This is a genomic window from Enterobacter cloacae complex sp. IR5458, from assembly GCF_049238025.1.
In the GTDB taxonomy this organism is placed as follows: Bacteria; Pseudomonadota; Gammaproteobacteria; order Enterobacterales; family Enterobacteriaceae; genus Enterobacter; species Enterobacter kobei.
In genome coordinates, this window is record NZ_JBMKIF010000005.1 from 113,924 (window position 1) to 229,266 (window position 115,343).

At 55.8% G+C, this 115,343-nt stretch carries 105 protein-coding genes, 1 tRNA gene, 1 pseudogene and 1 other annotated feature (2 of these 108 running past the window's edge); of the genes and pseudogenes, 59 read left to right on the plus strand and 48 right to left on the minus strand.

The window, feature by feature from the left end; genetic code table 11:
* Window positions 1–914, plus strand: the end of a protein-coding gene (locus ACOTYN_RS05850; RefSeq protein ID WP_071922531.1) for a beta-galactosidase. Its footprint begins 2,179 nt before the window's first position; only the last 914 of its 3,093 coding nucleotides appear in the window; its start codon lies beyond the left edge, outside the window; its stop codon occupies window positions 912–914.
* A 37-nt stretch (window positions 915–951) separates the two neighbouring features.
* On the opposite strand, the gene ACOTYN_RS05855 is transcribed toward ACOTYN_RS05850, so the two are convergent.
* The gene (locus ACOTYN_RS05855) at window positions 952–2,517 is read right to left on the minus strand and encodes an EAL domain-containing protein (protein ID WP_071922530.1); all 1,566 of its coding nucleotides are present in this window, start codon (window positions 2,515–2,517) and stop codon (window positions 952–954) included.
* Window positions 2,518–2,738: 221 nt separating this feature from the next.
* Here ACOTYN_RS05855 and ACOTYN_RS05860 point away from each other — a divergent pair, with 221 nt between their 5' ends.
* The gene (locus tag ACOTYN_RS05860; protein ID WP_010428154.1) at window positions 2,739–2,999 is read left to right on the plus strand and encodes a type B 50S ribosomal protein L31; all 261 of its coding nucleotides are present in this window, start codon (window positions 2,739–2,741) and stop codon (window positions 2,997–2,999) included.
* 2 nt (window positions 3,000–3,001) lie between these two features.
* On the plus strand, window positions 3,002–3,142 hold the full coding sequence (gene ykgO, locus ACOTYN_RS05865; protein ID WP_003859006.1) for a type B 50S ribosomal protein L36: 141 nt from the start codon (window positions 3,002–3,004) through the stop codon (window positions 3,140–3,142).
* Here ykgO and ACOTYN_RS05870 read toward each other — a convergent pair.
* A complete protein-coding gene (locus ACOTYN_RS05870) occupies window positions 3,139–3,849 on the minus strand; it encodes a GNAT family N-acetyltransferase (protein WP_014882798.1) in 711 nt (236 codons plus the stop codon). The two genes, ykgO and ACOTYN_RS05870, sit on opposite strands and share 4 nt — an antisense overlap.
* Before the next feature lie 101 nt (window positions 3,850–3,950).
* Between ACOTYN_RS05870 and ACOTYN_RS05875 the strand changes: the two genes are divergently transcribed.
* Window positions 3,951–5,411: a PLP-dependent aminotransferase family protein gene (locus ACOTYN_RS05875; RefSeq protein ID WP_332956739.1), complete on the plus strand. Its 1,461-nt coding sequence runs from the start codon at window positions 3,951–3,953 to the stop codon at window positions 5,409–5,411.
* Here ACOTYN_RS05875 and ACOTYN_RS05880 read toward each other — a convergent pair.
* The 6 genes from ACOTYN_RS05880 to acrA all read right to left on the minus strand — a co-directional run bounded on the left by ACOTYN_RS05880 (window position 5,383) and on the right by acrA (window position 12,224).
* On the minus strand, window positions 5,383–5,850 hold the full coding sequence (locus ACOTYN_RS05880) for a YlaC family protein (RefSeq protein WP_014882800.1): 468 nt from the start codon (window positions 5,848–5,850) through the stop codon (window positions 5,383–5,385). The genes ACOTYN_RS05875 and ACOTYN_RS05880 overlap by 29 nt on opposite strands.
* A gap of 118 nt (window positions 5,851–5,968) precedes the next feature.
* Window positions 5,969–6,520 carry a maltose O-acetyltransferase gene (gene maa, locus ACOTYN_RS05885; RefSeq protein ID WP_014882801.1) on the minus strand — a complete coding sequence of 184 codons (552 nt, stop codon included), beginning with the start codon at window positions 6,518–6,520 and terminating at the stop codon, window positions 5,969–5,971.
* Between the two features lie 209 nt (window positions 6,521–6,729).
* On the minus strand, window positions 6,730–6,948 hold the full coding sequence (locus tag ACOTYN_RS05890) for an HHA domain-containing protein (RefSeq protein ID WP_014882802.1): 219 nt from the start codon (window positions 6,946–6,948) through the stop codon (window positions 6,730–6,732).
* Between the two features lie 27 nt (window positions 6,949–6,975).
* On the minus strand, window positions 6,976–7,350 hold the full coding sequence (tomB, locus tag ACOTYN_RS05895) for an Hha toxicity modulator TomB (protein WP_008499288.1): 375 nt from the start codon (window positions 7,348–7,350) through the stop codon (window positions 6,976–6,978).
* A gap of 511 nt (window positions 7,351–7,861) precedes the next feature.
* Window positions 7,862–11,008, minus strand: a complete 3,147-nt coding sequence (gene acrB, locus ACOTYN_RS05900) for a multidrug efflux RND transporter permease subunit AcrB (RefSeq protein ID WP_014882803.1) — start codon at window positions 11,006–11,008, stop codon at window positions 7,862–7,864.
* Window positions 11,009–11,030: 22 nt separating this feature from the next.
* Window positions 11,031–12,224 (minus strand): multidrug efflux RND transporter periplasmic adaptor subunit AcrA, encoded by a 1,194-nt coding sequence (acrA, locus tag ACOTYN_RS05905; RefSeq protein WP_014882804.1) that lies wholly within the window; start codon window positions 12,222–12,224, stop codon window positions 11,031–11,033.
* A 141-nt stretch (window positions 12,225–12,365) separates the two neighbouring features.
* Here acrA and acrR point away from each other — a divergent pair, with 141 nt between their 5' ends.
* Both acrR and mscK read left to right on the plus strand, forming a co-directional pair.
* Window positions 12,366–13,019, plus strand: a complete 654-nt coding sequence (gene acrR / locus ACOTYN_RS05910) for a multidrug efflux transporter transcriptional repressor AcrR (RefSeq protein ID WP_047626878.1) — start codon at window positions 12,366–12,368, stop codon at window positions 13,017–13,019.
* A 112-nt stretch (window positions 13,020–13,131) separates the two neighbouring features.
* Window positions 13,132–16,479: a mechanosensitive channel MscK gene (gene mscK, locus ACOTYN_RS05915; protein WP_032637303.1), complete on the plus strand. Its 3,348-nt coding sequence runs from the start codon at window positions 13,132–13,134 to the stop codon at window positions 16,477–16,479.
* A gap of 1 nt (window position 16,480) precedes the next feature.
* On the opposite strand, the gene rsmS is transcribed toward mscK, so the two are convergent.
* Together rsmS and priC are read right to left on the minus strand one after the other, a co-directional pair.
* Window positions 16,481–16,666, minus strand: coding sequence for a pleiotropic regulatory protein RsmS (gene rsmS / locus ACOTYN_RS05920; RefSeq protein ID WP_023336826.1), 186 nt, complete (start codon window positions 16,664–16,666; stop codon window positions 16,481–16,483).
* Between the two features lie 14 nt (window positions 16,667–16,680).
* Window positions 16,681–17,208, minus strand: a complete 528-nt coding sequence (gene priC, locus ACOTYN_RS05925; protein ID WP_014882808.1) for a primosomal replication protein N'' — start codon at window positions 17,206–17,208, stop codon at window positions 16,681–16,683.
* A 50-nt stretch (window positions 17,209–17,258) separates the two neighbouring features.
* Between priC and ACOTYN_RS05930 the strand changes: the two genes are divergently transcribed.
* From ACOTYN_RS05930 to ACOTYN_RS05970, 9 genes are all read left to right on the plus strand, one after another.
* Entirely contained in the window at window positions 17,259–17,636 is a 378-nt protein-coding gene (locus tag ACOTYN_RS05930; RefSeq protein ID WP_023332251.1) for a DUF454 family protein, read from the plus strand.
* Window positions 17,637–17,788: 152 nt separating this feature from the next.
* Window positions 17,789–18,340, plus strand: coding sequence for an adenine phosphoribosyltransferase (gene apt / locus ACOTYN_RS05935; protein WP_088126528.1), 552 nt, complete (start codon window positions 17,789–17,791; stop codon window positions 18,338–18,340).
* 88 nt (window positions 18,341–18,428) lie between these two features.
* On the plus strand, window positions 18,429–20,354 hold the full coding sequence (dnaX, locus tag ACOTYN_RS05940) for a DNA polymerase III subunit gamma/tau (protein ID WP_014882810.1): 1,926 nt from the start codon (window positions 18,429–18,431) through the stop codon (window positions 20,352–20,354).
* Window positions 19,684–19,748, plus strand: a sequence feature (DnaX frameshifting element). (Overlaps the previous gene by 65 nt.)
* Window positions 20,355–20,408: 54 nt before the next feature.
* Window positions 20,409–20,741: a YbaB/EbfC family nucleoid-associated protein gene (locus ACOTYN_RS05945; protein WP_014882811.1), complete on the plus strand. Its 333-nt coding sequence runs from the start codon at window positions 20,409–20,411 to the stop codon at window positions 20,739–20,741.
* Complete coding sequence (gene recR, locus ACOTYN_RS05950) at window positions 20,741–21,346, plus strand: recombination mediator RecR (protein WP_014882812.1); 606 nt, start codon at window positions 20,741–20,743, stop codon at window positions 21,344–21,346. The genes ACOTYN_RS05945 and recR overlap by 1 nt, the downstream gene beginning before the upstream one ends.
* Window positions 21,347–21,456: 110 nt before the next feature.
* Window positions 21,457–23,331 (plus strand): molecular chaperone HtpG, encoded by a 1,875-nt coding sequence (htpG, locus tag ACOTYN_RS05955; RefSeq protein ID WP_023332254.1) that lies wholly within the window; start codon window positions 21,457–21,459, stop codon window positions 23,329–23,331.
* 195 nt (window positions 23,332–23,526) lie between these two features.
* Window positions 23,527–24,171 (plus strand): adenylate kinase, encoded by a 645-nt coding sequence (gene adk, locus ACOTYN_RS05960; protein WP_006809841.1) that lies wholly within the window; start codon window positions 23,527–23,529, stop codon window positions 24,169–24,171.
* A 124-nt stretch (window positions 24,172–24,295) separates the two neighbouring features.
* Window positions 24,296–25,258, plus strand: a complete 963-nt coding sequence (gene hemH / locus ACOTYN_RS05965; RefSeq protein WP_014882814.1) for a ferrochelatase — start codon at window positions 24,296–24,298, stop codon at window positions 25,256–25,258.
* Window positions 25,259–25,320: 62 nt separating this feature from the next.
* On the plus strand, window positions 25,321–26,625 hold the full coding sequence (locus tag ACOTYN_RS05970) for an inosine/guanosine kinase (RefSeq protein WP_023338126.1): 1,305 nt from the start codon (window positions 25,321–25,323) through the stop codon (window positions 26,623–26,625).
* Window positions 26,626–26,810: 185 nt separating this feature from the next.
* Here the strand turns inward: ACOTYN_RS05970 and ybaL are convergent, their stop codons facing one another.
* Complete coding sequence (gene ybaL / locus ACOTYN_RS05975) at window positions 26,811–28,487, minus strand: YbaL family putative K(+) efflux transporter (protein WP_023336830.1); 1,677 nt, start codon at window positions 28,485–28,487, stop codon at window positions 26,811–26,813.
* Between the two features lie 232 nt (window positions 28,488–28,719).
* Window positions 28,720–29,922 (minus strand): MFS transporter, encoded by a 1,203-nt coding sequence (locus ACOTYN_RS05980; RefSeq protein ID WP_023332256.1) that lies wholly within the window; start codon window positions 29,920–29,922, stop codon window positions 28,720–28,722.
* A 164-nt stretch (window positions 29,923–30,086) separates the two neighbouring features.
* Between ACOTYN_RS05980 and ushA the strand changes: the two genes are divergently transcribed.
* Window positions 30,087–31,739, plus strand: a complete 1,653-nt coding sequence (gene ushA / locus ACOTYN_RS05985; protein ID WP_071922529.1) for a bifunctional UDP-sugar hydrolase/5'-nucleotidase UshA — start codon at window positions 30,087–30,089, stop codon at window positions 31,737–31,739.
* Between the two features lie 122 nt (window positions 31,740–31,861).
* On the opposite strand, the gene ybaK is transcribed toward ushA, so the two are convergent.
* The 3 genes from ybaK to copA all read right to left on the minus strand — a co-directional run bounded on the left by ybaK (window position 31,862) and on the right by copA (window position 35,884).
* On the minus strand, window positions 31,862–32,341 hold the full coding sequence (ybaK, locus tag ACOTYN_RS05990; RefSeq protein WP_023332257.1) for a Cys-tRNA(Pro)/Cys-tRNA(Cys) deacylase YbaK: 480 nt from the start codon (window positions 32,339–32,341) through the stop codon (window positions 31,862–31,864).
* Window positions 32,342–32,540: 199 nt separating this feature from the next.
* Window positions 32,541–33,335: a TraB/GumN family protein gene (locus tag ACOTYN_RS05995; protein ID WP_063943361.1), complete on the minus strand. Its 795-nt coding sequence runs from the start codon at window positions 33,333–33,335 to the stop codon at window positions 32,541–32,543.
* 50 nt (window positions 33,336–33,385) lie between these two features.
* Window positions 33,386–35,884 carry a copper-exporting P-type ATPase CopA gene (copA, locus tag ACOTYN_RS06000; protein ID WP_063943363.1) on the minus strand — a complete coding sequence of 833 codons (2,499 nt, stop codon included), beginning with the start codon at window positions 35,882–35,884 and terminating at the stop codon, window positions 33,386–33,388.
* Window positions 35,885–35,992: 108 nt separating this feature from the next.
* On the opposite strand from copA, the gene cueR reads away from it, so the two are divergent.
* Complete coding sequence (cueR, locus tag ACOTYN_RS06005; RefSeq protein WP_014882822.1) at window positions 35,993–36,403, plus strand: Cu(I)-responsive transcriptional regulator; 411 nt, start codon at window positions 35,993–35,995, stop codon at window positions 36,401–36,403.
* Here cueR and ACOTYN_RS06010 read toward each other — a convergent pair.
* A complete protein-coding gene (locus tag ACOTYN_RS06010) occupies window positions 36,400–36,852 on the minus strand; it encodes an NfeD family protein (RefSeq protein ID WP_023332259.1) in 453 nt (150 codons plus the stop codon). The genes cueR and ACOTYN_RS06010 overlap by 4 nt on opposite strands.
* A complete protein-coding gene (locus tag ACOTYN_RS06015) occupies window positions 36,849–37,763 on the minus strand; it encodes an SPFH domain-containing protein (RefSeq protein ID WP_008499312.1) in 915 nt (304 codons plus the stop codon). The genes ACOTYN_RS06010 and ACOTYN_RS06015 overlap by 4 nt, the downstream gene beginning before the upstream one ends.
* A 136-nt stretch (window positions 37,764–37,899) precedes the next feature.
* Here ACOTYN_RS06015 and fetA point away from each other — a divergent pair, with 136 nt between their 5' ends.
* Entirely contained in the window at window positions 37,900–38,571 is a 672-nt protein-coding gene (fetA, locus tag ACOTYN_RS06020; RefSeq protein ID WP_014882824.1) for an iron efflux ABC transporter ATP-binding subunit FetA, read from the plus strand.
* Window positions 38,564–39,346 carry an iron efflux ABC transporter permease subunit FetB gene (fetB, locus tag ACOTYN_RS06025; RefSeq protein WP_023336832.1) on the plus strand — a complete coding sequence of 261 codons (783 nt, stop codon included), beginning with the start codon at window positions 38,564–38,566 and terminating at the stop codon, window positions 39,344–39,346. The genes fetA and fetB overlap by 8 nt, the downstream gene beginning before the upstream one ends.
* An 86-nt stretch (window positions 39,347–39,432) precedes the next feature.
* Here fetB and ACOTYN_RS06030 read toward each other — a convergent pair whose 3' ends face one another.
* From ACOTYN_RS06030 to tesA, 3 genes are read right to left on the minus strand one after another with little or no spacing between them, the layout of a single operon-like run.
* Window positions 39,433–40,287: a co-chaperone YbbN gene (locus tag ACOTYN_RS06030; RefSeq protein WP_014882826.1), complete on the minus strand. Its 855-nt coding sequence runs from the start codon at window positions 40,285–40,287 to the stop codon at window positions 39,433–39,435.
* 58 nt (window positions 40,288–40,345) lie between these two features.
* Window positions 40,346–41,116, minus strand: a complete 771-nt coding sequence (locus ACOTYN_RS06035; protein ID WP_014882827.1) for an SDR family oxidoreductase — start codon at window positions 41,114–41,116, stop codon at window positions 40,346–40,348.
* 28 nt (window positions 41,117–41,144) lie between these two features.
* Window positions 41,145–41,768, minus strand: coding sequence for a multifunctional acyl-CoA thioesterase I/protease I/lysophospholipase L1 (gene tesA / locus ACOTYN_RS06040; protein WP_014882828.1), 624 nt, complete (start codon window positions 41,766–41,768; stop codon window positions 41,145–41,147).
* Between tesA and ybbA the strand changes: the two genes are divergently transcribed.
* From ybbA to ACOTYN_RS06055, 3 genes are all read left to right on the plus strand, one after another.
* Window positions 41,739–42,425 carry a putative ABC transporter ATP-binding protein YbbA gene (ybbA, locus tag ACOTYN_RS06045; protein ID WP_014882829.1) on the plus strand — a complete coding sequence of 229 codons (687 nt, stop codon included), beginning with the start codon at window positions 41,739–41,741 and terminating at the stop codon, window positions 42,423–42,425. The genes tesA and ybbA overlap by 30 nt on opposite strands.
* Window positions 42,422–44,836 carry a putative ABC transporter permease subunit YbbP gene (gene ybbP, locus ACOTYN_RS06050; protein ID WP_063943367.1) on the plus strand — a complete coding sequence of 805 codons (2,415 nt, stop codon included), beginning with the start codon at window positions 42,422–42,424 and terminating at the stop codon, window positions 44,834–44,836. Before ybbA ends, ybbP begins: the two co-directional genes overlap by 4 nt.
* Window positions 44,837–45,018: 182 nt before the next feature.
* Window positions 45,019–46,164, plus strand: a complete 1,146-nt coding sequence (locus ACOTYN_RS06055) for a porin (RefSeq protein WP_014882831.1) — start codon at window positions 45,019–45,021, stop codon at window positions 46,162–46,164.
* A gap of 87 nt (window positions 46,165–46,251) precedes the next feature.
* On the opposite strand, the gene mnmH is transcribed toward ACOTYN_RS06055, so the two are convergent.
* The 6 genes from mnmH to ppiB form a co-directional block, all read right to left on the minus strand.
* Complete coding sequence (gene mnmH / locus ACOTYN_RS06060) at window positions 46,252–47,322, minus strand: tRNA 2-selenouridine(34) synthase MnmH (protein ID WP_045281675.1); 1,071 nt, start codon at window positions 47,320–47,322, stop codon at window positions 46,252–46,254.
* A gap of 94 nt (window positions 47,323–47,416) precedes the next feature.
* On the minus strand, window positions 47,417–48,484 hold the full coding sequence (gene purK, locus ACOTYN_RS06065) for a 5-(carboxyamino)imidazole ribonucleotide synthase (RefSeq protein ID WP_014882833.1): 1,068 nt from the start codon (window positions 48,482–48,484) through the stop codon (window positions 47,417–47,419).
* Entirely contained in the window at window positions 48,481–48,990 is a 510-nt protein-coding gene (gene purE / locus ACOTYN_RS06070) for a 5-(carboxyamino)imidazole ribonucleotide mutase (RefSeq protein WP_071922528.1), read from the minus strand. The genes purK and purE overlap by 4 nt, the downstream gene beginning before the upstream one ends.
* A gap of 170 nt (window positions 48,991–49,160) precedes the next feature.
* A complete protein-coding gene (locus tag ACOTYN_RS06075) occupies window positions 49,161–49,370 on the minus strand; it encodes a YdgH/BhsA/McbA-like domain containing protein (RefSeq protein WP_023336837.1) in 210 nt (69 codons plus the stop codon).
* A 136-nt stretch (window positions 49,371–49,506) separates the two neighbouring features.
* Window positions 49,507–50,229 (minus strand): UDP-2,3-diacylglucosamine diphosphatase, encoded by a 723-nt coding sequence (gene lpxH, locus ACOTYN_RS06080; RefSeq protein ID WP_332956723.1) that lies wholly within the window; start codon window positions 50,227–50,229, stop codon window positions 49,507–49,509.
* A gap of 3 nt (window positions 50,230–50,232) precedes the next feature.
* On the minus strand, window positions 50,233–50,727 hold the full coding sequence (ppiB, locus tag ACOTYN_RS06085) for a peptidylprolyl isomerase B (RefSeq protein WP_014882836.1): 495 nt from the start codon (window positions 50,725–50,727) through the stop codon (window positions 50,233–50,235).
* Between the two features lie 175 nt (window positions 50,728–50,902).
* Here ppiB and cysS point away from each other — a divergent pair, with 175 nt between their 5' ends.
* Complete coding sequence (gene cysS / locus ACOTYN_RS06090) at window positions 50,903–52,288, plus strand: cysteine--tRNA ligase (protein WP_014882837.1); 1,386 nt, start codon at window positions 50,903–50,905, stop codon at window positions 52,286–52,288.
* Between the two features lie 89 nt (window positions 52,289–52,377).
* Here the strand turns inward: cysS and ACOTYN_RS06095 are convergent, their stop codons facing one another.
* The 5 genes from ACOTYN_RS06095 to folD form a co-directional block, all read right to left on the minus strand.
* Entirely contained in the window at window positions 52,378–52,905 is a 528-nt protein-coding gene (locus ACOTYN_RS06095; RefSeq protein ID WP_045134738.1) for a metal-dependent hydrolase, read from the minus strand.
* Window positions 52,906–52,978: 73 nt separating this feature from the next.
* Window positions 52,979–53,995, minus strand: coding sequence for a Mal regulon transcriptional regulator MalI (gene malI / locus ACOTYN_RS06100; RefSeq protein ID WP_014882839.1), 1,017 nt, complete (start codon window positions 53,993–53,995; stop codon window positions 52,979–52,981).
* An 86-nt stretch (window positions 53,996–54,081) separates the two neighbouring features.
* On the minus strand, window positions 54,082–55,581 hold the full coding sequence (locus tag ACOTYN_RS06105; protein WP_332956720.1) for a PTS transporter subunit EIIC: 1,500 nt from the start codon (window positions 55,579–55,581) through the stop codon (window positions 54,082–54,084).
* Between the two features lie 282 nt (window positions 55,582–55,863).
* Window positions 55,864–56,076: a ribosome-associated protein YbcJ gene (gene ybcJ / locus ACOTYN_RS06110; RefSeq protein ID WP_004143016.1), complete on the minus strand. Its 213-nt coding sequence runs from the start codon at window positions 56,074–56,076 to the stop codon at window positions 55,864–55,866.
* A gap of 1 nt (window position 56,077) precedes the next feature.
* Complete coding sequence (gene folD, locus ACOTYN_RS06115) at window positions 56,078–56,944, minus strand: bifunctional methylenetetrahydrofolate dehydrogenase/methenyltetrahydrofolate cyclohydrolase FolD (protein WP_014882841.1); 867 nt, start codon at window positions 56,942–56,944, stop codon at window positions 56,078–56,080.
* Between the two features lie 309 nt (window positions 56,945–57,253).
* Here folD and fimA point away from each other — a divergent pair, with 309 nt between their 5' ends.
* The 6 genes from fimA to sfmF all read left to right on the plus strand — a co-directional run bounded on the left by fimA (window position 57,254) and on the right by sfmF (window position 63,264).
* Complete coding sequence (fimA, locus tag ACOTYN_RS06120; protein WP_014882842.1) at window positions 57,254–57,817, plus strand: type 1 fimbrial major subunit FimA; 564 nt, start codon at window positions 57,254–57,256, stop codon at window positions 57,815–57,817.
* A 67-nt stretch (window positions 57,818–57,884) separates the two neighbouring features.
* Window positions 57,885–58,430, plus strand: a complete 546-nt coding sequence (gene fimI, locus ACOTYN_RS06125) for a type 1 fimbrial protein subunit FimI (RefSeq protein ID WP_014882843.1) — start codon at window positions 57,885–57,887, stop codon at window positions 58,428–58,430.
* 34 nt (window positions 58,431–58,464) lie between these two features.
* The gene (fimC, locus tag ACOTYN_RS06130) at window positions 58,465–59,157 is read left to right on the plus strand and encodes a type 1 fimbria chaperone FimC (protein ID WP_023336841.1); all 693 of its coding nucleotides are present in this window, start codon (window positions 58,465–58,467) and stop codon (window positions 59,155–59,157) included.
* 14 nt (window positions 59,158–59,171) lie between these two features.
* Entirely contained in the window at window positions 59,172–61,733 is a 2,562-nt protein-coding gene (locus ACOTYN_RS06135; RefSeq protein ID WP_059372429.1) for a fimbrial biogenesis usher protein, read from the plus strand.
* Window positions 61,726–62,733 (plus strand): type 1 fimbria D-mannose specific adhesin FimH, encoded by a 1,008-nt coding sequence (gene fimH / locus ACOTYN_RS06140; protein WP_014882846.1) that lies wholly within the window; start codon window positions 61,726–61,728, stop codon window positions 62,731–62,733. Before ACOTYN_RS06135 ends, fimH begins: the two co-directional genes overlap by 8 nt.
* 9 nt (window positions 62,734–62,742) lie before the next feature.
* Window positions 62,743–63,264 (plus strand): fimbria assembly protein, encoded by a 522-nt coding sequence (gene sfmF, locus ACOTYN_RS06145; RefSeq protein ID WP_014882847.1) that lies wholly within the window; start codon window positions 62,743–62,745, stop codon window positions 63,262–63,264.
* Between the two features lie 51 nt (window positions 63,265–63,315).
* On the opposite strand, the gene fimZ is transcribed toward sfmF, so the two are convergent.
* The 3 genes from fimZ to ACOTYN_RS06160 form a co-directional block, all read right to left on the minus strand.
* Window positions 63,316–63,948, minus strand: a complete 633-nt coding sequence (fimZ, locus tag ACOTYN_RS06150) for a fimbria biosynthesis transcriptional regulator FimZ (protein ID WP_014882848.1) — start codon at window positions 63,946–63,948, stop codon at window positions 63,316–63,318.
* Between the two features lie 812 nt (window positions 63,949–64,760).
* Entirely contained in the window at window positions 64,761–65,477 is a 717-nt protein-coding gene (locus tag ACOTYN_RS06155; protein WP_014882850.1) for a helix-turn-helix transcriptional regulator, read from the minus strand.
* Window positions 65,478–65,501: 24 nt separating this feature from the next.
* Window positions 65,502–66,200: an EAL domain-containing protein gene (locus tag ACOTYN_RS06160; RefSeq protein ID WP_071922526.1), complete on the minus strand. Its 699-nt coding sequence runs from the start codon at window positions 66,198–66,200 to the stop codon at window positions 65,502–65,504.
* A 278-nt stretch (window positions 66,201–66,478) separates the two neighbouring features.
* On the opposite strand from ACOTYN_RS06160, the gene ACOTYN_RS06165 reads away from it, so the two are divergent.
* From ACOTYN_RS06165 to pheP, 7 genes are all read left to right on the plus strand, one after another.
* A tRNA-Arg gene (locus tag ACOTYN_RS06165) sits at window positions 66,479–66,555 on the plus strand.
* Between the two features lie 333 nt (window positions 66,556–66,888).
* A complete protein-coding gene (locus ACOTYN_RS06170) occupies window positions 66,889–67,905 on the plus strand; it encodes an iron ABC transporter substrate-binding protein (RefSeq protein ID WP_071922525.1) in 1,017 nt (338 codons plus the stop codon).
* A gap of 24 nt (window positions 67,906–67,929) precedes the next feature.
* Window positions 67,930–69,504: an iron ABC transporter permease gene (locus ACOTYN_RS06175; RefSeq protein ID WP_332956714.1), complete on the plus strand. Its 1,575-nt coding sequence runs from the start codon at window positions 67,930–67,932 to the stop codon at window positions 69,502–69,504.
* A gap of 1 nt (window position 69,505) precedes the next feature.
* A complete protein-coding gene (locus ACOTYN_RS06180; RefSeq protein ID WP_332956712.1) occupies window positions 69,506–70,528 on the plus strand; it encodes an ABC transporter ATP-binding protein in 1,023 nt (340 codons plus the stop codon).
* 177 nt (window positions 70,529–70,705) lie between these two features.
* A complete protein-coding gene (locus ACOTYN_RS06185; protein WP_071922524.1) occupies window positions 70,706–72,889 on the plus strand; it encodes a TonB-dependent receptor in 2,184 nt (727 codons plus the stop codon).
* A gap of 127 nt (window positions 72,890–73,016) precedes the next feature.
* Complete coding sequence (locus ACOTYN_RS06190) at window positions 73,017–74,990, plus strand: PhoX family phosphatase (RefSeq protein ID WP_332956710.1); 1,974 nt, start codon at window positions 73,017–73,019, stop codon at window positions 74,988–74,990.
* Window positions 74,991–75,092: 102 nt separating this feature from the next.
* On the plus strand, window positions 75,093–76,481 hold the full coding sequence (gene pheP, locus ACOTYN_RS06195; protein WP_014882862.1) for a phenylalanine transporter: 1,389 nt from the start codon (window positions 75,093–75,095) through the stop codon (window positions 76,479–76,481).
* 110 nt (window positions 76,482–76,591) lie between these two features.
* Here the strand turns inward: pheP and ACOTYN_RS06200 are convergent, their stop codons facing one another.
* Window positions 76,592–76,891, minus strand: a complete 300-nt coding sequence (locus tag ACOTYN_RS06200) for a helix-turn-helix transcriptional regulator (RefSeq protein WP_332956708.1) — start codon at window positions 76,889–76,891, stop codon at window positions 76,592–76,594.
* Window positions 76,879–77,241 (minus strand): type II toxin-antitoxin system RelE/ParE family toxin, encoded by a 363-nt coding sequence (locus ACOTYN_RS06205; RefSeq protein ID WP_045281668.1) that lies wholly within the window; start codon window positions 77,239–77,241, stop codon window positions 76,879–76,881. The genes ACOTYN_RS06200 and ACOTYN_RS06205 overlap by 13 nt, the downstream gene beginning before the upstream one ends.
* A gap of 206 nt (window positions 77,242–77,447) precedes the next feature.
* Here ACOTYN_RS06205 and ACOTYN_RS06210 point away from each other — a divergent pair, with 206 nt between their 5' ends.
* The 4 genes from ACOTYN_RS06210 to ACOTYN_RS06225 all read left to right on the plus strand — a co-directional run bounded on the left by ACOTYN_RS06210 (window position 77,448) and on the right by ACOTYN_RS06225 (window position 81,906).
* Entirely contained in the window at window positions 77,448–78,683 is a 1,236-nt protein-coding gene (locus ACOTYN_RS06210; RefSeq protein ID WP_023332295.1) for an MFS transporter, read from the plus strand.
* A 15-nt stretch (window positions 78,684–78,698) separates the two neighbouring features.
* Window positions 78,699–79,724, plus strand: a complete 1,026-nt coding sequence (locus ACOTYN_RS06215) for a sugar phosphate isomerase/epimerase (RefSeq protein ID WP_332956706.1) — start codon at window positions 78,699–78,701, stop codon at window positions 79,722–79,724.
* The gene (locus ACOTYN_RS06220; protein WP_332956704.1) at window positions 79,717–80,859 is read left to right on the plus strand and encodes a Gfo/Idh/MocA family oxidoreductase; all 1,143 of its coding nucleotides are present in this window, start codon (window positions 79,717–79,719) and stop codon (window positions 80,857–80,859) included. The genes ACOTYN_RS06215 and ACOTYN_RS06220 overlap by 8 nt, the downstream gene beginning before the upstream one ends.
* Window positions 80,860–80,934: 75 nt before the next feature.
* On the plus strand, window positions 80,935–81,906 hold the full coding sequence (locus tag ACOTYN_RS06225) for a LacI family DNA-binding transcriptional regulator (protein WP_332956702.1): 972 nt from the start codon (window positions 80,935–80,937) through the stop codon (window positions 81,904–81,906).
* On the opposite strand, the gene ACOTYN_RS06230 is transcribed toward ACOTYN_RS06225, so the two are convergent.
* Together ACOTYN_RS06230 and ACOTYN_RS06235 are read right to left on the minus strand one after the other, a co-directional pair.
* The gene (locus tag ACOTYN_RS06230; RefSeq protein ID WP_071922521.1) at window positions 81,907–83,151 is read right to left on the minus strand and encodes a mechanosensitive ion channel family protein; all 1,245 of its coding nucleotides are present in this window, start codon (window positions 83,149–83,151) and stop codon (window positions 81,907–81,909) included.
* A 66-nt stretch (window positions 83,152–83,217) separates the two neighbouring features.
* Window positions 83,218–84,654, minus strand: a complete 1,437-nt coding sequence (locus ACOTYN_RS06235; RefSeq protein ID WP_071922520.1) for an MFS transporter — start codon at window positions 84,652–84,654, stop codon at window positions 83,218–83,220.
* Between the two features lie 107 nt (window positions 84,655–84,761).
* Between ACOTYN_RS06235 and ACOTYN_RS06240 the strand changes: the two genes are divergently transcribed.
* Both ACOTYN_RS06240 and ACOTYN_RS06245 read left to right on the plus strand, forming a co-directional pair.
* Window positions 84,762–85,631 (plus strand): helix-turn-helix transcriptional regulator, encoded by an 870-nt coding sequence (locus tag ACOTYN_RS06240; protein WP_014882871.1) that lies wholly within the window; start codon window positions 84,762–84,764, stop codon window positions 85,629–85,631.
* Between the two features lie 153 nt (window positions 85,632–85,784).
* The gene (locus ACOTYN_RS06245) at window positions 85,785–86,387 is read left to right on the plus strand and encodes a hypothetical protein (protein ID WP_014882872.1); all 603 of its coding nucleotides are present in this window, start codon (window positions 85,785–85,787) and stop codon (window positions 86,385–86,387) included.
* 27 nt (window positions 86,388–86,414) lie between these two features.
* Here the strand turns inward: ACOTYN_RS06245 and nfsB are convergent, their stop codons facing one another.
* From nfsB to ACOTYN_RS06260, 3 genes are all read right to left on the minus strand, one after another.
* Window positions 86,415–87,068 (minus strand): oxygen-insensitive NAD(P)H nitroreductase, encoded by a 654-nt coding sequence (gene nfsB, locus ACOTYN_RS06250; protein WP_014882873.1) that lies wholly within the window; start codon window positions 87,066–87,068, stop codon window positions 86,415–86,417.
* A gap of 120 nt (window positions 87,069–87,188) precedes the next feature.
* Window positions 87,189–87,557: an MmcQ/YjbR family DNA-binding protein gene (locus tag ACOTYN_RS06255; RefSeq protein WP_332956696.1), complete on the minus strand. Its 369-nt coding sequence runs from the start codon at window positions 87,555–87,557 to the stop codon at window positions 87,189–87,191.
* Window positions 87,547–88,137, minus strand: coding sequence for a TetR/AcrR family transcriptional regulator (locus tag ACOTYN_RS06260; RefSeq protein ID WP_014882875.1), 591 nt, complete (start codon window positions 88,135–88,137; stop codon window positions 87,547–87,549). The genes ACOTYN_RS06255 and ACOTYN_RS06260 overlap by 11 nt, the downstream gene beginning before the upstream one ends.
* 165 nt (window positions 88,138–88,302) lie before the next feature.
* On the opposite strand from ACOTYN_RS06260, the gene ACOTYN_RS06265 reads away from it, so the two are divergent.
* Both ACOTYN_RS06265 and ACOTYN_RS06270 read left to right on the plus strand, forming a co-directional pair.
* Window positions 88,303–89,430: a RomA family MBL fold metallo-hydrolase gene (locus ACOTYN_RS06265; RefSeq protein WP_071922519.1), complete on the plus strand. Its 1,128-nt coding sequence runs from the start codon at window positions 88,303–88,305 to the stop codon at window positions 89,428–89,430.
* 32 nt (window positions 89,431–89,462) lie between these two features.
* On the plus strand, window positions 89,463–89,804 hold the full coding sequence (locus ACOTYN_RS06270; protein ID WP_014882877.1) for a RamA family antibiotic efflux transcriptional regulator: 342 nt from the start codon (window positions 89,463–89,465) through the stop codon (window positions 89,802–89,804).
* A 57-nt stretch (window positions 89,805–89,861) separates the two neighbouring features.
* On the opposite strand, the gene ACOTYN_RS06275 is transcribed toward ACOTYN_RS06270, so the two are convergent.
* The gene (locus ACOTYN_RS06275) at window positions 89,862–90,110 is read right to left on the minus strand and encodes a DUF1158 domain-containing protein (protein WP_023332302.1); all 249 of its coding nucleotides are present in this window, start codon (window positions 90,108–90,110) and stop codon (window positions 89,862–89,864) included.
* 488 nt (window positions 90,111–90,598) lie between these two features.
* On the opposite strand from ACOTYN_RS06275, the gene ACOTYN_RS06280 reads away from it, so the two are divergent.
* From ACOTYN_RS06280 to ACOTYN_RS06290, 3 genes are all read left to right on the plus strand, one after another.
* The gene (locus ACOTYN_RS06280; protein WP_332956692.1) at window positions 90,599–93,307 is read left to right on the plus strand and encodes a cation-transporting P-type ATPase; all 2,709 of its coding nucleotides are present in this window, start codon (window positions 90,599–90,601) and stop codon (window positions 93,305–93,307) included.
* Window positions 93,308–93,464: 157 nt separating this feature from the next.
* Entirely contained in the window at window positions 93,465–94,526 is a 1,062-nt protein-coding gene (locus ACOTYN_RS06285; protein ID WP_179120593.1) for an efflux RND transporter periplasmic adaptor subunit, read from the plus strand.
* Between the two features lie 9 nt (window positions 94,527–94,535).
* Complete coding sequence (locus tag ACOTYN_RS06290; protein ID WP_332956690.1) at window positions 94,536–97,670, plus strand: efflux RND transporter permease subunit; 3,135 nt, start codon at window positions 94,536–94,538, stop codon at window positions 97,668–97,670.
* On the opposite strand, the gene ACOTYN_RS06295 is transcribed toward ACOTYN_RS06290, so the two are convergent.
* Window positions 97,621–98,742, minus strand: coding sequence for a YbdK family carboxylate-amine ligase (locus ACOTYN_RS06295; RefSeq protein ID WP_332956687.1), 1,122 nt, complete (start codon window positions 98,740–98,742; stop codon window positions 97,621–97,623). The genes ACOTYN_RS06290 and ACOTYN_RS06295 overlap by 50 nt on opposite strands.
* Window positions 98,743–98,847: 105 nt before the next feature.
* Between ACOTYN_RS06295 and ACOTYN_RS06300 the strand changes: the two genes are divergently transcribed.
* Entirely contained in the window at window positions 98,848–99,738 is an 891-nt protein-coding gene (locus tag ACOTYN_RS06300) for an oxidoreductase (RefSeq protein ID WP_332956684.1), read from the plus strand.
* On the opposite strand, the gene ACOTYN_RS06305 is transcribed toward ACOTYN_RS06300, so the two are convergent.
* On the minus strand, window positions 99,735–100,529 hold the full coding sequence (locus ACOTYN_RS06305; protein WP_014882884.1) for an AraC family transcriptional regulator: 795 nt from the start codon (window positions 100,527–100,529) through the stop codon (window positions 99,735–99,737). The genes ACOTYN_RS06300 and ACOTYN_RS06305 overlap by 4 nt on opposite strands.
* 76 nt (window positions 100,530–100,605) lie before the next feature.
* Here ACOTYN_RS06305 and ACOTYN_RS06310 point away from each other — a divergent pair, with 76 nt between their 5' ends.
* The 10 genes from ACOTYN_RS06310 (at window position 100,606) to ACOTYN_RS06355 (ending at window position 111,358) form a co-directional block, all read left to right on the plus strand.
* Window positions 100,606–102,588 carry an FUSC family protein gene (locus ACOTYN_RS06310; protein ID WP_332956681.1) on the plus strand — a complete coding sequence of 661 codons (1,983 nt, stop codon included), beginning with the start codon at window positions 100,606–100,608 and terminating at the stop codon, window positions 102,586–102,588.
* Complete coding sequence (locus ACOTYN_RS06315; protein ID WP_014882886.1) at window positions 102,581–102,796, plus strand: DUF1656 domain-containing protein; 216 nt, start codon at window positions 102,581–102,583, stop codon at window positions 102,794–102,796. Before ACOTYN_RS06310 ends, ACOTYN_RS06315 begins: the two co-directional genes overlap by 8 nt.
* Complete coding sequence (locus ACOTYN_RS06320) at window positions 102,793–103,677, plus strand: HlyD family secretion protein (protein ID WP_332956679.1); 885 nt, start codon at window positions 102,793–102,795, stop codon at window positions 103,675–103,677. The genes ACOTYN_RS06315 and ACOTYN_RS06320 overlap by 4 nt, the downstream gene beginning before the upstream one ends.
* 51 nt (window positions 103,678–103,728) lie before the next feature.
* Complete coding sequence (locus tag ACOTYN_RS06325) at window positions 103,729–104,166, plus strand: DcrB-related protein (RefSeq protein WP_045268297.1); 438 nt, start codon at window positions 103,729–103,731, stop codon at window positions 104,164–104,166.
* A gap of 17 nt (window positions 104,167–104,183) precedes the next feature.
* The gene (locus ACOTYN_RS06330; RefSeq protein ID WP_332956675.1) at window positions 104,184–108,371 is read left to right on the plus strand and encodes an RHS repeat-associated core domain-containing protein; all 4,188 of its coding nucleotides are present in this window, start codon (window positions 104,184–104,186) and stop codon (window positions 108,369–108,371) included.
* Window positions 108,372–108,373: 2 nt separating this feature from the next.
* Complete coding sequence (locus ACOTYN_RS06335; protein WP_023336864.1) at window positions 108,374–108,931, plus strand: imm11 family protein; 558 nt, start codon at window positions 108,374–108,376, stop codon at window positions 108,929–108,931.
* A gap of 161 nt (window positions 108,932–109,092) precedes the next feature.
* Complete coding sequence (locus ACOTYN_RS06340; protein WP_023336865.1) at window positions 109,093–109,659, plus strand: hypothetical protein; 567 nt, start codon at window positions 109,093–109,095, stop codon at window positions 109,657–109,659.
* Between the two features lie 157 nt (window positions 109,660–109,816).
* Complete coding sequence (locus ACOTYN_RS06345; RefSeq protein WP_014882892.1) at window positions 109,817–110,203, plus strand: hypothetical protein; 387 nt, start codon at window positions 109,817–109,819, stop codon at window positions 110,201–110,203.
* A 442-nt stretch (window positions 110,204–110,645) separates the two neighbouring features.
* On the plus strand, window positions 110,646–110,954 hold the full coding sequence (locus ACOTYN_RS06350; protein WP_234107132.1) for an HNH endonuclease: 309 nt from the start codon (window positions 110,646–110,648) through the stop codon (window positions 110,952–110,954).
* Entirely contained in the window at window positions 110,954–111,358 is a 405-nt protein-coding gene (locus tag ACOTYN_RS06355; protein ID WP_332956670.1) for an SMI1/KNR4 family protein, read from the plus strand. Before ACOTYN_RS06350 ends, ACOTYN_RS06355 begins: the two co-directional genes overlap by 1 nt.
* A gap of 469 nt (window positions 111,359–111,827) precedes the next feature.
* Here ACOTYN_RS06355 and ACOTYN_RS06360 read toward each other — a convergent pair whose 3' ends face one another.
* From ACOTYN_RS06360 to ACOTYN_RS06375, 4 genes and pseudogenes are all read right to left on the minus strand, one after another.
* Window positions 111,828–112,301 carry a GNAT family N-acetyltransferase gene (locus tag ACOTYN_RS06360; protein ID WP_332956668.1) on the minus strand — a complete coding sequence of 158 codons (474 nt, stop codon included), beginning with the start codon at window positions 112,299–112,301 and terminating at the stop codon, window positions 111,828–111,830.
* A gap of 168 nt (window positions 112,302–112,469) precedes the next feature.
* Window positions 112,470–113,060, minus strand: a complete 591-nt coding sequence (locus tag ACOTYN_RS06365; protein ID WP_332956666.1) for a hypothetical protein — start codon at window positions 113,058–113,060, stop codon at window positions 112,470–112,472.
* 131 nt (window positions 113,061–113,191) lie between these two features.
* The gene (locus tag ACOTYN_RS06370) at window positions 113,192–113,611 is read right to left on the minus strand and encodes a helix-turn-helix domain-containing protein (protein WP_332956663.1); all 420 of its coding nucleotides are present in this window, start codon (window positions 113,609–113,611) and stop codon (window positions 113,192–113,194) included.
* A gap of 14 nt (window positions 113,612–113,625) precedes the next feature.
* Window positions 113,626–113,919: pseudogene (locus tag ACOTYN_RS06375) on the minus strand (type II toxin-antitoxin system HigB family toxin).
* Between the two features lie 542 nt (window positions 113,920–114,461).
* Here ACOTYN_RS06375 and ACOTYN_RS06380 point away from each other — a divergent pair.
* Window positions 114,462–115,343: the 5' portion of a hypothetical protein gene (locus ACOTYN_RS06380; protein WP_332956661.1), read on the plus strand. Its footprint extends 243 nt past the window's final position; 882 of the gene's 1,125 nt are visible here — the first part of the coding sequence; the start codon lies at window positions 114,462–114,464; its stop codon lies off the right edge, out of view.

Genomic DNA, 115,343 nt, shown 5'->3' on the forward strand with positions numbered 1-115,343 from the left:
TCCCGGTTCCTCTCTTTATTGCGCCGACAGTGTCTGCGGGCGAACCTCCCGTGTTGACGCAACATGACCTCATGCTGGAGATAACGCATCAGCAGCAGCGCTGGCAGTTCGATTGCACTTCCGGAAACCTGACCCAATGGTGGCGAGATGGCGTGGAACTGTTGATTTCGCTCGTGACGGATAGCTTCAGCCGCGCGCCGTTGGATAATGACATTGGCGTGAGCGAAGCGACGAAAATCGATCCGAACGCGTGGGTTGAACGCTGGAAAGCAGCGGGTATGTACGATCTCACCTCCCGCGTACTGTCCTGTGATGCAGAGCAGCATGCTCGCGAGGTGGTGGTCAATACCCTGCATGTCTGGGAGTACCAGGGCAAAGCGCTGTTCCTGAGCCGTAAAACCTGGCGGGTGGACGAGCAGGGCGTTCTGCATGGTGATATTCAGGTCGATATGGCGTCTGATATCCCGGAACCCGCGCGGATTGGCCTGAGCGTTCATCTCGCCGAAGCGCCGGAAAACGTTCACTGGCTGGGGCTGGGGCCGCACGAAAATTACCCGGACAGAAAGCTGGCGGCACAGCAGGGGCGCTGGACATTGCCCCTGGAGGCGATGCACACGCCGTATATCTTCCCGACGGAAAATGGTTTGCGCTGCGATACCCGCGAACTTGTGGCAGGAACGCATCTGCTGAATGGTCAGTTCCACTTCTCAATAAGCCGCTACAGCCAGCAGCAGTTGCGCGAGACAACCCATCATCACCTGTTGCGCGAAGAGCCGGGGTGTTGGCTCAACCTCGACGCGTTCCACATGGGCGTGGGCGGCGATGACTCCTGGAGCCCCAGCGTCTCGCCGGAATTTCTCCTGCAGACGCGCCAGCTTCGTTATCGCTTCAGCTGGCGTCAGAAGGCGGTCTGACGGGCAGTCCCGCGGCCATATTTTGTGTCCGCGGGGCTTAGTCAGAATACTTCCCGAGGTTATTTTCAGCCCACAGAATAAATTCCGTCTTTGGCAGCGCCTTACTGTAGAACCACCCCTGCCCATACTGCACCCCATGACGGTGCAGCCACGCGAGCTGCCCTTCGGTCTCGACACCCTCCGCCACCATCGCCAGCTTCAGCGATTTCGCCATTTCAATAATGTGCGGCGTGACGTTTTTGTACTCCAGCGCATCCACGAACGATTTATCAATTTTGAGCGTATCCACGTCGAGATCCTGCAGATAGCTCAGGCTGGAGTAGCCCGTGCCAAAGTCATCAATATAGACAGGATGACCGGAATGACGTAGCGCGGCGATAGCCGGGGCGCTGATTTTAGGGTCGGCAAAACCGCGTTCGGTGAGCTCAAGAGCGATTTGTCGCGGATGAATTTGCCATTTATTCATTAACTTACTCAGCAATGGTGGCAGTTTGCCGGAGGTCAAATCGGCAGGGGCGAGATTAATGGAGATATGCTGATCGGGGTGGTGTTGCAACCAGTGGCCCATATCTTCAAACACTTTTTCAATGACTAACTGCGTGAGCTGCGAGATGAGCCCGGTTTGTTCAGCAAGGGGAACAAAAATATCCGGCGAGAGGCTGCTGCCATCTGGCTGAGGCCAGCGCGCCAGCGCCTCTGCCCCTACCACTTTCCCGCTACAGAGCGCCACGATGGGCTGATAGTGAACCACAAAATCCCGGCTGTTAATGGCGTCAAGCAGGCGATTGCGGGGCGACTGGATGCGACGCAGTATCCGCAAGACAAACAGTGCGGCGAGCAAGCTTATCAATATGCCAAACGGTAACCAGAAAAGGAGTTGCCTGTGCCAGGTATCAGCCAAAGGTTTGAGCGGAGCCCAGGTCACGACGGTAAAGCCCAACTCAGGGACAGGCTTCATCACGTACATTGAACCGTTGTACTGGACGCGGTCTCCCTCTCGTTCCTGAATCATCTCGCGGATATGCGGCGCGAGTGGATTAGTGCTGGCAAAAATGCGGTGTGTTGCGGTTCCGACCAGGGCTGCGTCGATGGCTATTTCCCCGAAGGGGATCACATCCACCAGCGAGTCAGGATCGATCATGACAAGGTAGCGGCCTTTGCCCAGCACAACCATGTAGCGGTGAAATCCCAGATCGTTTTGCGCCGTCAGCCATGCGCTGTAACCATCCCGGGTAATGCGCGTTGGTGGGGGGAAGGGGGAGGCATGGCTGGATTGCTCCAGCGAGGAGCAGCGTGGTTTCAGGTTGTCGGTATAGATCGCTTCCTGGACATATCGCCAGGAAAACGCGGCCCGGCGCATCTCTTTTAAATGCGAAGGGCTGCACGGCACGCCGTCATACGTTTGCAGATGATTAAGCGCATCTTTTGCCTGAGCCAGGACCCTGTCGGTTCGTATCAGCACACGAGAAGCATAGTTATCCAGCGCATCGACAAATTTCTCTTCCGCCTGGCGATGCGCCAGCCAGATGCTCAGGCAAATGGGAACCAGCACAGAAAAGATAAGTATGCCAGTCACCAGACTGACCAGATGTCGGGTATTCATGCTGTCGTTTCCTTTCTCATATGTCGAAATCCGGACGCTGAGTTCCCTGCCTGAAGAGAAAGATTTTACCGCGAAATGATACAGTTATAGCACGTGGGCGGCCTGGTTTTTATTTTATCTCAGGTAAACCTGTAAAATATCAGTGGCAAAAGGGGGGTTGTTTTTTCAACAAGGGCTGGATATTATTTTGTTATGTTATAACAAAACATGAGAGATTGATGATGAAACCCGATATCCATCCAGCGTATCGCACTGTGGTATTCCACGACACCAGTGCCAATGAATACTTTAAAGTCGGCTCAACCATTAAAACTGACCGCGAAATTGAACTCGACGGTGAAACGTATCCATACATCACCATCGAGGTTTCTTCGAAATCGCACCCGTTTTATACCGGTAAGCAAAAAACGTTCTCCACAGATGGCAGCGCGGCGCGCTTCCGTAAGCGTTTTGGCGGTTTTCTTAATGCGAAGCGGGGGTAATGATGCAGGTGCTTAACTCATTGCGCAGTGCGAAACAGCGTCACCCGGATTGCCAGATAGTCAAACGCAAGGGACGCTTATACGTGATTTGCAAATCCAATCCGCGCTTTAAGGCGGTTCAGGGGCGTAAGAAAAGACGCTAGGCGCGTATTTCTCGCCAGCTTTCCAGGGATCTTTTCTGTTTGCCATCGGCGGTAAAATTGTCGGTGGCAAGCCAGCCTTCAAAGGCGCTCGCCAGCGCCGGCCACTCTTTGTCGAGAATCGAAAACCAGTCGGTATCCCGGTTACGGCCTTTTATGACCAGCGCCTGGCGAAACCGCCCTTCAAACTGAAAACCCAGGCGCAGTGCGGCTTTGCGTGAAGGTGCGTTCAGGCTGTTGCACTTCCATTCGTATCGCCGATAGCCCAGGGTATCAAACACGTACCGCATCAGCAGGTATTGCGCTTCTGTCGACATTGGCGTGCGGCTCAACAGGGGCGAGAAATGAACGTGACCCACCTCCACGACGCCGTTTTTCGGATCGATCCGCATCAGGGCCAGCGTTCCCACCGGAGACTGGGTCTGATTATCAATGACGGCAAAGTGCATCGGGTCAGATAAGTCACTCACGCTCGCCACCCATTTGGCATATTCAGCGGCCGTGGCATCAGGTTCGCGCAGCAGCCACGTCCAGCTACGGGTGTCTTCGGCCAGGGAATAGGCGGAGAAGAGCGCCTCGGCATGCGCCACGCGCAGCGGTTCAAGCCGACAAAAACGCCCCTGCAGTACCACCCGGGACGGATGGGGTCGAGGCTGCCAGTCGATAAGGGCGTCGCCCACGGGTTGTCCAAACTCATTGAATGTCTTCATCTTCATTTCCGTGACGTTGAAAAGAGCTTCAGACTAGTGAATTGCTGGTTCCTTAAAAAGCACCACTCGGCTATGTTTTGTTGGTACCACAAGGAGATGAGATGAATATACCGGGTGATGAATTTTATACTTTGCTCCATGCTGCACTGAAAAAGCGTGGGGATGAGACGCTCCAGCGGGCGCTCTATCTGGCTTTGCGAGAGGCCATCCTCAGCGGGAAACTTCAGTCCGGTAGCCAGCTATCCGGCTCGCGAACGCTGGCGCAGCAGCTTGCGGTTTCCCGGAACACCGTTAACGCGGCGCTGGACCAGCTTACGCTTGAAGGCTATTTGCTGCGTAACCGGCAGGGGACAAAGGTTGCTCAATTTGCGCATCGCGCACGCGTCCGGGCATTGCCGGCGCCTGAGGTTGTGCTGGCAAAACGGGTCACTCATCTGCCTGCGCCGGTGCAGCGTGATACTCCGGTCATGGCATTTACGCCGGGAACGCCCGCCATCAACTATTTCCCGTTGCCGCTGTGGCGGCGATTGTACGATCGCGTCTTGCGCGAGGAGGGGAACGCTCTGCTTGGGTATGGCGATCCGGCCGGAGAGCCGTCGCTTCGTGCGGCGATTGCTCGCCACCTCGCGCTTTCCCGGGGCATTGACTGCGACGCCAGCCAGATAGTGATAACCGAAGGGGCGCTTGAAGGGGTTAATCTGTGCACGATACTGTTGAGCGAACCTGGCGATATTGCCTGGGTGGAAAACCCCGGCTACGCCGGGGCCAAAAGTGCCTTTGTCAAAACCGGCCTGACAATGACGGGAATGCCGGTGGATGATGAGGGAATGTGCTGGGAAGGGCGGAATGCGCCTTCCCCCACGCTGATTTTCACTTCGCCCTCGCATCAGTTCCCTTACGGAAGCGTGCTCAGCGCTCGGCGGCGGCTGGCGTTGCTGGAGCTGGCCCGACAGCACAACGCATGGATCATTGAAGATGATTACGACAGCGAGTTCCGTTATGCCGGTGAGCCCGTACCGGCCATGCTGGGAATGGTGAATAACGCCCCTGTTGTGTATCTCGGAACCTTCAGCAAAACGTTGTTTCCGTCACTCAGAATGGGGTTTATGGTGCTGCCGCCCGCACTGGCGAAGGCGTCGCGCGCTGCCATTGGCTCGCTGCTGCGCGGCGGGCATCGTGCGGAGCAGCGCACCCTCGCGCTGTTCATTGAAGAAGGTCACTATGCCCGTCATCTTGCTGCCATGCGGCGGCTTTATCGTAAACGTTACCGCCAGCTGCGCGAGGCGCTGAGCACAGCGCTTCACACCCCTCACCGTATTCTTGCCGGAGAGGGCGGGATGCACCTGACGGTGACGATTAACGGTATTGATGACCAGAGGCTGGTGGAGAAGGCGAGGGCATTTCAGCTGGCACCCGCTGCGCTGAGCGGGTACTACCTGGAGGCGAAGCAGGGGCAAACCGGTCTGGTTTTAGGCTATGGCAATACCTCTGCTTCGCAGTTTGTGCCGGGTATCCGACGCCTGCAGGCGTTAATTACGCAGCAGCAGGGCGGGAAAGAGTAAAGACATCATAGAAAGAGAGCTGACCTTTGGTGGAAACCATTTTTTGCAGCTTCTCTTTTTGCACGGTTTCAACGGCCGGAGAGTGCATGATGCTCTCGATAAGCTCCGCAGGCACGAAACGCGTGTTGTACCATTCACCGTTGTAGCAGACCCGGAAATCGAGCACGTCGATATCTTCGTAACGGTAGCGGGGATTCACGTCGAAAAAGAAAAAAGCGTTAAAGACGACAAATAACACAACCAGTAGCCAGACGGAGTCCACCAGCGTCTCGGACTTCAGCATCACAATAAGCGTTGCCAGCCAGGCGGCATACATTGCGACAAACAGTCCGGGATGTTTGCGGATAAAGCTGATGCTAAAGCGCGGGCGATTATCGCGCTTTTCGCGGAGGTTAAGATCGTCGATGGTGGCGGTAAGCAGGCGCTGTATCTCGGTCATTTTTTGCCTTTATGCGTGTAGACAATACAGGGTGTCTGCCAATTTTAGGGGAGCCATCCCGCTGAAAAAAGTAACAGTCAGGCGCTAAAAGACCATAACAGTTGACTCCCCCGGGATCTTACAGCGTTTTGATGATCTTCGCCGGGTTACCCCCAACGACGACATTAGACGGGACGTCTTTCGTCACGACGGCACCGGAAGCGACGACCACGTTGTCACCCAGGGTAACGCCTGGGTTAATGACCGCCCGTCCGCCAATCCAGACATTATTGCCAATAGTGACGGGCTTACCAAACTCGACGCCGCTATTACGTTCCTCCGCATCCAGGGGATGGGTTGCTGTATAAATATGAACACCCGGCGCGAGCATACAGTTATCGCCAATATGAACAGGACACACATCCAGCATCACGCAATCGAAGTTCGCGTAAAAGTTTTTGCCCAGATAAATGTTATATCCATAGTCGCAGCGGAAACTCGGCTCAATATAAGCCCCTTCACTTTGCCCCAGCAGTTCCGCCAGAATGGTCTGGCGTTCTGTTTTTTCATCAGGCGCAGTGTGGTTATAGCGATGGATGAGATGGCGTGCCCGCAGTCTGTCGGCGCGTAGTGTCTCATCACCCGGGCGGTAATGTTCACCTGAAATCATCTTCTGTTTTTCAATGCTCATCGTAAACCTCTCTGGATGTGATTCCTGAAGGGTAATCGCAACTGGCCAGAAGGGGAACGTTCCCGAAAAGCCGATGTGAGCAGAGTCACAACATTGTTGCTGATGAGCGCGTTTAACACGGAGACCTGGCTTTCGCACAGGGAGCATAACGGGACAGGTAAATACAGCCTAGAACGTGGCGTAGAAACTCTACAGACACACTTCAAAGATCAACGAACAAATTTCCACACGGATGTGGGGATTTTGTCATATAACTTATTCATCGTTAGCTCAGCGAGGCGATGGTCAGCAGCTGAATAAAATACCGCCAGTTCATTATCAGAAAGCTCGTATTTATTCTTTTCAATGACGCGTTCGAGGGTGTCAATTGACTGACAACGACGTAAGCGCATCAAATAATCGACCTTTGTGAGTGGTTTTTCAGACATAAATTCACCTTAGTAATTGTAATAATTTTAACAGGAAAGGCTAACGGGGTTAGCTCTGCTCACGTTGACGAAACAGCGGAATAGTCGGTTTCCCGATTTGCGCCATTTTTGCAAATCCTGAGCGTTAATGCCGTAACTACTGAACAACATAAAGGTGTCGTCCAGGTATTCATCAATTTGCTCAATGAGCTTATTATCTTCATTGTACTTAATTTTATAATTAAGTGCGAAGGTAGCGATATGCTCGATAAGCTCGTTCAACTGTAAATTGATGGCAGACGTTGGATCGTTTACCCAGCCATGGTTACTTTCATCAAGATTGGCAAGGCAGTCATGGTACAAGGATTCGCAGAGAAATTTCAACTGCGCGATATCATGCCGTTTTGGCGAGTACTCGTCCATAGCGCATCCCCTTCTGAGTGATTTATTACTCACCGAACATCATTGTCGGGATGGATACAACTGACTTAGCTACATGAGTGCTGTGTTCCTGATAACCTAACTATAAGCCACTCCTGTCTGGATTTCACCGCGCTATTACGAAAAATTACAAATAAAACCGCAGGCTGCGAGACTCTACGCAAATGTTCATCCGGAACGGAACATTTTTATCCAGATTAACGCTTGTTTTGTTAGCTTCCTTACGTTTCATTAGCTTAGGTTTGCGCCTGAAGAAAAAGTTCAAATCCGGAGTTCTGTTTTTCCGAACTTTTAATTAGGAATATTCCTAACCCTCTGGCCGAAGAAATGAATTTAAAAAAATCCTGTATTCTCGGATTACGTTATGCGTTATTTATGATATGTCCTGTTACGCTGGCAGAAAATAAATAAAACCACAATAAGCGTATTTTATGATTTTTTCTTAAAATGAAAAAGGCCGCTAATGCGGCCTTTTTATGATGTGAAACCGGTATCAGTGCGGTTCTACCGAATGACTGTGCTCAACATCTTCATTTTTGCGGCTGAAGCGGCGGCGAACCACCACGAAGAACACCGGAACGAAGAAGATAGCCAGCACGGTCGCGGTGATCATACCGCCCATCACGCCAGTACCGACCGCGTTCTGCGCACCGGAGCCCGCGCCAGAGCTGATAACCAGCGGCAGTACGCCGAGGATAAACGCCAGTGACGTCATCAGAATAGGACGCAGACGCATACGTACCGCTTCAAGCGTCGCCTCGATAAGCCCTTTACCTTCTTTCTCCATCAGGTCTTTGGCGAATTCAACGATAAGTATCGCGTTCTTCGCCGACAAGCCAATGGTTGTCAGCAGGCCTACCTGGAAGTACACGTCGTTGGTCAATCCACGGAACGTCGCCGCCAGCAGTGCACCGATAACCCCGAGTGGAACCACCAGCATAACGGAGAACGGAATCGACCAGCTCTCATACAGTGCCGCCAGACACAGGAATACCACAATCAAAGAAATGGCATACAGGGCAGGGGCCTGGTTACCGGACAGACGTTCCTGATAGGACATACCGGTCCAGTCATAGCCGATGCCCGAAGGCAATTTGCTCGCCAGCTCTTCCATCAGGTTCATGGCTTCACCGGTGCTTCGGCCTGGTGCGGCCTGACCCAGGATCTCCATTGATGGCAGACCGTTGTAACGTTCCAGACGTGGTGAACCATATTCCCAGCGTGACGTTGAGAACGCCGCGAACGGAACCATCTGACCATTGCTGCCGCGAACGTACCAGTTGTTAATATCATTCGGCAACATACGGTACTGCGCCTCTGACATCACGTACACTTTCTTCACACGACCACGGTCGATGAAGTCGTTCACGTAGCTACCGCCCCAGGCCGCGCCCAGTGTGGTATTGATGTCGCTGATGGACACGCCCAGCGCCTGTGCTTTCTCCTGGTCGATATCGATCTTGTACTGCGGCGTATCTTCCAGACCGTTTGGACGCACGCCAACCAGCAGGTCAGGGTGTTTCGCCACCTCTCCGAACAGTTGGTTACGTGCCTGCGTCAGTTTTTCGTGACCCAGACCGCCCTGGTCGATCAGCTGGAAGTCGAAACCGGTCGCGGTACCCAGTTCAACAATCGCTGGCAGGTTAAAGGCGAAGACCATCGCATCCTTAATCTGCGAGAAGGTCCCCATTGCACGGCCAGTGATGGCCTCAACTTTGTTCTCTTCGCCCGGACGATCCGCCCAGTCTTTCAGAGAGACGAAGGCGATACCGGTGTTCTGACCACGACCCGCAAAGCCAAAGCCGTTAACCGCAAACACGGACTCAACGTTCGCTTTCTCTTTGGTGAGGTAGTAGTCCGTCACTTCATCCAGCACTTTCTGGGTACGCTCCTGCGATGCACCCGCCGGAAGCTGCGCCATCGTCAGGAACACGCCCTGGTCTTCATCAGGCAGGAACGAGCTTGGCAGACGAACGAACAGATAGGCCATGCCGACGACAATGATGATATAGAGCAGCAGATAACGACCGGTGCTACGCAGGATGTTGCCCACGCTGTCGGTGTAGTGGTGCGTGCTCTTGTCAAACATGCGGTTAAACCAGCCGAAGAACCCTTTATGCTCGCCATGACCGCCTTTCTGAATGGGCTTCAGCATGGTGGCACACAACGCAGGCGTCAGGATCAATGCGACCAGCACCGACAGCGCCATCGCGGAAACGATGGTAATCGAGAACTGGCGGTAAATCGCACCGGTAGAGCCGCCGAAGAAGGCCATCGGGATAAATACCGCCGACAGTACCATCGCGATACCGACCAGCGCGCCCTGGATCTGGCCCATGGATTTACGGGTTGCTTCCTTCGGCGGTAAACCCTCTTCCGCCATGACACGCTCGACGTTCTCTACCACCACGATGGCGTCATCCACCAACAGGCCGATGGCAAGCACCATCCCGAACATCGTCAGGGTATTTATCGAGAATCCAAAGGCCGCAAGGATGGCAAAGGTCCCCAGCAGAACGACCGGCACGGCGATGGTTGGGATCAGCGTCGCGCGGAAGTTTTGCAGGAACAGATACATCACCAGGAAGACCAGGATAATCGCTTCTACCAGCGTTTTAACCACTTCATGAATCGAAATTTTTACGAACGGGGTCGTGTCGTACGGGTAGACGATTTTCAGACCTGACGGGAAGAACGGTTCCATCTTCTTCAGCTCTGCGCGGATCGCCGTGGCGGTGTCCAGGGCGTTAGCGCCGGTCGCCAGTTTAATACCCAGACCGGAAGCCGGTTTACCGTTAAACTTCGCAATGATGTCGTAGTTTTCGCCACCCAGCTCCACTTTCGCTACGTCGCGCAGGCGAACCTGCGAACCGTCCTGATTCACTTTCAGCAGGATTTTGCTGAACTCATCGGCGGAGGTCAGACGGGTTTGCGCGATAATGGACGCGTTAAGCTGCTGGCCTTTCACAGGTGGTGTACCGCCTAACTGACCGGCTGCCACCTGGGCGTTCTGCGCTTTAATCGCGTTAATCACGTCAACCGGCGTCAGCTGGAAGTTGTTCAGTTTGTTCGGATCCATCCAGATACGCATCGCGTACTGAGAACCGAACAGCTGAACGTCACCCACACCGGAAGTACGGCTGATGGCATCCTTCATGTTGGCGCCCACGTAGTCGGAAATATCCTCCTGCGTCATGGTGCCGTTGGTGTTGATAACGCCAACAACCATCAGGAAGCTACTGGACGATTTCTCGACGCTCACGCCCTGCTGTTGTACTTCCTGCGGCAGCAGCGGCATTGCCAGCTGCAGTTTGTTCTGCACCTGAACCTGTGCGATGTCAGCATCGGTACCTGACTCGAAGGTCAGGGTGATCTGTACTGTACCGGTTGAGTCACTGTTTGAGGACATGTACATCAGGTTATCGATACCGTTCATGTTCTGTTCGATAACCTGGGTGACGGTGTCCTGCACCGTTTTCGCATCAGCGCCCGGGTAGGTTGCGGAAATTGTCACCGCCGGTGGCGCAATCGTTGGATATTGCGCGACAGGCAGCTTCAGGATCGCAAGTCCCCCGGCCAACATGATGATAATGGCGATCACCCACGCAAATATGGGGCGATCGATAAAGAAATTAGGCATGTCTTAACGGCTCCTGTTTAAGTTAAGACTTGGTTTGTTCTGACTGGTCAGCGGCCGAAGCAGATTGTTTATCGTCAGATTTCACTTCCTGTGCTTTGACCTGCGCACCAGGACGAACTTTTTGCAAACCAGTAACAATCACGCGATCGCCATCTTTCAGACCTTCCGTCACCAGCCATTTATCGCCAATCGCCTGAGTGGCGGTAATGTTGCGCATTTCGACTTTGTCATCCGCCCCGACAACCAGCGCGCTCGCATCGCCACGTGGCGTACGGGTCACACCCTGCTGTGGAACCAGAAGTGCGGTTGGATTGGTGCCTTCTTCCAGACGCGCGCGAACGAACATACCTGGCAGCAGATTTTTGTCAGGGTTCGGGAAAATCGCCCGTAAGGTGATGGAACCGGTAGTCTGGTCGACCGTCACATCGGAGAACTCCAGAGTCCCTTCCTGCGGGAACTTGATACCGTCGTTAGTCACCAGCTCCACTTTGGCTTTGCCGTTTTCCTGTTTCAGGGTGCCGTTAGCCAGCTCCTGTTTCAGGCGCAGGAAATCATTGCTGGACTGGGTCACGTCAACGTAGATCGGATCAAGCTGCTGCACGGTAGCCAGCGCAGTGGTTTGTCCGTTCTGTACCAGCGCCCCTTCCGTGACGGAAGATTTACCAATACGACCGCTGATAGGGGAGGTCACTTTGGTATAGGCCAGATTAATACGTGCGGTTTCGACGGCCGCTTTGGCGGCCACCACGGCGGCGTTAGCCTGCTGGGCATCGGCCAGAGCGGTATCATAATCCTGTTGACTGATGTACTTCGTACCGAGCAGTTTTTGATAACGGTTCAGCGTCAGCTGGGCGATTTTGGCGGCGGCTTGCGCTTTTGCCAGGTCGCCTTTGGCGCTTTCATAAGAGGCCTGATAGGTCGCGGGATCAATCTGATACAGAGACTCACCGGCTTTCACATCACCGCCTTCGGTAAAGTTACGTTTCAGGATAATGCCACTCACCTGAGGGCGAACTTCCGCAATGCGATAGGCATTGGTACGGCCAGGTAATTCGGTGGTGATCTGCAGAGGTTCAGATTTGAGTGTCACTACGCCGACTTCTGGCGCCTGCTGAGCTCCTTGTTGAGCTGGTTTGTCGTCACATCCTGTTAGCGCTAAGCTGCCTGAGAGCATCAGAACGACCGCCAGAGGCGTTAACCCTCTGTTTTTGTTCATATGTAAACCTCGAGTGTCCGATTTCAAATTGATCAATGGTCCTGAGTCCAAAAACCCATTGCTGCGTTTATATTATCGTCATGCTATGGTACATACATTCACAAATGTATGTAAATCTGACTCCTGTAAATTCACTCACCTATGGCACGAAAAACTAAACAACAAGCGCTGGAAACCCGACAACATATCCTTGATGTGGCAATACGTTTGTTCTCTCAGCAGGGTGTTTCATCAACCTCGTTGGCACAAATTGCTCAGGCTGCTGGCGTGACTCGGGGTGCGATTTACTGGCATTTTAAAGATAAGTCAGATCTGTTCAGTGAAATCTGGGAGCTTTCAGAGTCCAGCATTAGCGATCTTGAGAGTGAGTATCGGGCAAAATTCCCTGACGATCCACTCTCAGTATTAAGAGAGATATTAGTATATATCCTTGAAGCTACGGTAGTTGAAGAACGTCGCAGATTAATGATGGAAATTATTTTTCATAAATGCGAGTTCGTGGGGGAGATGGCAGTAGTGCAGCAGGCGCAGCGTAGTCTCAGCCTGGAGAGCTATGACCGTATTGAGCAGAACCTGAATCTGTGTATGCAGGCAAAACTGCTCCCGGCCAACCTGTTGACCCGCCGGGCGGCTATTCTGATGCGCAGCTACATTTCAGGGTTGATGGAAAACTGGCTGTTTGCGCCGCAATCCTTTGACCTCAAAGAGGAAGCCCGCAGTTACGTGGCGATTTTACTGGAAATGCTACAGCTCTGCCCGACGCTGCGCAGCGATTCCCCTTCGTTACCCGCCTGAGCCATTCCAGGATTTATCTTAGAGGATAACGTTCACGCTATTCTGCTTCAGGCGAGCGTGATATTCTTCACGCCGGACTATTATCGGTCATCTGCTGACATCATTCACAACTATGCTGCCCATCAATCGCTCGCAACATCCTGTTTTTGCATTGCTCTTTGCTATGCTGTTTTTCTTCTCCACCGGACCGCTTTCGTGGGCCCGCGCAGATAACAGTACGGATATCCCCTCACGCAGTGATGTTCAGTCGCAACTCGACACCCTGAACAAACAAAAAGAGCTCTCTCCGCAGGAGAAACTCACCCAGCAGGATCTGACAGAGACGCTGGAAAACATTGATAAAATTGAGCGCGTTAAAGCAGAAACCACCCAGCTTCGTCAGAAGGTGGCGCAGGCGCCTGAGAACATGCGCAAAGCCACGGAAGCGCTGAATGCGCTGAGTGACGTCGATAACGACGACGAAACGCGTAAGACGCTCGCCACGCTTTCTTTGCGTCAGCTGGAGTCGCGCGTTGCCCAATTGCTCGACGATCTGCAAACCGCGCAGTCCGACCTCGCGACCTACAACAGTCAGCTCGTCTCTCTGCAAACCCAGCCCGAGCGCGTGCAAAATGCGATGTATACCGCGTCTCAGCAGCTGCAGCAGATCCGCAACCGCCTGAACGGTACGACGGTGGGGGAAGGGACGCTTCGCCCAACGCAGCAAACTCTGCTGCTGGTTCAGCAGTCATTACTCAATGCGCAAATTGAACAGCAGCGTAAAAGCCTGGAAGGGAATACGGTGCTGCAGGACACGCTCCAGAAACAGCGTGATTACGTCACGGCGAATATTAATCGTCTGGAACACCAGCTTCAGCTGCTGCAGGAAGCGGTAAACAGTAAGCGTCTGACCCTGACGGAAAAAACGGCCCAGGAAGCGGTATCGCCGGATGAAACGGCCCGTATTCAGGCCAACCCGCTGGTGAAACAGGAGCTTGAGGCTAACCATCAGCTGAGTCAGCGTCTGATTCTGGCGACGGAAAACGGCAACTCGCTGGTTCAGCAAAACATTAAAGTGAAAAACTGGCTGGATCGGGCGCTGCAGGCGGAACGCAACATCAAAGAACAGATCGCGGTCCTGAAAGGTAGCCTCCTGCTGTCGCGTATTCTCTACCAGCAGCAGCAGACGCTGCCGTCCGCCGACGAGCTGGAAGACATGACTAACCGCATTGCGGATTTGCGTCTGGAACAATTTGACGTGAATCAGCAGCGTGATGCCCTTTTCCAGAGCGATAACTTCGTCGCCAAAATTGAAGAGGGTCATTCCAGCGACGTGAACCCGGAAGTGCATGACGCGCTGCTCCAGGTCGTCGATATGCGCCGTGAGCTATTGGATCAGCTCAACAAACAGCTGGGCAACCAGCTGATGATGGCCATCAACCTGCAGATCAACCAGCAGCAGCTGGTCAGCGTTTCCAAAAGCCTGCAGGAGATTTTGACGCAGCAAATTTTCTGGGTGAACAGCAACAAGCCGATGGACTGGGACTGGGTGAAGTCCTTCCCTGAACAGCTGAAAACGCAGATTAAGAGCATGAAAATCACCGTGAACTGGGAGAAAGCCTGGCCTGCGGTAATGATTGCTTTCCTGGCGGGATTACCCCTGCTGCTGATTGCCGGTCTGATTCGCTGGCGTTTGAAATGGCTTAAACAGTACCAGGCGAAGCTGGCCTCGGAAGTGGGGCAACTGCGCAACGACAGCCAGCTCCATACGCCAAAAGCGATTCTGATCGACCTTATTCGCGCCCTGCCGGTGTGCCTGATTATTCTGGCGGTAGGCCTGATTCTGCTCACCATGCAGCTTAACGTCAGCGATCTGCTGTGGGCATTCAGCAAAAAACTGGCGCTGTTCTGGCTGGTGTTTGGCCTGTGCTGGAAGGTCCTGGAAAAAGACGGCGTTGCGGTCCGTCATTTCAACATGCCTGCCCAACTGACCAGCCACTGGCGTCGACAGATTGTACGTGTCAGCCTGGCGCTTCTGCCGCTTCACTTCTGGTCAGTTGTTTCTGAACTGTCTCCGCTGCATCTGATGGATGATGTGCTGGGTCAGTTGGTCATTATGCTGAACCTGCTGCTGATTGCCATCCTCATGTGGCCGATGTGCCGCGATAGCTGGCGTGATAAAGAGTCCCACAATATTCGTCTGGCCACCGTGACAGTACTGGCGATCATTCCGCTGGCGCTGATGGTGCTCACGGCGACGGGCTACTTCTATACCACGCTGCGTCTGTCCGGGCGCTGGATCGAAACGGTCTATCTGGTGATCGTCTGGAATCTGCTCTATCAAACCGTACTGCGCGGGTTAAGCGTCGCGGCTCGCCGTATTGCTTACCGTCGTGCCATCGCGCGTCGTCAGCATCAGGTGAAAGAGGGCGCCGAAGGTGCGGAGCCACAGGAAGAACCGACCATCGCGCTGGAGCAGGTCAACCAGCAGACGCTGCGTATCACTATGCTGGTGATGATCGCGCTGTTTGCGGTGATGTTCTGGGCTATCTGGTCTGATTTAATTACCGTTTTCGCCTACCTCGACAGCATCACCCTCTGGCAGTACAACGGCACCGAAGCTGGCGCTGCGGTGATGAAAAGCGTCACCATGGGCAGCCTGCTGTTTGCGCTGGTGTCGTCGGTGGTAGCCTGGGCGCTGATTCGCAACCTGCCGGGTCTGCTGGAAGTGCTGGTCCTCTCGCGGCTGAACCTGCGTCAGGGGGCGTCGTACGCTATCACTACGATCCTGAACTACGTCATCATTATTGTCGGGGCGATGACGGTATTCGGCTCGCTGGGCGTCTCGTGGGATAAACTCCAGTGGTTGGCGGCCGCCCTCTCGGTAGGTTTGGGTTTTGGCCTGCAGGAGATCTTCGGTAACTTTGTCTCCGGTCTGATCATCCTGTTCGAACGTCCGGTGCGAATTGGCGATACCGTCACCATCGGGACGTTCTCCGGTACGGTCAGCAAGATCCGCATTCGTGCCACCACGATTACCGATTTCGATCGCAAAGAGGTGATCATCCCGAACAAGGCGTTCGTGACCGAGCGTCTGATCAACTGGTCGCTGTCTGATACGGTGACGCGCGTGGTGATCCGCCTGGGCGTAGCTTATGGATCGGATCTGGAGAAGGTGAAAGAGGTGCTGCTGAAAGCAGCCTCAGAACATCCGAAAGTGATGCACGATCCGGCTCCGGCGGTGTTCTTCACCACCTTCGGGCCAAGCACGCTGGATCATGAACTGCGTTTATACGTGCGTGAACTGCGTGACCGTAGCTACACGGTAGATGAGCTTAACCGGTCTATCGATCGTCTGTGCCGTGAAAACGATATTAATATCGCCTTCAACCAGCTTGAAGTTCACCTGCGTAACGAAAAAGGTGATGAGCATACGGAAGTGAAGCGCGACATTAAAGGTGACGATCCCACTCCGGCTTAATCTATTTTCCCTCTCCCTGTGGGAGAGGGTTAGGGTGAGGGCTACTGGCCTTCACCTTTCCTTCGAAATCCCGCTGCACAATCTCCAGCGCTTTCAGCACCGTTTCGGCGGGAATATCATGATTCTCCAGCAGCATAATTAAATCGACGGCCAGCTTGACCTCATCGGGTGCATTTTCCAGTGACATGGGTGTGGCTCCTGTTAGCGGGTCAAACGTTCAATGACGCGTTCAATCTCATCCAGCGCCTGACGGCAGCGCACAATGCGGCCTTCCAGGGCGCTAATCTCGCGCATCAATAATTGCTGTTCTTCCAGCGTTTCGCTGTTATTCAGCCGCACTTCGCGCTCACGTTTCATCTCAAACAGTCGGCGTTCAAACTCCTGATTCTCCAGCCGCTTGCGCTGCCATTTGCCGAGTCCAGGCGAGCCGCTGTCCCAGGCGCGTAGCGGCCAGGCGGCAATTTCGCGATGCAGGGCGGTGATTTGCTCAGTGAGATGCTCTGCAAGCCACGCCACCTGTTCCTGCTGTTCACTTTCAACCGCATGGCAAAGCTCGTCAAGGTGGGTCTGCGCCTCAGCCAGGTAATCCTGAATGACCGTACTGCGGGTACGAAAAAGCTGCCGATCAAAGCGCGGCTTCAGCGTGGCGTGCCCCAGCAGAGGGGTGGCCTCTGCTCGCAGGGTGGTCAACTGTTTTTGCAGCGTCTCCAGAAGCAAGGCTGTTTTCAAAACGCTCTCCAGTGGTAAAGTAGCCGTTCAGTTTGATAACGATTCGCATTATGCAGCGTACTATTTTAATCATCATTGGCTGGCTCGCGGTAGTGCTGGGTACACTGGGTGTGGTTTTACCCTTACTGCCCACCACGCCGTTTATCCTGCTGGCAGCCTGGTGCTTCGCCCGCTCGTCGCCGCGTTTTCACCACTGGCTGCTTTATCGCTCATGGTTTGGTGGCTACCTGCGCCACTGGCAAAAACACCGTGCCATGCCGCCCGGCGCGAAGCCGCGCGCGATTGCGGTGATCCTCATTACCTTTGCTATTTCATTATGGTTGGTGAAAATGATGTGGGTGCGGATCCTGCTGCTGATCATTCTGACCTGCCTGCTTATCTTCATGTGGCGGATCCCCGTGGTTGATGAAAAGCAACAAAAGCACTGAAGCCTCATAATGGCTGTTGCAATTATTGCGTACAGCCAGTAAATTCGACCGTTTTCGAGCACAGGCGCGCCTGGTTAAAGGTTAAACGATTGTTACCTTTACCCACTCCGTTGCGCGTCGTGAGTAACACTGTTTCATTTAGGCACAAACCGATGACCGCAACTGCACAGCAGCTTGAATATCTGAAAAACAGCATCAAAAGCATCCAGGACTATCCAAAACCTGGCATTCTTTTCCGTGATGTCACCAGCTTGCTGGAAGACCCGAAAGCGTATGCGCTCAGCATTGAACTGCTGGTCGAGCGTTATAAAAACGCCGGGATCACCAAAGTAGTAGGTACCGAAGCCCGTGGCTTCCTGTTTGGCGCACCGGTTGCGCTGGCAATGGGCGTGGGTTTTGTGCCGGTGCGTAAACCGCGCAAACTGCCGCGTGAAACCATCGCAGAGAGCTACGAGCTGGAGTACGGCACCGATCAGCTGGAAATCCACGTTGATGCGATCAAGCCTGGCGACAAAGTGCTGGTGGTGGACGATCTGCTGGCGACCGGCGGCACCATCGAAGCGACCATGAAGCTGATCCGTCGTCTGGGTGGTGAAGTGACCGACGCGGCGTTCATCATTAACCTGTTCGATCTCGGCGGCGAACAGCGCCTGGAAAAACAGGGCATTACCAGCTACAGCCTGGTGCCATTCCCGGGTCATTAATCCCGGTTTTCACAACCTCGCTCAATGGGTGAGGTTGTGATAGCATTCCCCTCCATAAATTCACCTTCCAGCGTTGCAGAGCCTGCCCATGAGTTATCAGGTGTTAGCCCGTAAATGGCGACCACAAACCTTTGCTGACGTTGTCGGTCAGGAGCATGTGCTGACGGCCCTGGCGAACGGCTTGTCGCTAGGTCGCATCCATCACGCCTATCTTTTCTCCGGCACCCGCGGCGTCGGTAAGACCTCAATTGCCCGTTTGCTGGCGAAAGGTCTCAACTGCGAAACCGGGATCACCGCCACGCCGTGCGGCGTGTGTGATAACTGCCGGGAGATCGAGCAGGGGCGTTTTGTCGATCTGATCGAGATCGACGCCGCCTCGCGCACGAAAGTGGAAGATACCCGCGATCTGCTGGACAACGTACAGTACGCCCCAGCGCGCGGTCGCTTCAAGGTCTACCTGATCGATGAAGTGCACATGCTGTCGCGTCACAGCTTTAACGCCCTGCTGAAAACGCTGGAAGAGCCGCCCGCGCACGTGAAATTCCTGCTGGCGACGACCGATCCGCAAAAGCTGCCGGTCACCATTCTGTCCCGCTGCCTGCAGTTCCACCTGAAGGCCCTGGACGTAGAACAGATCCGCGCCCAGCTCGAACACATTCTCGATGAAGAGAAGATCGTCCATGAGCCGCGCGCCCTGCAACTGCTGGCGCGTGCAGCGGACGGCAGCCTGCGTGATGCGTTAAGCCTGACCGACCAGGCAATTGCCAGCGGTGACGGTAAGCTCTCTACCGAAGCAGTCAGTACCATGCTCGGTACGCTGGATGACGATCAGGCGCTTTCACTCATCGAAGCGATGATTGCCGCCAACGGTGAGCGCGTCATGACGCTGGTCAATGCTGCTGCTGGCCGGGGGATTGAATGGGAAGCGCTGCTGGTTGAGATGCTCAGCCTGCTGCACCGCGTGGCGATGCTGCAGCTTTCTCCGTCGGCAATTGGCGCAGATATGGCCGCCATTGAACAGCGGATGCGTGAACTTGCCCGCACCGTGCCGCCTGCCGATGTACAGCTTTATTACCAAACCCTGCTGATTGGCCGTAAAGAGCTACCGTACGCGCCGGATCCCCGGATGGGCGTAGAAATGACGCTGCTGCGCGCGCTGGCGTTCCACCCGCGCATGCCGCTGCCGGAGCCGGAAGCGCCGCGGCAGTCTTTTGCCCCGGTCGCCCCAACGGCGGTGATGTCACCTCAGCAGGTGCCACCGCAGCCGACACCGCCGCCGCAAAACGTGCCGCTGTCGGATGCCACCAGTTCGGTGCTTGCCGCTCGCAGTCAGTTGCAGCGTGCGCAGGGAGTAACCAAACCAAAAAAGAGTGAACCGGCAGCGCCAGGAAGAGCGCGGCCGGTGAACAACGCCGCGCTTGAACGACTGGCCTCGGTAACGGAGCGCGTACAGTCGCGCCCGGCACCGTCCGCGCTCGAGCAGAAAGCCCCGGCGAAAGAAGAGGCATACCGCTGGAAGGCGACCACCGTTGTCGAAACGGTAAAGGAAGAGGTCGCTACGCCGAAAGCGCTGAAAAAGGCGCTGGAGCATGAGAAAACGCCGGAGCTTTCCGCGAAGCTCGCAGAAGAATCTATTGCCCGCGATGCCTGGGCCGCTGAGGTCAGCAAACTCCAGCTGCCGAAGCTGGTCGAGCAGGTTGCGCTGAACGCCTGGAAAGAGCAGGACGGTAATCAGGTGCGTTTACACCTGCGTCCTGGTCAGCGACACCTGAATTCGCCAGGCGCGCAAAAGGCGCTGGCCGAGGCGCTCGCCACATTGCAGGGTGCGCCGGTTGAATTGACTATCATTGAAGATGATAATCCGGCAGTGAAAACGCCGCTTGAGTGGCGCCAGGCCATTTATGAAGAGAAACTCGCGCAGGCGCGCGAGGCGATTATTGCGGATAACAACATTCAGACCCTGCGCCGGTTCTTCGACGCCGATCTGGATGAAGAGAGTATTCGCCCCATTTGATCGTGAGTCTGACTTACGGTTGTAATCCTTAAACGTGAAAGAAGAGAGAAGCCTATGTTTGGTGGAAAAGGCGGTCTGGGTGGCCTGATGAAGCAGGCTCAGCAGATGCAGGAAAAAATGCAGAAGATGCAGGAAGAGATCGCTCAGATGGAAGTCACGGGTGAATCCGGTGCCGGTCTGGTCAAGGTGACCATCAACGGTGCGCATAACTGCCGTCGCGTTGAAATCGACCCAAGCCTGCTCGAAGACGATAAAGAGATGCTGGAAGATCTGGTTGCTGCCGCGTTTAACGATGCTGCGCGCCGTATCGACGAAACCCAGAAAGAGAAAATGGCCTCTGTTTCCAGCGGTATGCAGCTGCCGCCGGGCTTTAAGATGCCATTCTGATGCAAACCAGTCCGCTGCTCACGCAGTTAATGGAAGCTCTGCGCTGCCTGCCGGGCGTTGGCCCGAAGTCGGCGCAGCGCATGGCGTTCACGCTTTTGCAGCGCGATCGCAGCGGCGGGATGCGCCTGGCGCAGGCTCTGACCCGCGCGATGTCAGAAATTGGTCACTGTGCGGATTGCCGCACCTTTACCGAGCAGGATGTGTGTAACATCTGCTCGAATCCGCGTCGTCAGGAGAACGGTCAGATTTGCGTGGTGGAGAGTCCGGCGGACATCTATGCCATCGAACAAACCGGGCAGTTTTCCGGCCGCTATTTCGTGCTGATGGGGCATCTCTCCCCGCTGGACGGTATCGGCCCGGACGATATCGGTCTTGACCGCCTTGAACAGCGTCTTGAGTCCGAAACGATTAAAGAGGTGATCCTCGCCACCAACCCAACGGTGGAAGGGGAAGCAACCGCCAACTACATCGCCGAGCTGTGCTCACAGTACGGCGTTGACGCCAGCCGCATCGCCCACGGCGTGCCGGTGGGTGGTGAGCTGGAGATGGTGGACGGCACCACGCTGTCGCACTCTCTGGCCGGGCGTCACAAGATTATTTTCTGACCAAACGGAGGCTGCGTTCGCGGCCTCCGCTTGAAATTTCTCTCCCTTATCCCCATCTCTCACTCAACGTTTTACAACCCCATTAAATGGCATTGTTGAGGTCGACTTAGATGAAAGGACAAGAAACCCGTGGTTTCCAGTCAGAAGTAAAACAGCTTCTGCACCTGATGATCCATTCCCTGTATTCCAACAAAGAAATCTTCCTGCGTGAGCTGATTTCCAACGCCTCCGATGCGGCGGACAAGCTGCGCTTCCGCGCGCTGTCTAACCCGGATCTGTACGAAGGCGACGGCGAGCTGCGCGTGCGCGTCTCTTTCAATAAAGAGAACCGTACCCTGACCATCGCTGATAACGGCATTGGGATGAACCGCGACGAGGTGATCGACCACCTCGGCACCATCGCCAAATCCGGCACTAAAGCGTTCCTTGAGTCCATGGGCTCTGACCAGGCGAAAGACAGCCAGCTGATCGGTCAGTTCGGCGTGGGCTTCTACTCAGCGTTCATCGTGGCGGACAAAGTCACCGTGCGTACTCGTGCGGCGGGCGACAGCGCGGAGAACGGCGTGCTCTGGGAATCCAAAGGCGAAGGTGAGTACACCGTTGACGACATCACCAAAGCAGACCGCGGGACTGAAATCACCCTGCACCTGCGTGAAGGGGAAGATGATTTCCTGAACGACTGGCGCGTACGCTCCATCATCAGCAAATATTCCGATCACATCGCTCTGCCGGTTGAGATTGAAAAACAGGAAGAGAAAGACGGCGAAACCGTGGTTTCCTGGGAGAAAATCAACAAGGCGCAGGCGCTGTGGACGCGCAACAAGTCTGAAATTAAAGACGACGAATATAACGAGTTCTACAAGCACATCGCCCACGACTTTACCGACCCGCTGACCTGGAGCCACAACCGCGTGGAAGGGAAGCAGGAGTACACCAGCCTGCTGTACATCCCGGCGCAGGCCCCATGGGATATGTGGAACCGCGATCACAAGCACGGCCTGAAGCTGTACGTGCAGCGCGTCTTCATCATGGACGACGCCGAGCAGTTCATGCCGAACTACCTGCGCTTCGTGCGCGGTCTGATCGATTCCAACGATCTGCCGCTCAACGTCTCCCGTGAGATCCTGCAGGACAGCACCGTCACCCGTAACTTGCGCAACGCCCTGACCAAACGTGCGCTACAGATGCTGGAAAAACTGGCGAAAGACGATGCGGAAAAATACCAGACCTTCTGGAAACAGTTTGGCCTGGTGCTGAAGGAAGGCCCGGCAGAAGACACCGCGAACGTTGAAACCATTGCTAAGCTGCTGCGCTTCGCCTCCACGCACACCGACTCCTCCGCGCAGACCGTGTCGCTGGAAGAGTACGTCTCCCGCATGAAAGAAGGGCAGGAGAAGATCTACTACATCACCGCCGACAGCTACGCGGCGGCGAAGAGCAGCCCGCACCTGGAGCTGTTGCGCAAGAAAGGCATCGAAGTGCTGCTGCTGTCTGACCGCATCGACGAGTGGATGATGAACTACCTGACCGAGTTCGACGGTAAAGCGTTCCAGTCGGTTGCAAAAGCCGATGAGTCCATCGACAAGCTGGCGGATGAGGTAGATGAAAGCGCGAAAGAAGCCGAGAAGGCGCTGGAGCCGTTCGTTGAGCGCGTGAAAACCCTGCTGGGTGACCGTGTGAAAGAGGTACGTTTCACTCACCGTCTGACCGATACCCCGGCCATTGTCACGACCGATGCCGACGAAATGAGCACTCAGATGGCGAAGCTGTTCGCTGCGGCGGGCCAGGCGGTGCCGGAAGTGAAATATATCTTTGAGCTTAATCCGGATCATCCGCTGGTGAAACGCGCGGCGGATACCCAGGACGAAGCACGCTTTGCCGAGTGGGTTGAGCTGCTGCTGGATCAGTCCCTGCTGGCCGAGCGCGGCACGCTGGAAGACCCTAACCTGTTCATTAAACGTGTGAATGCGCTGCTTCTGGCGTAACTGACCACGCCTCCCCTGGTCTTCTCCCTCTCCCCGTGGGAGAGGGCCGGGGTGAGGGCCCCAGACTGCACTCACCCAAATTATCTCCCCCCGTTAACCGTTTCAGCCTTCCCGCCTTCCTTGAGCGATGTCCGTTCTGGTGGTATTGTTTAGCGCTTTTGAAAAATTGAAACGACATTTGAGGGGATTTTCGCAATGCGTATTATTCTGCTTGGCGCTCCGGGCGCGGGTAAAGGAACTCAGGCTCAGTTCATCATGGAGAAATACGGTATTCCGCAAATCTCCACCGGTGACATGCTGCGCGCCGCTGTAAAATCTGGCTCCGAGCTGGGTAAACAAGCGAAAGACATCATGGACGCAGGCAAGCTGGTAACCGACGAGCTGGTTATTGCGCTGGTCAAAGAGCGCATTGCTCAGGAAGATTGCCGTAACGGTTTCCTGCTGGACGGCTTCCCACGCACCATTCCTCAGGCTGATGCCATGAAAGAAGCGGGCATCAACGTGGACTACGTTCTCGAGTTCGACGTACCGGACGAGCTGATCGTTGACCGTATCGTTGGCCGTCGCGTACACGCTGCTTCTGGCCGCGTTTACCACATCAAATTCAACCCGCCTAAGGTTGAAGGTAAAGACGACGTGACCGGCGAAGAGCTGACCACCCGTAAAGACGATCAGGAAGAGACCGTGCGTAAACGCCTGGTGGAATACCATCAGATGACCGCGCCGCTGATCGGCTACTACACCAAAGAAGCGCAGGCGGGTAACACCAAATACGCCAAAGTCGACGGCACCAAAGCCGTGGCTGACGTACGTGCAGAGCTGGAAAAAATCCTCGGCTAATCGCGCGCCTCTCACCCGGGTCCCCGGGTGAGAAATATTCTCACCTTACCTATTACAGCAATGGGTTTCGTTTAAACGCATTTCCGCTACAATTGACAACCTATCAAATGGTTAAGAGGCGTGAATGAGTCAGGCGAAAACCGGCATCCTGCTTGCCAATCTGGGCACTCCAGAAGCACCTACATCAGACGCGGTAAAACGCTACCTGCGACAATTTTTAAGCGACACGCGCGTTGTGGATTTCCCGAGACTGCTGTGGTGGCCGCTGCTGCGTGGCGTGATTCTGCCGATTCGTTCTCCGCGCGTCGCCAAACTCTATCAGTCCGTCTGGATGGAGGAGGGCTCGCCGCTGATGGTCTACAGTCGTCGTCAGGAAAAAGCGCTGGCCGCCCGCCTGCCGGATATGCCCGTCGCGCTCGGCATGAGCTACGGAAAGCCGTCCCTGGAAAGCGCGGTGGAATCACTGCTGGCGCAGGGCGTGGACCATATCGTCGTGCTGGCGCTCTACCCGCAATACTCCTGCTCGACGGTGGCCGCCGTCTGGGACGAGCTGGCGCGCATTCTGGCGACCCGTCGCCGCATTCCTGGCGTGACCTTTATTCGCGATTACGCCGATAACGATCTCTACATCAAGGCGCTTGCCAACAGCGCGCGCGCATCGTTTGAAAAGCACGGCGAGCCGGATCTGCTGCTGCTCTCCTATCATGGGATCCCACAGCGTTTCGCCAACGAAGGGGATGATTATCCGCAGCGCTGCCGCGATACTACCCGTGAGCTGGTTTCCGCCCTCGGCCTGCCGCCGGAAAAAGTGATGATGACCTTCCAGTCGCGCTTCGGTCGCGAGCCGTGGCTGACGCCGTATACCGATGAAACCCTCAAAATGCTTGGCGAGAAGGGGGTTAAGCACATTCAGGTGATGTCGCCAGGCTTCTCGGCGGACTGCCTGGAAACCCTGGAGGAGATCGCGGTGCAAAACCGGGAATTTTTCCTTGAGGCTGGCGGCGAAAAGTACGAGTACATTCCGGCGCTTAACGACTCGCCTGAACATATTGACATGATGGTCTCGCTGGTGACGAACAGCCGCTGATCGCACTCCAGGCCGGGTTTGTGCTACCATTCCCGGCCCATATTCTTCATACAGTTCAGACCATGAAATTTCCCGGTAAACGTAAATCCAAACACTACTTTCCCGTTGATGCGCGCGATCCGCTCCTGCAGCAAATCCAGCCTGAAAATGAAACCAGCGCCGCCTGGGTCGTTGGTATCGACCAGACGCTGGTGGACATTGAAGCGAAAGTGGATGATGAGTTTGTCGCCCGTTATGGTCTGAGCGCCGGTCATTCCCTGGTGATCGAAGACGACGTTGCCGAAGCGCTGTACCAGGAGCTGGTGCGTGAAAATCTCATTACCCATCAGTTTGCCGGGGGGACCATCGGTAACACTATGCACAACTACTCCGTGCTGGCCGATGACCGCTCGGTACTGCTCGGCGTGATGTGCAGTAACATTGAAATCGGTGGTTATGCCTACCGCTATTTGTGCAACACCTCCAGCCGTACCGATCTGAACTATCTTCAGGGCGTTAACGGGCCGATTGGCCGCTGCTTCACGCTGATCGGCGAATCCGGGGAGCGTACGTTTGCCATCAGCCCTGGCCATATGAATAAGCTGCGCGCCGAGAGTATTCCTGAAGAGGTGATTGCGGGTGCCTCTGCGCTGGTATTGACCTCCTATCTGGTACGCTGCAAGCCGGGCGAGCCGATGCCGGAAGCGACCATGAAAGCGATCGAGTACGCGAAAAAGTACGACGTGCCGGTGGTTCTCACGCTGGGCACCAAATTCGTGATTGCCGATAACCCCGAGTGGTGGCAGGCGTTCCTGAAAGAGCACGTCTCAATTCTGGCGATGAACGAAGAAGAGGCCGAAGCGCTCACCGGTGAGAGCGATCCGCTGCTGGCCTCTGACAAAGCGCTGGACTGGGTGGATCTGGTGCTTTGCACTGCCGGCCCCGTCGGGCTCTATATGGCGGGCTTTACGGAAGAAGAGAGCAAACGCAAAACCCAGCACCCGTTGCTCCCTGGCGCGATTGCCGAGTTCAACCAGTACGAGTTCAGCCGCGGTATGCGCCATAAAGATTGCCTCAACCCGCTGCGTATCTACTCCCACATTGCGCCTTATATGGGCGGACCGGAGAAGATCATGAACACCAACGGGGCGGGTGACGGCGCGCTGGCAGCACTGCTGCACGACATTACCGCCAATGCCTACCACAAAACCAACGTACCCAACTCCAGCAAACACAAGTTCAACTGGCTGACCTATTCGTCGCTGGCGCAGGTGTGTAAGTACGCGAACCGCGTGAGCTATCAGGTGCTGAACCAGCATTCACCGCGCTTAACGCGTGGCCTGCCGGAACGGGAAGACAGCCTCGAAGAGGCTTATTGGGACAGGTAAAAGCAAAACGGCAACCCTGTTGCCGTTTTTAGTGTTTGTCCCCTCTCCCCGTGGGAGAGGGCCAGGGTGAGGGCATCAGACCGCACAAGGTAAAAGCAAAACGGCAACGCCCGTTGCCGTTTTTAGTGTTTGTTCCCTCTCCCCGTGGGAGAGGGTCAGGGTGAGGGCATCAGACCGCAAAAATCTTACCCCGTAGCAGCCTCTTCAACCGGCGGTTTCGCCAGCAGCGTCAGCATCGTGTTCGCAATCTCACGTTCGCCCATCACTACCTTATCCGCACCGCGCTCGGTGATGTACTCCACCTCATCGTCATAATGCGCCCGGGCGATAATCTCAATATTGGGGCATTTCTCACGCGCGGTGGCTACAATCTCGCCCGCTTCATAGCCATTCGGAATAGTCAGCAGCAGCCAGCGCGCGCAGTCCAGATGCGCCAGCGCCATAATCTCCTCGTTGGCCGCATTGCCCAGCACCGCACGAATACCACGCTCGCGCAGTTCATCAACGCGGGTGCGTGAGGTTTCAATCACCACCAGCGGAATGCCCTGCGCCATCAGCTTCTCACCGAGCAGGCTGCCCACGCGACCAAAGCCGACCAGCAGCGCATGGTTGCAGATATCCACCGGGATCTGCTTCTCCTCTTCGATGGCTTCTTCCAGCGTCTGCTCTTCCAGCGTTTCGGTTTTATCGAGGTATTTTTCCAGCAGGGCAAACAGGACCGGGTTCAGCATAATCGACAGAATTGCCCCCGCCAGCACCAGATTCTGCCCGGCCTGGGGCAGCAGGTTCAGAGCCATACCCAGACCCGCGAGGATAAAGGCGAACTCACCAATCTGCGCCAGGCTGGCGGCAATCGTCAGCGCCGTACGCGGGGAGTGGCCGAACATCCGCACCAGGAAGAAGGCGGCGAGCGACTTACCGAAGATAATGATCGCCAGCGTGCCCAGCACGGCCAGCGGCTGCTGAACCAGAATCATCGGATCAAACAGCATGCCGACGGAGACAAAGAACAGCACGGCGAAGGCATCACGCAGGGGCAGGGTGTCATGCGCGGCGCGGTGGCTCAGCTCAGACTCGTTCAGCACCATTCCGGCGAAGAACGCGCCCAGGGCAAAGGAGACGTCGAACAGTTCAACAGCGCCAAAAGCGATCCCCAGCGCCAGCGCCAGCACGGAAAGCGTAAACAGCTCGCGGGAGCCGGTCGCCGCGCTGCGGGACAGGATCCACGGCACCAGACGACGGCCCACCAGCATCATGATGGCGATAAACGCCACCACTTTACCGATGGTGATACTCATATCCAGCGCCAGCGAGGCGAAGCCGATGTTGTCTTTTTCCATCATTCCGGCGACGGCAGGCAACAGCACCAGCGTCAGCACCATCACCAGATCTTCCACAATCAGCCAGCCTATCGCGATTTGCCCGCGCTGGCTGTCTATCAGCTGTCTCTCTTCAAGCGCGCGCAGCAGCACCACGGTACTGGCGGTTGAGAGACACAGCCCAAATACGATACCGGTCATCAACGACCAGCCCAGCACGGCCGAAAGCGCCATCCCCAGCAGCGTCGCCACCCCTATCTGGGCGATCGCGCCAGGTATGGCGATCGACTTTACCGCCATCAGGTCCTTCAGGGAAAAGTGCAGGCCAACACCAAACATCAGCAGAATCACGCCTAATTCCGCCAGCTCAGGCGCCAGCTTGGTATCCGCGACAAAACCTGGCGTAAACGGTCCCGCCAGAACCCCCGCTAATAAATAGCCGACAAGAGGAGAAATACGCAGTTTATTGGCAATCATGCCAAGGATAAAAGCGAGCACAAGTCCACCAACAATGGTGGTGATAAGCGGTGTGGCGTGGTGCATTCCGTCTCCTTTCGCGGTGAGTGTTCCATTTTTGGCGTGAATACCAAAAGACCAGGTAATAGTTTATGACAATTTTTGCCCTTATGTTTATGAATAATTGTTGAAGTTTGAATAAAACGGCAATATGCGCGTAAAAAAGCGCATATTGATAAATTCAGGTCAGGGATGGAGAGGAAACCCTTATGGCATAAGGGTGGCAGGTAGCCAAAGTTTTACTTTGGCTACCTGTAATTCACGCTTTGTGACGATTATCAGGCAGGAATATGGTCAACATCCCCAGAAGTGGCAGGAAAGCGCAGATTTTATAAACCAGGAAGATGCTGGTGTGATCCGCGACCATCCCCAACACCGCTGCACCAAGCCCGCCCATACCGAAGGCGAAACCGAAAAAGAGTCCGGAAACCATACCGATACGGCCCGGTAACAGCTCCTGGGCATAGACCAGAATGGCGGAAAATGCCGAGGCGAGGATAAAACCAATGATCACGGTTAAAATGCCCGTCCATTCGAGGCTGGCATACGGCAAAATAAGGGTAAACGGCGCGACACCGAGGATAGAGCCCCAAATAACATATTTCCGGCCAATCTTATCACCCACCGGCCCGCCAATAACCGTTCCGGCAGCAACCGCGAACAGGAAGGCAAACAGGTGGATTTGCGCATTTTGTACCGATAATCCGAATTTTTGCATCAGATAAAAGGTGTAATAGCTGCTGATGCTTGCCATGTAGAAGTATTTCGAGAAAATCAGCACCAGCAGTACGGAAACCGCCAGAATGACCTTATTTCGGGGCAGGGGATTGATAACCTTCGCTTTAGGTTTCCCCTTATTTACGCGATGCTGAGCGGCATACCAGCGGCTGATCTGCGCCAGCACGATAATCGCCAGCAGTGCGGCCAGCACAAACCACGCCACATTCCCTTTGCCATACGGGGCGATAATCACCGCCGCCAGCAAGGGGCCGAGGGAGCTGCCAAAGTTACCGCCGACCTGGAAAAGTGACTGCGCCAGCCCGTGACGGCCGCCGGAGGCCATACGCGCCACGCGTGAGGACTCAGGGTGGAAGACGGACGACCCGGTACCCACCAGCGCGGCAGCAATCAACACCGCCTCAAAGCTGCCAGCCATCGCCAGCAATACCAGACCGCTCAGGGTAAAGCACATGCCAATCGGCAGCGACCACGGCATCGGGTATTTGTCCGTCCAGTAGCCCACCACCGGTTGCAGCAGCGAGGAAGCCAGCTGGAAGGTGAGGGTGATCATCCCGATCTGCACGAAAGTTAACGAAAACTCGGACTGCAGCAGCGGATAAATTGCCAGAATCAACGACTGGATCATGTCGTTGAGCAGGTGCGAAAGACTGATTGCGCCTAATACCTTAAAAGAGGTGCGCGATTTTGGCGGCGACGCCGGGGTTGATTCGCTAATTGCCATAAATACCACGTTGTTTTGTTATTAGAGATGCAGGGTGTAATTATTATCCGACTAACATACCCGCCCGGGACATTTGAAGAAAGTCGCAATTCTGAAAACTTATTTGTCTATTATTGTGAGTCACTGTAATTTTTGCCTTTGTCTATTGGTCAGGGAGAGAGAAGATGAAGTTAATGAAGCGGGGCGTCGCGCTGGCGCTCATCGCCGCATGGGGTCTGGTAAGCCTGCCCGCGCAGGCGTATGAAAAAGATAAAACCTATAAAATCACCATCCTGCATACCAACGATCATCATGGTCATTTCTGGCGCAGTGAATATGGCGAATATGGTCTATCGGCGCAAAAAACGCTGGTGGACGGCATTCGCAAAGAGGTGGCAGCCCAGGGCGGCAGCGTGCTGTTGCTCTCAGGCGGTGATATTAATACCGGCGTGCCGGAATCTGATTTACAGGATGCCGAGCCGGATTTCCGTGGCATGAATCTGATTGGCTACGACGCGATGGCCGTCGGTAACCATGAGTTTGATAACCCGCTGACGGTGCTGCGTCAGCAGGAAAAATGGGCCAAATTCCCCTTCCTCTCCGCCAACATTTACCAGAAAAGCACCGGCGAACGGCTGTTCAAACCCTGGGCGCTGTTTAAGCGTCAGGATTTGAAGATCGCAGTCATTGGCTTAACCACCGACGATACGGCAAAAATCGGCAATCCCGAGTTCTTTACGGATATTGAATTCCGCAAACCGGCAGACGAAGCGAAGCTGGTGATTCAGGAACTGCAGCAGAACGAAAAGCCGGACGTGATTATCGCCACCACGCACATGGGGCACTACGACAACGGTGAGCACGGCTCCAATGCACCCGGCGACGTGGAGATGGCGCGCAGCCTGCCTGCAGGGTCACTGGCCATGATTGTGGGGGGGCACTCACAGGATCCGGTGTGCATGGCATCGGAGAATAAAAAACAGGTGGATTACGTGCCGGGCACGCCGTGTGCGCCGGACCGTCAGAACGGTATCTGGATTGTGCAGGCCCACGAATGGGGTAAATACGTGGGCCGGGCGGACTTTGAGTTCCGTAACGGCGAGATGAAACTGGTGCACTACCAGCTCATTCCGGTCAACCTGAAGAAGAAAGTGACCTACCCGGACGGGAAAAGTGAGCGCGTACTTTACACGCCAGAGATCGCTGAGAACACGCAGATGCTCTCCCTGCTGACACCGTTCCAGAATAAAGGCAAAGCGCAGCTGGACGTGAAAATCGGCACGCTGAATGGTCGTCTGGAGGGGGACCGCAGTAAAGTCCGCTTCGTGCAGACCAACATGGGACACCTGGTGCTGGCGGCGCAAATGGCGCGCACCGGTGCTGATTTTGGCGTAATGAGCGGGGGCGGCATTCGTGACTCTATTGAAGGCGGAAATATCACCTACAAGGATGTCCTGAAGGTGCAGCCGTTTGGTAACGTAGTGGTCTATGCCGACATGACCGGCAAAGAGGCGATTGACTACCTGACCGCCGTCGCGCAGATGAAGCCGGATTCCGGGGCCTATCCGCAGTTTGCCAACGTCAGCTTTGTGGCAAAAGACGGCAAACTGAATGATCTGAAGATCAAAGGCGAACCGGTCGACCCGGCAAAAACCTACCGTCTGGCGACGTTGAGCTTTAACGCCACCGGCGGCGACGGTTATCCGCATATTGATAATAAACCGGGCTATGTGAATACCGGCTTTATTGATGCGGAAGTGCTGAAGCAGTACATCGAGCAGAATTCACCGATTGACGTGAACGCGTATGAGCCGAAGGGTGAGGTGAGCTGGCAGTAGTGTTGTGCGGCCTGATGCCCTCACCCCAACCCTCTCCCACCGGGAGAGGGCGCAAACACAAAAAACGGTAACGCATGTTACCGTTTTGCTTTTACCTCGTAGCCGCCACCCGGCTTTTTCTTTCACTCCCGGCGCGCAATATCCGCAAACTTCGCGTCCAGCATTTTCGCCAGATCGCCCGCCGCCAGCTCGATATCCAGCCCGCGTTTGCCGCCTGAAATATAGATCGTGTCAAATTCCTGCGAAGGGGCATCAATCAGCGTCGGCAGGCGTTTTTTCTGCCCCAGCGGGCTAATCCCGCCCACCAGGTAGCCGGTGGTCCGTTGCGCAACCATCGGATCTGCCATATCCACCTTTTTCGCCCCCAGCGCCTTCGCCACTTTCTTGAGATCGAGCTGTCCGGCGACGGGCGTGACCGCCACGGCGAGATGTTTCATATCGCCGTTCACCGCAACCAGCAGCGTTTTATAGACCTGGTCAGCGTTCAGCCCCAATTTGCGCACCACTTCGTCGCCAAAGTTGGTTTCATTCGGATCGTGATCGTAAGTGTGGATCCGGAAAGAAATGTTGTTTTTTTCGAGTAATTTAACGGCGGGAGTCATAGCTATCCTTCTTACGACAGACAAATCATGCCAACAGCATACGCCTGACGTTTGTCTAAAAAATAGCACCATCTTGCGCAATAGTATTGGCAGTGATGGTCACTTTGAGCGACAATCGGCTCAACCGAAGGTCTCCTTCGGCATAATAAAAACGATGAAATTCCTCTTTGACGGGCCAATAGAGATATTGGCCATTTTTTTATTTCAGCAGCGACGGCAAATTCCCTTCTCCGTACAAATGTAACGCCCCGACCGCAACCACGTATTCCCCGGCAGGTAATGCATGCAGCGTCTCTCGCCAGGCATTGTTGCGCGCATTCATCAGCACATCATACAGCGATTCGCTGAACGTTGACGGCAGCGCCAGCTTTCCGTCTGCTGGCGGCGCATCCAGCCACCAGCCAATCATGGTTTGCAGCAGACGTGCGTTGGTGTGCCAGTGGGTCAGCGTATCATCCAGCAGCATGCGGCCGTCGTCCGGAAGCTGACGCAGGAGCGCAATTTGGCTGTCCGTTCCTTCCAGTTCAATGATGGGCAGATTGTGCGCTCTTGCCAGATTGAGCAGTTGGTAATCAATACCGTAGTCACCGCGCAGACCCAGTCGCTGCGCCTGCGTGGCCTGTAGCACCATCGCAATTTGCCAGAGTGGCAGGGCGTCAATCATAGAGAGCGACACGCCGGTTTCTTCGGCGACGCGCGTCAGTTCCGCCAGTTGGGCTTCGTCCAGACGTTCCGCCAGGGTCAGATCGCTTTCAAGCCCGGCAAATGGTGACTCCTGGCCCGAAATATCCGCCTCGACGACCAGCGCGTCGGCGCGCTTCAGCCGTTTTATCAGACCGGGGGGCAGAGGTGACATATCCTGAGTACCCATATGGATGCTGCCGACCAGATGCAGGTGCTGACCGCCGGGCAGGGAGATATCCAGGCCGGGCCACGCATAACGGCGGGGAAAGAGGGCGCGAAACGAGGTTTTTATACGATTAAACAGGCTCATACGCGCTCCATAAACGGAAAGGTTCATGCTAGCGCGTACGAGAACAAGGTTCAATCTTTCGGTTTAAAGCGCAACAGGCGGTTGGCATTACTCACCACGGTGATGGAGGAGAGCGCCATTGCCGCACCTGCAACCACCGGGTTAAGCAGCGTGCCGGTCAGCGGCCACAAAATGCCGGCGGCAATTGGAATACCGAGCGAGTTATAGATAAATGCCCCCAGCAGGTTCTGCTTCATGTTGCGCAACGTGGCTTTCGAAATGGCCAGCGCATCGGCAACGCCCATCAGGCTGTGGCGCATCAACGTGATGGCGGCGGTTTCAATGGCAACATCGCTCCCGCCCCCCATGGCGATACCGACGTCTGCCTGGGCCAGCGCCGGGGCATCGTTGATGCCGTCGCCCACCATCGCCACCTGACGTCCCTGGCGTTGCAGGTTCTTAATCGCATCCGCTTTGCCATCCGGCAGAACGCCTGCAATGACTTCATCAATACCGGCTTCTTTCGCAATAGCGTTTGCCGTCGTCGGGTTGTCCCCGGTCAGCATCACCAGGCGATAGCCCGCGCGGTGCAGACGCGCCAGGGCATCCACGCTGTCCTGACGAAGTGGATCGCGCACGGCCAGCAGGGCAGCGGTTTTGCCATCCACCGCCAGCAGAACCGGGGTTGCCCCCTGAGATGCCTGCGCTTTCAGTTCGCTTTCCAGCGCCGCGGTATCAATACCATTATCATTGAGTAATGCCTGGTTACCCAGCAGCAGCGTATGCCCCTCGGCTTCACCGCTGACACCGAGCCCGCGCAGCGTACGGAAGTTACTGACCTGCGGCAGGGCCGCAGCATTCGCTTTCTCGAGAATGGCGCGCGCCAGCGGGTGGCTGGAGCCTTGCTCCAGCGCGGCGGCGAGACGCAGCGCGTCCTCCTGCGCGATGCCTGCGGTGTTCACGGCCACAACCTGCGGTTTCCCCTCGGTCAGCGTGCCGGTTTTATCAAACACCAGCGTATCCAGCGTACTGGCCCGCTGCAGTGCGTCCGCATCCCTGACCAGCACGCCAAACTCGGCGGCACGGCCTACGCCGGAGATAATGGACATCGGCGTGGCCAGGCCAAGCGCGCATGGGCAGGCAATAATCAGCACCGTGGTGGCAATCACCAGGGTGTAGACAATCTGTGGCGCAGGGCCGAAGAAATACCAGATCGCCGCGCTCAGCAGGGCAATACCGACCACCACCGGCACAAAAATGGCCGAGATTCGGTCAGCAAGCTGGCCAATCTCCGGCTTGCTGCTCTGGGCCTGGCGCACCATTCGGATAATACGCGACAGCGTAGTATGGCTACCAACCGCACTGGCGGTGAACAGCACGCTGCCGTCCTGAACGACCGTGCCGGCATGGACGGCATCGCCGTCGGATTTCTGCTGAGGGATGGGTTCCCCGGTCAGCATCGCTTCATCCAGCCAGGCTTCACCCTGGGTTATCGTGCCGTCAACGGGCACGCGATCGCCGGTGGTCAAACGCAGCGTCATGCCGGGCTGCACTTCCGCCAGCGGGACGCTTTTTTCCCCCTCATCCGTGACCACGCGGGCCGTCGGTGGGGTTAAATCGAGTAATCGTTCCAGCGCTTTGGAGGAGCGCTGACGGGCGCGGGCTTCCAGCATATGGCCTAAGTTAATCAGGCCGATAATCATCGCGCTCGCTTCATAATAGAGATGACGCGCTTCCATCGGGAACCACTGCGGCCAGACGTTAACGCTCATTGAATAGAGCCACGCCGCGCCGGTACCGAGTGCGACCAGCGTATCCATCGTCGCGGTGCGGTTTTTCAGGCTCTTCCAGGCGCTGGTATAGAAATGGCCGCCTGCAAACACCATGACCGCAAGGGTAATCAGACCAATCACCAGCCACAGCGTGCGGTTGTCGGCGGTGACCATCATGTTGTCACCCATCATGCCCCACACCATCACCGGGATCCCCACCAGCAGGGCGACAATCGCCTGCCAGCGGAAGCGCTTCATGGTGGCGATAGCCGTTTCCTGCTGGCGCTCGCGGCGTTCGACATCATCTTCGATGGCCTCTGCGCCGTAGCCCGCTTTCTCCACGGCCTGCACTAACTCTGCGGCGGAGGCACTGCCCATCACCAGCGCAGTACGCTCCGCAAGGTTTACCCGTGCCTGTGCGACGCCCGGTACCGCCTGTAAGGCATTCTGTACCCGGGAGACGCAGCTGGCGCAGCTCATACCGTTGATCAGCAGCTGTTGGCTGTCATCAATATCATCCGCTGCCGGAAGCTCAGGAGTGGCCGCTGTCAGTGCTTCCGACGGGGATGATGACTCTGCCAGCGGTTTAGCCTTTGGGTGGCTCAGCTCCGCCCCATAACCCGCTTGTTTAATGGTATCGATCAGCGCATCCGCGCTGGCGCTGCCGGTCACGGCGGCATGGTCGATAGTCACCTCAGCGCTTTCAACATCAGGACGCTGTTCCAGGCTTTCTTTAACGCGTTTGACACAGTGGCCGCAGGAGAGGCCGTCCAGCGTCAGGTCAATAGTGTGAGACATAACAAAACTCCCGTATAATGAACTGGTCAGTTGTTGACCGGAGTAACGCTTTTCGCTAACTGTTATGAAGGTTAAACCTTCCATCAAGGGGAAGGTCAAGGGGGAAATGTGAATATCAGTGACGTGGCAAAAAAAACCGGCTTAACCAGCAAAGCCATTCGCTTTTATGAAGAGAAAGGGCTGGTAACGCCGCCGTTGCGCAGTGAAAACGGCTACCGCAGCTACACGCAACGGCATCTTGATGAACTGACGTTACTGCGCCAGGCAAGGCAGGTGGGGTTTAACCTGGAAGAGTGCGGCGAGCTGGTAAACCTGTTTAACGATCCGAAGCGCCACAGTGCCGACGTGAAAAAACGCACGCTGGAAAAAGTGGCGGAGATCGAACGCCATATCATCGAATTACAGTCGATGCGTGAACAGCTGTTACAGCTGGCGGATTCCTGTCCGGGTGATGACAGCGCCGACTGCCCGATTATCGACAATCTTGCCGGCTGCTGCCACCGCAAAACCCACGCTTAACAGGCTTTTACCCGCAGGGTAATGCCTTCTACCGCAATGACCTCAACCCGTGTTCCGGCGCTGAGGTCGTCGTCGGCCACCACCGGCCACGAGCTGTCACCTACGCGCATATGCCCGCGCCCGTTCACCAGCGGGGTGTCGAGCGTAAAACGCTTGCCGACGATCTGCTGTCCGCGCTGGTTAAGGTGGGCATCCAGCGGTTTCTGTTCGCTTACCTGTCGGTTCAGCCAGCGCCACCACAGCCAGGCGGCCACCAGCGTCAGCACGGCAAACAGCGCCCCCTGCCATGCCCAGTCAAGCGGCAGAAGCCAGACGACCAGGCCGGTAATGACCGCGGCAACACCGCTCCACAGCAGGTAACCGTTGCCGCCCAGCATCTCGGCGGCCAGCAGTAAGCCACCGAGGCTTAGCCAGAACGCATGAGGATGTGCGACGATCAGTTCAATCATTTTTTACGCTCGTTTCCGCTGTCTTTAATCAGTTCGGCAATCCCTGCGATAGAGCCCATCAGGCTGCTGGCATCCAGCGGCATCATCACCACTTTGCTGTTGTTCGCGGAGCCGATCTCTTTCAGTGCATCGGTATATTTTTGCGCGACGAAGTAGTTCACGGCCTGGATATCACCGGCGGCAATCGCCTCGGATACCATCTGGGTCGCGCGGGCTTCCGCCTCTGCAGAACGTTCACGCGCTTCTGCCTGTAAGAATGCGGACTGACGATCGCCTTCCGCTTTCAGGATCTGCGACTGTTTTTCCCCTTCCGCTTTGAGGATTTCGGCCTGACGCACCCCCTCGGCTTCCAGAATATAGGCACGCTTGGTTCGCTCAGCCTTCATCTGGGCGTTCATGGAGGCGATCAGTTCTGCCGGCGGGCGCACGTCGCGGATCTCGATACGGGTGACTTTGATCCCCCACGGGTTCGTGGCCTCATCGACAATGTGCAGCAGGCGGGTATTGATGCTGTCGCGCTGGGAGAGCATCTCGTCCAGCTCCATCGAGCCAAGCACGGTACGGATGTTGGTCATCGTCAGGTTAACGATCGCCAGCTCCAGGTTGCTCACCTCATAGGCCGCTTTCGGCGCATCAATCACCTGAATAAAGCAGACGGCATCAATGGTAACGTTGGCGTTATCCTTGGAGATCACTTCCTGAGAAGGGATATCCAGCACCTGTTCCATCATGTTGATCTTGCGACCGATGCGGTCCATGAACGGGACAATCAGGCTCAAGCCAGGCTGTAGCGTGTTGGTATAGCGGCCGAAGCGTTCGACGGTCCACTGATAACCCTGAGGGACAATTTTGACGCCTGCGCCGACGATAACCAGCGCAACGAAGATAAGGACAGGAACAACGATGAGCATAAAAACCTCCTGTTTTGCATGCTATGGCAGAAATGAAATCACTTTTTGTTGATCCTAAGTATACGAGGAAAGTCGCTTTATTATCACTCATCGCCGTAAACTAGTGCTCATTATTGGGATAAAGGCAGAAGATCACATGAAGGATAACAGCGCGGTATTAACCATTGAGGACGTGGGCTACCGCACAGGCGGTACCACCATTCTGAATAATGTCAGTTTTAGCCTCTTGCCGGGCGAGTTTCGACTGATTACCGGCCCCTCAGGCTGCGGGAAAAGTACGCTGCTTAAAATCATTGCGTCGCTGCTCACGCCAACGTCGGGAAAGATCTTCTTTGAGGGGAAGGATATTTCAACGCTTTCACCCGAGGCTTACCGCCAGCAGGTCTCTTATTCGGTGCAAACCCCTAGCCTGTTCGACAGCACGGTGTACGATAACCTGCTTTTCCCCTGGCAGATCCGACATAAGACGCCCGATCCTGAACGGTTTTCCGCCGACCTGGCACGCTTCAATCTGCCGCCGGACACCCTGACAAAGTCCGTTTCCGAACTGTCGGGCGGCGAAAAGCAGCGCGTCTCGCTGATCCGTAATCTGCAGTTCTTACCGAAGGTGTTACTGCTCGATGAGATCACCAGCGCGCTCGATGATGCCAACAAGCGCAACGTCAATGAAATCATTCATCGTTACGTCCGCGAGCAGAATATTGCCGTGCTGTGGGTGACGCATGACGCTAACGAAATTACCCATGCGGATGACGTACTGACGCTCCAGCCGCATGGCGGAAAAATGCAGGAGGCAAACCGTGGGTGAGCACAATATTACGAACGAATCCCTGGCGTTTTCGATGGTGCTGGTGCTGATCGCGATTGTCGTCAGCTACCGTGAAAAGCTGGGGCTGGAAAAGGACATTGTGTGGAGTATCTGCCGCGCGGTGATTCAGCTCATTATTGTCGGCTATGTGCTGAAGTATATTTTCAACGTCAACCACGCGGTGCTGACGCTGCTGATGGTGTTGTTTATCTGCTTCAATGCGGCGTGGAACGCGCAAAAGCGCAGTAAATACATCGATAAGGCGTTTGTCTCGTCGTTTATCGCCATTACCACCGGAACCGCATTAACGCTGGCGGTACTGGTGCTTTCTGGCTCAATTGAATTTACGCCGATGCAGGTTATCCCTATCTCAGGGATGATTGCCGGTAACGCCATGGTGGCCGTCGGGCTGTGCTATAACAATCTCGGCCAGCGCTTCAGCAGTGAACAGCAGCAGCTACAGGAGAAATTAAGCCTGGGAGCGACGCCTAAAGTGGCCTCCGCGCGGCTGATTCGTGAGAGCATTCGCTCATCGCTGATCCCCACGGTAGATTCAGCCAAAACGGTCGGGCTGGTGAGCCTGCCGGGCATGATGTCGGGGCTGATTTTTGCCGGTATCGATCCGGTAAAAGCGATTAAGTATCAGATTATGGTGACGTTTATGCTGCTCTCAACGGCAAGCCTGTCCACCATCATTGCCTGTTACCTGACCTATCGGAAGTTTTACAACGCGCGCCATCAGCTGGTGGTGACGCAGTTGAAAAACGTGCGGTGATTATGCCGGGCGGCACTGCCTTTGCCCGGCCTACGATCCGCACTTTTCCAGGCCCGGTAAGCGAAGCGCCACCGGGCATTTTTTTGTTAGTAGAGCAACGCGTACAGCTGACGACGATACTTCGACGCCAACGCATCGCCGGTGCCCAGCGCGGCCAGGATCTCCTGGAACATTTTGCGCGCCTGACCGTCTGCGGCAGCGAGGTCTTTTTGCAGATGGCTAAACAGCAACTCAAGCGCTTCTTCGTTACGCCCCACCTGATGCAGCTGCAGCGCCAGCTGGCTTGCCAGAGCCGCATCGGCCGGGTTGTCAGCGACCTGCTGCTGCAGTTGCTGAATTTCCGGCGTATCTGCCGCCTGTTTCAGCAGTTCAATCTGCGCGACCAGCCCCTGATAACGGGTGTCCTGATCCTGCAGGGGAACCGTTTTGAGCACGGCTTCGGCGTCTTCTGAACGGTGCAGGGCAATCTGCGTTTCCGCCAGCAGCAGGCCAATCTGACTGTTCTGATTCGAGAGCTGCCACGCGTCTTTAAGCAGCGGCAGCGCCTCGTCGTATTTGCCTTCCTGCATCAGCGCCATGGCTTCCTGCGCTTTCAGCTCTTCTTCGCGCGGGAGGACTTTATCCAGCAGGGCGCGAATGGCCTCTTCCGGCTGTGGCCCCTGGAAGCCATCGACAGGCTGACCGTTCTGGAACAGGTAGACGGTAGGAATGGCGCGCAGACCAAACTGAGACGCCACCATCGGTTCTGCGTCACAGTCCAGTTTGGCAAGAATGAACTGACCGTTGTACTGCGCGGCAAGGCTTTCCAGCACCGGCGTCAGCTGTAAACAGTGCTGGCTGCGTTCAGACCAGAAGTAGAACAGCACGGGTTTTGCCATCGACTGTTCGAGGATCTGTTGCAGGTTTGCTTCAGTAATATTGACGATATTCTGTACGGACATGCGGCCTTCTCTTTTATCGGTTTGTTATTTACATGGGGGTGAGCGCTGTCGCTTCAACTCAACCGTGTAAAATTTTGTCCATCATCCGGCCCGGTAGCAGACGTTTTAACCAGCCAACGGCATGGGTGACCAGCGTTACCGGGTAGCGCATTTTGGGATGTTCACTCTCAAAAGCATGGCGCACTTTAGCAACCACCGCTTCGGGCCCGAGCGTAAATCGTGCGGCAATGCCGGGGTTTTCGACCGGTTTATCCGCCTGCGTCTGGTTAACGTTTTCGGTAAAGCGGGTGCGGATCGGGCCGGGTTCAATCAGGCTGACCTTAATGCCGCTGTGACGTAACTCCATGCGCAGGGCGTCGGACCAGGCCTCCAGCGCATATTTGCTGGCGGCGTAGGCGCCGCGGCCGGGCGTTGATATCAGACCCATAACTGACGATGTCATCACGATGCGCCCCTCGCCGTGCGGCAGCATGGCGGGGAGCAGACGCATGGTGAGCTGGTGGACACCAAAGAAGTTGGTTGAAAACTGCTTTTCCAGCGTTTCGCGCGAGAGCGTATCCAGCGGGCCATACACGCCGTAACCGGCATTATTAAAAAGCCCGTACAGACGATTGTCGGTCAGGGCTATCACCTCATCGGCGGCGCGTTCGACGCTTTCCGGGGAGTCCATATCCAGCAGCACGCCGGTAAAGCCCAGCCCGTTCATGCGTTCGACATCGTCGGGTTTGCGGCAGGCCGCCAGCACCCGAAATCCCTGACGCTTTAATTCGAGCGCGCTTTCAAGACCGATTCCGCTGGAACATCCTGTAATTAAGACCGATTTTTGCATAACTTTACCTGTCAGGATCTCCGCTTAATCAGGAGTCATGTTTAACTAAAGGAGCCAGCCGCGTTGCCATCCAGTCGGCAATAAACGGCTGCGCATCGCGATTGGGGTGGATCCCGTCGTCTTGCATCCACTGGGGTTTGAGATAGACCTCTTCCATGAAAAATGGCAGCAGCGGAATATCAAACTCTTTGGCAAGCTTAGGGTAGATCGCGCTAAAGGCTTCATTATACCGACGACCGTAGTTAGCGGGCAGGCGAATTTGCATCAGCAGCGGCTGGGCGTTTGCCGCCTTGATGTCCTGCAAAATGGTGCGCAGCGTCTGTTCCGTCTGCTGAGGCTGGAAACCGCGTAATCCATCGTTGCCGCCAAGCTCAACCAGCACCCAGCGCGGCTGATGCTGTTTGAGTAGCGCTGGCAGGCGCGACAGGCCCTGCTGCGAGGTATCGCCGCTGATGCTGCCGTTGATAACCGTCGTCTTGCTCTGCCATTTATCGTTGAGCAGAGCGGGCCAGGCTGCGCTGGCCGCCATGCGATAGCCCGCGCTCAGGCTGTCGCCGAGAATCAGTAACGTGTCCGCTGCCGCCGCGCGGAAGGTCATCAGAATCAAGAACAGGAAGGGCAAATGCCAGCGGAAAACAGTGTTGAAGTTCATCGTCTTAAGAAGTCCGTCGGTCAGGGGGAACACGAGCTTTCCATCCTTACTGGAGTTGAACTCGTTGTCAAACGCGCTGAAACCATCGCGCTGATTGGCGAATCCGGTTCCGGCAAGTCCACGCTGCTGGCGATTCTGGCCGGTCTGGACGACGGGAGCAGCGGCGAGGTTCATCTTGTCGGGCAGCCGCTGCACCAGCTTGATGAAGAGGCGCGTGCTGCGCTGCGTGCGCGCCACATCGGGTTTGTCTTTCAGTCTTTTATGCTGATCCCCACGCTGAACGCGCTGGAGAACGTCGAACTCCCGGCGCTGTTGCGCGGTGAAAAGAGTCGCGAAAGCCGCGCCCATGCGAAGGCGTTGCTGGAACAGCTCGGTCTGGGCAAGCGCCTCAGCCATCTTCCCGCACAGCTTTCCGGCGGGGAGCAACAGCGTGTGGCGCTGGCGCGCGCCTTTAATGGCCGCCCGGAAGTGCTGTTTGCTGATGAACCCACCGGCAACCTTGACCGTAAAACCGGCGACAAAATCGCGGATCTGTTGTTCTCGCTTAACCGTGAACACGGTACCACGCTGATCCTCGTGACCCACGATCCGCAGCTGGCCGCCCGCTGCGACCGGCGTCTGCGGCTGGTCAACGGTACGCTTCAGGAGGAAGCATGATTGCCCGCTGGTTCTGGCGCGAGTGGCGCTCGCCCTCGCTGCTGATTGTCTGGCTGGCGTTAAGCCTGGCGGTGGCCTGCGTGCTGGCGCTCGGCAGCGTCAGCGACCGTATGGAAAAAGGGCTCAGCCAGCAGAGCCGGGAGTTTATGGCCGGGGACCGGGCGCTGCAAAGCTCGCGTCCTGTTCCGCCGGGCTGGATTGAGGAAGCGCACAAAGCAGGGTTGAAGGTGGGGGAGCAAATCACCTTCCAGACCATGACCTTTGCGGGAGACACGCCGCAGCTCGCCAGCGTGAAAGCCGTGGATGATGTCTACCCGATGTACGGTGACTTACAAACCAGTCCGCCGGGGTTAAAACCAACGCCCGGCACGGTGCTGCTGGCATCGCGTTTAATGGCGCTTCTGAACCTGAAAGCCGGTGACAGTATTGACGTGGGTGATGCCACGCTGAAAATTGCCGGGGAGGTGGTGCAGGAGCCCGACTCCGGCTTTAACCCCTTCCAGCTTGCGCCACGCCTGCTGATGAACACGGCGGATGTTCCGGCAACCCATGCTGTCCAGCCGGGCAGCCGCGTCACCTGGCGCTACAAGTTCGGCGGCACGCCAGCCCAGCTTGATGGGTATGAAAAATGGCTACTCCCGCAGCTTAAACCGGAGCACCGCTGGTACGGGCTGGAGCAGGACGAGGGGGCGCTCGGTAAATCTCTGGAGCGCTCTCAGCAGTTCCTGCTGCTTTCGGCGCTCTTAACCCTGCTGCTGGCGGTAGCGGCAGTGGCGGTGGCGATGGGGCATTACTGCCGCAGCCGCTACGATCGGGTGGCGATCCTTAAAACCCTCGGCGCGGGACGGGCGCAGCTGCGCAAGCTGATCGTCGGCCAGTGGCTAATGCTGCTGGTTTTGTCGGTGTTCACTGGCGGAATCATAGGGCTGCTGTTTGAAAAACTGCTGATGGTGATGTTAAAACCGGTGCTTCCGTCCGCATTGCCACCCGCCAGCTTCTGGCCGTGGCTGTGGGCGATTGGCGCGATGGTCGTGATCTCGGTGCTGGTGGGGCTGCGGCCCTACCGGCTGCTGCTCGCGACGCAGCCGCTGCGCGTGCTGCGTAATGATGTGGTGGCGAACGTCTGGCCGCTGAAGTTCTACCTTCCGGTGATTATTGCGGTCGCGGTGGGGCTGCTGGCCTGGCTGATGGGCGGCAGCACGCTGCTGTGGGCAGTGCTGGCCGGTGCGGTTGTGCTGGCGCTGCTGTGCGGCGTACTGGGCTGGATAATGCTCAACGTTCTGAAGAGGCTGACGGTGAAATCGCTGCCCGTGCGCCTGGCCGTTAATCGTCTGCTGCATCAGCCCTGGTCTACGCTCAGCCAGCTGTCGGCGTTTTCACTGTCGTTTATGCTGCTGGCCCTGTTGCTGGTGCTGCGGGGCGATCTGCTGGATCGCTGGCAGCAGCAGCTTCCCCCGGAAAGTCCGAACTATTTTCTGATCAATATCGCGCCTGAGCAGGTTACGCCGCTGAAGGGTTTCCTCTCTGAGCATCATATTGTCCCGGAGTCATTTTATCCGATTGTTCGCGCCCGTCTGACGCAAATCAACGGGCAGTCGACGGAGGGGAACAAGGACGAGTCGCTGAACCGCGAACTTAACCTGACCTGGCAGGAGAAACGGCCCGACCATAACCCGATCACGGCAGGCACCTGGCCGCCGAAAGTGGGGGAGGTATCAATGGAGGAAGGGCTGGCGGTGCGCCTGAACGTGAAGCTCGGGGACAGCGTGACCTTCACCGGCGATACCCAGGACTTTACCGCCAAAGTCACCAGCCTGCGAAAGGTGGACTGGGAAAGCCTGCGGCCCAACTTCTTCTTTATCTTCCCGCCGGGGGCGCTGGATGGACAGCCGCAAAGCTGGCTGACCAGCTTCCGCTGGGAAAATGGCAACGGCATGCTGACGCAGCTTAACCGGGAATTCCCGACGGTCAGCCTGCTGGATATTGGGGCGATCCTGAAGCAGGTGGGACAGGTACTGGAGCAGGTGAGCCGCGCGCTGGAGGTCATGGTGGTGCTGGTGACCATCTGCGGCGTGCTGTTGCTGCTGGCCCAGGTGCAGGTGGGCATGCGTCAGCGCCATCAGGAGCTGGTGGTCTACCGCACGCTGGGGGCCGGGAAGCGGTTGCTGCGGATGACGCTCTGGAGCGAGTTTGCGCTGCTGGGGCTGGTGGCAGGTCTGGTGGCCGCGATTGGCGCCGAGACGGCGCTGGCGGTGTTGCAGACACGTGTCTTCGACTTCCCGTGGGAGCCTGACTGGCGTCTCTGGCTGATTCTGCCTCTCTGCGGCGCGGTGCTGCTCTCCCTCTGCGGGGGCTGGCTCGGAACGCGCCTGTTAAGGGGCAAAGCGCTGTTCCGGCAGTTTATGGGGTAATCCAGCTCCGTGATAATTGCACGCCGGTTTTTATGCCGGTGTGCAATATTTTAAAAGCACAAAGTGATAATACCCACGTATTTAGTAGCACAAAACATTAAAAACCCGTCCACACAGCCCGATTATTTCCAGTTAATATTCACCCGCTAAATATTTAGCAGCGTGTCTATTAAGGAAAAATAATGACTATAAAAAAATCAGCGCTGGCGGTAACGATTGGCGCGGCAGTGGCATTAACGACCTTCGCTTCTCAGGCGGAAATCACCGTTCTTAAACAGGATCCGCAGGCGGGTAACCCGCTGAGCCGTCTGAACTTTACCGTTGGCGGCAGCATTCGTCCTCAGTTCCAGAACATGACCGGCGACGACGGTAAAAACAGCTATAAACGTAACGGTTTTGACGGTGGTACCCGTTTCCGTTTCGCGGCTGATTACTACCTGTTTGATGATATTAGCTGGATAAGCTACTACGAACTGGGTGTGAACATCCCTGCCCAGTTTAACTGGGATCATCACTATGCAGACGGCGCACACGATACCACTCGCCGTATGCTCTACACCGGCCTGAAGAGCGATACCTGGGGTACGCTGACCTTCGGTCAACAGAACAGCGTTTACTATGATGTGGTGGGCGCGAAAACCGATATCTGGGACTACGACATGATTGCTCAGGCACCAGGTAACGGGATCAACGGCGACTACGACGGTTCTTACCGTTCACGCCAGATGCTGAAATACAAGAAAACCGTGGGTGATGCCGACATCTATGCATCTTACCTGTTTGAAGACAGCGAATACCTGCCGGGTAACGGCCTGCGCTATAAGCGTAAAGGCGGCGGTTCACTGGGCCTGGATTACCACCTGACCACCGACCTGACCTGGGGCGCAGCGTGGAACTACACCCGTGCGGACATGCGTAACCCGGACAACGGCGACAGCAAAACCTACGACCAGAACATCCTCGGTACCGCGCTGAGCTGGACGCCGGACAACTGGACCTTCTCCGCAGGCGGCGGCTGGTATCAGAACTTCCTGACCACCAAAAAAGTGTCTGTTAACGACTACTTTGCGGGCGACGCGTGGGGTATTGAATACTTCGCAGGGTATAAATTCCCGATCGGCCAGTATGCGGTGAAATCCATCCAGCCTTACTTCATGGGCGACCGCATTGAGTATGTGAATGGCCGTAACTACCAGCGCATCGACAATGGCGTGGGTATCAGCTTCCAGCTGGATTACGGTTTCCGCGTGGATTACGAACACGTGTTCACCTCCAGCACCGACAACCTGGGCGACATGAACCTGGTGCGTCTGCGTTACGACTTCTAAGTCGTCTGTTCCCCGGTGGCGCTGCGCTTACCGGGGCTACAAAAGCACGCGTAGGCCGGGTAAGGCGTAGCCGCCACCCGGCTTTTTTCAGCGATTCAACCAGTCCGCAACCTCTGCGAACGTGCCGCGATAAATAATCTTCTCCGCTTTCTTCTCAAGCTGATAGCTGTACATCGGGTCGTAATAGTCGTTAAGCAGGGGCGCAAGCCAGCTAAAGTGAACCTCGGTGCAGCCCGTCCGTTGCTGTTCAAGCAACGCGGAATCGAGTAGGGCAGTCAGTTCCGCAAAACGCTGTAGCCCCAGGCGGCGGCGAATGGCGAACAGTCCGTGGTGCAGATACGCGCTGTACTCTTTCCAGCCAGCCTCTTCACCATAAGCGGCAGAAAAATCCGCCCACATGTGATCGAAGTACTCTTCGCGCAGACGCTCAAGACGAATATCAAACGGATCCTCGACAACCGCGATGGGCGCTTCATTCATGCGGTCGCGCAGGCACTCCGGCAGGTGGTTGGAGCCAATCATTCGACCTTCATCTTCCAGCACCCAGCGTGCGGCATCTTTTTTTAACAGCTCGACGGCAAGATGATTTTCAAAGCTGGCCTGGGACAGTTGCGGAGTGAGCGTGCGGCCAAAGGACGAACCGCGGTGGTGCGCCAGCCCTTCCAGATCGATACCCTGCGCATGCTGCTTCACCAGCAGGGTTTTCCCGTTTCCGGTACAGCCGCCGATAAGCACCATCGGCTTTTGCGACTGCTCAATCGTCACCTGAATCGCCGTCTGGCGCAGGGCTTTATAGCCGCCGCGGATCAGCGGGTAATCGACACCGGCCTCTTTCAGCCAGGCCTGTGAGATATGTGAACGCTGGCCCCCGCGCGCGCAGCAGAGATAACCTTCAGGGTGAGCAAGGCTGGCTTCACGCCAGGCGTTAATGCGCGCCTCACGCGTCTCGCCGTTGACCAGACTGTGGCCGAGCGCCAGTGCGGCCTCGGGGCCCTGACGTTTATAGCAGGTGCCCACGGCGGCGCGTTCGTCGTCGTTCATCAGCGGCAGGTTAAGGGCGGCGGGCATCGCGCCCTGGGCAAATTCTATCGGCGCGCGAACGTCGATTAAAGGGGTATCAGACGCGAGGATCGCGCGATAGTCCGTTCCATCGTTCATGGGTATTCCAGAAATAAAACCAGCAATGGCGGGGATTTTACGCGCGAGAGGAGAGGCCGGGGAAGGGGAAGATCAACTCCCCGGCACTTATCGCTTATTTAAGCTTTGACTGAGCCCAGACAATGCCGCTCGCGTATTCCGGCGGCAGGAGAGGGATCATGGCTTCCAGGGTGGCGCTCAGGCGGCCCGTGTCGCTATCGTTCAGGTTCAGGTGACCCACTTTACGACCCTGGCGGACCTCTTTGTCATACCAGTGCAGATGCACCAGCGGCAGCTTGAGCCAGTCGTAGTTCAGATCGGTCCCGATCAGGTTGATCATTACCGACGGGCTGTTCACGACCGGCTGCGGCAGTGGCAAATCGGTGATGGCACGCAGGTGGAGCTCGAACTGGCTGATGGAGGCACCGTTTTGCGTCCAGTGGCCGCTGTTATGCACGCGCGGCGCCAGCTCGTTGATCAGCAGGCCGGATGGGGTAACAAAACACTCCATCGCCATCACGCCCACGTAACCCAGCTCGTGCATTATGGCTGAGAGCATGTCTTCCGCCTGCGCCTGCTGGTCGGCGTTTGCCTGAGGGAAGGCGACGCTGGTGCGCAGAATGCCGTCCTGATGCAGGTTATGTGTCAGCGGATAAAAGACGGTGTGTCCGTCATGCCCGCGTGCGCCAACCAGGGACACTTCGCCGCTAAAGTTGATGCCCTGCTCAACGATACACTCGCCGTAGCAGTCGTCCGGCAGCTCCGCGGTTTCGTGCGCACGCAGACGCCACTGGCCGCGGCCGTCGTAGCCGCCGACGCGGCGCTTCACGATCGCCAGCTCGCCCAGCATCGCGAACACGTCATTCCACTCGCCTTTATCGGACAACAGCTGCCACGGCGCGGTCGCCAGACCGAGCTTGTCGAACAGCTGCTTTTGCGTCAGACGGTCGGCAATGATCGGAAACACGTCGCGGTTAACGAAGGCGTTATGGCGGGCCAGCTCGCGGGTCAGCGCGGTTTCTGGCCAGCGTTCGATCTCGGCGGTGATCACGCTCTGGTGGAACGGAACCGCTTCCGGTTCGGCATCCAGCCCGACAGGCCAGACGGCAATACCCAGCGGTTCACCGGCCTGGCGCAGCATGCGGCCTAACTGGCCGTTACCGAGGACGCAAACCTGCTTCATGCCGCACCCCGCGGGTCTGGATTATCCAGCACCTCATCGGTCTGGGCTTTACGCCACTCCGCCAGACGCTGGTGTAATGCTTTATCGTGCGTCGCAAGAATTTGCGCCGCCAGCAGGGCGGCATTAGCCGCACCCGCTTTACCAATCGCCAGCGTGCCGACAGGGATTCCGCGCGGCATCTGGACGATGGAGTAGAGGCTATCCACACCGCTTAACACGGCGCTTTGGACCGGGACACCGAGAACCGGTACCAGGGTTTTAGCGGCAATCATGCCGGGCAGATGTGCTGCGCCGCCCGCACCGGCAATGATCACCTCATAGCCATTCTCTTCGGCGCTTTCGGCGAAGCTGAACAGTTTGTCCGGTGTACGGTGCGCGGAGACCACTTCAACGTGGTGCTGAACATTCAGGATTTCAAAGATTTCGGCGGCGAACTGCATGGTAGCCCAGTCGCTTTTGGACCCCATCACGATGGCGACACGCGCCGGATTATTGCGGGAAGACATGCGTCTTAAAACTCCTGTGGTGCGAAACACACTGCTTTCGAGGGCACAGAGAATAGCATGTTATACGGGCAAGGAAAACGGTTGCGCGGTTAAATCTTGAGCCGTTGTAGGCCGTAAGGCATAACAAAACAGACCGCATCTGGCGGTCTGTTTTCGTCGATGGGCAATCATTATTTAGTCAGTTCTGCCGTCATGTGTACGCGGTTGTTGAACTGGGCGCTCGTGATTTTGTAAGACGCGCCTTGTTCAGCAGCCTGCGCGGCAATTTTCGCTTCTGCACGGTCAAGGGTAGAGGCGGTTGCGCTCACACTTTGAGCGAAAGAACCGAAAGAAACCAGGGAAAGAGCGGCAACTGCAACGAAAGTTTTGATGGATTTCATGGTCGTATTCCTTAAGTATTTTATCTGTGATAGGGCGTGTTGCCCTGATGTGATAAATAATAGGCCGACCACGGGCTGATTAAAATCGAAACAATTTGCCGATATTGTTCAAAAAAATAGAATGATAGTGTGAGGGTTAAAACGGAAACGCAATCAGCTCAACACCCTCAGGCGTCACTTTGACCATGGAACCTTCGCTGTGCCAGGCACCCAGTACGACGCGATGGGCCGGTTCGCCGTTGGCAAGAAGGGAATGAACGTCAGGGCGGTGGGTATGACCGTGGATTAACCACTGAACCCCATGTTTTTCCATTACGCTCACTACGGCCTGCGGATTGACGTCCATGATGGTCATGGATTTACTGCTGTTAGCGGCTTTACTGCCCGCACGCATTCTGGCTGCGATGCGTTTACGGACAAAGAGCGGCAGGGCAAGAAACAGCGTCTGGATCCAGGGGGTGTGAACTTTGGCGCGAAACGCCTGATAGCCGGTATCGTCCGTGCAGAGCTTATCGCCGTGCATAATCAGCAGCCTGCGGCCATAGAGGTCGAGCACCTGTTCTTCCGGCAGCAGCGTCATGCCGCTTTCGCGGGCGTAGCGCTTGCCGAGCAGAAAATCACGGTTGCCGTGAATGAAATAGCAGGGGACACCGGAATCAACCAGCGCCTTAATGGCGGAGGCGATTTCACGATGCAGCGGGTCAGGATCATCGTCGCCAATCCAGGCTTCAAACAGGTCGCCCAGGATGTACAGCGCATCGGCGCTTTTCGCTTCACCGCGTAAAAAACGCAGAAAACCGGCGGTGATCGCCGGTTCTTCTGTTTGCAGATGCAGATCCGCAATAAAGAGTGTCGCCACGAATTACTCGCTGACGGTCACGCTTGTAATCACAACGTCTTCTTTAGGAACGTCCTGGTGCATGCCGCTGCGGCCAGTAGAGACGGCTTTGATCTTATCGACCACGTCCATACCTTCAACCACTTCTGCGAACACGCAGTAGCCCCAACCCTGCAGGCTTTCGCCGGAGAAGTTCAGGAAGTCGTTATCAGCCACGTTGATGAAGAACTGCGCGGTCGCGGAGTGAGGCGCCTGGGTACGGGCCATTGCCAGCGTGCCACGGGTGTTTTTCAGGCCGTTGTTGGCTTCGTTTTTGATCGCTTCTTTCGTCGCTTTCTGCTTCATACCCGGTTCAAAACCGCCACCCTGGATCATAAAGCCGTTGATCACGCGGTGGAAAATGGTGTTGTCGTAGAAACCTTCGCGGCAGTAGTCCAGGAAGTTTTTAACTGTTTCAGGCGCTTTGTCATCAAAGGTTTTGATTACGATATCGCCATGATTAGTGTGGAAAGTAACCATTTTTGCATCCTGTTCCGTTATTGTGGTACGTCGACCCGCGTTCGGGTCACATATAGGGGCTTGTTATAGCATAACCTCAGGACGCGATCACCTTGCATTGTGTGCTGATCCTATTCCGAATTATAGGTATTATAGGGAACAAACAACCCACACACGTGTTTACATGGAATCTTCGATGTTAAAAATCTTTAATACAATGACGCGCCAAAAAGAGGAATTTAAACCTATTCATGCCGGGGAAGTCGGCATGTACGTGTGTGGTATTACCGTTTACGATCTCTGTCACATCGGCCATGGCCGTACCTTCGTTGCCTTCGACGTGGTGTCTCGTTACCTACGTTTTTTAGGCTACAACCTGAAGTACGTCCGCAATATCACCGACATCGACGACAAAATCATCAAACGCGCGAATGAAAACGGCGAGAGTTTTGTTGCGCTGGTGGATCGCATGATTGTCGAGATGCACAAAGATTTCGACGCTTTAAACATTCAGCGTCCGGACAGCGAGCCGCGTGCAACTCACCATATTCACGAAATCATTGAGATCACCGAGAAGTTGATCGCACGCGGTCACGCCTATGTGGCGGATAACGGCGACGTGATGTTCTCCGTGCCAACGGACCCGACCTACGGTGCGCTTTCCCGTCAGGATCTGGATCAGCTGCAGGCTGGGGCCCGCGTGGACGTGGTCGACGTGAAGCGTAATCCGATGGACTTCGTGCTGTGGAAGATGTCCAAAGAGGGTGAGCCAAGCTGGCCATCTCCGTGGGGTGAAGGGCGTCCGGGCTGGCACATTGAATGTTCCGCGATGAACTGCAAACAGCTGGGCAAACACTTCGACATTCACGGCGGCGGTTCGGATCTGATGTTCCCGCACCACGAAAACGAAATTGCGCAGTCCACCTGTGCCCACGGCGGCGAGTACGTGAACTACTGGATGCACTCCGGAATGGTGATGGTTGACCGCGAGAAGATGTCAAAATCGCTGGGCAACTTCTTTACCGTGCGCGACGTGCTCAAGTATTACGATGCGGAAACCGTGCGTTACTTCCTGATGTCCGGCCACTATCGCAGCCAGCTGAACTACAGCGAAGAGAACCTGAAGCAGGCGCGTTCGGCGCTGGAACGTCTGTATACCGCGCTGCGCGGTACCGACAAGTCTGTTCCTGCCGCAGGCGGCGACGCCTTCGAAGCCCGCTTTGTTGAGGTGATGAACGACGACTTCAATACTCCGGAAGCCTACTCTGTGCTGTTCGATATGGCGCGCGAAGTGAACCGTCTGAAGTCAGAAGATATGGCGGCGGCGAATGCGCTGGCCTCTCATCTGCGTAAGCTCTCTTCCGTGCTCGGCCTGCTGGAGCAGGAGCCAGACGCCTTCCTGCAGAGCGGTGCGCAGGCGGACGACGGCGAAGTGGCGGAAATTGAAGCCTTGATCAAGGCACGTCTGGAAGCGCGTCAGGCGAAAGACTGGGCGGCGGCAGATGCGGCGCGTAACCGTCTGACAGAGATGGGGATTATTCTGGAAGACGGCCCGCAGGGCACCACCTGGCGTCGTAAGTAATTTTCCCCTCACCCTAACCCTCTCCCACAGGGAGAGGGAATTGTTAGGTTTTCTCCCTCTCCCTGTGGTAGAGGGCCGGGGTGAGGGCATCAGCGCGCACGTTTTCTCCACCACAGCAACCCCATCAGCACCACTCCCGGCAGCCAGACCCACAGCAACTCTGAAATGATCACCTGATGTCCGTACGGCGTGGTATAGCGCGACAGGGCAAACGGCGCGACTTTTATCACCTGCCACGGGGCAAAGAAGCGTTCATCTGACCACGGCCACAGCCAGCCGACCCCTTTTCCGCCGGTCGTCACGGAATCCAGCAGGCTGTGAGACAGCAGTGACACGGTCAAAAAAAGCCAGCAGCGCGTCAGAGGAGTTTTGAACCATCGTCGGCCAATCAGCACGCAAAGTATCGGCACCACAAAGGCAAACAGCAGAGAATGGGTAAAGCCGCGATGGCCGAAAACATTGCCGTAAGCAACGCCGAACTTAAACGCCAGCACGTCGGCGTCCGGCAGCATGGCGAGGACAATTCCGGCAAATAACAGGCGGGGAGGGATGACTTTACTTCCCAGGCCTAAGCCCAGGCAAAGGGGAACAGCTGCGTGAGTGATAACGGTAGGCATTGCATTTATCCATGGCAAATCATGGAAATATAGCAGGGTAATGGCGGAAAATACGCTGTGCTATATTCTGATTTTACGCCGACTCGCGTGCGATAAGCTGCCCGGAGAGGGTGATGCGTTGCGTTTGCAGATCTGGCTCTTTCAGCTTACGGATAATCAGCCCTGCCGCCTGACGCCCGGTTTCATCGCTCGCTGAGGAGACATAGGTCAACGACGGTGAGGTAAGGTTAACGTGAAGCATATCTTCAAAACCGACCAGCGCGACCTGCTGCGTCAGAAACACATCTTTACCCACCGTACGCCCCACCTGGTGAATGCCTGAGATGGAGCCGAGCATGGCATCCGGGGAGTGGCAGAGCAGGGCGGTGATGGTGTTGTTCTTCTCAAGCAACTGGCGCGTTGCCATCGCCGCCGCCTGGGTATCATCGGGGCAGGCGGGAGAATATTCGTCACGCCAGACCAGCCCGCTTTGCGTCATGGCACTGCGAAAACCGAGCAGGCGTTGCTCGCGGAGAAGACAGCCGTCGCGCCCGCCAATGTAGGCAATATTGCGATGTCCGCGCTCGATAAGATAGCGCGCGGCCAGGTTCGCGGCCTGGCGGTTATCGCGCATGACCAGGTTACATTTTTCATCCAGCAACGACTGGGAGACGACCACCAACGGCAGCGGGCAGTGGCGAATGTGTTCCGGCAGCGTTGCGGTGCGGGTGTCGGACGCCAGATAGATGACACCCGCCACACCCTGCTGCTTAAACGAGAGCAGGGTGCGTTCAAGATGCTCACGGTCATTCAGTGGCTGACCGAGAAACACCATATAGCCTTGCTTCTCCAGCTCCTGAACAATGCTCGCCATCACCTTGATGGAAAAGCTGTCGCTGAAGTCCCGCAGGATCAGGCCAATTAAATTAGAGGTGTTGGCGCGAAGGTTGGCAGCGGCGACGTTATGAACATAGCCCAGCGTCGTGATGGCGGCGTTGACCTTCCCGATCGTTGCCTCTGAGATTTTCCCTTTCTGGCGCAGCACCAGTGAAACGGTCGAGACCGAGACGCCCGCGTGCTTTGCGACATCAATAATGCTGACTTTCTTCAAAACCGCTCCCTGAAATTAACCGATTATCAGCCAGATAAAGTAATGCGTCCCCCAGCGTACAGGAGACGCATCACGCCGGCATCTTATTATTTGCCAATCATGGTGGACATGGTCTGGGCGATAAACTGTGCTCTGGCACCGAAAATCACCTGAATACCGTTGTCGCCAACGAAGACCACGCCGCGGGCGCCGAGTCCGTTCAGCCCGTCTTTATCCACTGCCTCGCTTTTCGCCACTTCCAGACGCAGGCGGGTAATGCAGGAGCCAACGGAATCAATATTCTGCGCGCCGCCCAGCAGGCTGATAATCTCTGTGGCAAGTTCGGAATCGGACTTGTCATTTGCATTGACAGTGACATCGGTACGACCCGGGGTTTTGACGTCGAAGCGACGGATCACGAAGCGGAACGTAAAGTAGTAAATCAGCCCCATTGGAATGCCGATGATAATGGCATTCAGGAAGTTGGTCTTGTAACCGTTAAAGGACGGCAGGATCCCGAACGACAGGTAGTCGATAAAGCCCGCCGAGAACGATTTGGCAATATGCGCATGCAACAGGTACATGGTCATGTAGGCCAGGCCCGCCATGATGGCATTAAAGACGTAGAGAATCGGCGCCACGAAGATAAAGGTAAACTCTACCGGTTCGGTGATCCCCGTCAGGAAGCAGGTGAGCGCTGCCGAGAACAGAATACCGGCCGCAATCTTTTTGTTTTTCGTGTGGGCTTCGTGATACATCGCCAGGCACGCCGCAGGCAGCGCGAACAGCATCAGCGGGAATTCACCCTGCATGAATTTACCGGCGTTCTGGTAGGTGTCGCTGCTGAAGGATTTCACCCCTTCTTCCAGCATCTTGAACCAGATGGTCTGGTCGCCATGTATCACCTGGCCTGCCTGAGTTGTGTAATCCCCAAACGAATACCAGAACGACGGATACCAGATATGGTGCAGGCCGAGGGGGATTAGCGCACGCTCCACCAGGCCGAAGATAAAGGTCGAGGCCGCCTGGTTATCGCCGTTAACAATCACCGAGAGTGCGTCGATACCGGCCTGAATATGCTGCCAGACGTACGGCAGCAACAGCCCCATCAGGAACGAGAGGAACGCGGTGGCAATCGCCACGAAGCGCTTACCGGAGAAGAAGCCAAGGAACTCCGGCAGCTGCATGGTGTGGAAGCGGTTAAAACACCAGGCCGCAAGGATACCGCAGATCAGGCCGCCGAAGACGCCCATCTGCAGCGTGGGTATGCCGACCACCATGGCGTATTTCCCGCCCTGCGAGGCCATTTCCGGCGTGATGCTTAGCACGGTGCTGATGGTGATGTTGGTGACAAACACCGAGACCGCCGCAGAGAGCGCCGCAATACCGGACTCTGACGCCAGGCCCACGGCGGAGCCAATGGCGAACAGCATCGGCAGGTTGTCAAAAATCACCCCGCCCGCGTTCATCATCAGCGGCAGATGGAACTTGTCGCCGAAGGCCAGCAGCAGGCCCGCAGCGGGAAGCAGTGAAATTGGCAGCATTAAGGCGCGACCAATCATCGATAACTTAGACAGCGATTTAACAAACCCTGATATCAGACCCATGCTGATTTCCCCCGAGTAGCGCTTTTTTTGGCGCTGTTATTGTAAGTAGAACGTTTTAGTAGAACGTTCTACTTATCGTGGAGAAAGCATGAAAAACGCGCAACTGAATTCTCACCTTTCAACAGATGAAATAGTGATTATTTGAAGTTGATCGATAATTAACCGTGATGATTGTGGGGGGATGGTGAGAGAAATTGCCGGGTGCGGCTTCGCCTTACCCGGCCTACAAATGGAGACAGTACGTAGGCCCGGTAAGCGCAGCGCCACCGGGCATCAGACGGCTCAGGCCGTAACCGTCACGCTCTGTCCTTCAAAACTCACGGTCTGGCCCGCGACAATTTTGCAGCGCTTGCGGGTTTCCACCGCGCCGTCGACTTTTACCAGTCCATCGGCAATGGCGATTTTGGCCTGCGCGCCGCTTTCGCTCCAGCCTTCCAGCTTCAGCAGATCGCACAGTTCTACGTGCGGGTGTTTACCTAATGAAAATGTCGCCATCTTACGCGTCCTCTACGTCGTGATACTCTTCGCATGCCTGCAACGTATTCTGAATCAGTGTTGCTACGGTCATTGGGCCTACGCCGCCCGGTACTGGCGTGATGTAAGAGGCGCGTGCCGCCGCATCTTCATATACTACGTCGCCGACCACTTTGCCGTTTTCCAGACGGTTAATACCGACGTCCACGACAATTGCGCCTTCTTTGATCCACTCTCCAGGAATAAAGCCCGGCTTGCCAACCGCCACGATCAGCAGATCGGCGTTCTCGACATGGTGACGCAGGTTTTTGGTGAAGCGGTGGGTCACGGTGGTCGTGCAGCCAGCCAGCAGCAGCTCCATGCTCATCGGGCGGCCCACGATGTTGGACGCACCGATGACAACGGCGTTAAGACCGTAAGTGTCGATGTTATAGCGCTCCAGCAGCGTCACGATACCTCGCGGGGTACATGGGCGCAGACGCGGCGCGCGCTGGCACAGACGACCCACGTTGTACGGATGGAAACCGTCAACGTCTTTATCCGGAGCGATACGCTCCAGCACCTTCACGTTGTCGATGCCTGCTGGCAGCGGCAATTGAACCAGAATACCGTCGATCTCTTTATCGGCGTTCAGGGTGTCAATCAGTTCCAGCAGTTCCGCTTCGCTGGTGGTTTCAGGCAAATCGTAAGAGCGGGAGACGAACCCCACCTCTTCACACGCTTTGCGCTTGCTACCGACATAAATCTGCGATGCCGGGTTGCTACCAACCAGCACAACGGCGAGCCCGGGAGCGCGTTTTCCGGCAACTTTACGTGCCTTCACTTTTTCCGCGACCTCAGAGCGCACCTGCTGCGCAATCGTTTTACCGTCAATTATCTTTGCTGCCATCAGAGAGATGATTCCGTCTGTAACGTTTGAAAGGGGGGATTGCCTGTATTTTGTCAGAAGCGAGCGCCGCTGTCAGTCACCCTTTACGCGTTTTTATCAGCGAGACGCAAAAACCCTTCTTAGTGGGTGGTCAATTTCTTAGGCAGTATTAGGATGTGACCTGGCGAAATGGCAGCGTTTTGACATATTTAAAAACCTATTCCTGCGCTACTTTGTCTCCTCCGAAATAAGCTTTCAATTAATCAATTGAACGTATTTCTTATTCCCGATTTTCGCGGGAAGGGTTATTTACATTTTAAAGGAATAGACATGAAACTCAGCAACATTGCTTCTACTGTTATTGCTACACTGGCCCTGGTCGCGGGTGCCGCTCATGCTGAAGATCCAGCCACGCCGGTAACCGTAAATGGCGGTACCGTGCATTTTAAAGGTGAACTGGTTAATGCTGCTTGTTCAGTAAATACTGATTCTTCCGAGCAGACCGTTAATCTCGGTCAGTATCGTACCGCGAAATTCACCAAAGTGGGCGACACCACCTCTAATATTCCATTCAACATTGAGCTGAATGACTGCGATCCGCTGGTCGCTAAAACCGCTGCGGTTGCCTTCACCGGTCAGATCGACCCAACCGACAAAACCCTGCTGGCCGTGACGTCCGGTAACAACGACAACACCGCAAAAGGCGTGGGTATCGAGATCCTCGACAGCAAATCCAGCGTGCTGACCCCAGACGGTGCGACCTTCTCGGCCGCTCAGACGCTGATTGAAGGGACTAACACCCTGAAATTCACCGCGCGTTATAAATCAACGGCTGCGACCACTGAGCCTGGCCAGGCGAACGCTGACGCCACCTTCGTAATGAAATACGAATAATTCCCTCGCACAAGGATGTTCAGGCCTCAGGGATGAGGCCGTCATACGCAAATGCCAGGAATGAAGGATGACAAGGACTGGAACACTACTGCTGTTAACCCTTGCGATGGCTGGCCCGGCATCGGCACATACCGTGGTGATCGACGGTGGCAAAGTGCATCTTCGCGGGGAGTTGGTAAACGGCGGCTGCGCCGTGGCACCCGACAGCCAGAATATGCGCATCGACATGGGGCAGTACCGAACCAATTCATTTTCCGGTGTGGGCAGTTTCTCAACGGTTAACGTGCCCTTCACCGTGCGACTGCTGGATTGCAGCGTGGATGTCTCGCGCACCGTAGGGATCCAGTTTCAGGGTGTTACACCAGAGGAAGATCCGCAGGTTTTTCTGGCGACATCGCGGCCAGGCGAAACACCTGTCAGTAGCGGCGTGGGGCTGGCGCTTTTTGATGAACAGCAGCGTCAGATTATCCCAAATGCGACGGCCGTTAGCTGGTTGCCGGTGAATACCAGCGAGCTCGCATTTCATTTTAGCGCCCGCTATCGCGCTATTTCCGAACACCTCGTGCCAGGCAATATTCAGTCGGATGTCTGGTTTACGTTGATTTATCCATAACACCTGCGAACACATTATTAAAGGTACGGTTTTGATGAATATGCTAATTAAACCAGGACTGATGTTATCGTTTATTTTAATGATGGTTTCTACTTGCGCGAATGCTTCCGGCGGTATTGCGCTGGGGGCCACACGCGTTATTTACCCGGCGGATGCGAAGCAAACGTCGCTGGCGATCACCAACAGCAATAAACAAGAACGCTATTTAATTAACGCGTGGATCGAAAATGCAAACGGGCAGAAGGAGAAAACCTTTGCCGTCACGCCGCCGCTGTTTGTTAGCGAGCCGGACAGTGAAAACACGCTGCGTATTATTTACGCCGGGCCAGCGCTGCCCGCCGATCGCGAGTCGCTCTTTTACATGAACGTGAAGGCGATCCCGTCAGTGAACAAAGCAAAAACAGAAAACAATAACGTGCTGCAGCTGGCAATCCTTTCGCGTATCAAACTGTTTGTACGCCCGAATAATCTGGCGATGCAGCCAGAAGAGGCACTCTCTCAACTGCGTTTTGAGCGCGTTGGTAACCATCTCAAGGTCAGCAATGCGTCTCCTTACTACATCACCCTGGTCAACCTGAAGCTGGGCGGTCAGACGCTGGATAACCTGATGGTGGCACCGAAAAACTCGGCTCAGCAGGTGCTGCCAGCCGGTGCCAGCGGTACGCTCTCATGGCAGAGCGTGAACGACTACGGTGCCATTACACCGGCGCGTAGCGTCAACCTGTGAGCAGAGACAGGGCGATGAAAAACCATCAGGGACGTTACTGCCCGGTTGCGCTGGCGCTGATGGCCGCGCTCTGGCCCCAGGCTGGCTGGAGCGAAAGCTACTTCAACCCGGCCTTCTTGTCTGACGATACTGCCAGCGTGGCGGATTTGTCGCGTTTTGAACAAGGACACCAGCAGGCACCCGGCGTTTATCGCGTGGATATCTGGCGTAACGATGAGTTTATCGGCACTCAGGACGTGCGTTTTGAGCAGGCTGAGAATATGCCACCGGTGGCGGGCGGTCTGACCCCGTGCATTACGCGCGCGATGCTCGATCGCTTTGGCGTCAACGTTGCGGCGTTTCCCGAACTGGCTAACGTGCAGGGCGAAACCTGCGTTCCGTTGACCACGGCCATTCCCGGCAGCGAAACGGTATTTAACTTTGCCTCACAGCGTCTGAACGTCAGCCTGCCGCAGGTGGCGATGCAAAACAGTGCGCGCGGCTACATCCCGCCCGAACAGTGGGATGAAGGTATTCCCGCCGCCCTGGTGAACTACAGCTTCACGGGCAACCGGGGAAGCGAAGACGACAGCTACTATCTCAACCTGCAGAGCGGGCTGAACTATGGTGCCTGGCGTTTACGTAACAACGGCGCATGGCGTTACACCCAGAATAACGGGCAGCGGCACAGTGAGTGGGAGAATATTGGCACCTGGGCGCAGCGCACCGTTATCCCGCTCAAAAGCGAACTGGTGCTGGGCGACAGCAATACCGGGAATGATGTTTTCGACAGCGTCGGTTTTCGCGGCGGACGACTCTATTCGTCCGACAGCATGTACCCGGACAGCCTGCAGGGCTACGCCCCGACCGTGCGCGGTATTGCCAGGACGCCAGCCAAAGTTGTGGTGCGTCAAAACGGCTACGTTATCTATCAAAGCTACGTTCAGCCTGGTGCCTTTGCCATCACCGATCTTAACCCGACCTCCTCAAGCGGTGACCTGGAGGTGACGGTGGAAGAGAAAGACGGCAGCCAGCAGCGCTACACCGTGCCGTATTCCACCGTCCCGCTGCTGCAGCGAGAAGGGCGCTGGAAATACGATCTCGTGGCGGGGGACTATCGCAGCGGTAACAGCGACCAGGATACGCCGTTCTTCACCCAGGGCACCCTGGTGACCGGTCTTGCCAACGGCTTTACCCTGTATGGCGGTACGCAGCTGGCGTCACGCTATACCGCGCTGGCCGTCGGGGCCGGGAAAAACCTCGGTGACTGGGGCGCGGTATCGGTCGATATCACTCATGCCCGCAGCCAGCTCGCGGACGACAGCAAGCACGAAGGGCAGTCGCTGCGTTTTCTTTATGCCAAATCGCTCAACGGCTTCGGCACCAACTTCCAGCTGCTGGGCTACCGCTACTCCACCAAAGGGTTTTACACCCTGGATGATGTCGCCTGGCGCTCAATGGAAGGCTATCAGTATGCCGATAATCAGGACGGTAACGATGTGCCTGACGTACAGAGTTATCACAACCTGACGTGGAACAAAAAAGGCCGCTTTCAGCTCAACGTCTCTCAGTCACTGGGGGATTACGGCTCGGTCTATATTTCCGGGAGTGAGCAAACCTACTGGGGGACGGACGAAACGAACCTCTGGTATCAGCTGGGTTACGCGGGGGGCGTGAAGGGGATCAACTATTCCGTCTCGTGGTCGTGGAACAAATCCGTCGGTATCGACGGGACTGACCGGATCGCGTCGTTCAACGTCTCCGTGCCGTTTAGCTTGTTTACCCGTCAGGGCTATCGCCGGGACAGCGCGATTGACCGCGCCTACGCCACGGCATCCGCCAGCCGAAACAGTGAGGGTGATACCAGCTGGCAAACCGGCGTCAGCGGCACGCTGCTGGAGGACCGCAACCTGAACTACAGCGTGACCCAGGGACACGCCAGCACCAACGGCTCAAGCGGAAGCGCCAGCGCCAACTGGCAGGCAACCTACGGCACGCTGGGGGTGGGCTACAACTATTCCCGCGATCAGCACGATTTCAACTGGCAGCTCTCCGGCGGGGTGGTCGGCCATGCTGATGGCGTGACCTTTAGCCAGCCGCTGGGCGACACCAACGTGCTGATCAAAGCCCCGGGGGCATCAGGCGTCAGCGTGGAAAACCAGACCGGCGTGAAGACCGACTGGCGCGGCTATGCGGTGATGCCGTATGCCACCGTCTATCGCTATAACCGCGTGGCGCTGGATACCAATACCATGAGCAACAACACCGATATCGAAAATAACGTGAGCAGCGTGGTGCCGACCAAAGGCGCACTGGTGCGCGCCAGCTTTGACACCCGTATTGGCGTGCGTGCCCTGCTGACCGTCACACGTGGTAACCAGCCCGTGCCGTTCGGCGCCGTGGTGCGTGAAACCCAGAGTGGCGTGACCAGCATGGTGGGGGATGACGGGCAAATTTACCTGAGTGGGCTGCCGCTCGAAGGCGAACTGCTGATCCAGTGGGGGAACGGGGCACAGTCCCAGTGCCGTGCGCCTTACAGCTTGCCTGAAAAGAGCCTGCAACAGGCAATCACACTTAAGGGGATCCGCTGTGATTAAAATCCACATTTTTGCTTTATCACTTCTGGCTTTACTGCCCGCGTCAGACGCACTGGCGACCGTGTGCGTCAACGAAAATGGCGTGCCGACAGAGGTGTACTACGACCTGACGGATAAATTCAACAGCTCGAATAACCAGGTGGGTCAGATTGTGACCCTCAGCGAAAAATCGCAATGGGTGGGGGTGAATGCCGTCTGCCCGAAGGGCACGACCGGCAATACCACCAGACGCAGCTACGTCACGGATTACCCGATCACCGGGACCAGCGATCGCTACCAGTATCTGAAGCTTAACGACTATCTGGATGGGGCCATGAAAATCACGGACAGCTATGCTGGCGAGTTTTACCCCCCGCAAAACTATATCCAGATGGGGAGCCATCCGAACGTCTCAAAAAACAAACCGTTTGGCGTTAAGGATTCCAACCTGGTTTTCCGTCTTAAGGTGACCCGGCGTTTTATCAACATGGTGGTGATCCCGCGTGCCACGATGTTCCGTGTTTACGTGACTACGACCGCCTCTGACCCGTTAACCACACCGGTCTATACCATCAGCTACAGCGGAACCATTCAGGTACCGCAAAGCTGCGCAATCAATGCCGGTAATGTGGTTGAGTTTGATTTCGGGGACATTGGCGCCTCCTTGTTCAGCAAAGCGGGCGCGGGTAACAAGCCGGAAGGGGTTTCATCGCAGAGTAAAACCATCGCGATTAAATGCACTAACGTAGAGGCGAATGCCATGCTGACGATGCGCGTTGAGGCTGAAAAGGTCTCCAGTAATGCACTGGTATCGGATAACCCGGATGTGGGGTTCATCATTGCCAACGAGAGTGGTACGCCGTTAACGCCTAACAACCTGACGAGCAAAATTCCGTTCCGTCTGGACGACAGCGCGCAGGCGCAGGTGGGGATCCGGGTCTGGCCAGTGAGCGTGACGGGCAATAAGCCCGCGGAAGGGCGCTTTACCTCGCGCGGGTATTTGCGTGTGGATTACGACTAAGGAGCCGATATGCGAAACGGGATCCGTTTTATCACCGTAGCGCTCTTTGCGCTTTGCACACAGGCTCAGGCGGAAACCGCGTTGGGCGAAATTAACATTCAGCTCTACGGCAATATCGTCGATTTTACCTGCGTAGCCGAGGGGAACGACAGTGACAAAACCGTCACGCTGGGCACCTGGCCCACGAAGCAGCTCAGCACTACCGGGAGCCGCACGCAGCCCATGCCTTTTACGCTGAAACTGACCGGCTGTCCGCCAGGGGCCGCGTCCATTACGTTTTCCGGTAAAGCTGACGGGAGCAACAACGGGTTGCTGGCACTGAACGACGCCAGCACGGCAAGCCGCGTCGCCGTCGAGATCAGGGATGCGGATAAATCGCGTCTGGATCTCCAGCAGGCCAGCCAGCCGGTCACGGTCGATGCGCAGGGGAATGCGACACTGTCATTTTATGCCAATTATATTGCTACTGCCGATAACCCTCAGCCCGGAAAGGCTGATGCTGATGCGACCTTCATGATTAATTATAATTAGCACTGACCGCACTCCCTGCAGCTCAGATAAACTGCAGGGAGTGAATTCAGGTTATAGCAGTTCGTGTGCTTTAGCGTAATCAATTAATTCCACGATGCTTTGCACCCCCAGCTTGGAATAAATATTGGATTTGTGCGCACTAATGGTCTTGTTGCTTAATAGCAATTGCTCCGCAATTTCCTTATTGGACAGCCCATTCGCCAGATAACGTAATACCGTAACCTCGCGATTCGATAACGGCATATCTGCCAGCTCTCCCTTTCCCGACCCCATATGGTTTATAAAATTCAGCGTCTCCGACGGGAAAAAAGAATAGCCCATCAGGATCATCTCTACGGCGTTGTAGATCTCACCCAAATCTTTTCGTTTACTGACAAAGCCGTTGGCCCCGGCGCGAATGGCACGTCCGGCGTAAAACAGTTCTGATTTAGATGATAAGAAAAGAACCTTAATGTCTTTATTTAAGTTTTTGATTCTCTTAAGTAAAGCAAAGGCATCTGTGCCCGTAAGTTCAATGTCAAGGATCACCAAATCGATAGGGTGATTGCGGATGCAGTCAAGAACTTCATGGCTATCGCCAGACTTAAGCTTGACGATGATATTCTTATTTTTCTGTAGCAGGACTTCTATCGACATTCTGACGATAGGATGTTCGTCCATAATGATAACGGATGCCGGTTTCATTTTTAATGCCTCAGATTGTTAAAAGCGTTATGTAGAGTTTTGTAAAACTCTCGAAATGCCGGAAGGATATAATGAGCAGATCCCTATACCGTAGTATTTCCCTGGAAAGAGCGAAAGCATCCCTGTTTACGTAATGAAAAGAACTCTGCCTCAGCGCGGTCGTCTCATTTGGCTGGTGTTGGCAAAAAGGTTTTTCTTATTCAATTTTGATACGCATCTTATTATACAGGGTAAGTTTTTTCCGAAAACCCTGTAAATTACGTTCCGCTTATTGGTTTGTATTATCTTCTGGATCTGAATGGCCTCCTTTTTAAATTTAGCGGAATTATCCTGGTATCCCATTTACCGCATCTTTTCATCTTTATGTAATAACAAAAAATAACAGATGTCTCTTTATGTTGCAAAAATGTTAATGAAATGGCGTCTCGATTTCAGGCAGGATCTTGAGAAGAGGAGGCGAAAAAGTGCCCTCTCAGGGCCTCAGACCTTCATCTGAAAGTCCTTAAGCGATATCAACGTCGCTCCATCATCGTACAGGAGAACGTGCTGCCAGCTTCGCTTCCCGCTCCTGGTGCGTAAAGGGAAGCTGCTTGTTTTTACATCATTATCATCTCGTTAACGCCTTCTGCATTCACTTAACGGATGGAGGAAAGTGCTGCAGTTGATTCAATCTGTGACATTTCACATGGTTCAAGGCCATAAATTAGGAATAGTTATAAAATCGACTTTATTGTTAATATTTAACATTAAATTAACATAATGGGTAAGTAAATTCTTAAAGCGCTTTAGGAAATAAGGGGTTAGGACGTAAGTTAAAACGAGCAGTCTGAGAGGTTATTAAGAAGGTGTAACAATTCCTGGCGATGGCTCAGCCCGAGCTTCATCAGGATGCAGCTGAGGCGATAGATAATGCGGCTATAGGGACGATTCTGCAGAAGGGCAATCTGTCGTAACGTCTTGCCACGGGCAAGCTCCTGCAAAATGGGCCATTCGTTGCGCGAGAACCAGTCTCTATCGGAGCCCTGAAGGGGGCGGGGTTCCATCAGGCTGTGCTGAAGCCCTGCTGCGTTCATCTGACGTTCGAGCACATGAAAAGGACCTGCCGCTTTGCAGAAGAGACGTGCGTCATAATTATCAGCCCGGATCAGCAGCCACGGCGTCAGGAAGGGGGGATACAGGCTATGTCTTCTTAACTGATCCAGCTGATCAATCAGCCCCGTGGAACGGCTTTCAATATCCACTACCAGACGGGCCGAGGGCCATTGGCTCTGCGCACCCAGCGCATCGTCCAGCGAAGTGAAGTCGCAACAGCTGCTTAGCGGAAACTGCCCATTGAGAAAACCGGAGCGCAAAAAATTGTCCTCCGTTACCAGGATGATAAACGGGGCATCGGTTTTTCGGGGCTGGTTGATGGACTGGCTCAAAAACTCGAGTCGGTCGAAAAAGGGGGGGGCAAAAGGTGAGTGCGTAAATCCCAGTGCATCACTTCCTGTACGCCGCCGCCGGTAACGGCGCACTGTCATTCGCATGGCCTCCCTCCTGGAAATGGCGTGTTAATCCTCCGGCCATGTCCAGGACGGCCAGTAATATCCCTGGCCGAGATCGGCACCTGCCTGCAGTGCCCAGATACGATCGCGTTCAGTCTCAATACCTTCGATGAGTACGCTTCCGGCCAGCTGAAAGCAAAGTGAAACCAGTTTCCTCAGTGCAGGTGTGGCGCGTAAACGCCAGAATGCGTTCTTATCGATTTTGATGCCGTTCAACGGTAATCGACAAAATAAAAACGGCTGAATGATAGTTTCGTCGATATCATCCAGCCAGATAGTGTGTCCCCGTTCCTGAAGTTGCCGCAGGTTGTTAACGACGCTCTGCTTCTGTGCGGCGGAGAACGCCAGAAAGAGAGGGAGGTCGACAATCTCAATATTCAGCGGCGCGGTTTTCATATTGATGAGCCGCGCAAAAGGCGCAGGTGCTGTCAACACGGTTATCGGCAGATTAATAAAAAGATTATTGCCATGCGGGGTATTTTTTAATGCGGCCAGCTGCGCTTCAAGCAGCGTCAAAGACGCTTCTGCCGACTGATGGCGGAAGAAGTCCTCGCTATGCTCGGTGTCGGACAAGACGCTCAGGACCTCCACGCCGACCCGGCGCCGGGCGTTGAGGGCGACGATAGGCTCCAGTTTGATGCCGACGATGTCCTGAGAAATAGACTGTAATCGGGGGGGCGTATCGAACGGGTTTTGCGCTGTCACTCCATTGTCCTGTTGTCTGTCAGCCTCCAGGCGGCCGGGATACCTCGCTCTAGTGTGACGAGCTGACGTTCAGGAAAACAGCAGGCGTTACTTAAATGCAACTAAGCCTTTTCGCAGCGCTAAATTTTAAGGTGAAACAGCGAGAAATGTTGAGAAAATAGCCGTATTTACAATCGGCTAACGGTAATTGCCTCTGAAAGCGGAAAAGGCATTGACTCACCTGCCATTGACCGTATAATTCTTCGCGTTTCACCGCCGCGAAGTTCACTCTTCTCAGTGCGCCCTTAGCTCAGTTGGATAGAGCAACGGCCTTCTAAGCCGTAGGTCGTAGGTTCGAATCCTACAGGGCGTGCCATTTAGTTTCAGATGTTAACGCCTCTTCCTCTTCTCACTATTCCCCTTAGATCTGCAACGAGCTCTATTATTTTCCCTTTCCAGATAAATAACCGCTTAATAAATAGAAGCCTAATTAAAATCCATTCGGGCTGGTCTTAATGTTTTCTTAATCTTTAATTAATCCGTTTTTTAAATCTGGATTTTTATCACTTCACTCCCCGCAAAAAAGAAATTTTACACTTTTACGCTTAAACTGGATTGATACTAATTATCATTAGCGTTTTTGTATGCTTTAATCCTGTCCCACAACGCTATGCGTCATTATTCCCGTTGCTCTATTAAGGATATGTTCATGAATTCTCGCCTGCTGTCCTGCTTCTCGCTTGCCTTGTTGTCATCATCGCTTTTCCTTTCCACACAATCCGTTGCCGCTGATAACAGCGAAGGCATTGTGGTATACAACGCGCAGCATGAAAACCTGGTGAAGTCGTGGGTTGACGGTTTTACCAAAGAGACCGGCATTAAGGTCACGCTGCGTAACGGCGATGACAGCGAGCTGGGTAACCAGCTGGTTCAGGAAGGCAGCGCATCACCTGCAGACGTATTTCTGACGGAAAACTCACCGTCCATGGTACTGGTGGATAATGCCAACCTGTTTGCCCCGCTGGATGCAGACACCCTGAAGCAGGTACCGGCAGAGTACCGCCCGGCGCATGGCCGCTGGATCGGCATTGCCGCCCGCAGCACCGTATTCGTCTATAACCCGGCAAAACTGAGCGAACAGCAGCTGCCTAAGTCGCTGATGGATCTGGCCAAACCCGAGTGGAAAGGCCGCTGGGCGGCATCACCGTCAGGCGCGGATTTCCAGGCCATCGTGAGCGCAATGCTGGCGCTTAAAGGCGAAAAAGCCACGCTGGAATGGCTGAAGGCGATGAAAGCTAATTTCGTGGCCTATAAAGGCAACAGCACCGTGATGAAAGCCGTCAACGCCGGCCAGATTGATGGCGGGGTGATTTATCACTACTACCGTTTTGTCGATCAGTCCAAAACGGGTGAGAACAGCAAAAACACCAAACTCTACTACTTCAAACACCAGGATCCGGGCGCGTTCGTCAGCCTTTCCGGTGGTGGCGTGCTGGCGTCCAGCAAACACAAAGCGCAGGCCCAGGCGCTCATCAAATACATTACCGGTAAAGAGGGCCAGGAAAGCCTGCGCACCAACAATGCCTTTGAATATGCGGTGGGCGTGAACGCGGCCTCTAACCCGAAACTGGTCCCGCTGAACGATCTGGATGCACCGAAAGTTGAACCTTCAACGCTCAACAGTAAAAAAGTTATCGAGCTGATGACGCAAGCCGGTCTGCTGTGATCCTGAGAGTGAAGTGAAGGTATTATGTCTGGTCTGAGTCTCGACCTCGGCAAAAACAGCGTGCGGGAGCCTGGCCGCAGGCGTCCCGCACTGCCGATGGTAGCGTTAGCTGTCCTTTTTTCTTTACTGGCACTTCTGCCCCTGGGTTTTATCATTGCCATAGGCGTTGAGACGGGCTGGGAAACGATTAGGGCGCTGGTATTTCGCCCACGTGTTGCTGAACTGCTCAGTAACACGCTGTGGCTGACGGCGCTGGCGGTACCGCTGTGTATCGTGACGGGCGTGGCAATCGCCTGGCTCACGGAGCGCACGCAGCTTGCCGGGCGAGGGATCTGGTCCGCGCTGGCGGTCGCCCCTCTGGCGATCCCCGCGTTTGTGCAAAGCTATGCCTGGGTGAGCGTGGTTCCCTCGATGCATGGCCTTTCCGCGGGCGTGTTCCTCTCCGTTTTAGCTTACTATCCGTTTATTTATATGCCGGTTGCGGCGGTGCTGCGTCGTCTTGACCCAACGCTGGAAGATGTGGCCGCCTCGCTCGGCACCCCGCCGTGGCGGGTCTTTTTCCGCGTGGTGCTGCCGCAGCTAAAACTGGCTATCTGCGGCGGCGCGCTGCTGGTGGCGCTGCACCTGCTGGCGGAATACGGTCTGTACGTGATGATCCGTTTTGATACCTTCACAACGGCCATTTACGACCAGTTTCAGTCCACCTTCAGCGGCCCGGCAGCGAACATGCTGGCGGGCGTATTGGCCTTATGCTGCCTGGCGATCTTAGTGCTGGAAGGCGTGACGCGCGGGAAAGCGCGCTATGCACGCATTGGCGCTGGTGCGGCACGTGAACAGAAACGCTGGCCGCTGAAGCCTGCGGCGGCTGCGCTGGGACAGCTGTTTTTCCTCGTACTGGTCATGCTGGCGCTGGGCGTGCCGCTTATTGTCCTGTGCCGCTGGATTTGGCTCGGCGGCGTGCAAAACTGGATGAACGCCGATCTCTGGCACTCCCTGCGCCAGACGCTGATGCTCGGCGTGGGCGGGGCACTGCTGACGACGGCGTGCGTCATCCCCATCGCGTGGCTTGGGATCCGCTACCCGCACCGTATTTTCCGGATGCTGGAAGGGTGCATCTACATAACCAGTTCGCTGCCGGGCATTGTCACCGCGCTGGCGCTGGTCACGGTCACTATTCATTACGCTCGCCCCATTTATCAGACGGAAATCACCCTGTTCCTGGCCTATCTGCTGATGTTTATGCCCCGCGCGCTCATTAACCTGCGGGCAGGGATTGCCCAGGCGCCGGTGGAGCTGGAAAACGTGGCGCGCAGCCTGGGCAGCACGCCTGCGAAAGCGCTCTGGAGCGTTACCCTGCGGCTGGCCGCACCGGGCGCTGCGGCAGGCGCCGCGCTGGTATTCCTTGGCGTCAGCAATGAATTGACCGCCACGCTGCTGCTCTCGCCGCTGGGAACCCGCACGCTCTCCACCGGATTTTGGGCGCTGACCAGTGAAATTGATTATGTGGCCGCCGCGCCCTACGCAATGCTGATGATCCTGATCTCACTCCCGCTGACCGCCATTCTCTATATGCAGTCGAAAAAAATTGCAGGGCTATGACATGCTTGAATTAACCGCCATTTCAAAATCGTTTTCGGACGTGCAGGTGCTCGACAGCTTAAACCTGAGCGTTGCGCCGGGGAGCCGCACGGCGATTGTCGGCCCCTCCGGGTCGGGGAAAACCACGCTGCTGCGTATTCTCGCCGGGTTTGAGACGCCGGATACCGGCCGCATCGTCATGCAGGGAAAAACGCTGTTTGATGAAAATCATGTTGTTCCTGCTCACCTGCGCGGGATCGGTTATGTGCCCCAGGAGGGCGCGCTGTTCCCCCATCTCAACGTGGCAGATAACATTGCCTGGGGGCTGGACGGTACCCGCCATGAGAAGCGCCAGCGCGTTGAGGTGCTGATGGAGATGGTCTCTCTCGACAGGCAGCTCGCGACGCACTGGCCCCATGAGATTTCCGGCGGACAGCAGCAGCGCGTGGCGCTTGCCCGTGCGCTGGCCCAGCGTCCTTCGCTGATGCTGCTGGATGAACCGTTCTCGGCGCTGGATACCGGCTTGCGCGCCATGACGCGTAAAGCAACGGCCGATCTGCTGGCGGAAGCGGGCGTGGCCTCAATTCTGGTCACCCACGATCAGAACGAAGCGTTGTCTTTTGCCACGCAGGTTGCCGTGATGCGTTCTGGCCGCTTCACGCAGGTGGGAACGCCTTATGACGTCTATACCCGTCCCGTTGACGAAGAGACGGCGCTGTTTCTTGGCGATGCCGTGATCCTGCCTGCTCAGCTCGCTGGCGGTTACGCCGTGTGTGCACTGGGCGAGGTGCCGACGGACAATCCGCATGCAACAGGAGAGGGCCGGGTAATGATGCGTCCTGAACAATTGCGCGTGACGGCATGTGCGCCTCATGAAAGCCCTGTCTCCATTCTTGATGTCGACTTCACCGGTCAGCTGTCTACGCTGACGCTGGGATTAGCCGGGCATGAACAGCTCGTTATCCTCAGGACCGTCAGTCAGCCGGGCTGGCACCCGGGCGCGGCGGTACGCATTGATGTGACGGGCACTGCGCGCGTTTTATAATCATAACCACCCCAAAACGGGGTGGTTGTTCCCCATCGTCCTCATTACCTCCCTTCATGAACGCGTGACGCTTGCCAATGCATAGATAATGCGTATAGTTCTCATTTGCATTGCAGTTAATACATTCTAAGGCCCGACAACGGGTCATTTTTTCGCGCACTTTCAAATGAGTTAACGATGGACAACACCAAAATACACAAAACGCTGCTGGCGCTCGCCATTGGGGCGGTGACACATTCCGTCCAGGCGGTGGATGATAAAAAAGAAGATACGCTTGTTGTGCAGGCTGCACCTGCCAGCGACTTTAAACCCGGCGGCGACCAGCTGGTACCGGCCTTTCTTGACGGGCAGGTGGCGAACGGCGGGCGCATGGGGATGCTGGGCCAGCAGAACGCCATGGACGTGCCGTTCAACATCATCAGCTACACCTCGAAGCTGGTGGAAGATCAGCAGGCGAAAACCATCGCTGACGTGGTCGCCAACGATGCGGGCGTGCAGTACGTTCAGGGATACGGTAACAGCGCGGAGACCTACCGCATTCGTGGCCTGAAGTTTGACGGCGACGACATGACGTTTGGCGGGCTGTCCGGGGTACTGCCGCGTCAGGTGGTGGATGCGCAGATGGTTGACCGTATTGAGATCTTCAAAGGCGCCAACGCGCTGATGAACGGTGCGGCAAGCTCTGGCGTGGGCGGGATGATCAATCTTGAGCCGAAACATGCGGGCGATACCCCGCAGGCAAAAGTGGGCGTGGATTACACCTCAGATTCGCAGTTTGGCACCACGCTGGATGCAGGCCGTCGCTTTGGTGACAGCGACCAGTTCGGTGCGCGCGTGAACCTGGTCCACCGTGAAGGGGAAACCGGCGTACCGAACGACCGTCGCCGCACCACGCTGCTCTCTACCGGTCTCGATTACAACGGCGACAACGTCCGCACCTCGCTGGACCTGGGCTATCAGAAGAAAACCTTCCACGGCAGCCCGACCAGCGTCAACATCTCGGCGGTGGATTTCGTGCCTGAACCGCCGAAAAACGATCGTAACTTCTCGCAGAAGTGGGCCTACAGCAATATCGAAAACGAATTTGGGATGTGGCGCAGCGAATACGACATCACCGATAACTGGACCGCCTATACCGGCCTGGGCGCGCAGCACGCGCACGAAGAAGGGATCTACAGCGCGCCGAAGCTGCTGGACAAAAGCGGCAAAGCCACGGTCAGCCGTCTGGATACTAACCGCATTAGCGATTCCGTTAGCGGGATGGCGGGCATTCGCGGGAATTTCAATACCGGCTTTGTGTCGCACAAGGTGAACGTTGGGTACTCGGCGACGACCAAAAACGAAAAAATCGCGTGGAAAATGTCTGCGACGAAGGATAACCCGACCACCAACATCTACCACAACACCGGCGTTGATATGCCGGACAGCTCCAACTTCAATGGATCAGGTGGCAAATACAGCGATCCGCTAACCAGCGGGCGCACCCGTACTCAGGGCTGGCTGCTGAGCGATACGCTGGGCGTCCTGGACGACAAGCTGCTGTTCACCGCGGGGGCGCGTCATCAGAAAGTGGTCATCCGCGGGTATAACAAAATTACCGGTGCGGAAAACGACGCGGACGGATTCGACGGTAGCCGCTGGATGCCAACCTACGGCGTGGTTTATAAACCGTGGGAGCAGATTTCCCTTTACGCCAACCACACCGAAGCGCTGCAGCCGGGAAAAACCGCGCCGGACACCGCCACCAACTACGGCCAAAGTACCGGTATTGTTCACTCTAAACAGAATGAAGTCGGCTTGAAGGCAGACTTTGGACGCGTGGGCGGCTCTCTGGCGCTGTTTGAGATCAAAATGCCATCGGCGATCCTCGACGATGACAATCACTACGGCCTGGACGCTGAACAGCGTAACCGTGGCGTAGAGCTCAACGTTTTTGGCGAGCCCATGCTCGGGATGCGCCTGAACGCCAGCGCCACCTGGCTGCAGGCCGAGCTGACCAAAACCAAAAACGGCGTGAATCAAGGCAACGATGCGATTGGCGTGCCGAACTTCTATGCCGTGCTGGGGGCAGAGTACGACATCAAGCCAGTTGACGGCCTGACCGCCACCGCACGCGTGAACCACTCGGGCACGCAGTATGCCGATCTCGCGAACAGCAAAAAGCTGGACAGCTATACCACGCTGGATCTGGGCATGCGCTACCGCTTCGCGCTGAACCACAATGCAAACCAGATGACCGTGCGCGCAGGCATCGACAACGTGACCAATGAAAACTACTGGGCCAGCGTGGACGATTCCGGTACCTACATCACTCAGGGCGAACCGCGAACCTTTAAGGTCTCGGTGGGCTACGAGTTCTAAGCGTTCCACCTCGTTATCCGGGGCAGGGACGCCCCAATCCCGCCGTTATCCTGTTATAAAATTGTAACAAAAGCTTCTTACACTGTTCGCCAACTCCTTACCTCTTGGCCAATGACAGGAAGCCGCTATGGGCAGACCCCTCAAATCCGTTTTTAAAAAAGAACATCGCGACGACATCACTAACCGCAGCGCTAACCCGGTTTTCTCCGAGGTTGCAGAGGTTTTCCTCTCCCGCCGTCGTTTTCTCCAGATGGGCGCCGTGGCGGGTGCTGCCGTTTCCTTTCCCTTTTTGATCAAACCTGATAGCGCCATTGCCGCGGTATCGAAGCCGTCCGCGCTGGCAAAAGCGGTGTCGCTTGGGTTTACCAGTATTCCCGTTTCCACGGACGATACGGTGAGGGTGCCGGAAGGTTATATTGCCCGCCCGTTTTATCGCTGGGGTGACCCGACGGGCATCAAAGACCACATGCCGGCATTTAAGCCGGATGCCAGCAACACGACCGACGAACAGGCCGTGCAGGCGGGGATGCACCACGACGGTATGGCGTGGTTTAGCCTGCCGCAGGGGGAGCAAAACCCGGAACATGGTCTGCTGGCGCTGAACCATGAATACATCGATAACGGGATGCTGTTTACGGACGGTATGGCGAACTGGAACCTCGACAAAGCCCGCAAGGGGCAGAACGCGATGGGCGTGTCGGTGGTGGAAGTGAAAAAAGCGGGCAGCGACTGGGAGGTGGTTCGCCCGTCTTCTTATGCCCGCCGTATCACCGTCAATACGCCGATGCAGCTTACCGGCCCGGCGCGGCATCAGCCCCTGATGAAAACCGCCGCCGACCCGCAGGGGGAGCGCGTGCTGGGCACCATGCAAAACTGCGCCAACGGCCACACGCCGTGGGGCACCTACCTCACCTGCGAGGAGAACTGGTCGGATATTTTTGTCAAAAAAGCCGATCTCAATCCGCTCGAAAAACGCTACGGCATCAGCGACAGCGACGAATCTTACCGCTGGAACGAGGTGGATGAGCGGTTTAGCGTCGATAAAACGCCTAACGAGCCTAACCGGTTCGGCTGGGTGGTAGAGATTGACCCCTACGACCCGACCTCCACACCGCGCAAGCACACCGCACTTGGCCGCTTCAAGCACGAGGGGGCCGCCGTTACGCTCGCCGCCGATAATCGCGTGGTGGTCTATATGGGGGACGATCAGAAGTTTGAGTACATTTATAAATTCGTCTCTGACAAAAAATACGATCCTGCGAACCGTGAGGCCAATATGCAGCTGCTGACCTCGGGTACGCTGTATGTTGCCAGGTTCAATGAAGAAGGAAGCGGCGACTGGCTGCCGCTGATCTTCGGGCAGAATGGCCTGGATAAAAGCCACGGTTTTGAAAACCAGGGCGATCTGCTGATTAAAACCCGCCTGGCGGCTGACGTGGTGGGGGCGACGAAAATGGATCGCCCGGAGTGGATAGCCGTCGATCCGCATGCCAGCGGCAGCTTCTACTGTACGCTTACCAACAACAGCGATCGCGGTAAAGAGGGGAAAGCCCCGGTCGATGCCGCCAACCCGCGTGCTAATAACGTGTTTGGTCATATTATGCACTGGCACGAAGAGGGGGCCGATCCTGCCGCCGCACGCTTTAAATGGGATATTCTGGTCATGGGCGGGCGCACAGACAGCGACGATCCGAAGGCCAAAGGCTCTATGCAGGGCGCGGCATTCGGCAGCCCGGATGGTCTGTCGTTCGATCATCAGGGTGTTCTGTGGATCCAGACCGACGTCTCTTCCAGCACGATCAACAAAAAAGCGTATGAGGGGATGGGCAATAACCAGATGGTGGCCACCATTCCGGGCAGCAATGAGTTTCGTCGTTTCCTGACGGGCCCGCGTGGGTGTGAAATCACCGGTATTGCGTTTACGCCGGACAACCGGACGCTGTTTATCAATATTCAGCATCCGGGAGAGGGCGGGGATGATATTACCGACCCGGCCAATCCGCGTGCTGTCTCTAACTGGCCAGACGCCAGCCCGAACGGACGCCCGCGTTCGTCAACGGTGGTGATCGTCAAAGCGGACGGCGGGATCATCGGGTCGTGACGTTAATCCGCCGGGCGCATGCGCTGGCCCGGCGTTAAACTTGCTACCACCAGCATGAAGTGTTAAAACGTGCCCCTTCTAAAAAAGAGACAGGGGTAGGGCGTGAAAGACGCGTCATCCGCTTCAGGCCATGGTAGCGCTGAAGCCTCGTCGGATCAGAATCCGACGCTGCAACGTGGTTTGCAAAATCGACATATTCAGTTAATTGCCCTCGGCGGCGCGATTGGTACCGGGTTGTTTCTCGGCATCGGCCCCGCCATTCAAATGGCTGGTCCTGCGGTACTGCTGGGATACGGCATCGCCGGGATTATCGCCTTCCTGATCATGCGCCAGCTCGGCGAAATGGTCGTTGAAGAGCCGGTGTCAGGCTCCTTCGCACACTTTGCTTACAAATACTGGGGCCCGTTTGCAGGCTTCCTCTCCGGCTGGAACTACTGGGTGATGTTCGTGCTGGTGGGGATGGCCGAACTGACCGCCGCAGGCATCTACATGCAGTACTGGCTCCCGGATGTCCCGACGTGGATCTGGGCGGCGGCCTTTTTCATCATCATTAATGCAGTTAACCTCGTCAATGTGCGCCTGTATGGCGAAACCGAGTTCTGGTTTGCGCTGATCAAGGTACTGGCGATTATCGGGATGATCGGCTTTGGCCTGTGGCTGCTGTTCTCCGGTCATGGCGGCGAGCGGGCAACCATTGATAACCTCTGGCAGCACGGCGGCTTTCTGGCAACCGGCTGGAAAGGACTGGTTCTCTCTCTGGCGGTGATCATGTTCTCCTTCGGCGGGCTGGAGCTGATTGGTATTACTGCTGCCGAAGCGCGCGACCCGCATAAAAGTATCCCAAAAGCGGTCAACCAGGTGGTGTACCGTATTCTGCTGTTTTACATCGGCTCGCTGGTGGTTCTGCTGGCGCTCTATCCATGGGTGGAAGTGAAATCTGACAGCAGTCCGTTCGTGATGATTTTCCACGATCTGAACAGCAATGTGGTGGCGTCGGCGCTGAACTTCGTCATTCTGGTGGCGTCGCTTTCGGTCTATAACAGCGGCGTTTACTCCAACAGCCGTATGCTGTTTGGCCTTTCCGTACAGGGCAACGCGCCGAAGTTCCTGACCCGCGTCAGCCGTCGCGGCGTGCCGATTAATTCCTTGTTCCTTTCCGGCGCGATTACATCATTAGTGGTGCTGATCAACTACCTGCTGCCGAAAGCGGCATTTGGCCTGCTGATGGCGCTGGTTGTCGCCACGCTGCTGCTGAACTGGATAATGATCTGCCTGGCGCACCTGCGCTTCCGTGCGGCGATGCGACGCAAGGGACGCGAGACGCAGTTTAAAGCGCTGCTCTACCCGGCGGGGAACTATATCTGTATCGCGTTCCTGGGGCTGATTCTGGTGCTGATGTGCACGATGGATGAGATGCGTCTCTCAGCGATGCTGCTGCCAGTGTGGGTGGTGTTCCTGTTTATTGCGTTTAAATTATCCCGTAAAAAGTAGTACGTTTTTCGCCCGGTGGCGCTTCGCTTACCGGGCCTACATGTTCGGGGCCGTTATTATTTTGTAGGCCGGGTCAGTCGAAGCCGCCACCCGGCTTTGAATGTGCAATATCAAATCTGAAACGCTATTCGTTTCCCATTCGGTAACGTCACATCAATGCTCATTTCACCGCCGAGCGCACTGACATAGCGTTTGAGTGTTGAAAGCCGGGGATCGTTTCCCGGCTGTTCGATTTTTGCCACAGTGGGTTGTTTTACCCCCATTGCCGCGGCCAGTTCTGTCTGCGAAATATTGAGCTCTTCCCGCAGTTGGTTCAGGGCAACAATTCTGCGTATTACATCAACTTTAGCCGCAATACGCTCCTGACTTACCGCACTCTGTTGTGCCATGAGTTCTTTTAGCGTTGCCATATGGCCTCCTTATCCGCCAGATGTCTGCTGTACTCAACGTCAGCCAGCGTAATCATTTCGTTATAAAACCGTTTTTGATTGCAACCGGTTTTGTCTCCAGCACAGAGCACAATTGCCTTACGGTCAGGATCAAAAGCAAAAAAAGCTCTGATGGGATTTCCCGCATGTTGAATCCGTAATTCCTTCATGTTCGCATAGGCTGAAGCCTTCACGGTATCTACGTATGGCCGCCCAAGCGTTGGGCCAAACTCAGCAAGAATATGCATCATCGCTAGCACATCTTCTTTTAATGCTGTTGTTTGTTCGAAGTACCATTGATCAAATATGTCCGTTGTCTCGACATTCCACATCGTTTCTCCTTTAGCTTCCTCGCTATATTATTTTATAGCCTTTAGGCTATAGTGACAATCAGAACGCCTCGTTTTGTCATACATCGACCTTTATCGTGACCCCCCTCCCAATTCTGTTTCGATCCACAGGATCTTTATTTTGTAATCGATTACTTTTTATTTGCTGTCATTTTGTAATCGATTACTTTTTCCGGGTGAGGCTTATCATGGTGTCAACTGAAAGTAGTGAAAAGGCGATAACACAGCACCGGCTGCTGGTGCCGCGTCTGTCGTTAATGATGTTTCTGCAGTTTTTCATCTGGGGTAGCTGGTCAGTCACGCTTGGCCTGGTGATGACCCGGCACAACATGTCTCTGTTAATTGGCGATGCGTTCTCCGCCGGGCCCATCGCCTCCATTCTCTCGCCGTTTGTGCTCGGCATGCTGGTGGATCGTTTCTTTGCCTCGCAGAAGGTGATGGCGGTGATGCACCTGGCGGGCGCGGCAATCCTCTGGTTCGTGCCGGGGGCGCTGATTGCCGAAAACGGCGCGCTGCTGATTGGCCTGCTGTTTGGTTACACGCTCTGCTATATGCCAACGCTGGCGCTGACCAACAACATCGCATTTCACAGCCTGGCGAACGTGGATAAAACTTTCCCAGTGGTGCGCGTGTTCGGCACCATCGGCTGGATCGTGGCGGGAATTTTCATCGGCGTGACCGGCGTGGCGTCCAGCGTCACCATTTTTCAGGTGGCGGCAGCCAGCTCCCTGCTGCTCGCACTCTACAGCCTGACGCTGCCGCACACGCCAGCGCCAGCGAAAGGGCTACCGGTGCAGGTGCGCGATCTCTTTTGTGCCGATGCCTTTGCGCTACTCAAAACCCGCCATTTCTTTGTCTTCTCCGTCTGCGCGATGCTGATCTCCGTCCCGCTTGGCACCTATTACGCCTATACCGCCTCGTATCTGGCGGATGCCGGTATTGCAGACGTCAGCACCGCCATGTCCTTCGGGCAGATGTCAGAGATCTTCTTCATGCTGGTCATTCCGCTGCTGTTCCGCCGTCTGGGGGTGAAAGTCATGCTGCTGATCGGCATGCTGGCGTGGTTCGTGCGTTATGCCATGTTCGCGCTGGGCGTCAGCGAGGAAGGACGCATCCTGTTGTACCTGGGGATCCTGCTGCACGGCGTCTGCTACGATTTCTTCTTCGTCGTCGGCTTTATCTACACCGACCGCGTGGCGGGTGAAAAGGTGAAAGGACAGGCGCAAAGCATGATTGTCATGTTCACCTACGGCATCGGCATGCTGCTGGGCTCTCAGATTTCCGGCGCGCTTTATAACCGTCTGGTAGCCGGGCAGACCGTGCCGCAGGCATGGGTGACATTCTGGTGGATCCCGGCGGTGGCTGCCGCGGCGATCGCGCTGATTTTCCTTCTCACGTTCAGGTATGACGATGACAAGGCGTAATGTTCAGGAGGGGCTATGAGGACGATGAAAGGACCGGGCATTTTTCTGTCGCAATTTATTGGCGAGAAAGCGCCGTTCAACACGCTCGACGGACTGGCAGGCTGGGCGGCGGCGAAGGGTTACAAAGCGGTGCAGATCCCCTGCAATCATCCGCACATTTTTGATGTCGAAAAAGCGGCAGAGAGCCAGGCCTACTGCGATGACATTACCGGCAAGCTGGGCGCGCACGGGCTGGTCATCAGCGAGCTGTCGACCCATCTGGAGGGGCAGCTTGTGGCGGTAAACGAGGTCTACAGCGACGCGTTTGACCACTTCGCCCCCGCCGCCGTGCGCGGTAATGATGCAGCTCGCCGGGCATGGGCAACGGAAAAGCTAAAGCAGGCGGCAGTCGCCTCGGCCAGACTCGGCCTGAAAGCGCACGCCACCTTCTCCGGCTCGCTGGCGTGGCCGTTTTTCTATCCATGGCCGCCGCATAACGAGCAGCGTTTTCAGGCGGCATTCGAGGAGCTGGCAAACCACTGGCGACCGATTCTGGATACCTTTGACGAACAGGGCGTGGACGTCTGTTTTGAGTTGCATCCGGGCGAAGACTTGCACGACGGCGTGAGCTTCGAGCGTTTTCTGGCGCTTCTGGATAATCACCCGCGCTGCAATATCCTTTACGACCCGAGCCACATGCTGTTACAGCAGATGGATTACCTGACCTTCATCGACATTTACCACGCGCGCATCAAAGCCTTCCACGTCAAAGATGCCGAGTTCCGTCCTAATGGGCGCAGCGGCGTGTACGGTGGTTACCAGCCGTGGATCAACCGCGCCGGGCGCTTCCGTTCGCTCGGCGACGGACAGATCGACTTCAAAGGCATTTTCAGCAAGCTGACCCAGTACGATTATGACGGCTGGGCGGTGCTGGAGTGGGAGTGCTGCCTGAAAGATGGTGATACCGGCGCAAGTGAGGGAAGCGAGTTTATCCGCCGCCACATCATCCCCGTATCCGGGCGTGCGTTTGATGACTTCGCGGCAGGGGGCAGCCATGATTAACGTCGGGATTGTCGGCAGCGGGTTTATCGGCCCGGCGCATATCGAGGCGCTGCGGCGTCTCGGGTTTGTGCAGGTGGTGGCGCTCTGCGACGGCACGCTTGCCAACGCGCAGGAAAAAGCACGCCAGCTTAACGTGCCCCACGCCTGCGCCAGCGTGGCGGAACTGCTCGCACTTCCTGACCTGCACGTGGTGCACAACTGCACGCCCAATCATCTGCACGCGGAGATTAACCGTCAGATCCTGCGCGCGGGAAAACATGTCTTTTCTGAAAAACCGCTCTGCATGACGTCGGACGAGGCGCGTGATCTGGTGGCGCGGGCGGAGCAGGCTGGCGTGGTGCACGGCGTGAGCTTTGTCTATCGCCAGTTTGCGATGGTGCGCCAGGCGGCGAGCATGATGCGCGCGGGCAGCCTCGGGCGGCTATTCGCCTCACACGGCAGTTATTTACAGGACTGGATGCTGCTGGAAACCGACTACAACTGGCGGGTGGATGCCGCGCTTGGCGGGGCTTCGCGCACGGTGGCGGATATCGGCTCCCACTGGTGCGATACGGTGCAATTTGTGACCGGCAGGCGCATTACCGAGGTCATGGCCGATCTCTCCATCGTCTGGCCGACACGTAAGGCCAGCATGGGCGGTCATCAGACCTTCTCCCACGATGAGGCTGCGGCGTATACCAACACACCGGTCAGTACCGAAGACTTTGGCTCAGTGCTGTTTCGCTTTGACGATGGCAGCAAAGGTTGCTTTAGCGTCTCGCAGGTGAGCGCCGGGCGTAAAAACCGCCTGACGTTTGAGATTAACGGCAGCGAGCAGTCAGTGGCGTGGGATCAGGAGGTGCCGCAACAGCTGTGGATCGGCCATCGCGCGCTGGCAAATCAGACGCTCACCGATGATCCGGGCCTGATGAACCCTGACGTGGCCAGCAGCGCACACTTCCCCGGCGGGCACATCGAAGGCTGGCCTGACGCCTTTAAAAATATGATGATGCAGTTCTACCGCGCCGTGCTGGCGGGAGCGATGCCGGAGGCACCACAGTTTGCGACCTTCCACGAAGGCGCAAACGTGATGTATATCATTGATGCCATAGTGAAAAGTCATCAGCAGCAGCGTTGGGTACGCGTGGCGCAATGACGTGTTGCCCGGTTCGCCGGGCAACAAATTTATGGTAGCCTGCACAAAACGCTAACCGCAGGATGTGTCGTCGCTATGTCAATTCAGAAAATCGCTCAGCTGGCCGGGGTCTCCGTGGCGACGGTCTCCCGCGTGCTCAATAACAGCGACACCGTGAAGGCAAAAAACCGCGAGCGCGTCCTGCAGGCCATCAAAGAGAGCAACTACCAGCCTAATTTACTGGCCCGTCAGTTACGTACTGCCCGGAGCTATATGATCCTGGTGATGGTCTCAAACATTGCCAACCCGTTCTGCGCCGAAGTGGTGAAGGGCATCGAAGAAGAGGCGGAGAAAAACGGCTATCGGATCCTGCTGTGTAACTCCGGGTCGGACATCGAACGTTCCCGTTCGGGCTTAAGCCTGCTGTCGGGCAAAATCGTCGACGGCATTATCACCATGGACGCTTTCTCAAAGCTGCCGGAACTGGCCGCGCTGATTGGCTCCGCACCGTGGGTGCAGTGTGCCGAATATGCCGATGCCGGCGCGGTTTCCTGCGTGGGGATTAACGACGTTGATGCGTCGCAGCATGCCGTCAGCCAGCTTGCCGACGGTGGACGCAAACGCATCGCGATGATCAACCACGACCTGAGCTATAAATATGCCCGTCTGCGCGAGCGCGGCTATAAGAGCGTGATCCACCTAAAAGATCTGGAGTATCAGGCGGTTGAATATGCCAGCGATCTCAGCTCCCGCGCCGGGATGGTGGCGATGCAAAATCTGTTGCAGGGTAATCCACCGGATGCGGTGTTTGCCGTCTCCGATACGCTGGCGGCGGGCGCGCTGCGCGCCATTCAGCAGGCCAGGCTGCGGGTGCCGGAGGATATTGCTGTTGTGGGATTTGACGGCACCGAGCTGGCGGACATGATTTCGCTGACCACCATCGAACAGCCGTCGCGGGATATCGGGCGCAAGGCGGTCGACCTGCTCTTAAATAAAATCGACAACCCCGAGGCGCCCACGGAAAGAGTGATGATGGACTGGCGCTTTATTTCCCGCGCCAGTACCTGATTATTGCGCTATAACCCCTGCCAGGGAGCGAATATCGTTCCCGGTAGGTGACTGATGAATACGCAGACCAAACTCCTCCACCACCGCAAAAATATGATCGAAGATGTCAGCCTGAATCTCCTCATATTCTGCCCAGATCACCGTGTTGGTGAAAGCGTATATTTCAATCGGCAGGCCGTTGGCATCCGGTGCCAGCTGACGCACCATTAACGTCATATCTTTGCGAATGCGCGGGTGGTTACGCAGATATTCATTCAGGTAGGCGCGGAAGGTACCAATATTGGTCATTTTGCGCAGGTCTAATACCGATTCACCTTCGCCATTTTTCTGATTCCACAGGCTAATTTCCTCATGTCGCGCGGCCAGATACGGCTTGAGCAGTTTCGCCTGAATCAGCTTCTGCTGCTCCTGCTCGTCCAGGAAGTGAATGCTGGTGGTATCGATATTCAGGCTGCGCTTAATGCGTCGGCCGCCGGAGGCCGACATGCCGCTCCAGTTGATAAAGGCGTCAGAGACCAGCGCCCACGTTGGGATCGTGGTGATGGTGTTATCGAAGTTGCGCACTTTAACGGTGGTCAGGCCGATGTCCGTCACCGTGCCGTTGGCACCGTATTTCGGCATCTCCAGCCAGTCGCCAAGCTTGAGCATGTCGTTGGCGGAAAGCTGGATCCCGGCGACCAGTCCCAGTATCGGGTCTTTAAAGACCAGCATCAGAACGGCGGCCATGGCACCCAGGCCGCTAATCAAAATGGCCGGTGACTGACCGATCAGCAGAGAGATAATTAAGATCCCCACCAGAATCGCGCTCACCAGCTTGATGCCCTGGAAGATCCCTTTCAGCGGCAGCTGTGAGGCGGTCGCCATTTTCTGCGACAGATTGAATATGACGTCCAGCAGCGAGAAGAAGGAGAGCAGGGCATACACCATCACCCACAGCTTCGCGCAGGTGGTGAGCATTTCTGCCGCTTCGCTCCCTTTTTGCAGCCAGAGAACGGCCTGAACGTTGACGATTATCCCCTGAAGGGTAAATGCCAGACGGTGAAATAATTTATTCTGGGTAATGATCTGCAACCATAAATGGCTGCTGGCCCGGGCGCGTTTCTCGAATGCGCGCAGCACGACTTTGTGCAGAATAAAATGAACGATGATGGCAGTAAGAAAAATAATACCAAAGATAATCACTAAAGAGGTGGTGTGATTAATTTCAATGTCTAACTCTTCAACCTGAGCAATTAATTCCTGCATAACGTCTCCTGTATTGATGCAGCCCCATAATGGCGGCTGCGGATCTATTATGCAAATACCTCAGGTTTATTTGCTTGCCTGGCAGACCTTCACGACGGGTAAACACAGCCGATGGCGGATGCGCAGCGTGGCCAGCGCCAGGATGACCATCAGGCCGGTTTCCACCGTCAGGAAAAAGTTAATCGCCTGGGCGTAATCCCCGTGATGATGTTGCAGCCCGTGCAGCAAAATCGCCCCGAAAATGGCCGGGCCAAGCCCCAGCGCGGCCTGCTGCAGGGTGCTTAAGATGGCGCTGGCGGCCCCTGCGTCATCAGGCTGAATATCGCGCATCCCGATGCGGTAGAAGCTGTTCACAATCAGCGCCTGACCGTAGCCTACCAGCCCGGTGGCTGGCGCCAGCGTCAGCGCCGTATTTTGCACTCCCCAGTAGCGGAACGTGGCGATCAGCGCCAGCAGGCCGATTATCTGGATTGCCAGGCCGGTGAGCAGAATCGTGCTGGTGCTGTAGCGCGCAATCAGCCGCGGCGCGAACCACGCGGAGATAAAATAGGTCACCCCGAGGGCGATAAAACTGTTCCCGGACTGCCACGGCGCCATCCCCAGACCGGTTTGCATGGTCAGCGCCATACAGAACATAAACCCGGACCAGACGCTGAAAAAGAGCAGCGCAATCACGATGCCAAAGCGAACGCTGCGGAGCTGAAGCAGACGCGGTGGGATCAGCGGATGGGCATTTCCACGCTCTTTTTTGCGCGCATTCTGTGCCATCAGCCAGGCCAGCGGAATAATGGCGAGAAGCATAACCTTTAGCGACCACGGCCAGTGCCACTGTGGGCCGAGCGCCATCGGGAACAGCAGACAGCAGAGCATGATGGCCAGCAAGACTGTCCCTGCCCAGTCGATGCGCGACGGCGTTTCACGGCGGGTTTCCGGCACGTAGCGACGGCTCAGCGCCAGCACCACCAGGCAGATGGGGACGTTAATAAAGAAGGCGTTACGCCAGCCCAGTCCGGCGATATCCGCCGATACCAGCCAGCCGCCGCCCATCTGGCCGACGATAAACGCAATCCCCCCAATGCCGCCGAACAGGCTAATCGCCTTCGCGTGGGCTGTGCCTTTTAACGTGACGTGCAGCGTGGCAAGAATTTGCGGCATGATCAGGGCGGCACCCGCCCCCTGAACAATACGCGCGGCCAGCAGTTGTTCAATGTTCCCCGCCATTCCGCACAGCAGCGAGGCCAGGCCAAAGATTGCCACACCCCACATAAACAGGCGACGGCGGCCAAGATTATCTCCCAGCTTGCTGCCGAGCGCGAGGCAGACGGCAAACGCCACGCCATAAAGCGCGACAATCAGCTCCAGCTCGGTGGCGGTTGCGTGCAGTGAATGGGTAATGGCGTCCAGCGCCACGTTAGTGATTGAGGTATCAATCATGGGTAGCATCTGGCCGGTTAACAGCAATATCAGGCCTGCGCGACCCGGTGAAACAACTGACGTATTCATGGTAACTCCATTGCGTCATTCATCAGATGGTCGTAGCATCAACCATCTGATAAACGGGTACCAGTTCTTGCTTATACTGGTACTGGCACTACCATGCAGGGGGATTTATGGCGTTGATGTCTGAACCCGTCGCCTCACTTCAGGATGACACGCGAAAACAGCTGGGCGCATTTTTACGCGCCCGGCGTGAAAGCCTCGATCCGCAGCGTCTCGGTTTGCCGCGCAGCGGACGCCGCCGCACGCCGGGTCTGCGCCGCGAAGAGGTGGCGATGCTCGCCGACGTGGGTGTGACCTGGTATACCTGGCTTGAGCAGGGCAGGGACGTCAATCCGTCCAGCGCGGTGATGGCAGCCATAGCGAAAGCCCTGCAGTGTACTCCGACCGAAGCCCGGCATCTTTTCGTGCTCGCCGGTTTGCCGCCGGGCGAAGCACCGCAGGCGGTCTGCTGCGAGGGGATCAGCGAAGGCACGCGTCGCCTGCTGGATACGCTGATGCCAAAACCTGCCAGCATCCAGAAACCCAATTTCGATATCGTGGCGTGGAACGACAGTTTTGGGCATCTGATGGGCGTTGATTTCAATGAAATCCCGCCGGAGGACCGCAACTGTATTTACCTGTTTCTCACCCATCCCGCGTGGCGCGCGCGGCTCGGCAGACGCGATGATGTGCTGCCGATTTTTGTCTCCTATTTCCGCGCGGCGATGGCCGAGCACCGGGGCGACCCGCTGTGGGAAGCTAAACTGGCGCGCTTCTTTGCGGTGTCTGAGGAGTTCAAAACGCTGTGGCACCAGCGCAACGACGTGCGCGGCGTGGAGAACCAGCTCAAGCTGTTTACCCATCCCGAGCTGGGGGATTTTACGCTGCAGCAGATGTACTGGTACTCCGCACCGCGAAACGGGTCGCGGCTGCTGGTCTATTTACCGGTGGACGAGGCGGGGGAGAGGGCGATGGCATGGCTGGCAGAACAGGCTAAATAATTTTTTTGCGAGACGTTTTCAGGGAATCAGCACGGATCCTGCCGTGTCGGTTCACATTGCGTAAGATAAGGTCTGAATGAGACCAACCTGCTGAATCTACATCATTTAGATGAGTAGTGAAGTGGACTATACTTACGCGATGAGAAACCACCGATGTCGCCACTGATGATTGATTCCGCAGAATTTAGCCAAAAACTTGGGCTTATCACTCAAAACGTTGAACATACCGAAGCGTTTCTGTTGCGGGGCACGGTGGATTTTCATCTGCCAGGTTTTTTGTTGCCTGTGGGGTATCGGCTTCTGAAGTCGCGCTATAGCGATGAATACCGTCTCGTGACTACCGACGACGGTAAGCCTTATACGGCATATGCCGTGAAGCTGACGTTTCATAAAGAAATTACCTTTCCTCACGGTGCCGCCACGCAAGTGATGGTCTGGCGTACGCCCCGTGCGGTCCATCAATCCGTTATCAGCGGGTTGCCACAACTTTTCTTTCAGTGGGTGCTCAGAGAATACGATATCGTGGTCTCAGACAGCGAGCAAACGGGAGACGGGCAGCGGTTTTGGTTGCGGATGATAGACTGGGCGTTCAGCATGAATTACCAGATAAGCGTGGCGGACGGTACGGTAGGCGCAGAGTGGGAATTAACACCAGTGAGTTCATACGCTGAACTGGAAGAACGCTGGATTGCTTTTGCCTGGGGAAACGATCGTGATGTCCATCCGCATCGCAGACTGGTCATCAGTAAAACGTAACGGGCCGCGCGCGGCGGCCCGTCGGGATTAGCACTCGGTCACAATCGTGCTCAGCGGCAGGCGAGACTTCGGCAGCGTGGCGTTGAAATCTTCCACGCTGTGATGGCCAACCGGCACCACCACTACGCTGGTGAAGCCTTTCTCTTTCAGGCCAAACTCTTCGTCGAGGATCGCGGCATCGAAACCTTCGATTGGCACTGCATCCAGACCCATGGCACCCACGCCCAGCAGGAAATTACCGACGTTCAGGTAAACCTGTTTCGCCATCCACTGGTCATCATCTTTCAGATCCACACGGTGCATATCGGCGAAGTAAGTCCGGCCCTTATGGTTCGCGGCTTTGGCTTCTGGCGTGTTAAAACGACCATCGGCTTCTTCCTGATCCACGACGCGCTCAAGCCAGGCATCGTCCATCGCGGTTTTCGCGCAGAACACCACCACGTGAGAGGCGTCCAGCATTTTGCGTTCGTTGAACACATAGGTCCCTGCGGCGGATTTCGCCACGCGCGCTTTACCTTCCTCGGTGCTGGCCACAATAAAGTGCCACGGCTGGGAGTTGGTGCTGGACGGGCTGTACTGCAGCAGGGTTTTGATTTTTTCTGCTTCTTCAGCGGTCAGTTTTTTAGTCGGGTCGAACGCCTTGGTGGAGTGGCGTTTCAGGGCGACAGAAATGATATCCATAACTACTCCTGGTAATGAAATTCGCCCGTACGCGGGCGCGAAAGGAGAGCAGATTACCGCGCAAAGCGGCAAAAGATAAGTGCATTTCGAGCGCTTAATCTGTTCGTCTCAGACGAACAATCAGGCAGGGCGTATCCACTTCTGGTCTTTCTTCGGCAGTTTATCAACGACCAGATTCCAGGAATCTGCAATCAGGTCGGCAACCAGTTCCGGGGTGATGTCCTCGGTGCCGTAAAGGGAAATCCAGTGTTTTTTATTCAGATGGTAACCAGGCTCAACGCCCCGGTAGATCTGCTGATTTAACAGCGACGTTTCAGGATCGGATTTCAGGCTAACGTGCGGCCGTCCGTGTGCGGTTGCCATCAGCATGAAAATTTTCCCGCCGACCTTGAAGACGTCGTACTCCGGGCCGAACGGCCAGCAGTATTCGGTAAAAGGCATCTCCAGCGCGACGCGCTTCGCGTGTTCCTGCAAGGATTTACTGTCCATCGCTCTCCTCCTGAGCCAGTCCACGCCACATCACTTCAAAACCCAGGGCTTTAAAATCGACGGCGCGGGACGGATCGCGGGTGGCAAACTCCATCGTGCTTTCGGCCAGCGATAAAAACAGCGCATCGCCAAACGTTTTGAATTCATCCGACATAAACACCGGGCGCACCGAACGACGGCACAGTTCATGCAGTTCCGGGAACATCTCTTTCACCGCCATTTCCGTTTCGGCGCTCAGCTTTTCACTGACCCCAATCTGGCGAATAGCCGCATGCGCCACGGGGTTACGAATCCCCCAGTCCACATAGCTGTTCCAGATATTGCGGGTATGTTCTTTCGGCAGCGTGATGGTGCGATCGAGGTTCGCCAGCATGGTCTGGCAGAGATCCTGCTTCAGGTGCAGATAGAGGGCATTCAGCAGATCGTCTTTGGTAGCAAAGTAGCGGAACAGGGTGCCTTCGGCGACACCCGCCTTACGGGCAATGAGCGCCGTTGAGGCGGCAATACCTGACTGTGCAAATGCCGCCGTTGCGGCGTCCAGTAAGGCCTGTTTTTTATCTTCACTCTTCGGACGTGCCACTAAATTTTTCCCCCTTTCATTGATAAAAACCCTGATTGAAACACGTGCTTTGACACGCTGCAACGCGGAATGTCAAAGATCGAAAACGTCTTGACGACTTTCTCATCATATCTATAATGAGTGCTTACTCACTCATAATCAAGTTTACCCCACGCAAACCATCGGATGGCTCGCGTTTTCGGGTCAGGATATGAAAAAACTCTCTTCATCTGCGTGGTGTTCGTCATGATTATTGCTTCAGCTGCGAGTTTACCGTTTGTTCTGAATGCCGGTTTTGGCCAGCCACCGCAGGGTGCGCAGCTCACGGAAGTGGAAGCGTCTCCGCACTACTACGAGGGGAAATTCCACAATACGCTCCCGACGCCTGGCTTTACCGGCCAACAAAATATGCTGGTGGCGTGGTGGCAATTCCTGACCCGTAAAACCGAAAATGCCCGCCCGGCTCAGCCGCTGCCGCTGGTGAAAACCGATCTGGCGAGCCTGCCGCTGGAGCAGGACACGCTGGTATGGCTCGGCCACTCCTCCTGGTATCTGCAGCTGGCGGGAAAACGCATCCTGATCGACCCGGTCCTTGGTAACTATGCCGCGCCGTTTTCGTTTCTCAATAAAGCCTTTGCGGGGGAGTATCCGTGGCGCGCGGCGAGCATGCCGGAGATCGACCTGCTGATTATCTCTCACGATCACTACGACCACCTGGATTACGCCACTATCAGGGCGTTATTGCCGAAGGTGAAACGCGTGGTGACGCCGCTCGGGGTAGGGTCACACCTGCGCTACTGGGGGATGAAGCCAGAGATTATCGACGAACGCGACTGGAACCAGTCGGTGCACATCAGCGATGCGCTGACGGTTCACCTGTTGCCCGCACGTCACTTCTCCGGGCGAGGCATTAAACGTGACCAGACGCTGTGGGGCAGCTTTATGTTTGTCACCCCAGAGCAGAAGATCTACTACAGCGGAGATTCTGGCTACGGCCCGCACTTTAAGGCAATCGGCGAGCAGTTTGGTGATGTGGATTTAGCCATCATGGAAAACGGCCAGTATGACCAGGACTGGAAGTACATCCACATGCTGCCAGAGGAGACGGCTCAGGCGTCGGTCGACCTGAATGCAAAGGCGGTGGTGCCGGGGCATAACGGTCGTTTTGTGCTGGCGAAACACACCTGGAACGACCCGCTGATCCAGCTGGCAAAAGCCAGTAAGGATAAAAACTATCGACTGCTCACGCCGGAACTGGGCGAGCCCGTTCGGGTGAGTGATACCACACAAACTTTTCGTCAGTGGTGGGAATAATGTTTAAGCAAGAAGCAGAAGGGGAGAGCAGTATGACCATTTCCGCTCAAGTCATTGATACGATCGTCGAATGGATCGACGACAACCTGCACCAGCCGTTACGCATTGAAGACATTGCCCGCCATGCGGGTTACTCCAAATGGCATTTGCAGCGGCTGTTTATGCAGTATAAAGGTGAAAGCCTGGGGCGCTATATTCGCGAACGCAAGCTGCTGCTGGCGGCACGGGATCTGCGTGAATCGGACGAGCGCGTTTATGAGATCTGCCTGCGCTACGGGTTTGAATCGCAGCAGACGTTCACGCGCATCTTTACCCGCACCTTCCATCAGCCGCCAGGGGCGTACCGCAAGGAAAACCACAGTCGGACGCACTGAAACTGACAACACACAGGCCGGGTAAGGCGAAGCTGCTACCCGGCTTTTTTTATGTATTCAGGACGCCAGTGAAAACCAGCGGCGCCAGACGAAACGCAGCACGAAGAATTCGATAGCGCCAAGCAGTAAAAACCACACGCAAAACAAAATGGTGTAAAGCTGGTTCAGATCGACCATGTGAAAGGTCGTCATCAACTTTTGCGCCAGCACCAGGCCCAGCGACGGCGCGGGTAACAGCAGGCAAGAGATCAGCGCCAGTAATAAAATGCCCCCGGCAGTCAGCAGCGATTCTAACGGGTGTTTCATCGTAATGTTAATCGTCAGTTAAAAATGTCATTGTCCGGCATCCTTTAACGTAAAGCAATATCAACCTGCCTGGGCTTTTTTAATGAAATAATCACCTTCTCCGGCAAATAAAGCGCGTAAGGAGAATGATTTAATCGTGGTGATTATATTAATATTATGCCATGTAAATAGATGTCTGCATCATGAAAATAATTTTACAAAACTATATGTGCTATATCCAATTAACGTTGCAATAACAATGGCTGCGACAATGTATAACGCCAGGCGTCGTCCGCGATAAATACCAAACATGCTTCCCCCTCGTTTAGCGTTGGTTTAGAAATATTTTGTAAAAATCAGCTTGTCGAAATAATCGTAATTAATTTTGAATAACCCAGCGGTAAATATATTGCGGTAGATCAATTTTAGCCGCAAGACTTAAAAATGAATAAATTAAAGCCCGAAAGGAATTCAGGCTTCTGTTCACCGGATATTGAAGGAAAAATACGATGACCGAAAAAAAATTATCCCCAAACATGCCGCCTTCCGGCGGGCTGGCATACCAGCAGACCGTAGAGCAGGTGCTGGCTCATACGCAGAGCCAGGTGAGCGGTCTGGACCGCGCAGAGGCGCAGGCGCGTCTGCAAAAACATGGCCCGAATGCATTGCCGGAGAAAAAAGGCAAGCCGGGCTGGCTGCGCTTTCTCGCGCATTTTAACGATGTACTGATTTACGTCCTGCTTGCCGCCGCGGTATTAACCGCGGTCATGGTGCATTGGGTTGATACGCTGGTTATTTTAGGCGTGGCGGTTATCAATGCCTTAATTGGTCATATTCAGGAAAGCAACGCGGAAAAATCCCTGAAGAGTATTCGTAACATGCTCTCCAGCGAAGCGCGCGTCATTCGTAATGGCAATCATGAAACGCTCCCCACAACTGAAATAGTCCCGGGCGATATTATTGTATTACGCGCCGGGGATCGTATTCCGGCGGATATGCGTTTAATTGAGGCGCATAATTTACGCGTGGAAGAGGCGATTCTGACCGGTGAATCCACCGTGGTGGATAAACATACTCAGCCGCTGAACGGTGAGCTGCCGCTGGGCGATCGCACCAACCTGGTCTTCTCCGGCACTACCGTGAGCGCGGGCGGTGGCGTGGGCGTGGTTATTGCCACCGGGCAGGAGACCGAGCTTGGCCATATCAATCAGATGATGGCGGGCATTGAAAAACACCGCACGCCGCTGCTGGTGCAGATGGACAAGCTGGGTAAGGCGATCTTCGCCATTATTCTGGCGATGATGGCCGCGCTGTTCGTCTTCAGCCTGGCATTCCGCGAGATCCCAATGGGCGAGCTGCTGCTCTCCCTCATCAGCCTGGCGGTCGCCTCCGTACCGGAAGGTCTGCCTGCAATTATCTCCATTATCCTCTCCCTGGGCGTGCAGGCGATGGCGCGCAAGCGGGCGATCATCCGCAAGCTGCCGACGGTTGAAACCCTGGGCGCGATGACCGTGGTCTGCTCGGATAAAACCGGCACCCTGACCATGAACGAGATGACGGTCAAAGCCATCATCACCGCCGACACCTGCTACCGCGTGGACGGCAACAGCTATGAGCCGGTGGGCAACATTTATCTGGAAGGCAGCGATGAGCCAGTGCAGATCCAGCCGGGCACCGTGCTGGAGCAGTACCTGCGCACTATTGACCTCTGTAACGACAGCCAGCTGATTCAGGACGAGCGCGGCCTGTGGGGCATCACCGGGGGGCCAACCGAGGGCGCGCTGAAGGTGCTGGCGGCGAAAGCCAACCTCGCGCCGGTAACAACGACGCTGGTTAACAAGATCCCGTTTGACTCGCAGTACAAGTACATGAGCACCCACTACCAGATTGGCTGCGAGGAGCAGATCCTGATCACCGGCGCGCCGGACGTGATTTTCGCCCTGTGCGAGCAGCAGCAGACACGCAACGGGACCGAAGCGTTCAACCGTGCGTACTGGGAAAACGAGATGGAGCGCTATGCGCGTCAGGGACTGCGCATGGTTGCGGCGGCGTTTAAGCCAGCCAATGGCGAAACGGCGCTCACGCACGACGATCTGAGCCACGGCCTGATCTTCCTCGGCATTGCCGGAATGATGGATCCGCCGCGCCCGGAAGCGATTGATGCCATTAACGCCTGTCAGCAGGCGGGGATCCGCGTGAAGATGATCACCGGGGATCACCCGCAGACGGCGATGAGCATCGGCCAGATGCTGGGGATCACCAACAGCGAGCAGGCGGTGACCGGCTATCAGCTTGAGAAGATGAACGATGCCGAGCTGGCGGATGCGGCGGTGACCTATGACATCTTTGCCCGTACCAGCCCGGAGCATAAGCTGCGCCTGGTGCAGGCCTTGCAGGACAAAGGTGAGATTGTCGGCATGACCGGCGACGGTGTGAACGATGCCCCGGCGCTGCGTCAGGCGGATGTCGGCATCGCAATGGGCATCAAAGGCACGGAAGTGACCAAAGAGGCGGCGGACATGGTCCTGACGGACGATAACTTCGCCACCATCGCCAGTGCGGTGAAAGAGGGGCGTCGCGTGTACGACAACCTGAAAAAGACCATTCTGTTCATCATGCCGACCAACCTGGCGCAGGGGCTGCTGATTGTGATTGCGCTGCTGGCGGGGAACATCATTCCGTTGACGCCGGTGCTGATTCTGTGGATGAACATGGCGACCTCCGCCACGCTCTCCTTCGGTCTGGCCTTTGAAGCCGCCGAGCGCAATATCATGCGCCGTCCACCACGTCAGACCGGGCAGCACGTGATGGACGCCTACGCGGTGTGGCGCGTGGCCTTTGTCGGCACCATGATTGCCATTGCCGCCTTTGCGCTGGAGGCCTGGCTGGCCCCGCGCGGCCTCAGCGCGGAGTTCATCCGCACCGTGCTGCTGCAGATGCTGGTCTGCGCCCAGTGGGTGTACATGATTAACTGCCGCAACACTGAAGGGTTCTCCCTGAACCGTGGTCTGCTGGCGAATAAAGGCATCTGGCTGGTCACGGGCGTGTTGTTCCTGCTCCAGGCCGCCATCATCTACCTGCCGTTTATGCAGATGCTGTTTGGCACCGAAGCGCTGCCGCTCCGCTACTGGTTTGTGACGCTGGCGGTTGCAGGGGTGATGTTCTTCATCGTTGAAATCGAGAAGCGACTGACCCGCAGGTTCCGTAAGGCTGCATAACAAAACCTTACCCCTCACCCTAACCCTCTCCCCATAGGGGAGAGGGGACCGTCCGGTTTTCTCCCTCGGCTTTGAGGGGGAAGGGTCGCTCGGTTTTCTCCCTCTCCCCTTTGGGGAGAGGGGCGGGGTGAGGGGGAAATCACGCTGAGGTACTTCCATGAAATTCCCACTCCTGTTCGCACTCCTTGCCTGCACCCTGCAACCCGTCTTCGCCGCCATTCCCGTGCGCGTCGCCAACGTGGAGCAGACCGCCCACGCCGCCGAGCGTCAGATCCCGGGGCGCATTGAAGCCATCCACACCGTTGAGCTGCGCGCCCGCACGGAAGGTGTTATCACTAAAATCCACTTTCGCGACGGGCAGTATGTGAAAAAAGGGGATGTGCTGTTTGAGCTGGACGATGCCGAGCCGCGTGCCGCCGTGCGTCTGGCGCAGGCCGAAGTCAACAGCGCTGAAGCCACGCTGCGCCAGGCGCAGCAGCAGCTTTCCCGCTTTGAAAGCCTGGGCAGCAGCAAGGCCATCAGCCGTCATGACGTGGACAACGCGCGTATGCAGCGCGACGTCGCCCGCGCCGCGCTGGAGCAGGCCAAAGCCCGGCTCGACGCACGCAACGTCACCCTGAACTACACCCGCATCACCTCGCCGATTGACGGTCGCGTGGGGCACAGCAACTTCCACGCAGGTAGCCTGGTCAACCCCGCAAGCGGTGTGCTGGTGGAGGTAGTACAGCTTGATCCGATCCGCATCGCTTTTGCGCTGGAAGAGGGCGCCTTTGCCACCAAAGCCGGACAGCATGCAGATATCAGCGCCATGAAACAGGCGTGGCAGGTATTCATTGACAGCAACGGACAGCGTATCCGGGGTGAACTGACCTCGGTGGATAACCGCATCGACCCGCGCACCGCCAGCGTGATGCTGCGCGCCGGGTTTGCCAACCCGCGCCATCAGCTGTTGCCCGGCGGCAACGTAAATGTGACGCTGCGCCCGGCCAGCGAGCAGCCGGTACTGACGCTCCCTGCCGCTGCGGTCCAGCAGAATGGCGATGGATTCTTTGCCTGGGTGGTGAGTGCCGACGGAAACGCCGAAAAACGCCCGCTAAAAATTGCCGGGCAGGTTGGGCAGCTGTTCCAGATTGCTTCCGGTGTTAAGCCTGGTGAGCGAGCGATCACTGACGGTGCACAGCGTGTACAGCCCGGTGCTGCCGTCCAGATACTGAATTAAGGAGCCATCATGCTGACGTTTTTCATCAAACGCCCGCGCTTTGCGATGGTGATAGCACTGGTCATTACCCTGCTGGGGGCCATCGCGCTGAAGATTATCCCGGTGGAGCAGTATCCGCAGATCACGCCGCCGGTGGTGAATGTCTCTGCCAGCTGGCCGGGGGCCAGTTCGGCTGACGTGGCGGAGGCCATCGCCACGCCGCTGGAGACGCAGCTTAACGGCGTGGATCACATGCTGTACATGGAGTCCACGAGTTCGGATGAAGGCACCTACAGCCTTAACATCACCTTTGCCGCGGGGACCGATCCGGATTTAGCCGCCATCGACGTGCAAAACCGCGTGGCGCAGGCCGTGGCGCAACTGCCAGCGGAGGCGCAGCAAAACGGCGTGCAGGTGCGCAAACGCGCCACCAATCTGATGATGGGGGTAAGTCTTTACTCACCTGACAATACCCACAAGCCGCTGTTCGTCAGTAACTACGCCAGCACCCAGGTGCGCGAGGCGCTGTCGCGCCTGCCGGGCGTCGGTCAGGTGCAGATGTTTGGCGCGCGCGACTACAGCATGCGCATCTGGCTGCGTCCGGACCGCATGAACGCCCTGAACGTCACCACTGACGACGTGGCGCAGGCGCTGCGCGAGCAGAACGTGCAGGGAGCGGCGGGCCAGGTCGGCACGCCGCCGGTGTTTAACGGCCAGCAGCAGACCCTGACCATTAACGGGCTGGGGCGCCTGAACCAGGCTGATGATTTTGCTGACATCATTATCCGCGCCGGCGAGATGGGCCAGCTGGTGCGCCTGAAGGACGTCGCCACCATCGAGCTTGGCTCGCGTAGCTACAGCTCCGGCGCGCAGCTGAACGGACACGACTCCGCCTACCTCGGCATCTACCCGACACCGTCCGCCAACGCCCTGCGCGTGGCCGACGCGGTGCGCGCCGAGCTGGAGCGCCTCGCGTCGCGCTTCCCGGACGACCTGGTCTACGAGGTGAAATTCGATACCACCACCTTCGTTGCGGCCACCATCAAGGAGATCGGCGTCTCGCTGGCGCTGACGATGCTGGCGGTCGTTGTTATTGTATCCCTGTTCCTGCAAAGCTGGCGTGCGACGCTGATTGTTGCGCTCGCCATTCCGGTGTCGCTGGTGGGCACTTTTGCGGTGCTGTACACGCTGGGCTACTCCGCCAACACGCTCAGCCTGTTCGCCATCATTCTGGCGCTGACGATGGTGGTGGATGATGCCATCGTGGTGGTGGAGAGCGTCGAAACGCTGATGGCCGAAGGGCAGAGCCGCACGGCGGCGACCGCGCTGGCGCTGCGCCAGATTGCCGGGCCGGTGATAGCCACGACGCTGGTGCTGCTGGCGGTATTTGTGCCGGTGGCGCTGCTGCCGGGGATTGTCGGTGAGCTTTACCGCCAGTTCGCGGTCACGCTTTCCACGGCGGTCACGCTCTCAAGCCTGGTGGCGCTGACCCTGACGCCCGCGCTCTGTGCAATGCTGCTGCGCCCGCGTCCGGCACAGCCCGCTACGATTTTTCGCGGATTCAACCGCGGGCTGGATGCCACGCGCAATCGCTATACCCGGATCGTAAGCGTATTCACCCTGCGCCCGTGGCTGGCGCTGCTGGCCACCGCAGGCGCGGCGGCCGTGGTGGCGTTCAGCTTTACGTCGATGCCAAAAGGCTTCCTGCCACAGGAGGACCAGGGCTACTTCTTTGCCAGCGTTCAGCTGCCGGAAGCCGCCTCGCTGGAGCGCACCGAAGCGGTAATGACCACCGCACGCGAATTAATCGCTAAAAATCCGGCGGTGGAAGACGTGATTCAGGTCTCCGGCTTTAACATTCTTAACGGCACCAGCGCCTCCAACGGCGGGTTTATCTCCATCATGCTCAAAGACTGGAGCGAGCGCCCGCCGCTGGACGAGGTGATGGCTACCCTGCAGCGTCAGCTGCTGGCCCTGCCGGAAGCGACCATCATGACCTTCGCGCCGCCGACCCTGCCGGGGCTGGGCAACGCCTCCGGCTTCGATCTGCGCATACAGGCGCAGGCGGGGCAAAGCCCGGCGGAGCTGGAGCGCGTGACGCGCGGGGTGCTGATGAAAGCCAATCAGCACCCGCAGCTAAGCCGTGTGTTCACCACCTGGAGCAGCAACGTCCCGCAGCTGACGCTGACCGTCGATCGCGAGCGTGCGGCCCGTCTCGACGTGCCGGTATCGCGCATCTTCAGTAGCCTGCAAACCGCCTTTGGCGGCACGCGCGCCGGGGATTTCAGCATCAACAACCGCGTCTACCACGTTGTCATGCAGAACGAAATGCAGTGGCGCGAGCGCGCTGAGCAAATCAGCGAGCTGTTTGTGCGCAGCAACAGCGGCGAGCGGGTGCGCCTGAGCAACCTCGTCACCATCACGCCGGGCGTTGGCGCGCCGTTCCTGCAGCAGTACAACCAGTTTCCGTCCGTGTCGGTGAGCGGCTCGGCGGCGGAAGGGGTGAGCAGCAGCACCGCGATGGCGGTGATGAGCGAAATTCTGGCAGAGAGCCTGCCTGCCGGATACGACTACGCCTGGAGCGGCATGTCGTATCAGGAGCAGCAGACCGGCAATCAGGCGATATGGATTGTGCTGGCAGCGGTGGTGATGGCGTGGCTGTTTCTCGTCGCCCAGTATGAGAGCTGGACGCTCCCGGCGAGCGTGATGCTCTCGGTGCTCTTCGCCCTCGGCGGGGCGCTGGTCTGGCTGTGGATGGCGGGCTACGCCAACGATGTCTACGTGCAAATTGGTCTGGTATTGCTGATCGCGCTGGCGGCCAAAAACGCGATTCTTATCGTGGAGTTCGCCCGCGCCCGGCGTATGGACGGAATGACGATTGTCGATGCGGCGAGGGAAGGGGCATCGCGCCGCTTCCGCGCGGTGATGATGACCGCCGTGTCGTTTATTATCGGCGTCATGCCAATGATGCTGGCGACCGGGGCGGGTGCCCAGAGCCGTCGCATCATTGGCACCACGGTGTTCAGCGGTATGCTGGTGGCGACCGTCGTGGGGATCGTGTTCATTCCCGCGCTGTTCGTGCTGTTCCAGCGTCTGCGTGAGTGGGGCCACGGCCTTACGGACTCGTCGCCCACAGCTCGCAGTGCTTCTGAACGAGAGAAATAAGCGAGCCGCCGTCGGCAATAAAGTCCCGCATGCGCTGCGCCTCGCTCTTGCCCTGCTTTAACAGCAGGGCAATTTCAGTGATTGCGCTTGTCGCGCCGAGCTTCTCGGCCGATGGCGCAACCTGTTCCAGCAGCCAGGCGATATCTTCCGCCACGGTTTTCTGTTCGCCGGTATGCACGTCCGTCAGAATCCCCTCCAGCCCGTAGCGACAGGCCTGAAAACGGTTAAATCGGTACAGCAGAAAATCCTTCTCCTGATGCTTATAGGGCCGCGTGGTCAGCAGCCAGTGGGAGGTTGCCTGGATCAGCCCGGCAATGTTTATCGCGTGGCCGAGTGTCAGCGGCGTATCCATCACCCGGACTTCCACGGTACCAAAGTGCGGGCTGGGGCGAATGTCCCAGTGCAGGTCTTTAATGCTGTCGATCATGCTGGTGGCGCTCAGGCGGCGGAACAGCCCTTCGAACGCCTGCCAGTTGTTGACCCACGGCATCTGGCCGTTATCCGGAAATCCCGAAAAAATATTCAGACGCGATGAGGCGAACTTCGTGTCCGTGCCCTGCATGTAGGGTGACGCGGCGGCGAGGGCGATAAAGTGCGGCACAAAGCGCGACAGACCGTGCAGCAGGTAAATGGCATCGTCCCCGGTTCGACAGCCGACGTGTACGTGCTGGCCGAACACCGTGGCCTGCAAAATCAGGTAGCCAAAGCGCTCCAGCGTGACGTTATAGCGCTCGTCATCGCACACCTCCTGGCGCTGCCATTTCTGGAACGGATGCGTCCCGCCGCCGCAGATCTGGATATGCTGCTCCGCCGCCGCGCGCAGAATACTCTGCTGCATCACCGAGAACTGCGCCGCTGCCTGGTCGATGGTCTGGCATACGCCGGTGGCGATTTCGAGCATGCTTTCGGTGATGTCGTGCTTCACTTCTCCGCCTTTGATGTCGTCTTTGACGGCGGCGATCAGTGCGGAGGAGTCCTGGCTCAGATCGTACCCGGGCGGATTAACCACCTGCAGTTCGAGTTCGATGCCGAGGGTGAACGGTTCAGAGGACCTGAAATCGGGTAAAGGCATGGCGCACTCCGTTGTCAGTTGTGTGTTGAGTATAGACAACGACGTGGCGCTCACTTTTCAGGGTGGTATAACTGTTAGCAGGCTTAGCAAAAAGGGGAGTTAATCATGTCTGACAATCCAGTGATTGCGCTGATAGGTCCCGGTGCGATTGGGACCACCATTGCCGCGGTGCTGCATGACGTGGGCCGCACGCCGCTGTTGTGCGGACGTACCGCACATCCGGAATTACGCCTGCGTTATGACGAGGGCGAAACGGTGGTACCCGGTCCGGTCTTAACCGATCCTGCCGTCATTACGCGTCCCGCCGATCTGGTTTTGATCGCGGTAAAAACGACGCAAAATGCCGACAGCGCCGGATGGCTGCGCGCGCTGTGCGATGAAAACACCGTGGTCTGCGCCCTGCAAAACGGCGTGGAGCAGAAAGCCCAGCTTGAGCCGTGGGTCAACGGCGCAACGGTGCTGCCGTCGGTGGTCTGGTTCCCGGCACAGCGCGAGCCGGATGCCTCCGTGTGGCTGCGTGCCAAACCGCGCCTGACGCTGCCGGAGGTGCCGCAGGCGCAGCGGGTGGTGGATGCGCTTCGCGGTACGCGCTGTGAAGTGGAACTCTCGGCAGATTTCGCCACGGTCGCCTGGCGCAAGCTGCTGCAAAACGCGGTCGCCGGGCTGATGGTGCTGGCTAACCGCCGCGCCGGGATGTTCAGGCGTGAGGACATCAGCGAACTTGCGCTGGCCTATCTGCGCGAGGGGCTTTCCGTTGCCCGCGCCGAGGGGGCGAAGCTTGACGATGCGGTGGCCGGGGAGATCCTGGCGAACTTTCAGCGTGCGCCTGAAGACCTGGGCACGTCGATCCTGGCCGATCGTCAGGCCAACCGTCCAATGGAGTGGGATATCCGCAACGGCGTGATCCCGCGCTATGGCCGCAAACACGGGATTGCGGTGCCCATCAGCGACGTGGTGGTGCCGCTGCTGGCGGCGGGGAGCGAAGGGCCGGGTTAACGGCCGCTGTTTTTCCGTTCGGCAAAATAATGCGCGGGTGTGCTGCCCATCGCTTTTCTGAACATGGTGATAAACGCATTCACGGATTCATACCCAAGCGTTGCCGCCACGTTCTGGACAGGCACGCCGCTGGCCAGCTCCCGCAGGGCAATAATCAGGTGCAACTGCTGCCGCCATCGCCCAAAGCTCAGCCCGGTCTCGCGTTGCATCAGGCGTGCAAACGAGCGCTCGCTGAGGGCGAGCCGTTTCGCCCAGTCTTTCAGGGTGCTTCTGTCCTCAGGGCGGCTGACCAGCGCGTCGGCCATGGCGCGAATTTTCGGGTCGGTCGAGACCGGCAGGCTGAGCTTCTGCTGCGGCATGCTGGCGAGCTCATCCAGCGTGACCCGGGTCAGTCTGGCGGCGTGGCTGTCGGGAGGATAATCCACGCCTTCGCGCGTCAGGCGGTCGACCAGCTCCGTAATCAACGGCGAGATCGCCAGGGTGCAGCACCTCTCCGGCAGCGCCGCCGCGCCGGGCTCAATAAACAAATAGTTCAGATGCGCGTTCCACGTCGCTTTCGCGCTGTGCGGGATCCCGCCGGGGATCCAGACTGCGCAGTCTGGCGGCACGATCCAGATGTCATTCTCCGCGTAACAGCTGACCGCGCCGTAACGGGCAATAATCAGCTGGCCCTTGCGATGGGTATGCACCGGCACTTCCGCAGCGTAGTCCACAAAGTCCAGATGACGCGCCACGGCAGGAGAGGCGGTAGAGTCAGGGTCATACAGCGTATTAGCGGATTGCGGCTTCATGATTCTGGCAACATTTAGGTATTTTTTGACAGAATAGAGTATTTAAGCGGGTCTGCAAGCCGGTAATAATCCCGGCATGAATAAAATCTTCTCTCATCACGTGCGTCTCCCCGCCACATTGCGAAACGATGCGGGCGCGCTGATCTACTCCGCGAAGAGTTTTGCAGCGGCGATGCTGGCTTACTACCTCGCGCTGTCGATAGGTCTCGAACGTCCCTCATGGGCCATTATTACGGTTTACATCGTATCGCAGACGTCGGTCGGGGCGTCGCTGAGCAGAAGCCTCTACCGGCTGGCCGGGACCGTGGCCGGGGCCTGCGCGACCGTTCTGATCGTGCCCATCTTCGCGAATATGCCGATCCTGTGCAGTGTGGTGCTGACGGGCTGGATCACGTTCTGCCTGTGGCTCTCCCTGCTGGAGCGCACGCCCCGGGCCTATGCCTTCGTGCTGGCCGGTTACACCGCGAGCCTGATTGGTTTTCCCGCGGTATCCGATCCGGGTGGCATTTTTAACGTTGCCCTCGTCCGCGTGCAGGAGATCGCGATTGGGATTTTCTGTGCGGGGCTGATTCACCGCTACGTGCTGCCCGCACGCGTATCAGGGCTATTCAACGCGAAATTATCCCAGACGCTACAGGCCGCGCGCGGTCGGGTGGCGGACACCCTGGCGGGTAAACCCGGCGCGGCTTCCGGCCCCCTGCATCTGGCCCTGGCGCTGCAGTTCCTGCAGGGGATAAGCCACCATGTTCCGTATGATTTTGCCCTGTCCGCTCCGGTGCGGCAGGCCAGAAAAGCGATTCACGATCGGCTGGCACGGCTCGCGATCGTCAACTGTGAACTACACGATCGCTTGCTGACGCCCGGAATTCTGCCCGCCGACATGCAGGCATTGCGGGAGGATGTTCAGGCCTGGCTTGCCGCTGAAAACGCGGGGGCCAGCAGCGCGGCTGAGGCGTTGCGGCTACGCTGTACGCTTCTTATCGATCGGTATGCCGCGCATGCGCTGACGATTGACGACGCGCTGCAGGTCAGTTTTATTCGCTACCTCTCAGAGGCTATCGCGCTTCTGGAGCAGTGCGAGCGTCTTTCCGGGGCTATCCACCACGCAAAACCTGCGTTTGGGGAGATGCAAACCCGCGCGGCAAAAGGGTACGTTTTCCACCGCGACCCGCTTACCGCCGCCCGCACGGCGCTGGGGGCTTTCGTCATCATTCTGAGCGGTTGTCTGGTCTGGATTTTCTCTGCGTGGCCGGATGGCGGTACGGCGGTCTCTATCCTTGGCGTCTGCTGCACGCTGTTTGGCAGTTTCGACACGCCGGCGCCCCACATCGTGAAATACATCATTGGCTCGTTCTGGGGCGTGGTGATTAGCCTGCTCTACAGCTTTGCGCTGCTGCCGCAGGTAAGCGATTTCCCGGTGCTGGTGGCGGTGCTTGCTCCGGCGTATCTGCTAGCCGGGTCGCTTCAGGCGCGCCCGCCAACCACGTTTATGGCGATGGGCATCACCCTGACGCTGCCCATTCTGTGCGAGCTGGGCGCGCACTACAGCGGCGACTTCGCCGTCGCGGCTAACACCGCCATTGCGCTCTTTGCAGCGACCGGCTTTGCCGTCATCAGCATGAGCCTGATGCAAACCGTGCAGGCGGACGCCGCCATCACGCGTCTGCTGAACCTCTGCCAGCGCGACATTCGCCGCAGCGTGAAAGGCACGCTGCGGGTCGACGAAACGCACTGGATCAACCTGATGATGGACCGAACTGCCCTGTTGCTGCCGCGTTTGCAGCGCAGCGAGCGTGCGCCAGAGCAGGCGCTTGAAAGGCTTTTGCACGCGCTGCGCCTGGGGCTTTCAGTCATGCATATACGCCGCAGTGACACACCGCCCGGCAGGGAGGTTGACGCGCTATTTCATCGGATAAACGCCGCGGACCGCCACGCCTTAGGCGAACGCATTACCGCCATCATCGAGCAAAACCTGCCTGCCGCAGATGAACCTACGCGCCAGTTTGTCTTCAGGCTGGTGGATTTTCACTGTGCATTACGGGGGCCAGACCATGGTTAACGATATTAATATCGGCGGCGTTTTTATTCCGGGGCTGCTGATGGCCGCCCTCGCGACGCTGGTCTGCACGCTGAGCCTCGTCGCGCTTTTCTCTCTCAGCAGGGTCTACCGGCGCTTGCCGTTTCGCCCGCTGATGGATGTTTCAATCTGGATTGTCATCTTTTACCTGCTGATGCAGGGCCTGATCGCGTTGGGGTTATTGTCATGAAATCACTGCTCTCTTTACTGGCTCGCTATGCGCTGACGTTAAGCGCCGTCGCAGCGGCCACGCTGCTGGCGTTTATGATGTGGAAACACTACGCGCAAACGCCGTGGACCCGCGACGGCCGCGTCCGGGCGGACGTAGTGCAGATTGCGCCGGACGTCTCCGGGCCCGTCATCAGCGTGGCCGTGCGGGACAACCAGTGGGTGAACCGGGGCGATGTACTCTACGCCATCGATCCGCGCTGGCTCAGGCTGGCGGTGGCCAGCGCGCAGGCGGATGTGGAATCGAAACGCCATGAGATGCTGATGCGCCAGGACGCGGCCCATCGCCGCACGCTGATTAAAAACGCCATTTCGAGCGAGGATGTGCAGCAAACCGGCAGCGCGGCGAACGTCGCGGCGGCCAATTATCACGGCGCGCTGGCCGCGCTGGATCTGGCAGAGCTGAATCTGGCGCACGCCACCGTGCATGCGCCGGTCTCGGGGTACGTTACGCACCTGCGGCTTCGGCCCGGAGACTACGCGACGGCGGGGGAGACAAAGGTCGCCATCGTCGATGCCCACAGCTTCTGGGTGGTGGGGTATTTTGAGGAGACTAAACTGCGCCATATTCGCGTCGGGGATGCCGCGCAGATAGTGCTGATGGGATACGATCCGGTCATCACGGGGCACGTGGAGAGCATCGGGCGTGGGATCGGGGACAGCAACGACGAAACGGGCGGGCTGGGGCTGCCCGACGTCGAACCCACCTTTAGCTGGGTGCGGCTGGCGCAGCGCGTGCCGGTGCGTATTCATATCGACAGGTTGCCGGAGGGGGTTGAGCTGGTGGCGGGGCTGTCGGCGAGCGTGGCGGTGGGGCGAAGATCTGGGGATAGTCAGCTTTAAACACATATGCGAAACTTACCGCTTCTGAAAATATGTGGTGGGACCCGCTCAATGTCAGAACCAACTTCGCAGTGCCTTTTCAGTGAAGGTCTGATCGATTTTCCTGAAGGTTATCAGGATCGTACCGTCAACGTCTTCGCGCCGCCCGCAGCGGACGCGCCAGCGTTCAACCTCTCCCGTGATGCCCTCAACGCTGGCGAAGCGCTTGCCGCGTACATCGATCGCCAGCTCGCCCTGATGGAAAAACACATCAAGGGATGGAAGCAGGGGGAGCGTAGCGCCGCTACGCTGGGTGACGGCCTTTCACAGGGTGAAACCGTCCATGCCAGCTACCTGCGCGACGGCAAACGCATCTGGCAGCAGCAGGCCGTGTTTAACGTCGACGGCAATAAAATTCTGGTCTTCACCATGACCTGCACCCGCGCGCCGGGCGATGCTGACCGCGCGCTGTTTGGCAATCTTCTCAGGAGCTTTCGCTTCCACCATTAACATCAGGGATCGTTGTTATGTTTGAAGCTGCACGCGTAGGTGATGATATCGGCCACTCCGGTGCGCTTGCCGGGATGATTGCCGGAACGATTGTCGGCGGCCTGATTGCCGCCGCCGGGGGCATTCTGGCGGGGGCGATGTTTATTGCCGGACTTGGCGCATCCTGCCTGGGCGTGGGCGTCCTGCTCGTCGGCGCGAGCCTGGCCGTGGGGTACTACACCGGGGAGCTGGCGACCGCCGCCCGCGACAGCATCGCGGACGCCGGGGCATCCAGTATGACGAAGAAAGGCGTCATCACTTCCGGCTCGCCCAATGTGTTTATCAACGGTAAACCCGCCGCGCTTGCCACCGATAGCACCGTCGACTGTTCTGACGACGGCTCGCAGCAGATGGCCGAAGGCTCTAAGCGAGTCTTCATTAACAGCCAGCCTGCGTCCCGCATCGGGGATCGTACCACCTGCGACGCGAAGGTGATGACCGGTTCGGACAACGTCATCATCGGCGGCGACCCGCAGCAAACCCTGCCCATTCAGTCTGAAGTCCCCGAGTGGCTGTATAAAGTCTCCGATCTTACCCTGTTGTTCGCCGGCCTGCTCGGCGGGTGGGGCGGTGCCGCTGGCAAAGTTGGGGCGCTGTCTAAGCTGCTGGGGAAAATTCCCGGTATCAATAAGCTGGCCCGTATCGCCTGCCGCGTCGGCACGCTGATGACCGGCGTTGCCGCCGCGGGGATCATCGCCCGCCCGGTGGATATCGTCAGCGGACAGAAGTTTCTCAGCGGGGATGATGAGCTGGACTTCGTCCTGCCTTCCCGTCTGCCGGTGCGCTGGCAGCGCTACTGGCGCAGCGGCAACCCCGGTGACAGCGTGCTGGGCCGCGGGTGGAGCCTGTTCTGGGAAAGCCGCCTGGAGCCGTATCAGGACGGGCTGGTGTGGCGTGCGCCGTCCGGTGATTACATCGCCTTCCCGAATGTCCCGAAAGGGATGCGCACCTACTGCGAAAGCGAAAAAAACTGGCTTGAGCACCACTCTGACGACAGCTGGTCGGTGTATGACGTCAGCGGCGAGCGCTGGCACTATGCGCCGCTTAAGGATAATGCCCCGTTGCTGCTCCAGCGCATCTCTGAACCCTGCGGCAACGCTATCCTCTTCGAGTGGAATGCGAATAATACCCTGCATGCCCTGACCGACAGCGCGGGCCAGCGCGTAGTCTGCCGCTACGACAGTGACAGGCTTGCCGGTGCCTGGCTGGATGACGAGATCTGCCTGGTCAGTTACGCTTATGATGAACAGCGCCAGCTGGTCTGTGTGACCGGCCGGGGCGGTAGCGTGCGCCGGCGCTTCCGCTGGCAGGACGGGCTAATGAGCGCCCATGAGGACGCCAACGGCCTGCTGAGCGAATACCGCTGGCAGGAGATTGACGGCCTGCCGCGCGTGGTCGGCTTCTGCCACAGCGGCGGCGAACAGCTGACGTTCGAATACGATTTTGATAACGGCACCCGCCGTGCGACCCGCGATGACGGCGCGCAGGCGCACTGGCTGGTGGACGACGACGACAACGTTGCGCGCTTCACGGATTACGACGGTCGTCAGACGACGTTTGTTTACCGCGACGGCGAACTCTGCGACGTCATTCTCCCCGGCGGTGCGATGCGCCGCAGCACGTGGGACAAATACGGCCGCATGACCAGCGAGACGGACCCGGCGGGCCGCCGTACGGAGTATCACTGGTATCGCCTGACCGACCGCATCACCCGGACAGTGTATCCGGACGGTACCTCATCGCAGGCCATGTACGACCTTCGCGGTCGTCTGCTGTCGGAAACGGATCCGGCCGGTAACGCCACCGCGTATGACTATCCCGACGATCAAGAAAACCTGCCGGAGAGCATCACCGACGCCATTGGCGGCGTGGTGCGTCTGGTCTGGAACCACCAGGGGCTGCTGACGCAGCGCACCGATTGCTCCGGCAGCGTGACCCGCTTTACCTACGACCGAGTCGGGCAGCTGATTGCCAGCGAGGATGCGGAAGGGAATATTACGCGCCGGGAATGGAGCCGTGCCGGGCTGCTGAGCGCCGTGATCCACCCGGACGGCAGCCGTGAGTCGCTGGTGTGGAACGAACGCGGCCAGCTCACGGGCTGGCGCGACCCGCTGGAAAGCGAAGTGAGCTGGGCCTATAACGCGCTCGGCCTCCCGGTCAGCCTTACTGACCGAATTGGCCGCGTGCGCCAGTGGCGCTATGACCCGCGCGGTAACCTGTTGCGACTCGATAACGGCAACGGGGCGGAATACCGCTTCACCTACGACGCCGCGGGCCGCCCGCTCAGCGAAACGCGCCCGGACGAGACCGTGCGCCATATGGAATGGGACGCGCGAGGGTTCCTCTGCGCGCTCGAAGAGAACGGCCGGCCTGCCGCCGACGGCGGCATCGCCCGTCGCGTCCAGCAGTTCAGCTATGACGACAGCGGGCTGCTGATCGGGCGCACTCAGCGTCACGCGGAGTACCGCTACTTCCGCGACCTGAGCGGCCAGATTACCCACATCCGCCGCACGCCAACCGCAGAAGGCGTTGCCCTGGGTATCGAAAGCGATGAGATTGTTTACCGGCACGATGCCAACGGGCGCGTGCTGAGCGAATCCGGTATTAACGGCGCGGTGGGCTACGAATGGGATGCCCTGAACAACCTGACCGGCCTGACGCTGCCCGGCGAGCAAAAGCTGGCCTGGCTGCACTACGGCTCCGGCCACGTCAGCGCCATCCGCTTCGGGCAGCAGCTGGTGACCGAGTTCACCCGCGACCGCCTGCACCGTGAGGTGCGCCGCACCCAGGGCGCGCGCGAGCAGGTCCGTCAGTATGACAGCCTCGGCAGACGCACCCTTCAGCGCAGTGAGCTGAGTACGGACGTGACCCTGCCGGAGAAGGCGCTCCTGGAACGCCTGTATCGCTACACCGCGCGCGGCGAGCTTTCCGGCGTCAGCGACACCCTGCGCGGTGAGGTGGATTACGGCTACGACGCCGAAGGTCGTCTGCTGAAGCACTACGAGGCCCGCCAGGGGCACAGCCGCGCGCTGTTCAGCTATGACGCCGCGGATAACCTCGCCGCCAGTGACGATGCGGCACCGGTCACGGATAACCGCCTGCAGCACTGGCAGGCGCTGTTCATGAAATACGACCACTGGGGCAACCTGATCAGCCGCCGCAACGGGCTGTATGAACAGCATTATGCGTATGACGCCGAGAACCGTCTGGTATCCGCGCATGGAACCGGGCCGGAAGGGCGGTTTGAGGCGCGCTATCACTACGACGCGCTGGGCCGCCGCACGCGCAAAATCGTCACTACGACGCACGGCACCACCGAAACGCGCTTCCTGTGGCAGGGCTACCGGCTGCTGCAGGAGCAGCAGGAGAGCGGGCTGTGCAACACCTATATCTACGACCCGAATGAAGCCTGGAGCCCGCTGGCGCGGGTGGATCATCTTCGTGACCAGAACAGCGGTGAGATTTACTGGTTCAACACCGACCTGAACGGCGCGCCGCTGGAAGTGACCGACGAGCGCGGCGTGGTGCGCTGGAGCGGCCAGTACGGCAGCTTTGGCGAGGTACGCCATCAGAGCGAAGGGTTCTCGAGGCTTGTGAATCGCACGGCGATGGCGCATCAGCCGCTTCGCTATGCCGGGCAGTATGCTGACGGTGAAACGGGGCTGCACTATAACCTGTTCCGCTACTACGACCCGCAGGTCGGGCGGTTTATTGTGCAGGATCCGATTGGGCTGAATGGCGGGTGGAACCTTTATCAGTATGCGCCGAATCCGTTGGGGTGGATCGATCCGCTGGGATTGCTGACCTATAACACGATGCCGAGTATTACTGGTTTCCAAAAGCATCATATTATTCCACAACAGTTAAAAGGCCATGATTTAATAAAAGCGGCTGATTTTAATATCCATGATATTAAAAATGTTATTTATTTACCTAAGTCAGCTGATTACCATCCGACAAGAACAATCCATAGTGGGTCTCACCCTGTTTATACAAAAAATATAGGTGACCAGATGGATGCTATATATGAATATGGGAAGGAAAACGGCTGGAAACAAGCAGAGTATAAACAAGCTGTTAGTGAAATTATAAAAAATGAACGTGCCGATTTACGCGGTGGAAAAACTATTCTTAACAAAAACTCGGTTAGAAAAGCGAGGTGCTAAGTATGTATGAACTACGAATTGCTTCTGATTACCCCAATAGTTATTGGTTTGAATACCAGCACCCTGATATATCTGGAAGTGCTTTCTCGCAATGTAAATCAATTGAAATTAACGAGGGGTATTTTTTTAAATTAAAATCTAAGGTGAGTGAGAAGGCACTGCTTGCATATGATTTTTATTATAGTGATGGGCCTATATTCATATCACCCAGACTAGCGTCACTAATTTCTTGCCACGATGTTTTTCGGACTGATGTTCAACTTATTGACGCAACTGTATCTATAAATGAAACCCAATATCAAGGGTATAAAATAATTAATATACTAAGAGAGGTTTCATGCATTGATATGGAAGCTTCAGAAAGTCAACCTATATTAAGTTATTTACCTCATGGTCCAAGGAAGTTTAGTAAAATAGTCTTCAAAGAAAATGTTATTGAAGATTTTAGTATGGCAAGATGTAGTGAATATAAATCTTGCATAATTATTTCAAATGAATTTAAAGAGTTCCTTTCTAAGAGTAATGTGAAAGGAATAGATTTTGCAGACCCTATTTATTAATGTGAGTATGATTTAAATTAGCCAAAATGGTCCGGGGAAATATTTTCCCGGATTATAATAATTCATTTAAATTGAAGTTCAATGGGATATATTATTTTATCATTAACTACTTGCTTTGCAAAGTATAAAAAATAAACCTCAAAGATTGTGCGTTTGAGACAATGGTGGATGAGATTGAAAAAGCATTTAAACAACTTATTGTCATTTGCAATAAATACTCGCTGTCAGGGAGTTTCAGAACCGTCAATGATCTGGACAATGCCTTCCCGTCCAACTTACCTCGTTCGACAGAGGTGGAATTTTTATATGAAAATTACAATCCTGAAAAATTAAAGATTGAAACAGGCTTCGCGCCAATTAAACTTCACTCAGTCAGTGAGCTCTTAAAGGCTCAAAATGGTTATGAGTACTTACTAAAAAATTACCTTGTTATTGGTGATGATTTAGGTGGAGGTAAACCTATAATTGCGGTTGTCGATGAAGGGAATACCCCTATTTATGCAAGTTATGATGTAATTGAACCATTTAAAATAGCTTGTAGTCTCTCTGGATTTATATTTTCATTGGCTGAGCTTATTGATTTGGTATATGGTCAATATGATATCTTTGATATAGCAGATGATAATGACGAAGTAAAAGATGATTTTATTGATGAGTTGCGGAAAAGAATTGTGCCTCTTATCGGTAATGAAAGTTTTAATGCGTTTTATAATTATTTTTATGGGTAAATTGTTTTCGTTCAAAAGAGAGTCAGCGATAATATTATTTTTTTTCAAAGGGGTGCTCTCTCTGATTCTTACAGATATTTTATGCAAGAATTAAAATGGTTGTGCTGTGTATTTATTTAATTGAATTAATCATCATGAATGAAAGGAGAGGGATTCTATGCAGACTACGCGAGTAATGGGAGAAGGATATGAACCTTACGTTGAGCAATTAGGCGACAAACTGATTTATTCATTACCTGTTGAATCTGGATTTGTCAGCTTTTATTTTGAGTTTGATATTCGTCAGACCGATCTTGACGTCCTGCTGTCCGATCATTACCGGCGGGCCGTCATGGAAGTGACCGCACACACTCTGCTTCAGCACTCGACGTTGAAGGGACACAAACGATTTACTCAGAACGATTTTGATAACCTTATTGCCACTACCCTTCATGCATCGCAAGAGCATCTTAGCGCATTCATTTCTCAGATTAATCGGGAGCACAATATTTCGATTGAACATTATGTAAATGACATAGTGAATAGACGTATAACTAAAGGGTGAAAAGACCGATTCCAGATAAAATCAATATTCATCTTAGAATCACGCTGTAACTACAACTCTTTTCAACCTCTTACTTCCCTAAGAGGCCAAATCGATTTCGTGATAACTGGCGAATGCTGCGAGGTACGTCATCAGAGCAAAGGATTTTCACGGATTGTGAAACACATCAGCCGTTTCGCTATGCCGGGCTATAAGCTGAGGGTGAATCTGGACCGTACTATAACCTGTTTCGCTGTTATGACCTACAGGGCGGTCGGTTTATTGTACAGGATCAGTTTTGGTTGAATGGTAGATGAAACCTTTATCATTATGCGGCTAATCAGTGGGGATGGATTGAGCTGCTGGGTCTTGCCATCGATCCAATCGCTAAGCTTAGTGAGCGTGGATACAGTACTGTTGTTCAAACCCTACAGGTGGGCTGGATTATTCGGGAAGTAATGACTTGTATAATAAAGCTGGCATTAATCCTGTTGTTTCTATCGAATATACCGGAGATTATTTGCAAGATTTCCATGCTGCAAATATAGAGGCTGGATTGAATCAAAAAACTACGCCAAGTGTTTATGTCTGGCACCATCTTGATGATTATAATCCTGAAACTAACAAAGGGACTATGCAATTGGTTAAACAAAGTGCTCATCAGGGAATTTCGCATACTGGTGGCGTTAGTCAGTACAAGGCTGCCACTGGAAATGCCTATACTCATTCAGCCAGAAACCGTGCCCGCAGAACCGTTGGAGGAAAATGCTAATGTATCTTACTGATTCAGAGAATAAACTGACTGTAGACGAAATAAACGCGTTCAATGCGTACTTTGATCATCATCTTCCCGCATCATTTCTTGATTTTTATCTTAAAAATAATGGTGGGTATCCTCATGATAATAAAGATGGTAATCCTTTTATGCTTGGCGGTTTTAATCCTATAAAATATGGTGACCTGCCAATTGAGCAACTCTATCATGATCTTATCGAGTCGTTTGGCGAGTTAAAGAATATGGTTCCTTTTGCTTATGATGACGGGGGGGACACTTTTCTATTATCTCTCAAATCTGATGATTCATTAGGGAAGGTATTTATTTTTCTGATGGATGATAAAGAGGTTGAGTTGGTCGCTGATTCGTTCTCGGAATTTTTAGAAGAATTATTTGCATGAAAGTAAAGAGGCTGTTTATAAAATTATCGGTGGTGAGGTTGTCTTTTTGAAAGCCCAAAGTCAGAGTCTGGCTTAAATATTTAAGTTCACTCATTAATTTTATGGTTTCTAGATTTATAACCCGGATTATGCCGGCTTTATTAATAGGGTATGGTAACTATTAAATTTTCATATCCGATAACAGCTTTGCCTCAAAGAACTGATGCATAACCTAATATTATCTATGGTTATGCAGAGCCGTTTCGTGCAGATGGCACAATTGTTGAGCCAACTTCAACGGAGAACAGAATAGCTGCGACACTTTTTTTCTTAACACCTGGTTGAATTCCATCCTAATCAATTCCCCACAAATGCACTCACCGGCACGCCAAAACGCTTCGCCAGCGCGCGCATGTGCTCCAGCGTTAATGGCGGGGTCGTGCTCGACAGTGGGCATTACCTCGACGGAATTCTTTTTAAGAAGCGCCGATTAAATAGCGCGCTTCATCATCACGTAATCGCCAAAGATAACATCTGGCTCCCAGTCATCGTTTTTATAAAACGCCAGGGCAGGCACGTTTTTTTGATAAACACCGAGCTTCAGCGTTTTAATATTTAACGCATTGGCTGCCTGATAAAGTTGCGCCATTATACGTTTAGCCAGGTGTTGTCGCCGATATGACGGAGCAATAGCAATCGTTAACTCAGGACCCGAAATCCCAGGTTTGTCCCCTTCGGGGAAATTCCTGAGCCAGGCAGCCCCTGCTGGAGTTCCATCTGTGGATTCCGCAATAATACCCACCTCGCCCGCTTCAGGGAAATTTTCTATATATGCATATGAATGGGGAAAATTTTCAATATTATCTATATCAAATGTTTGTTCAGAGGCTATCGTTGCCTCATAAAGCATCTGCACCATAAAAGGGCGATCTTCTGCTGTAATTAATCTAAATCTAAAATCCATTATCAGTATCTTCCATAACGTATTGTACACAATTGGCTTAAGGCGCAAACGATACATGCCATCTGTGATGAGCTCAACGTATAAGAAGGTTATTTACAATCAGCTGGCGGTTTGAGACCAAATGGCATTAGCGTTGCTGATTAACGCTGTAACGTTTTCGTTAGCATCTCACTCCAGCCCTTCAATATTCGACTTAACTGCCTTCAGCGTTCTTTTACGGATCCAGCCGCTGCCTGCCCGAATGACCAGCCAGTAAGCTGTCATGTTTAGCAGAGTGCTTCTGTCCGGACAATAAACAAAGGTTTCCGTAGAGAGCTCATGTTGGCCTGGTGCGCGTTCCGTTACCTGATAGCGCAGCAGCAGCTTTGCTTTACCCGCAGCGACTGGCGTCTGAAAAGCGCTGGCATCCGGCACGTTTTCAAGGTTGAAATCTGTACGCCAGAATTGTCCTCTTAACCCGTAACAGATCTCTGACGCTGATTGGGTCAAAAGGGTAAAACTGTGCAACCCAAAGTTGCTCATCGACCCGGCTTGTTTATTCCGTAATAATTTTTTCGGTATTTGCCGCAAAGACATTAACCGCCGAATCACGGCATCCTGACGGATGTCAAAGTTTGCAATCAACGGCAGAATATTTTCAGGGTGACAAGTGTGGATGACCGTTTGGTGTTTTTCATAAAACTGGAACTGGGGGAGAAAAGCGGGAACATCCTGCCAGTTAGCAAGCACTTTGCGGGTAACGAATCCTGGGTTCAGCATCGCTTATCCTTGTCACTCCTTGAGTTCAGCCAGAGTAACAGATGGTGTGCCGCAGACAATTACCAGGAAAAGGGAGTGGGGAAGCGTTACGATGTCATCATTAATTCCCTGTCACCTTAACCTGCTTTCGCTCAATTCCCCACAAACGCACTCACTGGCAATCCAAAACGCTTCGCCAGCGCGCGCATATGATCCAGCGTTAACGTGCGCTGTCCGTTGAGGATCCGACTCACCAGAGACTTCTTGCCAATCTCATTCTCAAAGTCGCTCTGAGTGAGTTGGTACTGATCCATCAGCGTTCTCAGCAGTGCAACTCCAGATGAAATGCTGGCAAAGCGCGCGTTAAATTCTGCAAACTCCGCAGACTCGTTTTCGTATTTATCGATTTTGGCGGTGAGCAATTCTACCAGCGGGCTATCGGGGTCATGCTCAATCAGATACTCAACCAACCCCAGAGCATCCTCGTAATCTTGTCGCGTCGGGCTTGATCCCAAAAAAGGGAGCGCGTTTGTCAGATCATTTGCCGCTTTGATGGCTGCTGCATAATTCATTCTTTCGTTCTCCGCTAGAGGTCCGTAAGCTTGTCATACTCTGCGTGTGTGCTGATGTGTTTGATGAAGATCTTTCCACGCTCAAAATCAGCAAGAAACATCACTCTTAAATGCCCGCCGCCCGCATCAATGACCCATCATTTCTTCCGGTATTTCATCCTGTCCAGGCTGGGGAAGCGTTTTCACATGTCGTCTGGTGATGGGGAGTGTTCCTTTTTTAGTACCCGGTAAAGATCGTCCAGGGCGAGTGATTGATTGGGATAATGTCTGGCCGCTGTGTCGAAAGGCGCTCTTGAGACTAAGTGTATCCTTGCCCCTTGTTTCCAGACTGGAAACATTATAGGTGACAGTTGATGGGTTGACAATATGGAAACTTATTTAGGGGAAGAAGGACTTTTGGAGCAGGTTCAGAAAAACTAAAGGGAGCATGTGTTGTAGTTTGTTATATTTTTTATTTGTGTGTCTGTGCCTGAATTGGTAGCTAAGGTAAAAAGCGATCAAGATCATATTACTACTCGTAATGAGTCAAAAACATGCCTGCTTTTTATTAGGAGAGAACAATCGGTTCTCACATCATATAGTCAAGTCTCTGGTTACAGTGTTGCTAGCTGGTTTTACATACAGTTTTTTCATCAGAAGGGGGCGAAAGCAAGATATTCTGCTAACATTATGCATATGAAAATTGATATTTTTATTTACATGATATAAATTTGAGCTTTACAGTATTGATATACCAAACTTGACGCGTAAATTTTGAAGAGTATTGCATTTCTATGCGCTGTCAGCTTTATCAAAGCCATTGTTCGAAATAATGAAATACTTTGCATGCAACATAGTTCAGGGGGACTTGATGCAACATAAGAACACAATCAATCAAATCATTGATGAAAAGAAGGAACTGATCGAACTAGTTTTAGTTGCTGTAGTTTTAGCCATATCCCTAGGGTTTCTTACGAATCTAATTGCAGTAAAACTACCATTGTGGACTGTTTGGATATTCTTGCTTGTATCTGTGGCATGCCTAGTGACTTTTTCTAGTAGGCTCGTAAAAAAGCTCTCATTTGATGAAAATATCCCGGCAGTTGTCTTTTTTCGATCCACCACAAACTCACTGGTCCCAGTAAAGGGTTATGACTTTGCAGAAGATATGGCTCGTACTATTAGAGCTATAGAGGCTGAGAATAAATCTATTTTCGCAGGTTGGGCAAATGATCCACTTTCGAAACCTCGTGAGCCCAATACAATCAATGAAAGTGAGCATGAGAAGCAATACATTGCAATCTCTCGCATGAATATAGATGACTCCGAAATTCCTCAGAAACCTCGATCAGTAGAACTCCTAGAAGAAATAGCACAATTTTGTCTTTTAGAGTCGCTGTCAACCCATTTGAGGGATTATTTTGATCACACAGATAGCGGGGCGATTGAAGAATTACAAAGAAAAGATATCCCAGAGTTATTACATGCAAATCGTGTCCTAAATCTGTTGACAACGCCGATTGAGCAACGTGATATTTTTATTGAGGCATTCCCAAATCCCGATAAACGGCCAGAAGGAGAAATTCATAGTCTGTGGTCTTCTGACGGTGCTATTTACAACCGCTTCGATTTGGTTCTACCAAAAAACAGCGCGGTCACCATACCTGAGACCAAGATAGTGAGATTAGAAACTAAAAGGCTGGTTGTTGAAATTAAAGTTAGTTATCCCGGCACAACTGCAAATACGCCCACC

Bases quoted from the DNA above. Each gene is read 5' to 3' on its own strand.
- ACOTYN_RS05855 (WP_071922530.1), bottom strand. From the start codon at position 2,517: ATGAATACCCGACATCTGGTCAGTCTGGTGACTGGCATACTTATCTTT.
- ACOTYN_RS05860 (WP_010428154.1), top strand. From the start codon at position 2,739: ATGAAACCCGATATCCATCCAGCGTATCGCACTGTGGTATTCCACGAC.
- ykgO (WP_003859006.1), top strand. From the start codon at position 3,002: ATGCAGGTGCTTAACTCATTGCGCAGTGCGAAACAGCGTCACCCGGAT.
- ACOTYN_RS05870 (WP_014882798.1), bottom strand. From the start codon at position 3,849: ATGAAGACATTCAATGAGTTTGGACAACCCGTGGGCGACGCCCTTATC.
- ACOTYN_RS05875 (WP_332956739.1), top strand. From the start codon at position 3,951: ATGAATATACCGGGTGATGAATTTTATACTTTGCTCCATGCTGCACTG.
- ACOTYN_RS05880 (WP_014882800.1), bottom strand. From the start codon at position 5,850: ATGACCGAGATACAGCGCCTGCTTACCGCCACCATCGACGATCTTAAC.
- maa (WP_014882801.1), bottom strand. From the start codon at position 6,520: ATGAGCATTGAAAAACAGAAGATGATTTCAGGTGAACATTACCGCCCG.
- ACOTYN_RS05890 (WP_014882802.1), bottom strand. From the start codon at position 6,948: ATGTCTGAAAAACCACTCACAAAGGTCGATTATTTGATGCGCTTACGT.
- tomB (WP_008499288.1), bottom strand. From the start codon at position 7,350: ATGGACGAGTACTCGCCAAAACGGCATGATATCGCGCAGTTGAAATTT.
- acrB (WP_014882803.1), bottom strand. From the start codon at position 11,008: ATGCCTAATTTCTTTATCGATCGCCCCATATTTGCGTGGGTGATCGCC.
- acrA (WP_014882804.1), bottom strand. From the start codon at position 12,224: ATGAACAAAAACAGAGGGTTAACGCCTCTGGCGGTCGTTCTGATGCTC.
- acrR (WP_047626878.1), top strand. From the start codon at position 12,366: ATGGCACGAAAAACTAAACAACAAGCGCTGGAAACCCGACAACATATC.
- mscK (WP_032637303.1), top strand. From the start codon at position 13,132: ATGCTGCCCATCAATCGCTCGCAACATCCTGTTTTTGCATTGCTCTTT.
- rsmS (WP_023336826.1), bottom strand. From the start codon at position 16,666: ATGTCACTGGAAAATGCACCCGATGAGGTCAAGCTGGCCGTCGATTTA.
- ACOTYN_RS05930 (WP_023332251.1), top strand. From the start codon at position 17,259: ATGCAGCGTACTATTTTAATCATCATTGGCTGGCTCGCGGTAGTGCTG.
- apt (WP_088126528.1), top strand. From the start codon at position 17,789: ATGACCGCAACTGCACAGCAGCTTGAATATCTGAAAAACAGCATCAAA.
- dnaX (WP_014882810.1), top strand. From the start codon at position 18,429: ATGAGTTATCAGGTGTTAGCCCGTAAATGGCGACCACAAACCTTTGCT.
- ACOTYN_RS05945 (WP_014882811.1), top strand. From the start codon at position 20,409: ATGTTTGGTGGAAAAGGCGGTCTGGGTGGCCTGATGAAGCAGGCTCAG.
- recR (WP_014882812.1), top strand. From the start codon at position 20,741: ATGCAAACCAGTCCGCTGCTCACGCAGTTAATGGAAGCTCTGCGCTGC.
- htpG (WP_023332254.1), top strand. From the start codon at position 21,457: ATGAAAGGACAAGAAACCCGTGGTTTCCAGTCAGAAGTAAAACAGCTT.
- adk (WP_006809841.1), top strand. From the start codon at position 23,527: ATGCGTATTATTCTGCTTGGCGCTCCGGGCGCGGGTAAAGGAACTCAG.
- hemH (WP_014882814.1), top strand. From the start codon at position 24,296: ATGAGTCAGGCGAAAACCGGCATCCTGCTTGCCAATCTGGGCACTCCA.
- ACOTYN_RS05970 (WP_023338126.1), top strand. From the start codon at position 25,321: ATGAAATTTCCCGGTAAACGTAAATCCAAACACTACTTTCCCGTTGAT.
- ybaL (WP_023336830.1), bottom strand. From the start codon at position 28,487: ATGCACCACGCCACACCGCTTATCACCACCATTGTTGGTGGACTTGTG.
- ACOTYN_RS05980 (WP_023332256.1), bottom strand. From the start codon at position 29,922: ATGGCAATTAGCGAATCAACCCCGGCGTCGCCGCCAAAATCGCGCACC.
- ushA (WP_071922529.1), top strand. From the start codon at position 30,087: ATGAAGTTAATGAAGCGGGGCGTCGCGCTGGCGCTCATCGCCGCATGG.
- ybaK (WP_023332257.1), bottom strand. From the start codon at position 32,341: ATGACTCCCGCCGTTAAATTACTCGAAAAAAACAACATTTCTTTCCGG.
- ACOTYN_RS05995 (WP_063943361.1), bottom strand. From the start codon at position 33,335: ATGAGCCTGTTTAATCGTATAAAAACCTCGTTTCGCGCCCTCTTTCCC.
- copA (WP_063943363.1), bottom strand. From the start codon at position 35,884: ATGTCTCACACTATTGACCTGACGCTGGACGGCCTCTCCTGCGGCCAC.
- ACOTYN_RS06010 (WP_023332259.1), bottom strand. From the start codon at position 36,852: ATGATTGAACTGATCGTCGCACATCCTCATGCGTTCTGGCTAAGCCTC.
- ACOTYN_RS06015 (WP_008499312.1), bottom strand. From the start codon at position 37,763: ATGCTCATCGTTGTTCCTGTCCTTATCTTCGTTGCGCTGGTTATCGTC.
- fetA (WP_014882824.1), top strand. From the start codon at position 37,900: ATGAAGGATAACAGCGCGGTATTAACCATTGAGGACGTGGGCTACCGC.
- ACOTYN_RS06030 (WP_014882826.1), bottom strand. From the start codon at position 40,287: ATGTCCGTACAGAATATCGTCAATATTACTGAAGCAAACCTGCAACAG.
- ACOTYN_RS06035 (WP_014882827.1), bottom strand. From the start codon at position 41,116: ATGCAAAAATCGGTCTTAATTACAGGATGTTCCAGCGGAATCGGTCTT.
- ybbA (WP_014882829.1), top strand. From the start codon at position 41,739: ATGCCAGCGGAAAACAGTGTTGAAGTTCATCGTCTTAAGAAGTCCGTC.
- tesA (WP_014882828.1), bottom strand. From the start codon at position 41,768: ATGAACTTCAACACTGTTTTCCGCTGGCATTTGCCCTTCCTGTTCTTG.
- ybbP (WP_063943367.1), top strand. From the start codon at position 42,422: ATGATTGCCCGCTGGTTCTGGCGCGAGTGGCGCTCGCCCTCGCTGCTG.
- ACOTYN_RS06055 (WP_014882831.1), top strand. From the start codon at position 45,019: ATGACTATAAAAAAATCAGCGCTGGCGGTAACGATTGGCGCGGCAGTG.
- mnmH (WP_045281675.1), bottom strand. From the start codon at position 47,322: ATGAACGATGGAACGGACTATCGCGCGATCCTCGCGTCTGATACCCCT.
- purK (WP_014882833.1), bottom strand. From the start codon at position 48,484: ATGAAGCAGGTTTGCGTCCTCGGTAACGGCCAGTTAGGCCGCATGCTG.
- purE (WP_071922528.1), bottom strand. From the start codon at position 48,990: ATGTCTTCCCGCAATAATCCGGCGCGTGTCGCCATCGTGATGGGGTCC.
- ACOTYN_RS06075 (WP_023336837.1), bottom strand. From the start codon at position 49,370: ATGAAATCCATCAAAACTTTCGTTGCAGTTGCCGCTCTTTCCCTGGTT.
- ppiB (WP_014882836.1), bottom strand. From the start codon at position 50,727: ATGGTTACTTTCCACACTAATCATGGCGATATCGTAATCAAAACCTTT.
- cysS (WP_014882837.1), top strand. From the start codon at position 50,903: ATGTTAAAAATCTTTAATACAATGACGCGCCAAAAAGAGGAATTTAAA.
- ACOTYN_RS06095 (WP_045134738.1), bottom strand. From the start codon at position 52,905: ATGCCTACCGTTATCACTCACGCAGCTGTTCCCCTTTGCCTGGGCTTA.
- ACOTYN_RS06105 (WP_332956720.1), bottom strand. From the start codon at position 55,581: ATGGGTCTGATATCAGGGTTTGTTAAATCGCTGTCTAAGTTATCGATG.
- ybcJ (WP_004143016.1), bottom strand. From the start codon at position 56,076: ATGGCGACATTTTCATTAGGTAAACACCCGCACGTAGAACTGTGCGAT.
- folD (WP_014882841.1), bottom strand. From the start codon at position 56,944: ATGGCAGCAAAGATAATTGACGGTAAAACGATTGCGCAGCAGGTGCGC.
- fimA (WP_014882842.1), top strand. From the start codon at position 57,254: ATGAAACTCAGCAACATTGCTTCTACTGTTATTGCTACACTGGCCCTG.
- fimI (WP_014882843.1), top strand. From the start codon at position 57,885: ATGACAAGGACTGGAACACTACTGCTGTTAACCCTTGCGATGGCTGGC.
- fimC (WP_023336841.1), top strand. From the start codon at position 58,465: ATGAATATGCTAATTAAACCAGGACTGATGTTATCGTTTATTTTAATG.
- ACOTYN_RS06135 (WP_059372429.1), top strand. From the start codon at position 59,172: ATGAAAAACCATCAGGGACGTTACTGCCCGGTTGCGCTGGCGCTGATG.
- sfmF (WP_014882847.1), top strand. From the start codon at position 62,743: ATGCGAAACGGGATCCGTTTTATCACCGTAGCGCTCTTTGCGCTTTGC.
- fimZ (WP_014882848.1), bottom strand. From the start codon at position 63,948: ATGAAACCGGCATCCGTTATCATTATGGACGAACATCCTATCGTCAGA.
- ACOTYN_RS06155 (WP_014882850.1), bottom strand. From the start codon at position 65,477: ATGCGAATGACAGTGCGCCGTTACCGGCGGCGGCGTACAGGAAGTGAT.
- ACOTYN_RS06170 (WP_071922525.1), top strand. From the start codon at position 66,889: ATGAATTCTCGCCTGCTGTCCTGCTTCTCGCTTGCCTTGTTGTCATCA.
- ACOTYN_RS06175 (WP_332956714.1), top strand. From the start codon at position 67,930: ATGTCTGGTCTGAGTCTCGACCTCGGCAAAAACAGCGTGCGGGAGCCT.
- ACOTYN_RS06180 (WP_332956712.1), top strand. From the start codon at position 69,506: ATGCTTGAATTAACCGCCATTTCAAAATCGTTTTCGGACGTGCAGGTG.
- ACOTYN_RS06185 (WP_071922524.1), top strand. From the start codon at position 70,706: ATGGACAACACCAAAATACACAAAACGCTGCTGGCGCTCGCCATTGGG.
- ACOTYN_RS06190 (WP_332956710.1), top strand. From the start codon at position 73,017: ATGGGCAGACCCCTCAAATCCGTTTTTAAAAAAGAACATCGCGACGAC.
- ACOTYN_RS06200 (WP_332956708.1), bottom strand. From the start codon at position 76,891: ATGGCAACGCTAAAAGAACTCATGGCACAACAGAGTGCGGTAAGTCAG.
- ACOTYN_RS06205 (WP_045281668.1), bottom strand. From the start codon at position 77,241: ATGTGGAATGTCGAGACAACGGACATATTTGATCAATGGTACTTCGAA.
- ACOTYN_RS06210 (WP_023332295.1), top strand. From the start codon at position 77,448: ATGGTGTCAACTGAAAGTAGTGAAAAGGCGATAACACAGCACCGGCTG.
- ACOTYN_RS06215 (WP_332956706.1), top strand. From the start codon at position 78,699: ATGAGGACGATGAAAGGACCGGGCATTTTTCTGTCGCAATTTATTGGC.
- ACOTYN_RS06220 (WP_332956704.1), top strand. From the start codon at position 79,717: ATGATTAACGTCGGGATTGTCGGCAGCGGGTTTATCGGCCCGGCGCAT.
- ACOTYN_RS06225 (WP_332956702.1), top strand. From the start codon at position 80,935: ATGTCAATTCAGAAAATCGCTCAGCTGGCCGGGGTCTCCGTGGCGACG.
- ACOTYN_RS06230 (WP_071922521.1), bottom strand. From the start codon at position 83,151: ATGCAGGAATTAATTGCTCAGGTTGAAGAGTTAGACATTGAAATTAAT.
- ACOTYN_RS06235 (WP_071922520.1), bottom strand. From the start codon at position 84,654: ATGAATACGTCAGTTGTTTCACCGGGTCGCGCAGGCCTGATATTGCTG.
- ACOTYN_RS06240 (WP_014882871.1), top strand. From the start codon at position 84,762: ATGGCGTTGATGTCTGAACCCGTCGCCTCACTTCAGGATGACACGCGA.
- ACOTYN_RS06245 (WP_014882872.1), top strand. From the start codon at position 85,785: ATGTCGCCACTGATGATTGATTCCGCAGAATTTAGCCAAAAACTTGGG.
- nfsB (WP_014882873.1), bottom strand. From the start codon at position 87,068: ATGGATATCATTTCTGTCGCCCTGAAACGCCACTCCACCAAGGCGTTC.
- ACOTYN_RS06255 (WP_332956696.1), bottom strand. From the start codon at position 87,557: ATGGACAGTAAATCCTTGCAGGAACACGCGAAGCGCGTCGCGCTGGAG.
- ACOTYN_RS06265 (WP_071922519.1), top strand. From the start codon at position 88,303: ATGGCTCGCGTTTTCGGGTCAGGATATGAAAAAACTCTCTTCATCTGC.
- ACOTYN_RS06270 (WP_014882877.1), top strand. From the start codon at position 89,463: ATGACCATTTCCGCTCAAGTCATTGATACGATCGTCGAATGGATCGAC.
- ACOTYN_RS06275 (WP_023332302.1), bottom strand. From the start codon at position 90,110: ATGAAACACCCGTTAGAATCGCTGCTGACTGCCGGGGGCATTTTATTA.
- ACOTYN_RS06280 (WP_332956692.1), top strand. From the start codon at position 90,599: ATGACCGAAAAAAAATTATCCCCAAACATGCCGCCTTCCGGCGGGCTG.
- ACOTYN_RS06285 (WP_179120593.1), top strand. From the start codon at position 93,465: ATGAAATTCCCACTCCTGTTCGCACTCCTTGCCTGCACCCTGCAACCC.
- ACOTYN_RS06290 (WP_332956690.1), top strand. From the start codon at position 94,536: ATGCTGACGTTTTTCATCAAACGCCCGCGCTTTGCGATGGTGATAGCA.
- ACOTYN_RS06295 (WP_332956687.1), bottom strand. From the start codon at position 98,742: ATGCCTTTACCCGATTTCAGGTCCTCTGAACCGTTCACCCTCGGCATC.
- ACOTYN_RS06300 (WP_332956684.1), top strand. From the start codon at position 98,848: ATGTCTGACAATCCAGTGATTGCGCTGATAGGTCCCGGTGCGATTGGG.
- ACOTYN_RS06305 (WP_014882884.1), bottom strand. From the start codon at position 100,529: ATGAAGCCGCAATCCGCTAATACGCTGTATGACCCTGACTCTACCGCC.
- ACOTYN_RS06310 (WP_332956681.1), top strand. From the start codon at position 100,606: ATGAATAAAATCTTCTCTCATCACGTGCGTCTCCCCGCCACATTGCGA.
- ACOTYN_RS06315 (WP_014882886.1), top strand. From the start codon at position 102,581: ATGGTTAACGATATTAATATCGGCGGCGTTTTTATTCCGGGGCTGCTG.
- ACOTYN_RS06320 (WP_332956679.1), top strand. From the start codon at position 102,793: ATGAAATCACTGCTCTCTTTACTGGCTCGCTATGCGCTGACGTTAAGC.
- ACOTYN_RS06325 (WP_045268297.1), top strand. From the start codon at position 103,729: ATGTCAGAACCAACTTCGCAGTGCCTTTTCAGTGAAGGTCTGATCGAT.
- ACOTYN_RS06330 (WP_332956675.1), top strand. From the start codon at position 104,184: ATGTTTGAAGCTGCACGCGTAGGTGATGATATCGGCCACTCCGGTGCG.
- ACOTYN_RS06335 (WP_023336864.1), top strand. From the start codon at position 108,374: ATGTATGAACTACGAATTGCTTCTGATTACCCCAATAGTTATTGGTTT.
- ACOTYN_RS06340 (WP_023336865.1), top strand. From the start codon at position 109,093: ATGGTGGATGAGATTGAAAAAGCATTTAAACAACTTATTGTCATTTGC.
- ACOTYN_RS06345 (WP_014882892.1), top strand. From the start codon at position 109,817: ATGCAGACTACGCGAGTAATGGGAGAAGGATATGAACCTTACGTTGAG.
- ACOTYN_RS06355 (WP_332956670.1), top strand. From the start codon at position 110,954: ATGTATCTTACTGATTCAGAGAATAAACTGACTGTAGACGAAATAAAC.
- ACOTYN_RS06360 (WP_332956668.1), bottom strand. From the start codon at position 112,301: ATGGATTTTAGATTTAGATTAATTACAGCAGAAGATCGCCCTTTTATG.
- ACOTYN_RS06365 (WP_332956666.1), bottom strand. From the start codon at position 113,060: ATGCTGAACCCAGGATTCGTTACCCGCAAAGTGCTTGCTAACTGGCAG.
- ACOTYN_RS06370 (WP_332956663.1), bottom strand. From the start codon at position 113,611: ATGAATTATGCAGCAGCCATCAAAGCGGCAAATGATCTGACAAACGCG.